The sequence below is a fragment of the Lysobacter koreensis genome (genome assembly GCF_042677045.1).
GTDB lineage: Bacteria > Pseudomonadota > Gammaproteobacteria > Xanthomonadales > Xanthomonadaceae > Lysobacter_K > Lysobacter_K koreensis.
The window spans coordinates 1-112651 of sequence record NZ_JBHTIH010000007.1 but is presented as its reverse complement, the minus strand read 5'-3'; the positions used below and the strand labels follow the sequence as shown (position 1 = coordinate 112651).

The 112651-nt window shown below is 68.4% G+C and carries 102 protein-coding genes, 1 tRNA gene, 1 pseudogene and 1 riboswitch (1 of these 105 cut by a window edge); of the genes and pseudogenes, 54 read left to right on the top strand and 50 right to left on the bottom strand.

Going from position 1 to position 112651, the window contains the following annotated elements; all coding sequences use genetic code 11:
• From ACFQZQ_RS12575 to ACFQZQ_RS12550, 6 genes are all read right to left on the bottom strand, one after another.
• Nucleotides 1-887, bottom strand: the 5' portion of a protein-coding gene (locus ACFQZQ_RS12575) for a sensor histidine kinase (RefSeq protein WP_386813193.1). 430 nt of this gene lie to the left of the window's left edge; the window shows 887 of its 1317 coding nt (coding positions 1-887); its start codon is at nt 885-887; its stop codon lies off the left edge, out of view.
• Between the two features lie 4 nt (nt 888-891).
• A complete protein-coding gene (locus ACFQZQ_RS12570; RefSeq protein WP_386813191.1) occupies nt 892-2226 on the bottom strand; it encodes a sigma-54-dependent transcriptional regulator in 1335 nt (444 codons plus the stop codon).
• A 60-nt stretch (nt 2227-2286) separates the two neighbouring features.
• On the bottom strand, nt 2287-3522 hold the full coding sequence (locus ACFQZQ_RS12565; protein ID WP_386813189.1) for an ABC transporter permease: 1236 nt from the start codon (nt 3520-3522) through the stop codon (nt 2287-2289).
• A 19-nt stretch (nt 3523-3541) separates the two neighbouring features.
• Nucleotides 3542-4855, bottom strand: a complete 1314-nt coding sequence (locus ACFQZQ_RS12560) for an ABC transporter permease (protein WP_386813188.1) — start codon at nt 4853-4855, stop codon at nt 3542-3544.
• Nucleotides 4856-4865: 10 nt separating this feature from the next.
• Complete coding sequence (locus ACFQZQ_RS12555) at nt 4866-5603, bottom strand: ABC transporter ATP-binding protein (RefSeq protein ID WP_386813186.1); 738 nt, start codon at nt 5601-5603, stop codon at nt 4866-4868.
• Between the two features lie 98 nt (nt 5604-5701).
• Nucleotides 5702-6973: an efflux RND transporter periplasmic adaptor subunit gene (locus ACFQZQ_RS12550; protein ID WP_386813184.1), complete on the bottom strand. Its 1272-nt coding sequence runs from the start codon at nt 6971-6973 to the stop codon at nt 5702-5704.
• Between the two features lie 189 nt (nt 6974-7162).
• Between ACFQZQ_RS12550 and glmS the strand changes: the two genes are divergently transcribed.
• From glmS to ACFQZQ_RS12530, 4 genes are all read left to right on the top strand, one after another.
• Nucleotides 7163-9004 carry a glutamine--fructose-6-phosphate transaminase (isomerizing) gene (glmS, locus tag ACFQZQ_RS12545; RefSeq protein WP_386813183.1) on the top strand — a complete coding sequence of 614 codons (1842 nt, stop codon included), beginning with the start codon at nt 7163-7165 and terminating at the stop codon, nt 9002-9004.
• Between the two features lie 457 nt (nt 9005-9461).
• Entirely contained in the window at nt 9462-9683 is a 222-nt protein-coding gene (locus ACFQZQ_RS12540) for a hypothetical protein (RefSeq protein ID WP_386813182.1), read from the top strand.
• A gap of 15 nt (nt 9684-9698) precedes the next feature.
• A complete protein-coding gene (locus tag ACFQZQ_RS12535) occupies nt 9699-11954 on the top strand; it encodes a hypothetical protein (protein WP_386813181.1) in 2256 nt (751 codons plus the stop codon).
• Between the two features lie 101 nt (nt 11955-12055).
• On the top strand, nt 12056-13276 hold the full coding sequence (locus ACFQZQ_RS12530) for a DNA methyltransferase (protein WP_386813180.1): 1221 nt from the start codon (nt 12056-12058) through the stop codon (nt 13274-13276).
• A 17-nt stretch (nt 13277-13293) separates the two neighbouring features.
• Here ACFQZQ_RS12530 and ACFQZQ_RS12525 read toward each other — a convergent pair whose 3' ends face one another.
• Nucleotides 13294-13515, bottom strand: a complete 222-nt coding sequence (locus tag ACFQZQ_RS12525; RefSeq protein ID WP_386813178.1) for a helix-turn-helix domain-containing protein — start codon at nt 13513-13515, stop codon at nt 13294-13296.
• A gap of 121 nt (nt 13516-13636) precedes the next feature.
• Here ACFQZQ_RS12525 and ACFQZQ_RS12520 point away from each other — a divergent pair, with 121 nt between their 5' ends.
• The gene (locus ACFQZQ_RS12520) at nt 13637-14608 is read left to right on the top strand and encodes a hypothetical protein (protein ID WP_386813177.1); all 972 of its coding nucleotides are present in this window, start codon (nt 13637-13639) and stop codon (nt 14606-14608) included.
• A gap of 12 nt (nt 14609-14620) precedes the next feature.
• Here ACFQZQ_RS12520 and ACFQZQ_RS12515 read toward each other — a convergent pair whose 3' ends face one another.
• From ACFQZQ_RS12515 to ACFQZQ_RS12500, 4 genes are all read right to left on the bottom strand, one after another.
• On the bottom strand, nt 14621-14809 hold the full coding sequence (locus tag ACFQZQ_RS12515; RefSeq protein WP_386813176.1) for a hypothetical protein: 189 nt from the start codon (nt 14807-14809) through the stop codon (nt 14621-14623).
• A gap of 1 nt (nt 14810) precedes the next feature.
• Nucleotides 14811-15011, bottom strand: coding sequence for a hypothetical protein (locus ACFQZQ_RS12510; protein WP_386813175.1), 201 nt, complete (start codon nt 15009-15011; stop codon nt 14811-14813).
• Between the two features lie 46 nt (nt 15012-15057).
• The gene (locus ACFQZQ_RS12505) at nt 15058-15501 is read right to left on the bottom strand and encodes a hypothetical protein (protein WP_386813173.1); all 444 of its coding nucleotides are present in this window, start codon (nt 15499-15501) and stop codon (nt 15058-15060) included.
• Nucleotides 15502-15677: 176 nt separating this feature from the next.
• Complete coding sequence (locus tag ACFQZQ_RS12500; RefSeq protein ID WP_386813172.1) at nt 15678-16205, bottom strand: hypothetical protein; 528 nt, start codon at nt 16203-16205, stop codon at nt 15678-15680.
• Nucleotides 16206-16488: 283 nt separating this feature from the next.
• On the opposite strand from ACFQZQ_RS12500, the gene ACFQZQ_RS12495 reads away from it, so the two are divergent.
• The 4 genes from ACFQZQ_RS12495 (at nt 16489) to ACFQZQ_RS12480 (ending at nt 19676) form a co-directional block, all read left to right on the top strand.
• Nucleotides 16489-16773, top strand: a complete 285-nt coding sequence (locus ACFQZQ_RS12495; protein ID WP_386813170.1) for a hypothetical protein — start codon at nt 16489-16491, stop codon at nt 16771-16773.
• A 208-nt stretch (nt 16774-16981) separates the two neighbouring features.
• On the top strand, nt 16982-17647 hold the full coding sequence (locus ACFQZQ_RS12490) for a recombinase family protein (RefSeq protein ID WP_386813169.1): 666 nt from the start codon (nt 16982-16984) through the stop codon (nt 17645-17647).
• Nucleotides 17634-19325 carry a recombinase family protein gene (locus ACFQZQ_RS12485; RefSeq protein WP_386813168.1) on the top strand — a complete coding sequence of 564 codons (1692 nt, stop codon included), beginning with the start codon at nt 17634-17636 and terminating at the stop codon, nt 19323-19325. The genes ACFQZQ_RS12490 and ACFQZQ_RS12485 overlap by 14 nt, the downstream gene beginning before the upstream one ends.
• 6 nt (nt 19326-19331) lie before the next feature.
• Entirely contained in the window at nt 19332-19676 is a 345-nt protein-coding gene (locus tag ACFQZQ_RS12480) for a hypothetical protein (protein WP_386813166.1), read from the top strand.
• A gap of 72 nt (nt 19677-19748) precedes the next feature.
• On the opposite strand, the gene btuB is transcribed toward ACFQZQ_RS12480, so the two are convergent.
• The 3 genes from btuB to ACFQZQ_RS12465 form a co-directional block, all read right to left on the bottom strand.
• The gene (gene btuB / locus ACFQZQ_RS12475; protein ID WP_386813165.1) at nt 19749-21695 is read right to left on the bottom strand and encodes a TonB-dependent vitamin B12 receptor; all 1947 of its coding nucleotides are present in this window, start codon (nt 21693-21695) and stop codon (nt 19749-19751) included.
• 118 nt (nt 21696-21813) lie between these two features.
• Nucleotides 21814-22068: riboswitch (cobalamin riboswitch) on the bottom strand.
• A gap of 38 nt (nt 22069-22106) precedes the next feature.
• Nucleotides 22107-22466 carry a TfoX/Sxy family protein gene (locus tag ACFQZQ_RS12470; protein ID WP_386813164.1) on the bottom strand — a complete coding sequence of 120 codons (360 nt, stop codon included), beginning with the start codon at nt 22464-22466 and terminating at the stop codon, nt 22107-22109.
• Nucleotides 22463-22948 (bottom strand): GAF domain-containing protein, encoded by a 486-nt coding sequence (locus tag ACFQZQ_RS12465; RefSeq protein WP_386813163.1) that lies wholly within the window; start codon nt 22946-22948, stop codon nt 22463-22465. Before ACFQZQ_RS12465 ends, ACFQZQ_RS12470 begins: the two co-directional genes overlap by 4 nt.
• 55 nt (nt 22949-23003) lie before the next feature.
• Here ACFQZQ_RS12465 and bioD point away from each other — a divergent pair, with 55 nt between their 5' ends.
• The 3 genes from bioD (at nt 23004) to ACFQZQ_RS12450 (ending at nt 28229) form a co-directional block, all read left to right on the top strand.
• Nucleotides 23004-23714 carry a dethiobiotin synthase gene (bioD, locus tag ACFQZQ_RS12460; RefSeq protein WP_386813161.1) on the top strand — a complete coding sequence of 237 codons (711 nt, stop codon included), beginning with the start codon at nt 23004-23006 and terminating at the stop codon, nt 23712-23714.
• 92 nt (nt 23715-23806) lie between these two features.
• Nucleotides 23807-24985: an efflux RND transporter periplasmic adaptor subunit gene (locus ACFQZQ_RS12455; RefSeq protein WP_386813159.1), complete on the top strand. Its 1179-nt coding sequence runs from the start codon at nt 23807-23809 to the stop codon at nt 24983-24985.
• 178 nt (nt 24986-25163) lie between these two features.
• A complete protein-coding gene (locus tag ACFQZQ_RS12450; RefSeq protein WP_386813158.1) occupies nt 25164-28229 on the top strand; it encodes an efflux RND transporter permease subunit in 3066 nt (1021 codons plus the stop codon).
• Between the two features lie 335 nt (nt 28230-28564).
• Here the strand turns inward: ACFQZQ_RS12450 and ACFQZQ_RS12445 are convergent, their stop codons facing one another.
• The 3 genes from ACFQZQ_RS12445 to ACFQZQ_RS12435 form a co-directional block, all read right to left on the bottom strand.
• Nucleotides 28565-29005 (bottom strand): phasin family protein, encoded by a 441-nt coding sequence (locus ACFQZQ_RS12445; protein ID WP_386813156.1) that lies wholly within the window; start codon nt 29003-29005, stop codon nt 28565-28567.
• Nucleotides 29006-29168: 163 nt separating this feature from the next.
• Nucleotides 29169-29522: a 6-carboxytetrahydropterin synthase QueD gene (gene queD, locus ACFQZQ_RS12440; protein ID WP_386813155.1), complete on the bottom strand. Its 354-nt coding sequence runs from the start codon at nt 29520-29522 to the stop codon at nt 29169-29171.
• A gap of 112 nt (nt 29523-29634) precedes the next feature.
• Nucleotides 29635-29711: transfer RNA gene (locus ACFQZQ_RS12435), tRNA-Met, on the bottom strand.
• Between the two features lie 119 nt (nt 29712-29830).
• On the opposite strand from ACFQZQ_RS12435, the gene ACFQZQ_RS12430 reads away from it, so the two are divergent.
• The 3 genes from ACFQZQ_RS12430 to bfr all read left to right on the top strand — a co-directional run bounded on the left by ACFQZQ_RS12430 (nt 29831) and on the right by bfr (nt 31361).
• A complete protein-coding gene (locus ACFQZQ_RS12430) occupies nt 29831-30439 on the top strand; it encodes an RNA pyrophosphohydrolase (protein ID WP_386813154.1) in 609 nt (202 codons plus the stop codon).
• A 77-nt stretch (nt 30440-30516) separates the two neighbouring features.
• Nucleotides 30517-30720: a (2Fe-2S)-binding protein gene (locus ACFQZQ_RS12425; protein WP_386813153.1), complete on the top strand. Its 204-nt coding sequence runs from the start codon at nt 30517-30519 to the stop codon at nt 30718-30720.
• Nucleotides 30721-30890: 170 nt separating this feature from the next.
• On the top strand, nt 30891-31361 hold the full coding sequence (gene bfr, locus ACFQZQ_RS12420) for a bacterioferritin (RefSeq protein WP_386813152.1): 471 nt from the start codon (nt 30891-30893) through the stop codon (nt 31359-31361).
• A 69-nt stretch (nt 31362-31430) separates the two neighbouring features.
• On the opposite strand, the gene ACFQZQ_RS12415 is transcribed toward bfr, so the two are convergent.
• Nucleotides 31431-32009 carry a DUF4126 domain-containing protein gene (locus tag ACFQZQ_RS12415; RefSeq protein WP_386813151.1) on the bottom strand — a complete coding sequence of 193 codons (579 nt, stop codon included), beginning with the start codon at nt 32007-32009 and terminating at the stop codon, nt 31431-31433.
• Nucleotides 32010-32066: 57 nt separating this feature from the next.
• Here ACFQZQ_RS12415 and ACFQZQ_RS12410 point away from each other — a divergent pair, with 57 nt between their 5' ends.
• From ACFQZQ_RS12410 to ACFQZQ_RS12380, 7 genes are all read left to right on the top strand, one after another.
• Nucleotides 32067-32864, top strand: a complete 798-nt coding sequence (locus ACFQZQ_RS12410) for a DUF6776 family protein (RefSeq protein WP_386813150.1) — start codon at nt 32067-32069, stop codon at nt 32862-32864.
• Between the two features lie 3 nt (nt 32865-32867).
• Nucleotides 32868-33281 carry a bactofilin family protein gene (locus tag ACFQZQ_RS12405; protein WP_386813148.1) on the top strand — a complete coding sequence of 138 codons (414 nt, stop codon included), beginning with the start codon at nt 32868-32870 and terminating at the stop codon, nt 33279-33281.
• A 30-nt stretch (nt 33282-33311) separates the two neighbouring features.
• Complete coding sequence (locus tag ACFQZQ_RS12400) at nt 33312-34094, top strand: DUF6776 family protein (RefSeq protein ID WP_386813147.1); 783 nt, start codon at nt 33312-33314, stop codon at nt 34092-34094.
• A gap of 196 nt (nt 34095-34290) precedes the next feature.
• Nucleotides 34291-34668, top strand: coding sequence for an iron-sulfur cluster insertion protein ErpA (gene erpA / locus ACFQZQ_RS12395; RefSeq protein ID WP_386813146.1), 378 nt, complete (start codon nt 34291-34293; stop codon nt 34666-34668).
• 17 nt (nt 34669-34685) lie between these two features.
• A complete protein-coding gene (gene nudC / locus ACFQZQ_RS12390) occupies nt 34686-35663 on the top strand; it encodes an NAD(+) diphosphatase (protein WP_386813145.1) in 978 nt (325 codons plus the stop codon).
• Nucleotides 35664-35750: 87 nt separating this feature from the next.
• Nucleotides 35751-36665 carry a hypothetical protein gene (locus tag ACFQZQ_RS12385; RefSeq protein WP_386813144.1) on the top strand — a complete coding sequence of 305 codons (915 nt, stop codon included), beginning with the start codon at nt 35751-35753 and terminating at the stop codon, nt 36663-36665.
• Between the two features lie 98 nt (nt 36666-36763).
• On the top strand, nt 36764-37237 hold the full coding sequence (locus tag ACFQZQ_RS12380; protein WP_386813143.1) for an REP-associated tyrosine transposase: 474 nt from the start codon (nt 36764-36766) through the stop codon (nt 37235-37237).
• 133 nt (nt 37238-37370) lie between these two features.
• Here ACFQZQ_RS12380 and ACFQZQ_RS12375 read toward each other — a convergent pair whose 3' ends face one another.
• A complete protein-coding gene (locus tag ACFQZQ_RS12375; RefSeq protein ID WP_386813142.1) occupies nt 37371-39269 on the bottom strand; it encodes an MFS transporter in 1899 nt (632 codons plus the stop codon).
• A 738-nt stretch (nt 39270-40007) separates the two neighbouring features.
• On the opposite strand from ACFQZQ_RS12375, the gene ACFQZQ_RS12370 reads away from it, so the two are divergent.
• Nucleotides 40008-40757 carry an SIMPL domain-containing protein gene (locus tag ACFQZQ_RS12370; protein WP_386813141.1) on the top strand — a complete coding sequence of 250 codons (750 nt, stop codon included), beginning with the start codon at nt 40008-40010 and terminating at the stop codon, nt 40755-40757.
• Between the two features lie 37 nt (nt 40758-40794).
• Here the strand turns inward: ACFQZQ_RS12370 and purD are convergent, their stop codons facing one another.
• The 15 genes from purD to ACFQZQ_RS12295 all read right to left on the bottom strand — a co-directional run bounded on the left by purD (nt 40795) and on the right by ACFQZQ_RS12295 (nt 56522).
• Nucleotides 40795-42102, bottom strand: a complete 1308-nt coding sequence (purD, locus tag ACFQZQ_RS12365; RefSeq protein WP_386813139.1) for a phosphoribosylamine--glycine ligase — start codon at nt 42100-42102, stop codon at nt 40795-40797.
• Complete coding sequence (locus tag ACFQZQ_RS12360; RefSeq protein ID WP_386813137.1) at nt 42099-42812, bottom strand: hypothetical protein; 714 nt, start codon at nt 42810-42812, stop codon at nt 42099-42101. The genes purD and ACFQZQ_RS12360 overlap by 4 nt, the downstream gene beginning before the upstream one ends.
• A gap of 14 nt (nt 42813-42826) precedes the next feature.
• On the bottom strand, nt 42827-44413 hold the full coding sequence (purH, locus tag ACFQZQ_RS12355; RefSeq protein WP_386813136.1) for a bifunctional phosphoribosylaminoimidazolecarboxamide formyltransferase/IMP cyclohydrolase: 1587 nt from the start codon (nt 44411-44413) through the stop codon (nt 42827-42829).
• Between the two features lie 196 nt (nt 44414-44609).
• A complete protein-coding gene (gene fis / locus ACFQZQ_RS12350) occupies nt 44610-44882 on the bottom strand; it encodes a DNA-binding transcriptional regulator Fis (RefSeq protein WP_386813135.1) in 273 nt (90 codons plus the stop codon).
• A gap of 132 nt (nt 44883-45014) precedes the next feature.
• Entirely contained in the window at nt 45015-45824 is an 810-nt protein-coding gene (locus tag ACFQZQ_RS12345; protein WP_386813134.1) for a DUF3426 domain-containing protein, read from the bottom strand.
• Between the two features lie 218 nt (nt 45825-46042).
• Nucleotides 46043-46963, bottom strand: coding sequence for a 50S ribosomal protein L11 methyltransferase (gene prmA / locus ACFQZQ_RS12340; protein WP_386813133.1), 921 nt, complete (start codon nt 46961-46963; stop codon nt 46043-46045).
• A 23-nt stretch (nt 46964-46986) separates the two neighbouring features.
• On the bottom strand, nt 46987-47691 hold the full coding sequence (locus ACFQZQ_RS12335; protein ID WP_386813132.1) for a hypothetical protein: 705 nt from the start codon (nt 47689-47691) through the stop codon (nt 46987-46989).
• Between the two features lie 305 nt (nt 47692-47996).
• On the bottom strand, nt 47997-49364 hold the full coding sequence (gene accC, locus ACFQZQ_RS12330; RefSeq protein WP_386813130.1) for an acetyl-CoA carboxylase biotin carboxylase subunit: 1368 nt from the start codon (nt 49362-49364) through the stop codon (nt 47997-47999).
• A 91-nt stretch (nt 49365-49455) separates the two neighbouring features.
• Entirely contained in the window at nt 49456-49947 is a 492-nt protein-coding gene (gene accB, locus ACFQZQ_RS12325) for an acetyl-CoA carboxylase biotin carboxyl carrier protein (protein WP_386813128.1), read from the bottom strand.
• 89 nt (nt 49948-50036) lie between these two features.
• Complete coding sequence (gene aroQ, locus ACFQZQ_RS12320; RefSeq protein ID WP_386813126.1) at nt 50037-50504, bottom strand: type II 3-dehydroquinate dehydratase; 468 nt, start codon at nt 50502-50504, stop codon at nt 50037-50039.
• A gap of 186 nt (nt 50505-50690) precedes the next feature.
• Nucleotides 50691-51284, bottom strand: a complete 594-nt coding sequence (locus tag ACFQZQ_RS12315; RefSeq protein ID WP_386813124.1) for a redoxin family protein — start codon at nt 51282-51284, stop codon at nt 50691-50693.
• Nucleotides 51285-51311: 27 nt separating this feature from the next.
• Nucleotides 51312-53810, bottom strand: a complete 2499-nt coding sequence (dsbD, locus tag ACFQZQ_RS12310) for a protein-disulfide reductase DsbD (protein ID WP_386813123.1) — start codon at nt 53808-53810, stop codon at nt 51312-51314.
• On the bottom strand, nt 53803-54126 hold the full coding sequence (gene cutA / locus ACFQZQ_RS12305) for a divalent-cation tolerance protein CutA (protein ID WP_386813122.1): 324 nt from the start codon (nt 54124-54126) through the stop codon (nt 53803-53805). The genes dsbD and cutA overlap by 8 nt, the downstream gene beginning before the upstream one ends.
• A gap of 119 nt (nt 54127-54245) precedes the next feature.
• The gene (locus ACFQZQ_RS12300) at nt 54246-55991 is read right to left on the bottom strand and encodes an endonuclease (RefSeq protein WP_386813120.1); all 1746 of its coding nucleotides are present in this window, start codon (nt 55989-55991) and stop codon (nt 54246-54248) included.
• 126 nt (nt 55992-56117) lie between these two features.
• Nucleotides 56118-56522: a helix-turn-helix transcriptional regulator gene (locus ACFQZQ_RS12295; protein WP_386813119.1), complete on the bottom strand. Its 405-nt coding sequence runs from the start codon at nt 56520-56522 to the stop codon at nt 56118-56120.
• A 595-nt stretch (nt 56523-57117) separates the two neighbouring features.
• Here ACFQZQ_RS12295 and groES point away from each other — a divergent pair.
• The 4 genes from groES to glnE all read left to right on the top strand — a co-directional run bounded on the left by groES (nt 57118) and on the right by glnE (nt 64044).
• The gene (groES, locus tag ACFQZQ_RS12290) at nt 57118-57405 is read left to right on the top strand and encodes a co-chaperone GroES (RefSeq protein WP_386813117.1); all 288 of its coding nucleotides are present in this window, start codon (nt 57118-57120) and stop codon (nt 57403-57405) included.
• A 109-nt stretch (nt 57406-57514) separates the two neighbouring features.
• Nucleotides 57515-59155 (top strand): chaperonin GroEL, encoded by a 1641-nt coding sequence (gene groL / locus ACFQZQ_RS12285; protein ID WP_386813115.1) that lies wholly within the window; start codon nt 57515-57517, stop codon nt 59153-59155.
• 529 nt (nt 59156-59684) lie between these two features.
• Nucleotides 59685-61028: a S8 family serine peptidase gene (locus ACFQZQ_RS12280; RefSeq protein ID WP_386813114.1), complete on the top strand. Its 1344-nt coding sequence runs from the start codon at nt 59685-59687 to the stop codon at nt 61026-61028.
• Nucleotides 61029-61209: 181 nt separating this feature from the next.
• Nucleotides 61210-64044, top strand: a complete 2835-nt coding sequence (gene glnE / locus ACFQZQ_RS12275) for a bifunctional [glutamate--ammonia ligase]-adenylyl-L-tyrosine phosphorylase/[glutamate--ammonia-ligase] adenylyltransferase (protein ID WP_386813113.1) — start codon at nt 61210-61212, stop codon at nt 64042-64044.
• A gap of 5 nt (nt 64045-64049) precedes the next feature.
• Here the strand turns inward: glnE and ACFQZQ_RS12270 are convergent, their stop codons facing one another.
• A complete protein-coding gene (locus ACFQZQ_RS12270) occupies nt 64050-65033 on the bottom strand; it encodes a mitochondrial fission ELM1 family protein (protein ID WP_386813112.1) in 984 nt (327 codons plus the stop codon).
• 105 nt (nt 65034-65138) lie between these two features.
• Between ACFQZQ_RS12270 and ACFQZQ_RS12265 the strand changes: the two genes are divergently transcribed.
• The 6 genes from ACFQZQ_RS12265 to ACFQZQ_RS12240 all read left to right on the top strand — a co-directional run bounded on the left by ACFQZQ_RS12265 (nt 65139) and on the right by ACFQZQ_RS12240 (nt 69909).
• Nucleotides 65139-65729 (top strand): malonic semialdehyde reductase, encoded by a 591-nt coding sequence (locus ACFQZQ_RS12265; RefSeq protein WP_386813111.1) that lies wholly within the window; start codon nt 65139-65141, stop codon nt 65727-65729.
• A gap of 61 nt (nt 65730-65790) precedes the next feature.
• Entirely contained in the window at nt 65791-66399 is a 609-nt protein-coding gene (locus ACFQZQ_RS12260; protein ID WP_386813110.1) for a YceI family protein, read from the top strand.
• Between the two features lie 34 nt (nt 66400-66433).
• A complete protein-coding gene (locus ACFQZQ_RS12255) occupies nt 66434-67147 on the top strand; it encodes a pirin family protein (RefSeq protein WP_386813108.1) in 714 nt (237 codons plus the stop codon).
• Nucleotides 67148-67238: 91 nt separating this feature from the next.
• Nucleotides 67239-67442, top strand: a complete 204-nt coding sequence (locus ACFQZQ_RS12250) for a zinc-finger domain-containing protein (protein WP_386813107.1) — start codon at nt 67239-67241, stop codon at nt 67440-67442.
• A gap of 8 nt (nt 67443-67450) precedes the next feature.
• Nucleotides 67451-68575 (top strand): glycosyltransferase, encoded by a 1125-nt coding sequence (locus ACFQZQ_RS12245; protein WP_386813106.1) that lies wholly within the window; start codon nt 67451-67453, stop codon nt 68573-68575.
• Complete coding sequence (locus ACFQZQ_RS12240; protein ID WP_386813105.1) at nt 68572-69909, top strand: O-antigen ligase family protein; 1338 nt, start codon at nt 68572-68574, stop codon at nt 69907-69909. Before ACFQZQ_RS12245 ends, ACFQZQ_RS12240 begins: the two co-directional genes overlap by 4 nt.
• Before the next feature lie 654 nt (nt 69910-70563).
• On the opposite strand, the gene lpxL is transcribed toward ACFQZQ_RS12240, so the two are convergent.
• Entirely contained in the window at nt 70564-71517 is a 954-nt protein-coding gene (gene lpxL, locus ACFQZQ_RS12235; protein ID WP_386813104.1) for an LpxL/LpxP family Kdo(2)-lipid IV(A) lauroyl/palmitoleoyl acyltransferase, read from the bottom strand.
• A 77-nt stretch (nt 71518-71594) separates the two neighbouring features.
• Between lpxL and waaA the strand changes: the two genes are divergently transcribed.
• Complete coding sequence (waaA, locus tag ACFQZQ_RS12230; RefSeq protein WP_386813103.1) at nt 71595-72920, top strand: lipid IV(A) 3-deoxy-D-manno-octulosonic acid transferase; 1326 nt, start codon at nt 71595-71597, stop codon at nt 72918-72920.
• A gap of 221 nt (nt 72921-73141) precedes the next feature.
• Here waaA and ACFQZQ_RS12225 read toward each other — a convergent pair whose 3' ends face one another.
• The 3 genes from ACFQZQ_RS12225 to ACFQZQ_RS12215 form a co-directional block, all read right to left on the bottom strand.
• The gene (locus ACFQZQ_RS12225) at nt 73142-74581 is read right to left on the bottom strand and encodes a TolC family outer membrane protein (protein WP_386813101.1); all 1440 of its coding nucleotides are present in this window, start codon (nt 74579-74581) and stop codon (nt 73142-73144) included.
• A 69-nt stretch (nt 74582-74650) separates the two neighbouring features.
• Nucleotides 74651-75322 (bottom strand): protein-L-isoaspartate O-methyltransferase family protein, encoded by a 672-nt coding sequence (locus ACFQZQ_RS12220; protein WP_386813099.1) that lies wholly within the window; start codon nt 75320-75322, stop codon nt 74651-74653.
• A 177-nt stretch (nt 75323-75499) separates the two neighbouring features.
• Nucleotides 75500-76192: a TetR/AcrR family transcriptional regulator gene (locus tag ACFQZQ_RS12215; protein ID WP_386813098.1), complete on the bottom strand. Its 693-nt coding sequence runs from the start codon at nt 76190-76192 to the stop codon at nt 75500-75502.
• Nucleotides 76193-76266: 74 nt separating this feature from the next.
• On the opposite strand from ACFQZQ_RS12215, the gene ACFQZQ_RS12210 reads away from it, so the two are divergent.
• Nucleotides 76267-77367: an efflux RND transporter periplasmic adaptor subunit gene (locus ACFQZQ_RS12210; RefSeq protein ID WP_386813096.1), complete on the top strand. Its 1101-nt coding sequence runs from the start codon at nt 76267-76269 to the stop codon at nt 77365-77367.
• A 200-nt stretch (nt 77368-77567) separates the two neighbouring features.
• On the top strand, nt 77568-80741 hold the full coding sequence (locus tag ACFQZQ_RS12205) for an efflux RND transporter permease subunit (RefSeq protein WP_386813095.1): 3174 nt from the start codon (nt 77568-77570) through the stop codon (nt 80739-80741).
• A 216-nt stretch (nt 80742-80957) separates the two neighbouring features.
• On the opposite strand, the gene ACFQZQ_RS12200 is transcribed toward ACFQZQ_RS12205, so the two are convergent.
• Nucleotides 80958-81569 (bottom strand): hypothetical protein, encoded by a 612-nt coding sequence (locus ACFQZQ_RS12200; protein ID WP_386813094.1) that lies wholly within the window; start codon nt 81567-81569, stop codon nt 80958-80960.
• Nucleotides 81570-81605: 36 nt separating this feature from the next.
• Complete coding sequence (locus tag ACFQZQ_RS12195) at nt 81606-82592, bottom strand: homoserine kinase (RefSeq protein WP_386813093.1); 987 nt, start codon at nt 82590-82592, stop codon at nt 81606-81608.
• A gap of 440 nt (nt 82593-83032) precedes the next feature.
• On the opposite strand from ACFQZQ_RS12195, the gene thiC reads away from it, so the two are divergent.
• The 8 genes from thiC to ACFQZQ_RS12155 all read left to right on the top strand — a co-directional run bounded on the left by thiC (nt 83033) and on the right by ACFQZQ_RS12155 (nt 94420).
• A complete protein-coding gene (gene thiC / locus ACFQZQ_RS12190) occupies nt 83033-84910 on the top strand; it encodes a phosphomethylpyrimidine synthase ThiC (RefSeq protein WP_386813092.1) in 1878 nt (625 codons plus the stop codon).
• 18 nt (nt 84911-84928) lie between these two features.
• Nucleotides 84929-85102 (top strand): hypothetical protein, encoded by a 174-nt coding sequence (locus ACFQZQ_RS12185; protein WP_386813091.1) that lies wholly within the window; start codon nt 84929-84931, stop codon nt 85100-85102.
• Nucleotide 85103: 1 nt separating this feature from the next.
• A complete protein-coding gene (locus ACFQZQ_RS12180) occupies nt 85104-85793 on the top strand; it encodes an ion channel (RefSeq protein ID WP_386813090.1) in 690 nt (229 codons plus the stop codon).
• 220 nt (nt 85794-86013) lie between these two features.
• Nucleotides 86014-88338 (top strand): winged helix-turn-helix domain-containing protein, encoded by a 2325-nt coding sequence (locus ACFQZQ_RS12175; RefSeq protein WP_386813089.1) that lies wholly within the window; start codon nt 86014-86016, stop codon nt 88336-88338.
• A 143-nt stretch (nt 88339-88481) separates the two neighbouring features.
• Complete coding sequence (locus ACFQZQ_RS12170) at nt 88482-89405, top strand: helix-turn-helix domain-containing protein (RefSeq protein ID WP_386813087.1); 924 nt, start codon at nt 88482-88484, stop codon at nt 89403-89405.
• 78 nt (nt 89406-89483) lie between these two features.
• The gene (locus tag ACFQZQ_RS12165; RefSeq protein ID WP_386813085.1) at nt 89484-92429 is read left to right on the top strand and encodes a TonB-dependent receptor plug domain-containing protein; all 2946 of its coding nucleotides are present in this window, start codon (nt 89484-89486) and stop codon (nt 92427-92429) included.
• A 138-nt stretch (nt 92430-92567) separates the two neighbouring features.
• Nucleotides 92568-93569 (top strand): aspartyl/asparaginyl beta-hydroxylase domain-containing protein, encoded by a 1002-nt coding sequence (locus ACFQZQ_RS12160; protein WP_386813084.1) that lies wholly within the window; start codon nt 92568-92570, stop codon nt 93567-93569.
• The gene (locus ACFQZQ_RS12155) at nt 93566-94420 is read left to right on the top strand and encodes a sulfotransferase family protein (RefSeq protein ID WP_386813082.1); all 855 of its coding nucleotides are present in this window, start codon (nt 93566-93568) and stop codon (nt 94418-94420) included. The genes ACFQZQ_RS12160 and ACFQZQ_RS12155 overlap by 4 nt, the downstream gene beginning before the upstream one ends.
• A gap of 89 nt (nt 94421-94509) precedes the next feature.
• On the opposite strand, the gene ppa is transcribed toward ACFQZQ_RS12155, so the two are convergent.
• Together ppa and ACFQZQ_RS12145 are read right to left on the bottom strand one after the other, a co-directional pair.
• Nucleotides 94510-95058, bottom strand: a complete 549-nt coding sequence (gene ppa, locus ACFQZQ_RS12150) for an inorganic diphosphatase (protein ID WP_386813081.1) — start codon at nt 95056-95058, stop codon at nt 94510-94512.
• A 644-nt stretch (nt 95059-95702) separates the two neighbouring features.
• The gene (locus ACFQZQ_RS12145) at nt 95703-97772 is read right to left on the bottom strand and encodes a sodium-translocating pyrophosphatase (RefSeq protein ID WP_386813080.1); all 2070 of its coding nucleotides are present in this window, start codon (nt 97770-97772) and stop codon (nt 95703-95705) included.
• Nucleotides 97773-98106: 334 nt separating this feature from the next.
• On the opposite strand from ACFQZQ_RS12145, the gene ACFQZQ_RS12140 reads away from it, so the two are divergent.
• Nucleotides 98107-98640 (top strand): hypothetical protein, encoded by a 534-nt coding sequence (locus ACFQZQ_RS12140; RefSeq protein WP_386813079.1) that lies wholly within the window; start codon nt 98107-98109, stop codon nt 98638-98640.
• 85 nt (nt 98641-98725) lie between these two features.
• Here the strand turns inward: ACFQZQ_RS12140 and ACFQZQ_RS12135 are convergent, their stop codons facing one another.
• Genes ACFQZQ_RS12135 through ACFQZQ_RS12125 form a run of 3 tightly spaced genes read right to left on the bottom strand, consistent with a single transcriptional unit; the run spans nt 98726 to nt 101164 of the window.
• Nucleotides 98726-99232 carry a DUF2846 domain-containing protein gene (locus ACFQZQ_RS12135; protein ID WP_386813077.1) on the bottom strand — a complete coding sequence of 169 codons (507 nt, stop codon included), beginning with the start codon at nt 99230-99232 and terminating at the stop codon, nt 98726-98728.
• A gap of 4 nt (nt 99233-99236) precedes the next feature.
• On the bottom strand, nt 99237-99848 hold the full coding sequence (locus ACFQZQ_RS12130) for a hypothetical protein (RefSeq protein WP_386813076.1): 612 nt from the start codon (nt 99846-99848) through the stop codon (nt 99237-99239).
• Between the two features lie 59 nt (nt 99849-99907).
• A complete protein-coding gene (locus ACFQZQ_RS12125) occupies nt 99908-101164 on the bottom strand; it encodes a 6-phosphofructokinase (RefSeq protein WP_386813075.1) in 1257 nt (418 codons plus the stop codon).
• Nucleotides 101165-101290: 126 nt separating this feature from the next.
• Between ACFQZQ_RS12125 and ACFQZQ_RS12120 the strand changes: the two genes are divergently transcribed.
• From ACFQZQ_RS12120 to ACFQZQ_RS12110, 3 genes are all read left to right on the top strand, one after another.
• A complete protein-coding gene (locus tag ACFQZQ_RS12120; RefSeq protein WP_386813074.1) occupies nt 101291-101869 on the top strand; it encodes an adenylate kinase in 579 nt (192 codons plus the stop codon).
• Nucleotides 101870-102011: 142 nt separating this feature from the next.
• Nucleotides 102012-103454, top strand: coding sequence for a Mur ligase family protein (locus tag ACFQZQ_RS12115; RefSeq protein WP_386813073.1), 1443 nt, complete (start codon nt 102012-102014; stop codon nt 103452-103454).
• A gap of 106 nt (nt 103455-103560) precedes the next feature.
• On the top strand, nt 103561-104151 hold the full coding sequence (locus tag ACFQZQ_RS12110) for an LON peptidase substrate-binding domain-containing protein (RefSeq protein ID WP_386813072.1): 591 nt from the start codon (nt 103561-103563) through the stop codon (nt 104149-104151).
• A gap of 109 nt (nt 104152-104260) precedes the next feature.
• On the opposite strand, the gene ACFQZQ_RS12105 is transcribed toward ACFQZQ_RS12110, so the two are convergent.
• The gene (locus tag ACFQZQ_RS12105; protein ID WP_386813071.1) at nt 104261-106267 is read right to left on the bottom strand and encodes a bifunctional DedA family/phosphatase PAP2 family protein; all 2007 of its coding nucleotides are present in this window, start codon (nt 106265-106267) and stop codon (nt 104261-104263) included.
• 112 nt (nt 106268-106379) lie between these two features.
• Between ACFQZQ_RS12105 and ACFQZQ_RS12100 the strand changes: the two genes are divergently transcribed.
• From ACFQZQ_RS12100 to ACFQZQ_RS12085, 4 genes are all read left to right on the top strand, one after another.
• The gene (locus tag ACFQZQ_RS12100; protein ID WP_386813070.1) at nt 106380-107039 is read left to right on the top strand and encodes a serine/threonine protein kinase; all 660 of its coding nucleotides are present in this window, start codon (nt 106380-106382) and stop codon (nt 107037-107039) included.
• A 25-nt stretch (nt 107040-107064) separates the two neighbouring features.
• Nucleotides 107065-107910 (top strand): SDR family oxidoreductase, encoded by an 846-nt coding sequence (locus ACFQZQ_RS12095; RefSeq protein WP_386813069.1) that lies wholly within the window; start codon nt 107065-107067, stop codon nt 107908-107910.
• A complete protein-coding gene (locus ACFQZQ_RS12090; protein WP_386813068.1) occupies nt 107907-108326 on the top strand; it encodes a VOC family protein in 420 nt (139 codons plus the stop codon). Before ACFQZQ_RS12095 ends, ACFQZQ_RS12090 begins: the two co-directional genes overlap by 4 nt.
• 67 nt (nt 108327-108393) lie before the next feature.
• Nucleotides 108394-109620 carry an acetylornithine/succinyldiaminopimelate transaminase gene (locus tag ACFQZQ_RS12085; RefSeq protein WP_386813067.1) on the top strand — a complete coding sequence of 409 codons (1227 nt, stop codon included), beginning with the start codon at nt 108394-108396 and terminating at the stop codon, nt 109618-109620.
• A 59-nt stretch (nt 109621-109679) separates the two neighbouring features.
• On the opposite strand, the gene hemL is transcribed toward ACFQZQ_RS12085, so the two are convergent.
• Both hemL and thiE read right to left on the bottom strand, forming a co-directional pair.
• Nucleotides 109680-110969, bottom strand: coding sequence for a glutamate-1-semialdehyde 2,1-aminomutase (hemL, locus tag ACFQZQ_RS12080; protein WP_386813065.1), 1290 nt, complete (start codon nt 110967-110969; stop codon nt 109680-109682).
• Nucleotides 110966-111625 (bottom strand): thiamine phosphate synthase, encoded by a 660-nt coding sequence (thiE, locus tag ACFQZQ_RS12075; RefSeq protein WP_386813063.1) that lies wholly within the window; start codon nt 111623-111625, stop codon nt 110966-110968. Before thiE ends, hemL begins: the two co-directional genes overlap by 4 nt.
• 49 nt (nt 111626-111674) lie before the next feature.
• Between thiE and ACFQZQ_RS12070 the strand changes: the two are divergent.
• Nucleotides 111675-111885 (top strand): annotated as a pseudogene (locus ACFQZQ_RS12070) (rubredoxin).
• A gap of 28 nt (nt 111886-111913) precedes the next feature.
• Here ACFQZQ_RS12070 and ACFQZQ_RS12065 read toward each other — a convergent pair.
• Entirely contained in the window at nt 111914-112360 is a 447-nt protein-coding gene (locus ACFQZQ_RS12065; RefSeq protein ID WP_386813062.1) for a DUF192 domain-containing protein, read from the bottom strand.
• Between the two features lie 81 nt (nt 112361-112441).
• Between ACFQZQ_RS12065 and ACFQZQ_RS12060 the strand changes: the two genes are divergently transcribed.
• On the top strand, nt 112442-112651 hold a 210-nt coding region (locus ACFQZQ_RS12060), incomplete at its 3' end, for a hypothetical protein (protein ID WP_386813061.1).

Here is a 112651-nt window from a genome sequence, read left to right as displayed (position 1 = left end):
GCCACGCTCGAGTAGGCGCGCAGGAAGCCGTGCAGGTGGCGCGCGCGTTCCTCGATGGTGTCGAAGATGCGCCCGAGCTTGTCGGGTTCGCCGCGGCGCAGCAGCTCCGCGCCCGAATGCGCGAGCGAGGTGATCGGCGCCAGCGAGTTGTTCAACTCGTGGCTGATCACGCGGATAACCTTCTTCCACGTCGCCACTTCTTGGCGGCTGAGCTCGGCCGTCAGGCGCTTGAACAGGTACAGCGCGTGCACGCGGCCGTTGAGGTGGAAGTTGCGGCGCGCGAGGTGGTAGGTCTCCTCCTGGCCGGCGTAGTCGAACGAGAACAGCCGGTCGCGGCCTTCGCCCAGCGCCTGGCGCAGCGGCGCCGGCGCGCGCGCCATCAGCGGCGCGAAATGCAGGCCTTCGACCTTGCGGCCATCGTTGAACAGCTGCCTTGCGGCCAGGTTGCCGTAGACGATCGCGCCGCGCGGCTCGGCCAGCAGCAGCGCGACCGGGGTGTTCTGCACCACGGTGTCGAGCAGCAGCTCGCGCTGAAACAGCGACTGGCGTTCCTCGCGCAGGACGTCGCCCAGTTCGTTGTGGGCGGCGACTAGGTCGTCGAGTTCGTCGTTGGAGCGGCGTGCCAGGCTGAAGCTGAAGTCGCCGTCGCGGAAGCTCGCCACCGACCCCGACAGCGCGCGGAACAGACTCAACTGCGGGGCCAGATACCGATGCGCGGCCCACAGCGCCAGTGGCGCGCACAGCAGCAGGCCGATGCTGGCGCCCAGCGCGAGGTTGTCGAGCAGCCACGCGAACAGCGCCGTCGCGGCGATGCCGGCCAGCGCCACGCAGAACAGCAGCAGCGCGAGCTTGCCGGCCAGCGAGAAGCGGCGTCGCGGCGTGTGCATGGGGTCAGCGCACGATGCCGAGCTTGTCCATGCGCCGGTACAGCGCCTGGCGGCTCAGGCCCAACTCGATCGCGGCTTGGCTGAGCACGCCGCGCGCACGCGCCAGGGCGTTCTCGATGGTCTCGCGATCGGGCTCCTCGTCGCCTGGCGCGCGCGCGGGCGCGGCCCCCGGCAGCCCCAATGCCTCGGGCTCGATGTTCTCGCCACGCCCGAGCAGCATCGCGCGCGCGATCGCGTTCTTGAGTTCGCGCACGTTGCCCGGCCAGCGGTGGCGCAGCAGCGCGGTGCGCGCCGCATCCGACAGCCGGCGTTCGCCCTGCAGGAACTGCTCGGCCAGCGGCAGGATGTCGCCGCGGCGCTCGGCCAGCGGCGGCACGCGTAGTTCAATGACATTGAGCCGGTAGTAGAGGTCCTCGCGGAAGCGGCCATCGCGGATCATCGCCGGCAGGTCGGCGTTGGTCGCGGCGATCACCCGCACCTTCACCTGCCGCTCGCGATTGGAGCCCAGCCGCTGGAAGCGCCCGGTCTCGAGCACCCGCAACAGCTTCATCTGCCCGGCCGGCGGCAGGTTGCCGATCTCGTCGAGCAGCAAGGTGCCGCCGTCGGCCGCCTCGAACTTGCCCTCGCGCGACTTGTTGGCGCCGGTGTAGGCGCCGGCCTCGGCGCCGAACAGCTCGGCCTCGATCAACTCCGATGGCAGCGCGCCGCAGTTGAGGGTCACGTAGGGGCCGTCGCGCACGGCCGAGTTGGCCTGCACGATCTCTGCGATGCGCTCCTTGCCGGCGCCGTTCGGGCCGCTGATCAGCACCGGCACGTCGGCGCGCGCGACCTCGCACGCGAGCGTGACCAGCCGTTCGCTGGCCGGGTCTTCGAACACGATGCCGCGCAGGTCGCATTGGGTTTCCAGTTGCCGGCGGCGACGGCGCTCGCCGGCACGGCGCTCGGCCAGCGCCCGGTTGGCTTCGCCCAGCTCGAGCAGGTTGTTGACCGTCGTCATCAGCTTGCGGTCGTCCCAGGGCTTGCCCAGGTAGTCGGCGGCCCCGGCCTTGACCAGCGCAACCGCGGATTCCAGGTGCGTCCACGCGGTGAGCAGGATGATCGGCAGGTCCGGATGGCGGTCGCGGATCGTGCGGAACAGGGCGATGCCCTCCTCGCCGGAGGTGGTGTCGGCGCTGAAGTTCATGTCCTGGATGACCAGGTCGACGTCGTCCTCTTCCAGCCGGCGCAGGCCCTGCGCCGGCGAGTCCGCGGACAGCAAGCGCAGGTCGGCGAGCGAAAACAGCACGTCCAGCGCGACATGCACCGCGTGGTTGTCGTCGATGACCAGGATCGTGCGCATGGGTTCAGCGTAGCAGCGCCCGGGTCGTCCTGGCCCGGGCGCCGCCACGACGCGTCGTCGTTAGACCGTGCGGGTCGCGACCGCCGGCGACACCCGCGTCGCGCGCGTGGCCGGGCCGAACACCGCCAGCTGCCCGAGCAGCAGCACCACCAGCGCGCCGATCGGTGCGTAGTACCACGACAGGCGCGGCAGCTCGTAGTGCTGCATCAGCCACAGGTTGAAGCCATAGGTGAACACCAGCCCGAGCGCGACGCCGATGCCGATCACGATCAGGTTCTCGATCATGAAGTAGCGACGGATGTCGAACCGACGCGCGCCCAGCGCGCGGCGCGTGCCGATCTGCTTGGTGCGCCGGGTGACCCAGAAGCTGGCCATGCCGACGATGCCCAGCCCGGTCACCGTTAGCAGCGCAACGATCACGGTGCCGAGCACGATCGTCATCGCCCGGTCCTGCCGGTAGCTTTCGCCGCGGATCTCCTCCAGCGTCTTCGGCTCGCGCACGATGCGGCCGCTGTTGATCTCGCCCAGGCGGGCTTCGACTGCCTTGATCAGGGTGTCACGCTGGCCCGGTTCGGTGCGGATCAGGTATCGCGCTTCGGTGTCGTTGAATTCGCCGATCGACACCTGCGGGATCAGCATCGCGTGTTCGACCTTGTCCCAGCCCACCCACGGCGCCTGCAGCCGCTCGACCACGCCGACGATGGTGACTGCACCGTCGTTGCCGGACAGGCTGGTATAGACCTGCTTTCCGACCGCGCCATCGGGAAACAGCGCGTCGGCGAGCGCCTGGGTGACCAGTACCGAGGCGAGCGAGCCCTTGTCCTCCTTGCCGCGCACGCTGACGTCGCTCGCGTTGAGGTCGCGGCCGGCGATGACGCGCACGCCCAGCGCCTGCGTACCGTGCTCGTCGACCATGTAGATCGCGCTGGGCTCGTTGCGACGCTTGTCCTCGGGCACCGAGTCGGCCTGGTCGGAGATGCCCTCGCTCCAGCCACCGTTGGACAGCGGCACGGAGTTGATCGTGGTCGCATCGACCACGCCCGGCAGCGCGCGGATCATCTCGAGGTCCTCGCGGATCGCGCCGGCGAGGTCGTAGCCCGACGCGTAGCCGAGGCTGGCGATGGCGAAGATGTTGGCATCGTCGAGGCCGCTTGGGCGGTTCACCTTCTCGATGCGCTGCAGGATGATGAAGACGCTGTTGCAGACGATCGCGAGGGTGATCGCCACCTGGAACGCGATCAGCAGCAGGCCAGCCTTGTTGCGCATCAGCGCGTTCATTACGGGACGGAATTCCATGGCATGACTCCTGGCGTGCTTACTGCGTCTTGAGCTGGGTGGCGGGCTGCACCTGGCACGCGCGCCAGGTCGGGTACAGACCGGCGAGCAGGCTGGCGGCCAGCGCGATCAGCAGCGACAGGCCGACCATCGTCCAGTCGAGCTGGGCGAGCTTCTCGGTCGCGGTGCCGGTGTAGAGCTTGCGCAAGGCGAGCAGGCCCAGCCCGGTGAGCGCCAGGCCGAACACGCCACCGGCGATACCGATGATGCCGGCCTCTGTCAGGTACTGCGCGAACAACGCCGGCTTGCTGGCGCCGACCGCGCGGCGCAATCCAATTTCCGGGGCCTTGCCCATGAACTTGGCCAGCAGCAGGCCGACCGTGTTGATCAGGCACACCATGAAGAACGCGAACGCCAGCCACACCTGGGTGCGTGCGTCGCGGCTGACCACGCGCTGCGATTCCAGCCACTCCGACACCGAGCGCAGCTTGTTGTTGAGCGGGCGCGGGAACCGGCCGGAGCGCTTCTGGTCTTCGACATAGCCGTCGAGGAAGGCCTTGTAGCGCTGCGCGTCGTCGGCATCCTTGACCTGCACCCACATGTCGAGCCAGATGCACTCGGAATTGAGCCAGTTCTGGTAGCCGCTGCCGCTCTCCTGGTCGCAGCTGTTGTTGGACGAACTCTGCAACTCCTTGCCGATACCGATCTGGAACGGCACGTAGACCTCCTGCGGATCGCCGAAGGCGCCGCCGGAAATATGGTACACGCGGGGCGTGGGCTGCCAGTCGTCGAGCACGCCGACCACGCGGTACTCCTCGCCGTCCATGCGCACGCGCTTGCCGACGCTGTTCTGTCCGCCGAACAACTTGTCGTTGGTCGCCCGGCTGATCACCGCGACGCGGCCGGCGTTGCGGTCCTCGTCGGCGCCCCAGCCACTGCCGTACTGGAACGGCGGCTCGAAGATCGGGAAGAAGCCGGCGGTGGTGAACAGCACCTCGACCATGTACGGCTTGACCTCGCGCTTGTCCGGCTCGATCGACAGGTAGTTGGGGAAGAACGCCGCCTGGTGCTCGGCCTGCTTGGCCGCCATCAGGTTGGTGACGTCGCGGTAGGTCATCAGGGTCGGTGCCTCGGTCGGGTCGTCCTCGTCGAACGGCTCGGTCCAGTTGTCGACCTGCACGCGCCGCACCTGCGTGTCCTTGTGCGCGAGCGGGTTGCCGCTCATCACGTGCAGCACGGTCATCGAGGTCATCGACATGCCGATGCCGAGCGCGATCGCGGCGATCATCAGCGCGGTGAGCATGCGGTTGCGCTTGAGCGATATCAGCGCCAGGCGGAGGTAGTAGCCGAACATGGCGGAATCCTCAGTAGGCGTCGACGGAAGCGGCCATCGGCCGCGGTTCGGACGTGCCGTCGGCGCCGAAACGCGGACCCTCATCGAGGTCGGTCACCTGGCCGTCGATGATGTGCACGTTGCGCTGCGCGCGCGCGGCGAGCTCGGGGTCGTGCGTGACCATGACGATCGTCGAGCCCTGGGCGTGGATCTCCTCGAGCAGCTCCATCACCCCGCGCGCCATCAGCGAGTCGAGGTTGCCGGTGGGTTCGTCGGCAAGCAGCAGCCGCGGCGAGCCAGCCAGCGCGCGCGCGATCGCGACGCGCTGCTGCTGGCCGCCGGAGAGTTCGGACGGGTAGTGCTTCATGCGCGAGGACAGGCCGACACGCTCGAGCGCGCCCTCGATCCGGCGCTTGCGCTCGGCCGCATTGAAGCCGCGGTAGCGCAACGGTACGTCCACGTTGTCGAACAGGTTGAGGTCGGGGATCAGGTTGAAGCCCTGGAAGATGAAGCCGATCTTCTCGTTGCGCAGCTTCGAACGCGCGTTGTCGTCCAGTCCGCGCACCGCGACCCCGTCGAGCAGGTATTCGCCGTCGCTGAAATCCTCCAGCAGACCGGCGATGTTGAGGAAGGTGGTCTTGCCCGAACCCGAAGGCCCGGTCACGGCGACGAACTCGCCTTCGCACACGTGGATGTCGAGCCCGCGCAGTGCGTGCGTCTCGATCATGTGGGTCCGGTAGACCTTGCTGAGCCGGCTCATCTTCAACATCGCGGGTTCTCCTTGCGGCAATTCGGTGGGGCAATGCGGTCGGGCAGTTCGGCCTGGCAATTCGGCCTGGCAATTCGGTCAAATCAGGCAACGCTCGGTCAATCGTTGATCAGGACCTGCTCGGCCCCGTTGAATGAAGCGGTGTCGGAAATCACGATGCGCTCGCCCTCGCGCAGGCCGGACACGATCTCGATCTCCGCCAGGCTGCTGGCGCCGGTCGCGATCGTGCGCTTGCGCGCGGTATCGCCGTCGACCACGTAGGCGTTGCGGCCGCCACCGGCATCCATGAACGGGCCGCGCTGAACCACCAGCACGTTGGGCTTGGCTTCGATCAGCACGCGCGTGCTGACGCGCTGGTTCTGACGCAGGCCTGCCGGCGGTGCACCGTCGAAGCGCACGCGCGCGAGCACCTGGCCGTTGACCACCTCCGGCGACACCGAACGCAACTTGCCCGGATAGGTCTTGCCGCCGTAGCCGATCTCCGCGGCCATGCCCAGCGCCAGGTCGTCGGCGTAGCTCTCCGGCACCGGCAGCTCGACCTCCAGCTCGCGCAGGTCGACCACGGTCAGCAGCGCCTGGCGATCGGGCACCACGGTGCGGTCGGCGATCGCGACGGTGCCGACCATGCCCTCGACTGGCGAACGGATGGTGAGTCCCGCGACTTGGCGCTGCAGCTCGGCCACGATCGAACGCTGGCGCTGCGCCAGCAGGTGCTTGTTGCGGGTGTCGAGGCCGGCGCCCTGGCCCTGCAGGTCGCGATCCTGGCGCGCGTGGGCGACGCCGATCTCGGCCTTCTTCAATGCGTCTTGCGCGCGCGCCACGTCGACCTGCGCCACCGCGCCGCCGTCGAACGCGCGCTGGTTGCGCTCGAGGTCGCGCACGGCCGCCTGCCGCTCGATTTCGGCCTGGTCCAGCAGGCTGCGCGCGGCCGAGCGCACCCGCTGCGCATCCAGTCCGGCGCGGCTGGCTTCGCCCTCGAGAGTGGCCAGCGTGGTCTGCTCCTGGGTCAGGCGGCTGCGCAGCTCCGGGCTGTCGATCTCGGCCAGCACCTGCCCCGGCTTGATGCTGTCGCCGGCCTGCACCTTGAGCGTGACGATGCCGGCCGCCGGCGCGTACAGGGTCGGGCTGACCGCGGCGACCAGCCGGCCTTGCACCGCGACATCGCGCACCAGCGTGCCGCGCGTGACCTGGGCGATGCGCAGGCGCTCGCCGCTGACCGATTGTTGCGCGCCCAGCCAGCGGCCCAATGTGGGAACGGACAGCGCGACCAGCGCCAGCGCGATGGCGCCGCCGATCAGCAGGCGGCGGCGCTGCGAGGGGGCCGCGGATGCGCTGAGGACGCGGTCTTGCCCGGAGGTGTCGCTGATCATGGAAGCCAGTGGTGGGAGGTCTCACCTAGCAAAGCAGGGAACGTGCCAAGCGCAAGGCCATTCCATTCAATGCCTTACGGAAGCGGCAGGCGTCCGGACTGTCCACGCGGACAGGTGCCACTGTCCGCGTGGAGCGCACCCGATCCGGCCCGGTAGACTGCGCACAGTCTCGGCAGGAGTTCGTCCCCCATGTGTGGCATCGTTGGCGCGATCGCGGATCGCGATGTGGTACCCGTTCTGATCGAGGGCCTGAAGCGGCTCGAATACCGCGGTTACGACTCGGCCGGCATCGCCGTGCTCGATGGCGCCGCCGGCAGCAGCGACGTGCGCCGCGTGCGCCGCACCGGGCGCGTCGCCGAGATGGAAGCGGCCGCGCAGGCCGAGGACTTCCACGCGCTGCTCGGCATCGGCCACACCCGCTGGGCCACGCACGGCGGCGTGACCGAAGCCAACGCCCACCCGCACATCAGCCACGGCGTGGCGCTGGTCCACAACGGCATCATCGAGAACCACGAGGAGCAGCGCGAGCGTCTGCGCGCGCTGGGCTACCAGTTCGAGTCGCAGACCGACACCGAGGTCATCGCCCACCTGATCCACCACTACCTGCAGCAGGGCAACGACCTGCTGGGCGCGTTGCAGCACGTGGTCAAGGAACTGACCGGTGCCTACGCGCTGGCCGTGGTCAGCCGCAGCGAGCCCGACCGCCTTGTCGCCGCGCGCATGGGCTGCCCGTTGCTGGTCGGACTGGGCGAAGGCGAGAACTTCATCGCCAGCGACGTCTCGGCGATCCTGCAGGCCACGCGCCGGGTGATCTTCCTCGAGGAAGGCGACACCGCCGAGGTCACCCGCAGCGGTGTGCGCGTGTTCGGCGAGGACAACGTCGAGGTGGCGCGCGAGGTGCACGTGTCCGACGTGTCGCTGGCCTCGCTGGAACTGGGGCCGTACCGCCACTTCATGCAGAAGGAAATCCACGAGCAGCCGCGCGCGATCGCCGACACGATCGAGGCGGTGATGGACAACGGCGCGTTCTCGGCGTCGCTGTTCGGCAAGGATGCGGACACCGTGCTCGCCGACGTCGACGGCGTGCAGATCCTCGCCTGCGGCACCAGCTATTACGCCGGCATGGTCGCGCGTTACTGGATCGAGGCGATCGCCGGGCTGCCGTGTTCGGTCGAGATCGCCAGCGAGTACCGCTACCGCGCCGCAGTCGCCAACCCGCGCCACCTGGTCGTGACCCTGTCGCAGTCGGGCGAGACGCTCGACACGATGGAGGCGCTGAAGTACGCCAAGTCGCTCGGCCACGACAAGACCCTGTCGATCTGCAACGTGCCCGAGAGCGCGATCCCGCGCGCCAGCCGCCTCGTCTACTACACCCGCGCCGGCGCCGAGATCGGCGTGGCCTCGACCAAGGCCTTCACCACCCAACTGGTGGCCTTGTTCACCCTGACCGCGACCCTGGCCAAGCTGCGCGGCAAGCTCAGCGAGCAGCAGGAAGGCGAGTACCTCGACGCGCTGCGCCAGCTGCCCGGCAGCGTGCAGCACGCGCTGAACCTGGAGCCGCAGATCACGCTGTGGTCGGAGCGTTTCACCCCGAAGCAGCACGCGCTGTTCCTCGGCCGCGGCGTGCACTACCCGATCGCGCTGGAAGGGGCGCTCAAGCTCAAGGAAATCACCTACATCCACGCCGAGGCCTACCCGGCCGGCGAGCTCAAGCACGGCCCGCTGGCGCTGGTCGACGAGGCGATGCCGGTGGTGGTGATCGCGCCGAACGACAGCCTGCTGGAGAAGGTCAAGTCGAACATGCAGGAAGTGCGCGCGCGCGGCGGCGAGCTGTTCGTGTTCACCGACGAGGACAGCCAGTTCGGCGAATCCGAAGGCGTGCACGTGATCCGCGCGCCGCGCCACGTCGGCGTGCTGTCGCCGGTGATGCACACCATTCCGGTGCAGCTGCTCGCCTACCACGTCGCGCTGGCGCGCGGCACCGACGTCGACAAGCCGCGCAACCTGGCCAAGTCGGTGACGGTGGAATAGTTTCCAACGGGGGTGTTGTCAGCTACGTCGTGGTAGTGGCGACCCCTCAGCTTTGGCAGCCAAGTCATTCTGAGGCGCACCGCAGACTTGCGGACTTGGTACTGCGGCTGCGCGACCGCTCGGGCTTGGACTTTGCGCGTATCGCGGATGAGCTGAACGCTGCCGGGCTCAGGAGTCCTAGGGGCAAGTTCTTCTACCCGGCGCTGGTGTACTCCATGTACCAAAAGTGGACTAAGCGCCTGCTGAGTGAGCGGAGGGCGGTGGTGACGAACCTCGGAACCGTATCGATCAGGGCTGCGGGAGAGTAGCAATCCATTCCGTCTGCCATTACAACGCAAGGTGTTCAATATTCGGTAATAAGTTCGTATGGTCTGATAGCGTTGGCTACATTACTGAAATGTATTGCATATGCTTAGCTAGGGGTGTAGGCTGAGCCTTGTGATAGGGAGAGACTGAGATGCGAGACAAGCGCGAGCGGTTCCTCACGCTAGCGGAGAACCGCGTCAACAGGTTGTTGAAGGAAATCCAGCTCGTCGGGAACCTTGGTAACCGCGCGAACTATCAGTACACCGCGGATGAAGTACGCAAGATCTTTGTGGCGATCGAAACTGAGATCAAGACGGCTCGACGTCGGTTTGATGAACGCACAGATTCAGCCGACAGCGGCTTCAAGCTCTAACAGGGGAACGGGTTAATGGAACGCAAGTTTGTTGAGCAACTTCTTGGTGCGACTTCGGTGCCGGATATGACCGCGTTTTCGACTGACTTGCAAAAGAGCAAAGTCAAAGTGAAGTGGCTGCCGGTCGGAAACAAAGACAACAACCTTGCGACCATCAACTTGGGCAGCGATTCGGCTGCCGGACTCATTGAACGAGTAACGAACGCGATTGATGCGGTGATCGATCGCGAGTGGATTCAGCAGGGTTGTCCAGAAGGTTTTAGGACGCCGCGTTCTGCTACGTCAGCGTGGTTCGCAGTTCCGGAGGGTCACCTTGGAAGCGTCCCGAAGGAAGATCTGAAGCAGTTTGAAGAACTTTCGAAGAGGGTTGTCGTCACCCTGCAGGACTCAAACAACGCTGAATATCCGACGGTCGACATTCGCGACAAGGGAATTGGACTTCTCCCAAGTGAGTTCGGAGACTCGATTCTTAGTCTGAATAACAGCAGAAAGCTCAAGAAGCTCTTCCTCTCGGGCGCCTTTGGGCAGGGTGGTTCCACGGCACTCGCGTACTCGCCGTACACGATCATCTTTTCTCGGAAGGCAGCCGTTGGCAAAGACATGGCTGGACCGCTGGGGTTTACCGTGGTCCGCTATAACGCTGGCAACACTGAGCAGGACAAGCACGGGCTCTACGAATACATGGTCGATCCCAAGACCCTGAAACCGTTCTTTATCGATTGCGAAGATGAGTGGTTTGAGCCAGGGACGCTGGTTCGTCATGTACACATGAAAGTCCAGAAGTACGCATCCGTAATGACGTCCCCTACGGGATCGCTATGGTGGCTGGCACACAACTACCTGTTTGATCCCGTGATGCCGTTTCGCATCGAGGAGAACAGGAAATCCAAAGTCAAAGACGCAACTGGTCGAATGGTCACCGGGAACAATCGGCGTCTCACGCAGGGTGATTCGGTCGAGTACCGGAACAGCGTGCATCTGCATTTCCGCGAAGGCAGAGTCGACATCCATTGGTGGGTTCTTTCAGCAGACGACGAGGCGGCTCGTGAAAGGATCAAGAACTACGCGATGATCTCCAAGCCGATCGTCGTGACGTTCAACGGTCAGAAGCAAGGTGACTTCCCCAATACGGTAATCAAGGACGAGGTGAAGCTTCCGTTCTTGGATAGGTATTTGATCGTCCAGGTCGACTGTGACCGGCTTGATGGCGAGTCAAGGCGCGAACTCTTTCCGACAACGCGGGAGACAATTCGCGATTCGCAGATTGGCGATGATCTTCGCCGATTGATCGTTGAGGCGTTGGCGGGCGATGAGAAGCTTCGCGAACTGGATCACAAGCGAAAGCAACGCTACATGAAGTCTCCGTCGGCACCTGACGATGCCATTCGCAAGCGGCTTGCAAAGCGAATCAAGTCATCGATGTTCACAGGCGGTGGCAAGGAAGGTCCGCGCACTGCGCCGCCGGAATCAACGCATGACTATCAGGAGCCAGCGGCGATCCCTGTAGTCGATCCGCCGAGCTTCTTGAAAATTACGAGTGCGTCTCCTCGAAAGGTGTATGCAGGAAGGACGTTCACGATCAAGTTTGAGACGGACGCGAGACCTGACTACTTCGCATCCCTTGATCACTTTATCGCTATCGTCAATCCGCCAACGTTCGGAACATTTCAAGGCTTGGCAAATGTGCGGGGAGGGCACGGCGTTGCCTACTTCCGTGCCATGGAAGACGTCGAAATCGGTGCGACCGCTTCTGTCACTCTTGAGGTAAGACCTCCGAGGGCTGCAAGCCTTAGCGACTCGCTAGATCTAGAGGCGATTGAACTACCGCAAACAACTGGCGCTGAGAAGGGCGATGCAAGAACGCCCAATCTCCGTATCGTTCGAGTTACGAAGGATGAGCCGTTCTATTCCGACCACGACTGGGATGGCAAGTCGGTTGCCCTTGTCGAGTCTGATGATGAGTCCACCAATGTATTCATCTCTGTGTCGAACGAGCGCCTTACGTCACTCGTTGCGCGGGCTCAAAGAAAGGACGAGTCTGCGGTTCAATCAGTTCTCGACTTCTATGTCGAACACGTAGCGTTCTATGCGGTCATTGACAGCCTATCTTCTCAGGCGCAACCCCGTAGAATTGAGGCGGAAGAGAACGATGATGATCACCGCAAAAAGGTCAGGGAAGACATCGCGTTGATCAACGCTTGCGATACGGTTTGCGGGATCATGGAAGCGTTGTTTGATGTGCTAGTGGTCGGTGCTCTGGAAACGGCGTGAGACCCAAATTGGATTGCATAGAATTGCCTGACGTTAGTGCTCTGGAAATATCGACACCTTGGTCCACACTTGGGCAGCGTTGGGGGCATTCATGGCACAAGATGTGTTCGTACTTGGGTACGTATCCGCCCTCGTTGGCGCGCGCCGCAATCGCACTCTTCAGTGATCCTGGCGATGTTGTTCTTGACCCGTTTTCCGGGCGGGGCACAACGATGTTGGAGGCTCGGCTAACCGGACGCCGTGCCTACGCGTCTGACCTCAATCCCATTGCGCTCGCGCTGTCGAGAGCTAAGAGCGCGTCTATCTCTTACGAGACGGCGATGGAGAGGATCGCCGAGCTCCGTGATGACTATGACCGCGTGCTCTATCGCCCAGAGGCGCAGATTCAACCCGAGCAAGTCCAGATCATCTATCACCCGGCAACGCTTGCGCAGCTTTGTTATCTGAGAAACATGCTGGTCGACTCACTTGAGCCGGCTGACGCATTCTTGCTTGGCTGCCTTCTGGGAATCATGCATGGGGCTGAGCGGCAGGACGGAACTTCCGCGTACGCATCGATAAGCATGCCGAACACATTCAGCATGTCGCCGAACTATGTTCGAAGGTATGTGGCACAGAACAGGTTGAATCGAGTTGAACGGGACGTCTTCTCGATGCTTGAAGACAAGGTCCGTAGATTGGCGGCTGATCCTGAGCCGAGAGAGTACGACGCGTGCGTTAGCGCTTGTGATGCCAAGCAGCTTGCAACGTGTGATGCGCTGCGGGACGTCATGGGGAAGGTCGACCTAATTGTTACCAGTCCACCCTACTTGGATGTGGTGAACTACGCCAAGCAAAATTGGATTAGGAACTGGCTTCTCGAAGAAGGCAGTACAAGCCATCTCGCAAAAAGCCTGGACGACGACTTAAACCTATCCGAATGGATGGGTTTCTCATCGCTTGTGCTAGATCAGATGAGGCAGGTTCTATCTCCCTCCGGTGTAATCGTCTTCGTTGTTGGCGACGTCGTGCGTCCACGCAAGGGTTCGATCAGTCTTGCTCGCGAGTTCATACGGCGAGTCGCCCACGATGGCCATTTTGGATTTGTTGGTTGTCTAGACGACCACATCGGCGCTGAGATCAAAACAACTCGAATCTGGGCAGATACGAAGGGGCGAGCAACGCAGATGGACCGGATCATCGTGCTCGCAAAGAATGAGCCCGAGATTCGAGTCAGCCAGTTGGATCAAGCATTTGAAGGCGCCGGCTTGATCGAAGACAGCAAGCGCTACCTTTCGGCGCGTCATCTCGCGGAGTACGCGCGCCAATTCGCAGGCACATAAGCTGGCTCTGGTGCCGCTTAGTTCTCAGCTGCCCTTAGGACTTCCCATATCCGGCATTTCAGACCGACGCAGATGCGCTGCAAGGTATCGAGCTGCAGGTTCTTTTCGCCGCGTTCGATAGCACTGTAGTAGGTCCGGTGCATGTCGATTGCGTCGGCAAAGCTTTCTTGGCTAAAGCCAGCCGCCTCCCGGCGCACCCGGAGAGCTTTCCCTAGTCGTTGCAGGAGAGTGACGGTCATAGCCGCACACCCTAGGAAAACGCCCCTTTTAGCTCTACAGATGCATAGGTAGACTACCTATAGGTAGCGCATCTGGCGAAGGGGAAATATGACTAAGGCAAGGTCGATCGCGGCAGGGGTAGTGGCACTGGTGGCAGCTGCTTGCAGCGGAACGGGTGAGGTAGCGATCGACTATCCAGCCAGCCAGCAAGCGTTCTTTTCACTGAACCAAGAGTGCCAAGACAAGTACGCGACTGGTCAGAACGATATTCAGAAGTCGCTCGCGTTCAATCAGTGCAATCAGGATCGCTTGCAGTTCTCGAAGGAACGGGAGATCAACGGCTGGGTCGGTGAGATCACTGACCTAAGCACGGATCAGGGCGCTGATGTTGTGTCGCTTACCATCAATGCAACGATCGACGGCTTCGACGTGGTGTTTGGCACCGTCACTAATCGTGTTTCCGACTACGCGACGGGTTCGATGATCACGCAGAAGAACCCACTCTTCAACGTGTTGGCGCAGATGAAGGAGGGCGACCTGGTGTCGTTCGACGCTACCTTTCTGCCACATCCGGAAAGCGACCGGGGAGTTTGGGAAAGCAGCCTGACCGAGCAGGGCTCAATGGACGCCCCAGAGTTCAGCATCCGGTTCGTCGATGTTCGACCCTATCGAGCTACGGCTACGGCTACGGCTACGGCTACGGCTGCGGCAGGCACCGGCGCATTGTTGGTGCAACCCAAAACATCCACTGGAGTGCCGCTGAACGTTGCAGAGGATGAGCCCTCGTACGACTCGGCATCGGAAGTGCAGCAGGATGAGCCAGAAACCACATCAGGCGAATCGGGCAACGACTCGCAATCCATCGTGGGCAGCGGCTACAGCGACGGGAAATTGAAACTTGTCGCTGCCGGCTTCGTTCCCGAAGCTGAGCTTAGCGACGCCTATCCGCACGAGGTTGATGGGAATCCTGGGAGTTGTGGGAACGCGGGATGTTCCGTTCCTTGGAGGCATCCGGGAAGCGGCGAAGGCGTCTGCATCGGACTGGACGTTAATGATGACGTTGACCAGTCGCGGTGGAAAATCTCTGCTGTGCATGGCGGAGAGTGCGATTAGTCACCGTTGCCGTCATAGATAGCGCTTACGCAGTCTTTCCTGCACTTCTTGGCTTTCGATGATCAACGAAGTTCCGTCCTTAACAAAGTCGCGAAGTAGGGTTGATGGCTCTGTTCCGACGAGATCGGCGACAGCCTTCAAGCGCTCGTCTAGAACGTCACCAATTCGGAAGTTGCGAATTCTTCGCTTGGAGTTCTTCATTTCATTTCCTATGTAGGCTCATTGCCTGCTGGTGTGTCAGATAGATCAGGTTCGCCAGCAGTGCCAGTCGCGCTTCTACGCTATCGGATTCCCAATTCCGGACGAGGCGCGCTCGGATGGACTCGATAGCCTCGCCATGATCGGGATAGCCAGTCGTGTTGGCGCATTCGCTAGCGTCGGCGAATCGAATCAGGCTGGTCATTGATCGCCTCCTTGATGGTAGTTCGATAGCGGTAGTACGTTGGTATTTAGGTGTACGGCTGGCTTTGCTTAGTGGAGTAGTTCGACCAAGCCTCCACGCTCTTCACAGGTTCGATGAGATGGGCGTTGACTCGAAACGGTCGATAGGGGCTTTTGATTGCAAGGCTGTCTAGATCCAAGCGGAGCTGCTTGCGCAGTCCGTTGTCCCTCCAGATCTTGTGCGAGTACGCCGACTGGACCGCAAGGAAGCCGTGGTAGTGGTAGAAGCCTTTCGGCGAGCATTCGACGACCCAGTCATGGTCGATCTTCGCCTTGAATGGAAGGCAGCGCTTCACCCGATAGATGAAGTGGTTATCCCAGTAGTGGCGCATCTTGTCGGACTTGGCGACCGCCTCGCTTGCTACGTAGGTAGACAGCGTTACGGAATAGACGGCGTGTCCGATGGCTCGGTAGTGGCGGTATTTGTCAATTAGAGGTGTCGTTAGAGTCATCATTTGATTTAAGGGTTTCTTTTGGGCGAAGTAATCCGATAGGGCATGCCTCGCGACATGCACTTCGGACCGGCGATTTGGTACTTACATCCCCAACAGAGGGAACGCCGAATGCGGATGGATCTAGTCCATCCCTATTTAGTAATCCGGACGTTTTACCGTGGGGTGGGTCTGGGCTAGCTGGGTGAATCCACGCGGTGCTCGTTCGGCGCGATGAGCTTCAGCGGACGTTCCAGGCGCTTACTTTCGCGCTCAGCCCGCTTGGCTTCGTGCTGGCGCCAATAGTCCTCGTAGCGCTTGCTCCAGAATTCCTGCGGCGGGAACTCGTATCGAGCCGACGTCAGGTCAGGCTTGATCATCAGCAGAAAGTCATTCGGACCCGGGCAGATGGTGTTCATCGGGTCGAAGTGAGCCGAGTGGATGTAGCTCAGTTGCGGTTCCCGAAGCGGCACGAGCTGGCTGACAAACTTCCAGAAGTCTTCACCAGTCTCGGCAAAGTCGTCCTCGTGGCAGTAGTCGATACGGAAGCCGAACTCGAATCCATCGCCGTCCTCCTCCACGACGGTGTAGAACCGATCAGGTCCGATCCCCGCCATGACCAGCCATAGCGTGATCCGTTCCGAGACTCGACTCAGATTCACCATCAGCGGCTCGTACTCGACAGCCACCGCACAATCGAACGCATCAAATCCTGGTGCAAGCATTGCTCTTCTCCAATTTTGGTTACCACGTTGGTGTGGAGATGCCAGCGTAGAGAATCGAAAACCCAATGTTTTCCGGCGACTGTTTGAGCGGGGGAAGATGGCTCGACTTGGTAGAGATCAGTAGCCGGCGGGAGGCATGGCTACCCGATAAGACGCCCCCGGATGGAGCGCCTTCTGGACCGGCGATTTGGTGCTTACATCCCCAACAGAGGGAACGCCGATCGCGGAAGGATCTGGTCCAACCCTATTTAGCAATTCGGGCGTTTTACCGAGCCCGACGGACGTGGACCACAGCGGCGAGAGAGGCGGCGAGAGAGGCGGCGAGAGAGGCGGCGAGAGAGGCGGCGAGACAGGCAGCGAGGCAGGCAGCGAGGCAGGCAGCGAGGCAGGCAGCGAGGCAGGCAGCGAGGCAGGCAGCGAGGCAGGCAGCGAGGCAGGCAGCGAGGCAGGCAGCGAGGCAGGCAGCGAGGCAGGCAGCGAGGCAGGCAGCGAGGCAGGCAGCGAGGCAGGCAGCGAGGCAGGCAGCGAGGCAGGCAGCGAGGCAGCGACGAGCGACCCCGGTTCTTGATTGTTGCGCCAGCTTTGGGCTCTCAACCGAGCGCTTTCGTAAAGCTCGCTGTAGCGTGCTTTACGGGGTGTAAAGATAAGCATGGAAAGCTTTACGAGAGCCCTGCCGGGAGGCATGCTCAATGGGTGAGAAGGGGCTGAAAACATTGGGTTTTTCCGCAGGCATGCTGTCCCTTCACTAGACGCTTTCAAGCGAGGGAGGGATCGATATGGGGGTTTACGGTTACGCGCGCGTCTCAACGCTGGCGCAGGCTAGAGAGGGGGAGAGCCTTGAAGCGCAGAGTCGCCAAATAGATGCCTACGCCGTCTCCAAGGGCTTAGATCTCTCGGCGGACGACATCTTCGTAGAGGCGGGGGTCAGCGGCGGGGTCGAGTTTCAGCAGCGTCCAGAGGGCGCCCGGCTCTTCAACCTAGTTCAGAAGGGAGATCTGATCATCTTCCCCAAGCTCGACCGGGCTTTCCGCAACACCCGTAACGCCCTGAACGTCTTGCACGACTTAAAGGAGAGGGGTGTCCACATCCACTTCATCGACCTTGGCGGCGACGTGACCGGCAACGGAATCGGCGCGATCGTGTTCACGATCCTCTCGGCATTTGCGACCTTCGAGAAGGAGCGAATAGCAACTCGCATCCGCGAGGTGAAGCAAATCAAGAAGGCGCAAGGCAAATTTACTGGGGGACGACGGGCATTCGGCTACGAGGTCGTTGATCTGGTCAAGGTTCCAAAGCCTGACGAACAGAAGATCATCGCGGAGATGAAAGTTCGTCGCGGGAAAGGTGACAGCTATCGCGGCATCGAGAAGTGGCTGAGCGAAAAGAAGAAGCTAAACATCTCAGCAATGGGCATCAGGCACATCCTCAATGAAGCCATCTGAGTCTATTCAAACACTCCACATCTACACCCGAGTCTCCACGGCGGCACAGGAGGACAACGGAACTTCGCTTGCATCGCAAGAGAAGCTAGGGCGTGACCGGGCGAAAACCTTGGGGTTTGCAGCGAAGCATTGGAACGAGGGCGGCAAGAGCTCCAACCACGAGGAAATTTCGGGAAGACCCGTACTGCAAGCATTGGTTAACGACATCATCAGTGGTGATGTAAAGCACATCTTTGTCTACGATCAGTCTCGGTTGTCTCGAAACGACAACGTGGCTTCGGCGATTCGCTATCAGTGCAAAAAGCACGGAGTGACGCTCTATACGAGGGACGGTAGGTACGATTTCACGAACGCGTCGGATACTTTCCTAAAGCAAGTGCTTGATGCCATGTCGGAATTCGATAACGCAGGTAGGGCGGAAAGAACACGTCTTGGCAAGCTTCAGCGGGTCAAGCAGAACCAGTGGCACGGTGGAGCGCCTGTGTTCGGCTACAAGCTGGAGAGCAAGAAGCTTGTTGTCGAAAAGGCTGAGTCTGAGAAGGTCAAGGAGATGTTCCAACGCTACGCCTCGGGTGAGTCGACATACGCGATCAAGAAGTACTTGGATAAGAGCGGTGTTCTACCTAGGCGGGGAGGTGCTTGGACCCGCGGTTCTATCCTCAAGATATTTCAGAACACTCACTACATCGGGCACTACCTCTACCGAGACAAGAAGTCGGAAGAGGAAATCAGGATCACGTGCAGCCCCATCGTTCCGAATGCTCTCTGGCAGTCGGTTCAGGTGAAACGCGAGGCAGTGCTACTTCGGAAGGGGCAGGTCAATCGCACCAAGCACTTCTACTTGCTCCGTGACCTCATGCACTGCGGCTTCTGTGATGCCCCGCTCGGCGCACGAACGAAGCCATCCAAGCATGAGCACTTCTACTATTGTCCGAGCAAGGAGCGACGGTGGAAGGAGGGAGTTGAGCCCAAGGTCAAGCATTCAAAGAAGGACGGATGCGGGTTTGCCAGGTCGATGAATATCGGGCAGGCGGACAAGCTCGTTTGGGATGTGGTTGTTGACGTCCACTCGAAGTCGAGCTTGCTGAAGGAAGAGGTCAAGAAGCGGCTGATCGGAGGCATAGTTGCGCCGGATACGGGCTACGAAGCTACTCTCAAGAAGAACGCCAAGAGCATCAAGGCATGCGAGAAAGAGCTTCAGCGAGCCGATGAAGCGATAACCGAAGTAGAGGTGGACTATCGTCTGGGTCGCTTCGACGCGAAGAAGTACTCGCAGGTCATGAAGGGGCTTCAGGCTCAACGAAACGTGCTGCTTGCCCGTATCGAAGTGCTGAAGGAGGGCGTGAAGAACCAAGCCCTAGAGAAGAAGTGGGTCGATTGGGTGAAAGCGTTCGGCGATGAGGTCAAGCTCAAGTCGAAGTTGACGCCGGAAGATAAGAAGAACTACCTCCGCGGGATGGTCGAGCGCATCGACGTGAAGTTCCTTGCCGAGACCAAGGAGCACCAGCTTGAGATTAGGTTCACTAAGCCGATCGTGGGCGACGGCATCGTTCCACTGAAGCAGAAGGGCTACAAGCTACGGAAGGGCTCAGCAAGCAAGCGCATTGCGCTGAAGATGCAGGGTTCGTCCGGAAAACGACTGACCCCCGTTGGAAACAATTCCGTTACGGTGGAGTAGCGCCGCGTGTTGCGATGGCCGGACGAGCGCCTGCCGATCGAGCGGTTTGCTTCCATCGCGCTCGCGCTAGGGCTCTTAGGGGTGTTCGGGTTGACCTGGCTGCATGCTGCCGGCGTTTTGGGGCTGGCCCGCCAGCCCTTGGTGCTACTGCTCTGGCTGTCATTGCTGCTGGCCGCGGTGTCATTGCCGCTGGCTTGGTGGCGTAGCGGCGTGATCCGCACCGAGGGCGGGTCGACTCATCGCGCGAGGCAGCCGGCGAAGTACTGGATCGGCTTCGTTGCGTTCGGGTTGGTGCTGGAAGCGCTTATCGCGACGCTGGTATTCATCGGTTGGCGCATCTGGAATGGCTAGCGTGAGAAGATGCAGGCAGCAACAAAAAAGCCCGGCGACTGCCGGGCTTTTTTGTTGCTGCGGGTGAGGCGATCAATCCACCGGCGCGTAGCGCAGGGTCAGGAAGAACTCGCGGCCGGGCTGGTGGTAGAACGCGGCCGTCTCGTACTGGCGATCGAAGACGTTGGCGGCGCGTGCCTGCAGCGTCCACGCCGGCGTGAACGCATACTCGGCGCGCACGTCGAGGGTCGCGTAGCCGCCCAGGCGGCGGGTGTTGGCGGCGTCGTCGAAGCGCGCACCCGAGCCGATCCCGGTGAAGCCGAGGCGGAAATCCCCGAAAGCGCGGTCCAGCTCGATGCGCGCGCTGTGCCGCGCGCGACGCGGCAGGCGGTTGCCGGCATTGGCGCCGCCGCCGCGGTTCTCGGTGTCGAGGACGCTGGCGCTGGCAGCGACGGTCCAGTCAGCGAAGGCGGTGTCGACGCCGAGTTCGGCGCCGCGCAGGCGGGCGCTGTCGAGGTTCTGCGGCACGAACATCGCGTCCAGCGAGATCAGGTCGTCGACGCGGGTGCTGAAGCCGTCCAGGCGCCAGCTGGCGCGGTCGCCGCGGTACGCGACGCCGGCTTCCCAGCTCTTCGATTCCTCGGGCACGAGGTTCGGGTTGCTGGTCGGGAAGCCGCCGAACGCGGGGAAATACAGCTCGTTGAAGGTCGGCGCCTTGAACGCGGTGCCGTAGCCAATCGTGGCGCGCCAGCCCTGCGCGAACGCGATGCCCCACGCGGCGCTGCCGGTGGTGTGGGTGCCGAACTGCTCGTTGTCGTCGTGGCGCGCGCTGGCCTCGAGCGACTGCGCGCCGAACGTGGCCTGGTACTGCGCGAACACGGCGTGGTTGTCGCGCTGCGTTTCATCGTAGGCGGTGCTGCTGTCGACGCGGTCGCGCAGCCAGTCCAGGCCCACGCTCAGCAACTGGCCCTCGCCCAGGCCGAAGTCGCCCTGCAGCGTGGCGCTGTCGCGGTCGGTGTCGAAGTGGCCCAGGTCGGCTTCGACGAAGCGGCCGCTGAAGCTGTCGAACTTGCGCAGAAAGTTGTCCGACGCGTCGGTGTTGCGGCCGACGCTGGCCTGCAGCTGCAGCCGCTGCGACGGGCGCCAGCTCGCCTTGCCGCCGAGCACCTGCTGCACGGTCTTGGACAGGTTGCCGAAGTCGCCGTCGTACTCGTTGCGGCCCTCGGCGCGCAGCGCGTGGGCGTCGAACTTCCACGCCTCGCTGGCATCGAAGCCGCCGCGCAGCGACAGCGAGCGGCTGCGGTAGGCGTCGCGGTCGGGTTCGGTGGTGAAGCAGCCGGCGAACACCGGGAAACCGATGCCACGGCAGGCATCGATGCCCTCGTCGTTGAGGTAGGACGCGTCGGCGCCGAACCAGCCGCGCCCGAGTCGGCCGCCGAAACCGACGCTGCCTTCGGCGAAGCCGTGGCTGCCGACCGTGGCGCTGGCGCGTGGCGCGCTGCGGTCGCGGTCGCTGCCGGCGCCGCGACGGGTGAACAGCTGGATCACGCCGCCGATCGCCTCGCTGCCGTACAGGCTCGAGCGCGGGCCGCGCACGATTTCGATGCGTTCGATCAGCGCCAGCGGCAGGTCCTGGAACGCGGCCAGCCCGGAGGTTGCCGAGCCGATGCGCACGCCGTCGACCAGCACCAGCACGTGGTCGGATTCGCTGCCGCGCAGGAACGCCGTGGTCAGCTTGCCGCTGCCGCCCTGATTAGACAGCGAGATGCCGGCGCGGCCGCGCAGCAGCTCGGGCAGCGAGCGCGCCTGGCTGCGTGCGATCGCGTCCTGGTCGATCACCTCGACCGGCGCAAGCGCGGCGTTGGCACTAGTCGGAGTGCGCGTGGCGGTGACGACCACGTCGTCCAGCTCGGTGGCCGGATCGGGCGACGAGCGTCCGACTTGCGCGTGGGCGAGGGCGGGCAGGCCGATGGCGAAGGCCACGGCCAGGGACAACGTGCTCAGCGAAAACGGGCTGGGTGACAGCAGGCGAAACGACATCGGGGATTCTCCAGCGCGGGCGCGCATCAGTGCAGGAAAGCCGCGTGGAGAAGGCAGGCGCCGCGAAGACGGGCGCGCGCAGGCGGCCCGTGTCGCTGCGCAATGCCCACCGCATCGCAACCAGTCGTGCATCGAGGCCGGTCTCCGGACTCGCGAGCGGGGCGCAGGGATCCGGCTGGGGACCTGCACTCCAGCCGCGACGCCTTCCCATGGGCTGCTTGCGCAGGAGCCACAGTGGCGGATGTCGCGGTTTGACTCGCTTACCGTTGCGGGGGCAGTGCCGGGCTGGTCGCACGTGGTCGTGGACGTCACCGGCTTCCCGTTTCAGCCCCTTGGCTTGCGCCGCGGGGTCACCTCAAAGCGCGCGCAGTCTACGCCAGCGATGGCGCCGGCGTCTGCCGCGCAGGGAGATCAGCCGTCGGAGTCGTCGGGGCCGGCGCGCATCGCCACGGTGTCGGCGGTGAGCACGGTGGTGGTCACCGGGCCGGCCGGCGGCCGGTAGCGCGGCGGCGGCAGCAGTGCGATTGCGGCTTCGGCGGCGCTGACCAGTTCGTGGCGGCGCTGGTCGGGAATCTCCTGCCAGTGGCAGTCGCCGAGCGCGCCCTCGATCGCGTACAGCAGGTTCAAAGTCGGCTTGAAGCCGGCCCGCTTGACGCGCATGAACGCCTCGACCGTGCCGATCGCGGCGATGTCATCGTGAGAGCGCAACCCTACCTGGCGCAACCAGGCGGCGGACTTGGGGCCGATGTTGCGCAATTTTTCAGCGGTCATGCGAGCGACTCCAAGTAGGCCTGGGCGATGGCTTCCAGACCTTGCTGGTCGTCCGCGTCGAAGCGGTCCAACTGCGGGCTGTCAATATCCAGAACGCCAAACAGCGCACCATCAGGCCGCACCAGCGGCACCACCACTTCCGATTGCGAGGCCGAATCGCAGGCGATGTGGCCGGGGAACGCATGCACGTCGGCGATGCGCTGGGTCTGCCGGGTCGACGCAGCTGCGCCGCACACGCCCTTGTCCAGCGGGATGCGCACGCATGCCGGCAGGCCCTGGAACGGACCGACCACCAGCTCGATGCCATCGAACAAGTAGAAGCCGGCCCAGTTCAACCCCGGCACGCCGTGGTAGATCAGCGCCGACAGGTTGGCGGCATTGGCGATCGGGTCGCGCTCGCCGGCCAGCAGCGCGCGTGCCTGGGCGAGGAGTTGGGCGTACTGCTCCGGCTTGCTGCCGGTAAGGGTGTGGGCGGAGAACATGCCCGAAGTGTAGCGCCGCGCACGGCGCGACGCGGCCGCGCAGTACGCTATGCCGATGAACCCGCGCAGCGTCTACGTCACCGGCACCGACACCGGCGTCGGCAAATCCGTCGCCAGTGCCGCGCTGCTGCACGCGTTGCGCGGGCGCGGTCTGCGCGCGGTCGGGATGAAGCCGGTCGCCAGCGGCTGCGTCCACACCATCGACGGCTGGCGCAACGACGACGCGCTGCTGCTGCAGGCGGCGAGCGATCCGCTAGCCGACCACGACCGGCCGGCGTACGCCGACATCAACCCGTTCCCATTCCCGTTGCCGCTGGCGCCGGAGTTGGCCGCCGCCGAGGCCGGCATCGAGCTGGCGCTGGCGCCGATCGTGCAGGCCTACGCACGTCTGGCCATGCAAGCCGACGCCGTGGTGGTCGAGGGCGTCGGCGGTTGGGCCGCGCCGCTGTCGGCCACGCTCGACCAGGTCGACCTGGTGCGCGCGCTGCGGCTGCCGGTAGTGCTCGTGGTCGGCCTGCGCCTGGGCTGTCTCAACCACGCGCGCCTGACCGCACGCGCGATCGCGGCGGACGGCGCGGAGCTGGTGGGCTGGATCGCGAGCGACATCGATCCGGCCATGGACCGCGCCGACGCCAATTTCGCGTTGCTACAACGCAGGCTGCCGGCCCCGTGTTGGGGTCGCCTGCCGTTTGCCGCCGCGCCCGACCCGCGGGCGCTGGCCCTGCATCTGGCTGTGCCGGATCCGGCGATTCGCCTGCAGGCGTGAGCCCACGCGCCGGTTGGGACTTCTGGCAGGGGGACAGCCGACTCCCTGCAAGGCTAAACTGATCAGTACAAGAAATGGACGACGAGGCTCCCATGCGCCGCACGATGCTGTTTTCTGGATTGCTGGTCGCCGGCCTGATCGGCCTGGCCGGTTGCGGCAAGGACGACGCCGCCGCAGGCGCCGGTGCAGGCGGGCCGCCCGGCGGCGAGATGCAACTGCCGGTCGAGACCGTGACCCTCAAGCCGCAGGCCCTCACCGCCGGCCTGCAGACCGTCGGCAGCCTGCGCGCCGACGAGTCGGTGGTGGTGCGCCCGGAGATCGCCGGCCGCATCCAGCGCATCCACTTCACCGAAGGCGGCCGCGTCGCCGCCGGGCAGGCGTTGTTCACGCTCGACGGCAGCCTCGCCCAGGCCAGCCTCAACGAGGCCTCGGCCAACCTCGCCAACAGCCGCGCCGCCGCCGCGCGCGCCGGCCAGCTGGTCGGTGAGAAGCTGATCGCGCGTGCCGATTACGACCGCACCCGGGCCGCGCTCGGGGTCGACCAGGCGCGCGTCGCCTCAGCCCGCACCGCGCTGTCGAAGATGACGCTGCGCGCGCCGTTCTCGGGCCAGATTGGCTTGCGCGAGGTCAGCGTCGGCGAGTTCGTCAACGCCGGCCAGGACCTGGTCACGATGGTGCGGCTGGACCCGATCGAGGTCGACTTCAGCATCCCGGAAAGCGCGCTGGCGCAGCTGCGCAACGGCCAGAAGCTCACGCTCACGGTCGACGCGTTCCCGGCCGACACCTTCGGCGGCCAGATCGTCGCGATCGACCCGGTGGTCGATGCCAACAGCCGCAGCGCCAAGGTCCGCGCGCAGATCCCGAACCCCGACGGCCGTTTGCGCCCGGGCCAGTTCGCCAAGCTGCAGCTCGACACCGGCACCGACAGCGCCGACGCGCTGCTGGTGCCCGAGCAGGCGCTGATGCAGGACGGCGACACCCGCTTCGTCTACACCGTGGTCGACGGCAAGGCCAAGAAGACCGTGATCAAGACCGGTGCCCGGGTGCCGGGCCTGGTGCAGGTGGTCGAAGGCCTCAAGGCCGGCGACGTGGTGATCACCGCCGGGCAGGCCAAGCCGATGATGCACGAGGGCGTCGGCGTGATGTCGCTGCCGCCGCCGGGGGCGGCCGCTCCGGCTGCCGGCACCCAGCCGCCGGCAGCCGGCGCGTCCCCCAATGCCGCGCCGAAGGCGGCGCCCGCCACCGAGAAACAGGCCGAAACGGCGAAGTAGTCGCAATTGAGCCCCTCTCCCGCCGGGAGAGGGGTTGGGGTGAGGGTTCGGCGCGAGCGTTTAGCTCCGAACTCGTCCCGAACCCTCATCCGCCCCAGCTGTTATCAAGGCCGGGGCACCTTCTCCCCAGGCCTTCGAAACGCGAGGGGAGAAGAAAAAGTCAAAAACGAGGCCCCCCATGGTCCTGTCCGACATCTCCATCCGCCGCCCGGTCTTCGCGACCGTGATCAACCTGGTCGTGCTGCTGGTCGGCATCATCGCCTACGACCGCCTCGCGGTCCGGCAGATCCCCAACGTCGACACGCCGGTGATCAACGTCAGCACCAACTACCCCGGCGCGTCCGCGCAGGTGATCGAATCGCAGGTCACCCAGCCGATCGAGGACGCGCTGTCGGGGGTCGAAGGCATCGAGTACATGCAGTCGGTCAGCCGCGAGCAGTCCAGCCAGGTGACCGTGCGCTTCCGCCTCGACCGCGACGCCGATGGCGCCGCGTCCGACGTCCGCGACCGCGTCGCGCAGGCACGGCAGGTGCTGCCGGAGGAAGTCGACGAGCCGATCATCCAGAAGCAGGAAGCCGACGCGCAGCCGATCATCTACCTCGCGTTTTCCTCGACCCGTCATTCGCAGGTCGAGATCGCCGATTACGCCGAGACCCTGGTCAAGGACCGCATCCAGCAGATCCCCGGCGTCGCCCAGGCGATCGTGTACTCCAGCACTTATGCGATGCGCGTGTGGCTGCAGCCGCAGCGCCTGGCCGGCTTCGGCCTGACCCCGGCCGACGTCGAGGCCGCGCTGCGCGCGCAGAACGTCGAGATCCCCGCCGGCCGCGTCGAAAGCGAGCAGCGCGAGTTCACCGTGCTGTCCGAAACCGACCTGAAGACGCCCGAGCAGTTCGGCGAGGTGATCCTCGGCGACGTCGACGGCTACCTGGTGCGCCTCAAGGACGTCGCCCGGATCGAGCTGGGCGCGCAGGAGGAACGCTTCCGCGCGCGCTACAACGGTCAGAACGCGGTGCCGCTGGCGGTGGTCAAGCAGGCGGTGGCCAACCCGCTCGACATCTCCACGGCGATCAAGGAGATGCTGCCGCAGATCCAGCGCACGTTGCCCGAGGGCATGAAGATCGAGGTCGCGTTCGACACCACGATCTTCATCGAAAAGTCGATCGAGGAGGTTTACAAGACCGTCGCCGAGGCGGTGGTGCTGGTGATCCTGGTGATCTTCCTGTTCCTGCGCAGCTGGCGCGCGACGCTGATCCCGCTGGTGACCATCCCGCTGTCGCTGGTCGGTGCGTTCGCGCTGATGTACGCGTTCGGCTTCACCATCAACACCCTCACCTTGCTGGCGATGGTGCTGGCGATCGGCCTGGTGGTCGACGACGCGATCGTGATGCTGGAGAACATCTACCGGCACATCGAGGAAGGCATGCCGCCGTTCCAGGCGGCGCTGCAGGGCAGCAAGGAGATTGGCTTTGCGATCATCGCGATGACGCTGACGCTGGCCGCGGTCTACGTGCCGCTGGCGTTCTCCACCGGCCGCACCGGCAAGCTGTTCGTCGAGTTCGCGTTGACCCTGGCCGGCGCGGTGATCGTCTCCGGTTTCACCGCGCTGACGCTGTCGCCGATGATGTCGTCCAAGCTGCTGCGCCACGAGACCAAGCACGGCCGCTTCTACGTCGCCGGCGAGAAGGTGCTGGGCTGGATCGACCGCAGTTACCGCCGAGTGCTGACGGCCGGCTTGAACGCGCGCTGGGTGGTGGTGATCGTGGCGGCGCTGGTGTTCGGCGGCGCGTTGACCCTGTTCAAGCTGCTGCCCAACGAGCTGGCGCCGCAGGAAGACCAGGGCTTCATCATCGGCTTCGGCATGGCCCCGGAAGGCGCCACGGTCGACTACACCGACAAGTACGCACGGCAGATGGAAAGCGCGTTTGCGAAGATCCCCCAGGTGCAGCAGTACTTCCAGATCGTGGGGTTCCCGAACGTCACCACGACGATCGGCTTCGTGATGCTCAAGGACTGGGAGCAGCGCGAGGTCTCCACCGCCGACGTGCAGGGCCAGCTGTTCCCGCAGTTCATGGGCATCCCCGGGATCATGGCGTTCCCGACGTTGCCGCCGCCGCTGGGCCAGGACGGCTTCGGCCAGCCGGTCAACTTCGTGGTGCAGAGCACCGGCACCTGGGAGGAGCTGGGCGCCACCGTGCAGAAGCTGATGGCGAAGATGGGCGAGAACCCGAAACTCACCAACCCCGACAGCGACCTCAAGCTCGACAAGCCGCAGCTCAAGCTCGAACTCAACCGCGACAAGGTCGTCGCGGTCGGCAGCGACGTCGCCAGTGTCGGCCGCACGCTGGAGACGCTGCTCGGCGGGCGCAACGTGACCCGCTTCAAGCGGGGATCGGAGCAGTACGACGTGATCGTGCAGGTCGAGGACGCCGACCGCCGCACCCCGGGTGACCTGTCCAACATCTTCGTCAAGGGCGGCGACGGGCAGATGGTGCAGCTGTCGAATCTGGTCGACGTGCAGGAAACCGTCGCGGCCAAGGAGCTCAACCACTTCAACAAGCTGCGTTCGGCCACGGTCAGCGCCGGCCTCGCGCCGGGCTACTCGATGGGCGAGGCGCTGGCGTGGATGGAGACCGCGCTCGACGAAGTCGCGCCCGAGGCGCAGTACGACCTGTCGGGACAGAGCCGCGAGTTCCGCGAGTCGGCCAGCGACTTCGCGATGATCTTCGGCCTGGCGGTGGTGTTTATCTTCCTGGTGCTGGCCGCGCAGTTCGAAAGCTGGGTCGACCCCCTGGTGATCCTGCTGGCGGTGCCGCTGGCCGCGTTCGGCGCGTTCCTGGCGCTCAAGCTCACCGGCGGCAGCTGGAACATCTACTCGCAGATCGGGCTGGTGACATTGGTGGGTTTGATCGCCAAGCACGGCATCCTGATCGTGGAGTTCTCGAACCAGCTGCAGGAGCAGGGCAAGACCAAGTTCGACGCGGTGGTCGAAGCCGCCGCGCTGCGCCTGCGCCCGATTTTGATGACCACCGGTGCGATGGTGCTGGGTTCGCTGCCGCTGGCGATCGCCAGCGGCGCCGGCGCCGAGGCGCGCAACCAGATCGGCTGGGTGATTGTCGGCGGTATGTCGATCGGCACGGTGTTCACCCTGTTCGTGGTGCCGGTGATGTACCTGCTGATCGGCCGCGACCATCAGAAAGCCGCCGCGGCGCAGGCCCGGCTGGAGACCGCGCCCGCGCATTGAGCCGGTAGGTTCCGCGACACAAAAAGGCCGCCTTGAGGCGGCCTTTTTGTTGGTCGTCTTGCTACGGCTTTGCTGCCGTTGCCATTGCTCGTCATCCGCGTGCAGGCGGGGATCCCGGGACGTGGCTCTTGCTCTTCTGGTCGCCCCTTCGTACCGCTCGCGCGTTGCAAGCCACTGGCCTGCCTTGGCGATGAGCGATCAAGGCCAACGCACGCCGGCAGCGGCACCGGCAGGCCGCATCGGACATGACCTCCGACGCGAAGCGTCAGGCAACAAAAAACCCGGCAGCCTGCGCTGCCGGGTTCCGTGCCCAGTGGGTACTGGAGAGAGAGGCTTTACTTGACGCTGCCCTTCGGCGCGGTCGCCTTGGCGGCGTTGGCGCGGAACGCCGACTCGGCCTGCTCGGCGACGGTCTCGACGTTGGCCTGCGCCTTCTGCACGAACGACTCGCCCTGCGACTTGGCAATCTCGCCGATCGCCTCGTTGGCCTTGATGCTGTGGCCGAGCACGTCCTGGCCGGTGCTGACCGCGCGCTCGAGGTTCTCGCGCGCAACCTGCACGCCCTTCGGCATCAGGTTCTTCATGCCGTCGAGGTCACGCACTTCGGCCGCTTCGCCGAGGAACGCGAACGTCGCGTTGGCGCGCTCGTTGATCGCGGCGACCTGCAGGCCGAACACGGCCTGGGCGTTCTGCAGCGCGATGCGGTTGATCTGGGCTGCCGTGTCCGCGAACTGGCGCGTGGCGGCGGCAAACTGTTCGTTGAACTGCTGGTACATGGCGGGCTCCTGCGGTCAATCCGTGCGGGGTTGCCGGATTGTGCGTCGCAGCATAATGCCCGATTTGTTGCGACGCAACAATAAAATTATGAACTGGGGTTGGCGTTCATAATTTGTTCTGGAACAAGGGCTTGCGGTGGTTGCGGCCTGGAGGTGGATCGGTTCAGCCGCGGTAGCGGCAGCCGGACGTGCAGGTCTCGTGGATCACCACTTCGCTGAGCATCGGCAGCGCCGGCTTCAGGCGCTCCCAGATCCACAGCGCCAGCCGCTCGCTCGTGGGATTGTCCAGCCCCTCGATGTCGTTGAGGTAGTGGTGGTCGAGGCGGTCGTAAAGCGGCTGGAACGCCTGCTTGACGTCGCCGAAGTCCATCACCCAGCCGCTGCGCGTGCCCAGTTCGCCGCGCAGGTGGATCTCGACCCGGAACGAATGCCCGTGCAGGCGCGCGCACTTGTGCCCTTCGGGCACGTTCGGCAACCGGTGCGCGGCCTCGATGGTGAAGACCTTGAAGATATCCATGCGCGGGACGCCGATGGGGAGTTCTCGGGAGTGCGTAGCCCGACCACGCGAATCGGTCGGGGCGGGCGCCAGGCCTGAGCGTGCAGGCGGGCGTTTCAGTGCGCGATGCGTGTGGTGGCTATGGGTGGACTCGAACCACCGACCCCAGCATTATGAGTGCTGTGCTCTAACCGGCTGAGCTACATAGCCACGCGGAGAACCGCGAATTATTCCTGCCTTGGTTGGCGCCGTCAATCACCCGGCCTCTTGCTTGTCCGCTGGCGGATGCCGTGGCAGAGTCGGAGACAGCGCATTTTGGAGTCCGCATCGTGATCGATCCGGACGGTTACCGACCCAACGTCGGCATCGTGTTGATGCATCCAGACGGACGCCTGTTCTGGGCGCGCCGCGTGCATCGCGATGGGTGGCAGTTCCCGCAAGGCGGGATGAACACCGACGAGACGCCGCTCGAGGCGATGTACCGCGAACTTCGCGAGGAAACCGGGCTGCTGCCCGAACACGTCGAAGTCCTCGGCGCGACCCCCGGCTGGCTGCGTTACCGGCTGCCGGCGCGCGCGGTGCGCCGCAACGACCGGCTGGTGTGCATTGGCCAGAAGCAGGTGTGGTTCCTGCTGCGGCTGACCGGCCAGGAGTCCGACCTGCGGCTGGACCTTACCGACAAGCCGGAGTTCGACCATTGGCGCTGGGTCGATTTTTGGTACCCGCTCGAGCACGTGGTGGTGTTCAAGCGCGGGGTCTACGGCAGCGCCCTGCGGCACCTGGCGCCGTTTGCGCGCACCGTCGCCGGGGCGCAGGCGGTGCCGATGCCCGGGCCCGATCCCCGGATGGGGGCCGGCGTTCGCAATTGGCAACGGCCCCGCGCACGGCCACCGGCACCGCCCGCGCGCGGCGGCACGGGCCGCGACCCAGGTTCCTAATTGACAATCATTCGCATTCGTGGCGAAATGCCTGTGCAGCCGATCGGGCTGCTCGCCCGCGCTCCCGCGCCACGCCCATGTACGTCTGCATCTGCAACGGAGTCACCGAACGCGACATCCGCGACGCCGCGCAAGCCGGTTGCCGGAGCGTGCCGGAGCTGACCATGCGCACCGGCGCTGGCGCCAACTGCGGCAGCTGCCTGGATCAGGCCGCTGCACTGCTGGACGAGACGCGCGCCCTGCGCGAGTTGCCGTTGCCGGTGCTGCAGCACGCAGCTTGACGTTCTTACCTGCCTGAGCATCCGACAGCTTGGGGCCAGGCGCGATTCCCGGCGGCAAGTTCGGTTCCTGGCTTCCCTGGTCTGGTACGCGCGAATGCACTCGATTCGCGTTCCGCCAGCGCGCGCGCGGAACGGCTAGAGTGCCGCCACTGCAGGCACGGAGCACGGCGATGAAAGGCGACGCCAAGGTCATCGAGTTTCTCAACAAGGCGCTCTACAACGAGCTGATCGCGATCAACCAGTACTTCCTGCACGCCAAGATGCTGAAGAACTGGGGCCTGAAGGAACTCGCCGACCACGAGTACCACGAGTCGATCGACGAGATGAAGCATGCCGACAAGCTGTCGGAGCGCATCCTGTTCCTCGACGGGCTGCCGAACTTCCAGGCGCTGGGCAAGCTGCGCATCGGCGAAGGCCCGCGCGAAGTGCTCAACTGCGACCTCGCGCTCGAGCTCGAGGCGCTGCCGCTGCTGCGCGAGGCGATCGCGTACTGCGACGGCGTCGGGGACTACACCAGCCGCCAGTTGTTCGCCGACATTCTCGAGTCCGAGGAAGAGCACATCGACTGGATCGAGACGCAGCTGGCGTTGATCGAACGCCTGGGCGAGCAGAACTACCTGGCGACCAAGATCGAAAGCTGAGCCGCGATACCTCCGGGGAGTGCCGGCGCCACCGTTCGCGGTGGCGTTGTCATTTGTGGGCGGTGTGCGTTAGCCCGGAACCCGCGGCGCGCGCCGGAACAGCCGGCGCCAGATCCACCACACGCCGGTGGCGAGCAGCACGCTGACCAGCACCACGCACGACAACGCGATCCACGGGTGCGCGAACGCCAGGGCGAGGCCGCCGACCACGGCCACGTCCTCGGTGACCGAGGCGGTCCAGTTGCTGACCGGTTCGGGTGAGGTGTTGAGCAGGGCGCGGGTGCCGCTCTTGAGCACGTGGCTGGTCAAGGCCACGCCGGCGCCGGTGGCCAGCGCGCCCGCGCCCAGTTCGCCATCGCCGGACAACGTGGCCGCGGCGAGGAACGCGCCGGCCGGGACGCGCAGCAAGGTGTGCAGCAGGTCGGAGGCCGAGTCGATGCCCGGGATCTTGTCGGTGAAGAACTCGGCGGCGGCGAGCACCCCGGAGACGCCGATCACCCACGGCGACTGGGTGACCTCCAGCGCCGAGGGCAGGTCGAGCCAGCCGAACGCGCCGGCGATGCCCACGCCGAACACCGTCAGGTAGACGCGGATGCCGGCCAGCCAGGCCAGGACTACGCCAACTGCGAACAGGTGCGCATCTGTCATCGGGCAACCTCGTTATGCTCCGCGCCGAGTATAGGGGACCCACGGGGAGTGCCGCGCATGGCCAAGCCGCCGCCGCGTTTCATGGTTGTTGAGCGACGGCGCAGCCGGCGGCCGCTGGCGTGGGCGGCGTTCCTGGTGGTCTGGGCGCTGTCGCTGTTCGGTGCCTGGAGCTGGGCGGGCTGGCGCGCGGCGCCGCGGCTGGACGAGGTCAGCGCGCAGCTGGGCACCACCAGCGAGCAGTTGCGCCGCTACCAGCGCGAGATCGGCGAGCTGCGCCAACGCCAGGCGACGCTGGCGCGCTCGGACCAGATCAGCCGCTCGGCGAACCGGCAGATCCAGCGCGAGCTGGCCCAGCGCGAACGCGAGATCGCGACCCTGCGCGGCAAGACCGCGTTCTACGAGCGGCTCGGCGGCGCCACCGCCCAGCCGCGCGGGCTCAACGTGCATTCGGCGCGCTTCCTCGCCGAAGCCGGCGGCAGCTGGCGCTACCAGGTCGTGCTGACGCAGAGCCTCACCCGCGGCGGCGTCAGCCTGGGCAAGCTGCGGTTCGCGGTGGAAGGCGTGCGCGCGGGCAAGCTCGCGACGATCCACTGGGACGAGCTGCACCAGCGGGCGGCGGCGCCCGCCCAGGACTACTCGTTCCGCTACTTCCAGCAGCTCGACGGCAGCGTGATGCTGCCGCCGGGTTTCACCCCGCAGCGCGTGCGCGTGTCGCTGCGCGGCCAGGATGCCGCGGTCGAGCAGACGGTGGCGTGGGAACACGCCGGCGGCACGCACCACGACGCGCATGCCGCGCAGACTCGTCCCGCGCCCGCGGCGACCCGATCCCTTGCCTCACGACTGCGAGACACCTGAGCGATGTTCAAGCACAAACGCATCCCGCCCGCCGGCGCGGTCGACACCCTGATCGGCCCGCAGGTCGTCATCCGCGGCGACTTCCATTTCAGCGGCGGCCTGTACGTCGAGGGCCGGATCATCGGCAAGGTGATCGCCGACGACGACCAGCGCGCGGTACTCACGCTGGCCAGTGAGGGTTGCATCGAGGGCGAGATCCGCGCGCCGGTGGTGGTGCTCAACGGCACGCTCAACGGCGACGTGTACGCCAGCGAGCGGCTGGAACTGGCCGCCAACGCGCGCGTGCTCGGCAACGCCCACTACAAAGTGGTCGAGATGGCCGCCGGCTCGGTGCTGACCGGCCGGCTGGTGCATGTCGAAGCCAGCGCGCAGGTGCTGGCGTTTCCCGACCTGATGAACGAGGCCGCGTCGTTGTAGGCTGTCCGCGTCCGGATCCGAGCGACGCGCATGACCACGCCACCCGAAGCATCCCCCGCCGCACCGACGGACCCGAACGCGCCCCCGAAACAAAGCTGGCGCCTGGTGGCTGCGGCGGTGTTCGTGCTGGCGTTGGGCTTCGGCGGCTGGGGGCTGTGGAGCCTGTTCGCGCCGGGCTCGGACAACGTGCGCGCGCAACTGGCCGGCAGCGAGCGTCAGGGCCGCAGCCAGGCGGGGCAGATCGAGGAGCTGCAGCAGCGCGTGAGCACGCTGACGCGCTCCGACCAGATCAGCCGCGACGCCAACCGCGACCTGCAGGGCGCACTGGCCGAGCGCGACGAGGAACTCGCCGGCCTGCGCGCCGACGTGGCGTTCTACGAGCGCCTGGTCGGGGCCACCGGGCAACGCCGCGGACTGGCCGTGCATGCGCTGAAGATGCTGCGCCAGGCCACCCCCGCTTCGGCCGGGCAGCCGCAGGGCGCGGCCGCGTGGCACTTCACCACCACCCTCACCCAGAACCTCAACCGCGGTGCGGTCAGCGCCGGGCAGGTCAGCATCGCGATCGAAGGCACGCGCGGCGGCCAGCTGCAGAAGCTGGCCTGGGCCGACCTGCGCCAGCAACCCAACGCGCCCGGCGTTCCGTACTCGTTCAAGTACTTCCAGCAGGTCGAGGGCGACGTGTTCGTGCCGGCCGGGGTGACCCCGGTGCGCGTCACGGTGCGGCTGCAGCCGCGCTCGGGCGCAGTGGTCGAGCATTCGTTCACCTGGGCCGACGCCACCGGCGAGCAGGGCGCCAGCGCCGCGGTGAAGTGAGGCGGACGACACAGGCCGGTTGCCAGCGCGCGGGGTCGTTCAGCCAAGCCGTTCTGTGGATCCGAGCTTGCTTTGATGGCTTTGCCGAGTTCATAGGGCGCCGAGCAGGATCTGATCCAAGCGTCACCAACTGGATCCACGCCAAGCATCAGCTTGGCGGTTGAATGCGGCCGCCGCGCGCCCCATGCTTGTACGCATGGAATCGACCACCACCGACACCGCCGCGCCCGGTTACCAGTCGCTCGAGCGCCCGCTGCAGTTCTCGTCGGCCGCCGCGGCCAAGGTCCGCGAACTGATCGCCGAAGAGGGCAACGCCGCGCTGAAACTGCGCGTGTACATCCAGGGTGGCGGCTGCTCGGGCTTCCAGTACGGTTTCGAGTTCGACGAGCAGCAGGGCGAGGACGATCTGGCGATCGCCACCGACGGCGTCACCCTGCTGGTCGACCCGCTCAGCCTGCAATACCTGATGGGCGCGGAAGTCGACTACACCGAAAGCCTGCACGGCGCGCAGTTCGTGATCCGCAACCCGAACGCGAAGACCACTTGCGGCTGCGGTTCCTCGTTCGCGGTCTGAGCCGCGCGGATCGCAGCGTGTCCCCGAGCGCAGCGACAGACCCCAACCCTCCGCCGGCGCGAACCGGCGCCTTCGCGTTCGTCGACCCCGGCAGCTGCCAGGCCGCGCTCGACCGCGCCGACCACCTGCGCGAGGACGCTGACTCCCTGGCGGCCCTGTGGCCGCGCGCGCGGGTCATCGTGCTGGCCGACGACGGCCAGGCGCTGGCCGACGAGGCGGGCCGGCTATGCGCGCCCACCGGCCAAGAAGTTAGCGAAGGCCCCGGCGGCGTGGGTGCCGCGGTGCTGCTCGGGCTGGCGCCCGACGGCGTGGCCTGGTTCGCGCTCGACGCGGCATTGACCGCGTTCGACGCGCCACGCCGCTTGGACCTGCGCAGCGCCGCAGCGCTGTGGCCGGCGTTCGAGGCCGCGGTGTTCGCGCAGGCGCGCGCGCTGCAGCACTGGCGCCGCCGCCACCGCCATTGCGGCGCCTGCGGCGGCGCGATCGCAATGTCTCGCGGTGGCTGGCTTGGCCGCTGCATCCAGTGCGGCAGCGAGCACTACCCACGCACCGATCCGGCGGTGATCGTCGCGGTCAGCGACGGCGCGCGCCTGTTGCTGGGCCGACAGGCGTCGTGGCCGGCGCGGCGCTATTCGGTGCTGGCCGGCTTCGTCGAACCGGGCGAATCGCTCGAGCAGACCGTCGCGCGCGAGGTGCTCGAGGAAAGCGGCGTACGCGTGCGCAGTTGCCGCTACCTGGCCTCGCAACCGTGGCCGTTTCCCGGGGCGTTGATGCTCGGCTTCAGTGCGCAGGCGCAGGCCGACGAGCCGCGCGTGAGCGACGAACTCGAAGAAGCGCGCTGGTTCAGCGCCGACGAGGTGCGTGCCGCGATCGCGCACGAAGCCGGTGCCGCGGACCACGGCTACGACGGCCCGCTACTGTCGCCGGCAATCTCCATCTCACGCTGGCTGATCGAACAGTGGCTGGCCGAAGTCACCGCGCAGTCGGCGCGCTAGCACCGCGGATCGCCGCGGGGCGCATCGACGCGCAGCCCGGCCGGGATAGAATCGCAACGAAATCCGCGACGCCTGGAGACCCCCGCCATGTCAGTCACCCTGATCGCCGCCGTCGTGGCGCTGGTGCTGGGCCATCTCGCACCGTCGCTGGCCGCGTCGGTGCGGCACTACGGCTGGTACGCCGACTGGTTGCGCTGGCTGGACTCGCGCTTCGGCGAAGGCAGCGTCTGGCGTGGCCCGTGGGGCATCGCGATCGCGTTGCTGCCGCCGCTGCTCGCGGTCGGCCTGTTCCAGCTCGCGCTCGACGGGCCGTTGTACGGGCTGGCGGCGCTGGCGTTCGGAATCGCGGCGCTGTTCTACACCTGGGGCCCGCGCGACCTCGACCTCGACGTCGACGCCATCGTCGAGGCGCCCGACGCGGCGACGCGACGCGAGGCCGCGGCGCGCCTGTGGCCAGACGGCACGTCGCCCTCGCTCGATGGCAGCTCGCTGGTCGAGGCGGTGTTCCGCAACGCGCAGCGGCGCTGGTTCGGGGTGCTGCTGTGGTTCCTGTTGCTGGGCCCGGTCGGGGCGCTGCTGTATCGCCTCGCGGTGCTGGCGGTGGAAGGCGAGGCCGCGCGCCAAGTGCCCGCGCAGACCCGCGGCGGCGCACGCACGCTGCTGGCGGTGCTCGACTGGCCGGTCGCGCAGTTGATGGCGCTGGCGCTGGCGCTGGTCGGCAACTTCGATGTCGTGCTGGGCGCCTGGCGCGACTCCGGCGGCGCGTCGTTCGCGCTCGACAACCGCTTCCTCGGGGCGGTCGCACGCGCCAGCGTCAAGAGCGAACTGGCCGAGGAGGCCGCCGACCTGGCCGATAACGAGAGCGGAGTCGCAACCGGCGTGGCGGTGGCCGTGCCCAGCGAACTGCCGGAGTTGCGCGACGCGATGAGCCTGGTCTGGCGCAGCCTGCTGGTGTGGCTGGCGGTGCTGGCGCTGTTCGTGATAGCCGGCTGGGTGAGCTAGGGCCGACAGACCCGGTCGGTAGGAGCGGCTTCAGCCGCGAGCTTTAGGATTCTTCCGACCTTTCGTGCGGCAAGATCCCGACGTTCTTCGGGTGGCGTATGACCGAAGCTGTGCTCATGACTTCAGGGCACATCGCGCTACGCAAAGGACGGCATTCGTCGGCGGGGCAAATCTATCTGGTCACCTTCACGACCGCAGACCGCCAGCCGCACTTTGCCCCGTGGGAAGTCGGTGCCGATGCGGCGTACTGGATGACGGAGCCTGCGCAATGGGGCACCTCCCGCCTGCTTGCGTGGGTGTTGATGCCGGACCATTGGCATGGATTGATCGAACTCGGCCCAGGCGCGTTGCTTCCGGCGCTCGTCCAACGCCTGAAAGGGCGAACCGCGCGGCTGCTGGGCTTGGCGCATCCCGCGCTCGGCGGAATCTGGGCGGCGGGATACCACGATCACGCCTTGCGCAAGGAGGAAGATCTGCTCGCGGCGGCGCGGTACTTGGTGATGAACTCGGTTCGTGCAGGTTTGGTGCGTTCGGCTGGGCGCTATCCATTCTGGGATGCGGTGAGGCTGTGAAAGTCGCGTCCAGCCGGACGTAGTAGCGGCTTCAGCCACGAGCCGCTGACCTGCACCAATCTGCCGGCAAAGCTCGCGGCTGAAGCCGCTCCTACGCAGTGACACAAGTCCGCTTGAAGAGGAAAAGTTCGGCTTACGCCGCATCCCCCCGCAGCGCACGCACCTTCCCTTCCAGCCCTTCGGCGCTGGCTTCCGCGCCTGGCACCGGCGCATCCACCACCACCTCGACCTGCGCGCGGAACCGCCGCGGCACGCGCATGCGGTCGAGGGTTCCGCCGGCCGCGCGCGCGTTGCGGCGGCTCCACATGCTCGCCCACATGCCGCGCAGGGCCATCGGGATCACCGGCACCGGCCTCTTGGCCAGCACGCGTTCGACCCCGGACTTGAACGCGGCGATCTCGCCATCCCGGGTCAACGCGCCTTCCGGGAAGATGCCGACGATCTCGCCGTCGGCGAGTGCCGCGTCGATCTCGTCGAACGCGCGCTGCATCAGCGCCGGGTCTTCCTTCGCGCCGGCGATCGGGATCGCCTTGGCGGTGCGGAAGATCCAGCTCATCACCGGGATGCGGAAGATCTTGTAATACATCACGAAGCGCACCGGCCGCGGGATGCTCGCGCTCAGGATTAGCGCGTCCATGTAGCTGACGTGGTTGCAGACCACCAGCGCCGGGCCTTCGTCGGGGACGTGGTCGATGCCCTGCACGCGCAGCCGGTACAAGGTGCGCACCAGCACCCAGCTCAGGAACCGCATCAGGAACTCGGGCACGATCGTGAAGATCCAGATCGCGACCAGCGCGTTGGCGATCGCCAACGCGAGGAACACCTGCGGGATGCTCCAGCCCAGGAACCGCTGCACGACGATCCCCAGCACCGCCGCGAGCACGATGAACGCCGCGTTCTGGATGTTCATGCCGGCGATCACGCGCGACATCTCGCGCTTCGGCGAGCGGCTCTGGATCAAGGCGAACAGCGGCACCACGAAGAAGCCGGCGAACAAGCCGATGCCGACTAGGTCGAGCACGATGCGCGCGCTGCCCGGCTGCTGCAGGAAGCCGGTGACGCCCAGGCCGGTTACCGGCGCCAGGCCGCTGCGCGCGAAGTACAGGTCGAGCATGAAGGCGCTGATGCCGAACGCCCCCAGCGGTACCAGGCCGATCTCGACCGTGCGCGCCGACAGCTTTTCGCACAGCAGCGAGCCGACGCCGGTGCCGACCGAGAACAGCGCGAGCGCGAAGATGTACAGCGTCTCGGCGCCGCCGAGGTTGACCTCGGCATAGGTCGGCAATTGCGAGGTCAGCACCGTGCCGATGAACCAGAACCACGACACGCCGAGCACGGCGTTGCGCACCGCCGGCTGTTTTTTCGCCAGGCGCAATACGGCAATCGATTCCGGGATCGGGTTCCAGTTGATCGTGAGGTCGGGCGCGCCGGCCTCGACGCGCGGGATCGCGCGGCTGACCAGGTTGCCGGCGATCGCCAGCGCCACGATCGCGGTCGCGGCGACCACCGGGCCGTGGTCGCCGGCGAGCTTGAAGATCAGGCCGCCGGAGATCATCCCGACCAGGATCGAGATCGACGTGCCCATCTCGACCAGGCCATTGCCGCCGGTGAGCTCGCGCGGGTGCAGCACCGCCGGCAGGATCGAGTACTTCACCGGCCCGAACAGCGTGGATTGCAGGCCGGTGCAGAACAGCGCCACCAGCAGCACGGTCATGCTCTGGGTCAGGAAGCCGACCGCGGCCAGCGACATGATTGCGATCTCCATCGCGGTGGTGATGCGGATCAGCTTCGACTTCTCGAGCTTCTCGGCGATCTGCCCGGCGGTCGCGGAAAACAGGAAGTACGGCAGGATGAACAACGCCGGTGCGAGGTTGGTGTAGAGCGTGCGCTGCTCGGGGCTGACGCCGAGGTAGAACAGCAGGCCGATGATCGCCTGCCGGTAGACGTTGTCGTTGAACGCACCCAGCGCCTGGGTCAGGAAGAACGGCAGGAAGCGCCGCTGCTTGAGTAGTTGGTACTGGTTGTGCGCCATGCGGCCCCCGCGGTTTGGCGGAGCCTAGCAGAGGCTGGTGCGGGTGCTGCCTGCGTTGCGAAGCAACTGCCACGGCACCCCTCCCAACCCTCCCGAGCACGGCGCTGTTGCTCTTGCTCCCTCCCTTGCGAAGCAGGGGAGGGTTGGGGAGGGGTGCGGTTGATCTTGCCGTCGCCGGGCTCCTGAAACCCAAGAGCAACTGCAACGGCACCCCCTCCCAACCTCCGGCTTCGCTACGCGAAAGGGGAGGAGATGATCAGGAGCCGCGCGAGAAAGGGAGTCAACGATCAGGGGCCGCGCGCGCCTTGCCTCCTCCCGACGCAGCGGCGCTGTTGCTTTTGCTCCCTCCCTTGCGAAGCAGGGGAGGGTTGGGGGAGGGGTGCGGTTGATCTTGCCGTCGCCGGGCTCCTGAAACGCAAGAGCAACCGCAACGGCACCCCCTCCCAACCTCCCCCTTCGCCATGCGAAAGGGGAGGAGACAATCAGGGGCCGCGCGCCTTGCCCTTTCCAGAATCATGGCGCTGTTGCTTTTGCTCCCTCCCTTGCGAAGCAGGGGAGGGTTGGGGAGGGGTGCGGTTGATCTTGCCGTCGTCGGGCTCCTGAAGCCCAAGAGCAACCGCAACAGCACTCCCTCCCAACCTACCGCTTCGCCAAGCGAAGCGCGGGACAATCAGAACCGCTAACCCCACTAAGCGCGCTCGTGCGTTGACGATGGGGTGCGCCTCTTCTGGAACTCCAATGACCACCCATCGCTCGCTTCTCTCTGCCGCTGCTGCACTCGTGCTGGCACTCACCGTCCTCGCCACCGCATGCAGCCGCCCAGGCACCGCCGCGGACGGATCCGGTCCCGGGACCACGCTCGTGACCGTGTCGGCCTACGCCGAGGCGCGTCGCCCGCCTGACATCGCGACGCTTTCGACCGGGGTGGTTTCGCTTGCCCCGGATGCGAACGGCGCGATCCGCCGCAACGCGGAGCAGATGACCCGCGTCGTGGCGGCCATCCAGGCCGCGGGCATCGCCGACAAGGACGTGCAGACCAGCGGTGTCAGCCTCAATCCGGACTATCACTATCTGGCCAACCGGCCGCCTCGCATCAAGGGCTACTACGCGTCCAACACCGTCAACGTGACGGTGCGCGACATCGGTCGCCTCGGTGGAATCCTGGATGCCCTGGTAGCGACAGGCGCCAACCAGATCAACGGGCCGACTTTCGACATCGAGGACAAGGATGCGGTGCTGGACGAGGCGCGGGAAAAGGCACTGGCCAAAGCCCGTGCCCGCGCCGAAGGCTATGCCAAGCGTCTTGGCGTTCGCGTCAGGCGCGTCATCAGCATCGATGAAACGGGCGGCCGAGGCGCTCCGCGTCCGGTGTACGGACGCGCAGTCGCGGTGGAGCAGGCGTCCGCCGCCGACGCCAGCGCACCGATCGCGCCGGGCGAGAACGTCCTCGGCCTTGGCCTCGACGTGGTCTACGAATTGGGGAAGTAGCTCGCGTAGCGGCCAAGTCCGCTAACGGCCGCGGCAATCAGGCCTGCCGCTCGGTCGCGGCCCGCTCTCTTGCGATCGCGCGCCAGCCGATGTCGTGGCGGTGGAACTCGCCGTGCCACGACACCCCGGCGACCGCGCCGTACGCGCGTTGCTGCGCGTCGGCGACCGACTCGCCCAGCGCGCACACGCACAGCACGCGGCCGCCGCTGGTGACCATGGAATTGTTCTCGTCCAGCCGGGTACCGGCGTGGAAAACCTTGGTGCCCGGCAGGTCCGGCACGTCCCAGCTGTCGATCGCATCCCCGAGACGCGGCGTGCCCGGGTAGTTCTCGGCCGCCATCACCACGCCCAGCGACGGGCGCGGGTCCCAGCGTGCTTCGGCCTCGTGCAGGCGCTGGTCGATCGCCGCCTCGACCAGATCGAGCAGATCCGACTGCAGCCGCATCATCACCGGCTGCGTTTCCGGGTCGCCGAAACGCACGTTGAACTCGATCACTTTCGGCGCGCCGGCGGCGTCGATCATCAACCCCGCATAGAGGAAGCCGGTGAACGGCACGCCGTCGGCGATCATGCCCTGCACGGTCGGGTTGACGACCTCGCGCATGACGCGCGCGTGCACTTCCGGGGTGACCACCGGCGCCGGCGAGTACGCGCCCATGCCGCCGGTGTTCGGGCCGGTGTCGCCGTCGCCGACGCGCTTGTGGTCCTGACTCGTCGCCATCGGCAGCGCGGTGCGGCCGTCGACCATCGAGATGAAGCTGGCTTCCTCGCCGTCGAGGAATTCCTCGATTACCACCCGCGCGCCGGCCGCGCCGAACGCGTTGCCGGCGAGCATGTCGGTGATCGCCGCTTCGGCCTCGGCGAGCGACATCGCCACGATCACGCCCTTGCCGGCGGCCAGGCCGTCGGCCTTGACCACGATCGGTGCGCCTTTCTCCCTGACGTAGGCCAGCGCGTCGTCGACTTGCGTGTGCACCGCGTAGTAAGCGGTCGGGATGCCGTGGCGGGCGAGGAAGTGCTTGGCGAACGCCTTGCTGCCTTCGAGCTGCGCGGCCGCGGCGCTCGGCCCGAACACGCGCTGGCCGGCGGCGCGGAAGCGGTCGACCACCCCATGGACCAGCGGGCCCTCGGGGCCGACCACGGTCACCGCCACGCCCTCGCGTTGCGCCAGCGCCAGCAGGCCGTCGATGTCGGTGGCCTGCACGTCGACGTTGCGGCACTTATCCTCGTTCGCGGTGCCGGCGTTGCCGGGCGCGACCAGCACCTGCGTGACGCGCGCGGATTGCGCGAGCTTCCAGGCCAGCGCGTGCTCGCGGCCGCCGGAACCGATCACCAGAACTTTCATCGGATAAGGCTCAGTAAGTTTTGGGCGGCCCCGGCGATCATTGGGCCCGTAGCACTGATCGTCGTCGCGTTTGCAAGAATCGCCAAGCTTTCCCTGATCTGGTCGTATATGCCAGCCTTCTTCAGGCCTTCGATCTGCGATACCGGGATTGAGGCTACATCCGCTGCTAGCAACTTGGCTGAATCGAGTAGCGCTTTCTGGCCGACAAATCGATAGCGATTAATCAGTGCCTGTAGGTTCTCAATTCGTCCGATCAACATCTCTCGGATTTCAACAGGCATATCGCCGTTGCCGATAAGTTCCAGAGCTTGGGACAGGTGTTGGTAAATCTGTGAAAGCTGATCTGGCGCCAACTCTGTACGCCGCTCTTCCGAATGAAGAACCTTTGCTTGAGAACGAAGGGAGAACAGCGTCACATTGTCGATGTGAGCTAGAAAGTGCTCCCACCTGCCGTTCATTTGGGTCGCGTTGAAGCCATTGAAAATTCGGCTCCTCCAATGATCAACGGCATCAACCAGATCCGGATGCCTGTGTAGAACTTCGCTGGCGGTGTCATTCACCAAGGTAAAGAACTCGCCGAAGGCTCCAAGAAGTACGTTGTTGTCAGGCGCAGCTAGTACCTCGCGCCACGCTGTCGCGCAGTCAACTCCGGTGTCGATTTCTTTGCAACGTTCGAGAACACGCAGAAGTCGAGCTGCTGAGTTGTCCATGCCTGATTCTTCTCTCAATGGCGGAAGTGGCGGATGCCGGTGAACACCATCGCCAGACCGTGCTCGTCGGCGGCCGCGATCACCTCGGCGTCGCGCATCGAGCCGCCGGGCTGGATCACCGCCTTGATGCCGGCGGCCGCGGCCGCGTCGATGCCGTCGCGAAACGGGAAGAACGCATCACTGGCCATCACCGAGCCGGGCACAGTGAGTCCGGCTTCCTCGGCCTTGAGCGCGGCAATCTTGGCGCTGACCACGCGGCTCATCTGCCCGGCGCCGATGCCGATGCTGCGCTGGTCGCGCGCGTAGACGATCGCGTTCGACTTGACGTACTTGGCGATGCGCCAGGCGAACAGCAGGTCGTCGAGCTCGGCCGGGGTCGGCGCGCGCTTGGTGACGACCTTCAACTCGTCGCGGCTGACCTCGCGGATGTCGCTGGTCTGCATCAGCAGACCCGAGCCGACGCGCTTGACGTCGAAGTTGTTCTTGCCTTCGCCGTGCGGAATCTTCAGGACGCGCACGTTGGTCTTCTTCGCGCAGTAGGCGAGCGCGGCGTCGTCGAAGTCCGGCGCGATCAGCACCTCGACGAACTGGCGGTCGAGGATCACCTTGGCCGTGGCCGCATCGAGCGTGGTGTTGAACGCGATGATGCCGCCGAACGCCGAGGTCGGGTCGGTCGCATAAGCCAGTTCGTAGGCATCGCCGCAGGCGGCGCCCTGGGCCACGCCGCAGGGGTTGGCGTGCTTGACGATCACGCAGGCGGGCTGCTCGAACTGGCGGACGCATTCCCAGGCCGCGTCGGCGTCGGCGAGGTTGTTGAAGCTCAGCTCCTTGCCCTGGAGCTGGGTGAACGTCGCCAGCGTGCCGGGCACCGGCCACAGGTCGCGGTAGAACGCGCCGTGCTGGTGCGGGTTCTCGCCATAGCGCAGGTCCATGACCTTGACGAAGTTGCTGTTGGACTGCGCCGGGAACAACTGCTGCGCGTGCGCGTCGTCGAGCGCGGACAGGTGGTTGCTGATCGCCGCGTCGTACTGCGCGACGCGGTTGAACGCGGCCACCGACAAGGAGAAACGCGTCTTGGCCGACAGCGCGCCGTCGTTCGCGGCCAACTCGTCGACGAGGCCGGCGTACTGCGCCGGATCGGTCGCCACCGCGACCCGCGCGAAGTTCTTCGCCGCCGAGCGCAGCATCGCCGGGCCGCCGATGTCGATGTTCTCGATGATGTCCTCGAACGAACTGGCCGGGTTCGCCGACACCTGCTCGAACGGGTAGAGGTTCAGCACCAGCAGGTCGATCGCGCCGATGCCGTGCTGCGCCATCACCGCGTCGTCGATCCCGGCGCGGCCGAGCAGGCCGCCGTGCACCAGCGGGTGCAGGGTCTTGACCCGGCCGTCCATCATTTCCGGGAAGCCGGTGACCTCGGCCACATCGCGCACCGGCAGGCCGGCGTCGCGGAGCGCCTGGGCGGTACCGCCGGTCGACAGCAGCTCCACGCCATGCTTGTCGAGGGCGTGGGCCAGCTCGACCAGGCCGGTCTTGTCGGAAACGGACAGCAGCGCGCGGCGGATCGCCACGTTGGGGCCGGGCAGGCGGTCGGAGGTCATGCGGGGAGGGCTGCGGCGAGGGAGCGCGAATTATAGCGGCGTGGCCCGCTGGCGCCGCCTGCTGCGGTCGCGAAGAACGCTGTCGAACGCAGTGGCGTGTACGGCGGGTTTAACCCGGCGGCTACCAATGCCTCGGTCGCGCGGCTGGCGCGGACTTCGTGCATGGCGATGGCGGGTTGAAACCCGCCCTACGGCGTCAGGCTAGACCGTAGTCCTTCAGCTTCTTGCGCAACGTCGCGCGGTGGATGCCGAGCATCACCGCGGCGCGGCTCTGGTTGCCATCGCAGTGCTCGAGGACTTCGGCGAACAACGGGATCTCGAGTTCGCGCAGCGCGATCTCGTAGAGGTTCTCGGTGCCGCTGCCATTGAGGTCGCCCAGGTAGCGGCGGATCGACGTGGCGACGTGGTCGCGCAGCGGCACGCGGGGGCCGGGGCGGGCGGTGTCATGGCGATCGGCTGCGGCGTTCAAGCGGTCCCCCCCGGGTGTGATTTCCGTCGCTGAGCACGGTGCGCGTGCGCGACGGGACGGCGAGTCTAGCGCGCGTTCGTCGCGGTGGACAACGCGACCGGGGTCGCCGTTGGTCCAGTTGACGAGCGGCGATTACTGGAAATCGAAGGTGAACGCGACGATGCGCGGGGCGGGCTCGAGCACGTCGAACTGCACGGTCGCGGCCTCGCCCGGGGCCAGCAGTGGCGGGTCGGCATCGGCGCCGGAGTACTCGCGCGGGCTGAATGCGCGCGCGCCGACCTGCTGGCCGTCGATGTCGGACAAGCCCAGCAGCAACGTCGGCCACGGCTGCGGCCAGCGTGCGTCGTTGCGGAAGCTGGCGCTGGCGCGCAGCACCCCGGCGGCGCCGGGCTCGGGTTGCACGTTGCGGCTGAGCATCGTGAACGCGGCCGGCTCGCGCCACGGAGGCAGCTCGCACTGCAGCACCGCACACAGGCCGGCAACCAGCGGCCGCCAGCGCGCCGTGGCCGCCAGTTCCTGGCGTTGCGCGAGCAGCAACTGCAGCACGAGGACGAGCGCCAGCACCGCGATCGCCAGCGGCTTCTGCCAGCGCCGCGGCGCGGCGACGGTGGGCGTGGCATGGCGCACGAAGCTGGGCGCACGGCGCGCGGCGCGGCGCGGTGGCGCGACAGGCGCGGGGGTGGGCGTCGGCGCAGCCAGCGCCGGTTCGCCGGGCTGCGCGTGCACGCGGTCGTCGGGCTTGTCGGCGGCGGGCGCGCCGGCGTGTGGAGCGGTCGGCGCTGGATCCGGTTCGTGCGTCGCGGCGCGGTCGGCGGCAGCGGCTAGGCCGGTCGAGAGCGGTGCCTCGCATTGCGGGCATCGCTGCGCGCTGGCGTGCGCGCCGTCCGCCGTCGGCAGGATCGACGCGACCAGGAAACCGCAGCGCGGGCAAGGAACCAGCATGGCCGCAGTTTACGGGCTCGCCGGTGCCGGGCATCCGCGCTTGCCGATGCCGATCACCGGCTTTCTGCACCGCGTCTCAAAAAAGTTGTCGGCTTCTGGCCTTTCGCAGGCGCGGCTTCAGCCGCGAGCCTTTGGCGCTTGCGCCGGCGATTCACCAGCTCGCGGCTGAAGCCCAGCCTACGAGTGGGGCCGGCCGACGCCGGCCGCGGCGGACCCGATCAGGCGCGACGCACGCCGGTCACCCGCATCCAGTCGTCGAGGCGGTCGGCGCGCAGCTGCTCGAATGCGCCGGCGTAGCGCGCGATCACTTCGTCCTCCTGGCCGGCGAGGATCCCCGACATCGCGATGCGGCCGCCCGGCGCGACACGCGCGGCGAGGGTGTCGGCCAGCGCGACCAGCGCCGAGGCCAGGATGTTGGCGACCACGACCGGATACGTGGCCACCGGTTCGTCGCCGGGCAGGTGCACGGCCAGCTGCGCGCCGACGCCGTTGCGCTGCGCGTTGTCGTGGGTGGCGATCAGCGCCTGCGGGTCGTTGTCGACGCCGACCGCATGCGCGGCGCCGAGCTTGAGCGCGGCCAGCGCGAGGATGCCCGAGCCGCAGCCGAAATCGAGCACGCGCTGGCCGCGCAGGACGCCTTCGTCGGCCAGGCCGTCGAGCCACTGCAGGCACAGCGCGGTGGTCGGGTGGGTGCCGGAGCCGAACGCGAGGCCGGGGTCGAGCCGCACCACCGCCGCGCCGGGCGCGTCGGCCTGCGCCGGCAGTTCGTGGTTCCAGGGCACGATCCAGGTGCGGCGACCGAACTGCAGCGGCTCGTACTGGTCCATCCACGCGCGTTCCCAATCCTGGTCGGCGACATCGCGGAACTGCGCGTGCGACCAGTCCAGGCCGTCGTCGGCCGCGGCCAGCGCGTGCAGCAGCAGGGTGGGCGGCGTGTCGGCGGCGAACAGCGCGGTCAGCAGCATCTCGCCCCACACCGGGGTTTCGCCGACCCCGGGTTCGAAGATCGCCTGCTCGTCGGCGGCGTCGGCGTGCGCATCGACCAGGGTGACCGCGAGCGCGCCGACGTTGTCGAGCGCGCGCTCGTAGCGCGGCTGTTGGGCTTCGGTGCAGGGCAGGGTGAGTTCAAGGAAGGGCATGCCAATAGCTTACGTGTTCGCGTTCACGACCCGGTACGTTGCTGGGTGGCCCGCACCAGCAGCCAGTCCTGCCGACGACGCAGCAGCCGCACGCCATCGTGCAGGTAGTTGAGGCTGAACAACAAGGTCAGGCCGATCAGCAGCAGGTGCCATCGGCCCTGCACCATCTGCCGCGGATAGGCATGTACCAGCCACCAGGCGAGTCCCTGGAAGGCCACCGCCAGCGGCATCATCCAGGCGATGTTGAGGCGCTGGTCGCGGACGATGTCGTCGAGCAGCGCATGTTCCTCCGGCGTGCCGAAATCCTGCGCATGGCGCCGCACCAGGCGCAGGTCCCACGCGTACAGCACCCAGACCGCGGCGGCGTAGAGCGTGTTCAGGGCGAACCACGCTTCCGGTCGGTCGACCTGGCTCAACGCGGCCGCTTCGATCAGGGTCGCGCCGAAGTACAGGAACGTGTGGCCGAACTCCAGCGGCCAGCCGATGAACGACAGCGTGTGGATCAGCGAACGCGACCAGAAGATCAGGATCACCAGCAGCCCGGTCGCGATGTAGGGCCAGGTCTCCCATTGCAGTTTCACCAGCGGCTGCACCGCGCTGGCCGCGAGCACACCCAGCGCCAGGCCCTGGATGATGCTGATCAGGGTCAGTTCGATGCCGACCACGGTCCGGTCGAGCTGGATCTTGGCCGCGCGACGCGAGTTGGCGAGGTCGGAAGTGTTGGCCATGGCCGTGGGACCTGGAGGCGTGCGCGCAATCTAGAGCACGGCGGGTCCGGGCCGGTGCGGACATGGGCATGGGCATGGGCACGGGGGCATGCCCACTGCAGCGCCGCTGCCTTTGGCCCCTCCCCTTGCGCAGCAGGGGGAGGTTGGGAGGGGGTAGCTCTTGCTTCGAGATTGAGCGCAACAACAACAGCACCCCTCCCCAACCCGTCCCGCGCTACCGCGCGTTCCTTGCCGCAGGAACTGCCACCGGCAGTTCCTGGCCGCGGCGCATCACCCCTGCTGCGCAAGGGAGGGGGCAAGAGCCATCACACGATCGACAGCGACTTTTCCTTCTGTTCCTTCAGCCGCTTCTCGAGGTAGTGGATGTTGGCGCCGCCCTGCTGGAAGCCGACATCGGCCAGGATCCGCTGCTGCAGCGGGATGTTGGTCTTGATGCCGTCGACCACCATCTCGCTCAGCGCCACGCGCATGCGCGCGATCGCGGTCTCGCGGTCGCGGCCGTGCACGATCAGCTTGCCGATCATCGAGTCGTAGTTCGGCGGCACGCGGTAGCCCTCGTAGATGTGGCTGTCGACGCGCACGCCCGGGCCGCCGGGGGCGTGGAAGTGCTGGATCAGGCCCGGGTTGGGCATGAACGTGTCCGGGTCCTCGGCGTTGATCCGGCACTCGATCGCGTGGCCGTCGAGCACGATGTCGCTCTGCTTGATCGTGAGCTTGTGGCCGGCGGCGATCATCAGCTGCTCGCGCACCAGATCGATGCCGGTGATCATCTCGGTGACCGGGTGTTCGACCTGGATGCGGGTGTTCATCTCGATGAAGTAGAAGCGGCCGTCCTCGTACAGGAACTCGAACGTGCCGGCGCCGCGGTAGCCGATCCGGACGCAGGCCTCGGTGCAGACCTTGCCAATCTGCGCGCGCTGCTCGGCGGTAATGCCCGGCGCCGGCGCTTCCTCGACCACCTTCTGGTGGCGGCGCTGCATCGAGCAGTCGCGCTCGCCCAGGTGGATCGCGTTGCCCTGGCCGTCGGCGAGCACCTGGATCTCGACATGGCGCGGATTCTCGAGGAACTTCTCCATGTAGACCATGTCGTTGCCGAACGCGGCCTTGGCCTCGGTCTTGGTCGTGGTGATCGCGCTGTGCAGGTGGGCCTCGGTGTGGACCACGCGCATGCCGCGGCCGCCGCCGCCGCCGGCGGCCTTGACGATCACCGGGTAGCCGATTTCGCGCGCGATCTTGACGTTGGTCGCCGCGTCGTCGCCGAGCGGGCCGCCGCTGCCGGGCACGCAGGGCACGCCGGCGTCCTTCATCGCGCGGATCGCCTCGACCTTGTCGCCCATCAGGCGGATGGTGTCGGCCTTGGGGCCGATGAAGACGAAGCCCGATTCCTCCACCCGCTCGGCGAAGTCGGCGTTCTCCGACAGGAAGCCGTAACCCGGGTGGATCGCCTGCGCGTCGGTGACTTCGGCCGCCGCGATGATCGAGGCCATGTTGAGGTAGCTGTCGGTCGACGGCGCCGGACCGATGCAGACCGACTCGTCGGCCATGGCGACGTGCTTGAGGTTGCGGTCGACGGTGGAGTGCACCGCGACCGTGCGGATGCCCAGCGCGTGGCACGCGCGCAGGATGCGCAGCGCGATCTCGCCGCGGTTGGCGATTACAACTTTATCTAGCATCGGTCATTTCCATCGAAGTTGGTCCGGCCCGTCGGCCTCACGGCCGCCGGGCGTTCGCCGGCTCGCGGCATTCGCCGCTCGAAAGCCCGGCTCACCCAATAACAAACAGCGGCTGGTCGAACTCGATCGGCTGGCCGCTCTCGGCCAGCACCTTGAGCACGGTGCCGGACACGTCGGCCTCGATCGGGTTGAACATCTTCATCGCCTCGATGATCGCCAGCGTCTCGCCCTGCTTGACCTGCTGGCCAACCGTGACGAACGCGGGCTTGTCCGGCGACGGCGAGGTGTAGAACGTGCCGACCATCGGCGCGCGCACGATATGGCCCTCGGGCAGGTCCGCATGCGGCTTGGCGTGGCCGCCGGTGGCTGCCTCGGTCGGCGAGTGCATCGGCATCGCCGGGGCCGGGTGCGGCGCGGCTGGGGCGGGGTGCTGCATCGGCTGCGACATCGCGTAGCCGCCGGCGAAACTACCCTTGGGGGTGCGCGCCAGGCGCACGGATTCCTCGCCTTCCTTGATCTCGATCTCGGCCAGGTTGGATTCCTCCAGCAGGTCGATCAGCTTCTTGATTTTGCGCAGGTCCATTCGCGGGCCTCTCTGTGGTGGCGCCCGGTGGCGGGACGCGAGGTAAGGGTGGGGTAGGGAAATCGGGTCTGGAGATCGGGCCTGGCTACTCAGGACCGGCTGGACCGGGCCGCGGTGTGCTTGTCCAGCCAGGCCAAGGCGGCTTCCATCGCGAAGCGGTAGCTGTCCGCGCCGAAGCCGGCGATCACGCCCAAGGCCAGGTCGGAGAAGTAGCTGTGCTTGCGGAACGGCTCGCGCGCGTGCGGGTTGGACAGGTGGATCTCGATATAGGGCAGCGACACCGCCGCCAGCGCGTCGCGCAACGCGACCGAGGTGTGGGTCAGGCCGGCCGGGTTGATCAGGATGATCGCGGTGCCGTCGGTGCGCGCGGCGTGGATGCGGTCGATCAGCACGTGCTCGGCGTTGGACTGCAGGCTCTCGAGGTTGTGGCCGGCGGACTGGGCGTCGATCTGCAAGGCGTTGTCGATCGCCGCCAGCGTCGTGCGGCCGTAGATTCCCGGCTCGCGTTCACCGAGCAGGTTGAGGTTCGGGCCGTGCAGGACCAGCAGCTTCGCCATGGGGACGGGCAATCGCGCGGAAAGGCCGGCAGTGTGCGCGAGCAGGGTCGAGCTGTCTAGAAGTTGCCTGCCATATCGGCGAAGTTGTCACGATTTAAGCGTTTGTTTGAGCGACGGCTCTAATCTAAGTGGGCATTACCGTCGCGCGGTGCGGGTCCTCAGTCGCTTTGGCGGGGCAGGATTACCTTATTTGGCCCACGCGCCGATCTCGCCATCCTCGAACGGCCCGATCTTCTGCTTGATCACGCGCCCATCGGCGCCGATCAGCACGCTGTAGGGCAGCACGCCCTTCGCGTTGCCCAGCTGCACGCCGGCGTCGCGCGGTCCGGCCGCGTCGACCACGATCGGGTACGCGACCGGCACGCGCTGCAGGAAGGCGCGCACGTCGTCGACGCGATCCAGCGCGATGCCGACCACTTGCGTGCCGTTCGCGCCCTGCGCGGCGGCATAGCGGTTGAGCTCCGGCATCTCCTTGATGCACGGCCCGCACCAGCTGGCCCAGACGTTGATCAGGATCGGGCGCCCGGCGAACGCGGCGGGCAGCGTCAGCGGCTCGCCGTCCAGCGTCGGCAGGGTAATCGCCGGCATCGGCCCGCCGCGATGGGCGACCGTGAGCCCGGCCGGTGGCGCCGGTGCGCTCGCGGCGGCCACGGCCTGCAGCGCGCGCTGGCCCGGCTCGGTGCGCAGCAGCGGACCGGGACCGTTGAGCCACAGCCCGGCGACGGCGCCGAGCACGCCGGCGATCACGGCCACCAGCACGATCTTGCCGCTGGTTCCCATCAAGGTGCTCCCATCAGCGTGACCCCATCACCGCGCCGCCACGGCCGGGGTGGTTTGCGCCCGCGTGGCACGTTGCGCGAACAAGCCGGCTTTTTCGTAACCGAACAGCCGCAATTCGCGACGTTCAACGCCGCCGGCGTAGAACAGCGTGGCCGGCGGCCCGATGATGCCCAGCCGCTGCATCAGCGCCTGGTCGACCGCATCGTTGGCGGTCACGTCGACCTTGAGCAGCACGAACCCGGCCAGCGCGGCATGCACGGCGGGGTCGGGGAAGGTGTACTTCTCCATCTCCTTGCAGGCCACGCACCAGTCGGCATAGAAATCGAGCATCAGCGGCTGGCCGGCGACGCGCGCGGCGGCGAGCTCGCGGTCGAGGTCGGCCAGCGACTTGATCCGCCGGAACGGCAGCTCGCGCGCTTCGCCGCCGCCGCGCAGGCCGGCCAAGGGCTGCAGCGGATCGCGGCTGCCGGCCAGGGCGCCGACCAGTTGCGCGGTGCCGGCCAGGCCGAGCACCAGCGCGGCGGCCCAGGCGAGCGCGCGGCGGCCATCGCGCATCGGCTTGCTCGCGGCCAGCGCCACCATCGCCGCCGCCACCAGTCCCAACGCGCCCCACAACGCCAGCGCCACCGGCGCCGGCAGCACCCGCGACAGCATCCACACCGCCAGGCCGAGGAACACGACGCCGAACACCCGCTGCACCGCCACCATCCACGGTCCGCTGGTCGGCAAGCCGCGCCCGGCGGCGACCCCGAACGCGACCAGCGGCGCGCCCATGCCCATCGCCAGCAGGAACAGCGCCGCGCCGCCGAACACCGGGTCCTGGGTCTGGCCGATGTAAAGCACCGCCGCGGCCAGCGGCGGCGCCACGCACGGCCCGACGATGAGCGCCGACAGCGCGCCCATCACCGCCACCCCCGCCCACGAACCGCCGCGCTGGCGGTCGCTGAGCGACCCCAACCGGTTGCGCAGCATCGCCGGCAGCTGCAGCTCGTACAGGCCAAAGCTCGACAGCGCCAGGGCGACGAACAGCGCGGCGAACGCGACGATCACCCACGGGGTCTGGAACGCGACCTGCAGGTTGGCGCCGACCAGCCCGGCGACCACGCCGGCGGCGGTGAACACCAGCGCGTTGGCCAGCACGTAGACGAACGACAGCGCAAACGCCCGGCGCGCGCCCAGCCCCGGGCCGTGGCCGGCGATCAGGCCCGACAGGATCGGGATCATCGGCAGCACGCACGGCGTGAAGGCGAGCAGCAGGCCGAAGCCGAAGAAGCTCAGCAGCGCCCACCAGCGGTTGGCGCCGGAAAGCGCGTCGGCGAGGCGGCTGTCTTCGGCCTGTTCGGGTTGCGCGGCGAGGGCGCGCTCGGCATTGGCACTGCTCTGGCTCCCTCTCCCGCTTGCGGGAGAGGGTTGGGGTGAGGGTGCTTTGTCCGCAGCGGCACTGGCCGCGGAACCCGGCGCGTCGCCACCCACCGTTTCCCCCGGGGCGGCAGGCGTCGCAGCGACGGCCACGGCCGCGGCGACCCGGCCGGCCGGCAGCGCCACGTCGACCGTGCGCGTCATCGGCGGGTAGCAGATGCCATCGGTCTGGCAGCCCTGAAAGCTGGCGCTGAGCTGCACCCGCGCCGCATCAACGCGGCGGCGGTAGACCGGTACCGGCACGTCGACCTGCGCGAAGTAGACGGTGGTCGCGCCGAAATACTCGTCGCGGTGGGCGGTGCCGCGCGGCCATCGCGGCTTGCCGAGCGCGAGGCCGGCGCCCACCGCGGCGGGGTCGAGCTTGAGCGCGGTCTTGTCGCGGTAGAGGTAATAACCGCGCGCCGGGGTAAAGCGCAGCAGCAGCGTGTTGCCGTCGCCGGCGATCGCCTCGAAGCCGAACGCCTGCTCCGGCCGCAGCGGCACCGCATCCATTCCGGCCACCGGCGCAGCGGCGCCCAGCAACGGGTTGGCCGGCGCACGCGCGCCGGCGTTGCCGAACGCCACCAGCGGTGGCGCGGGCGCAGCGGTGGCTTCGAGGGCCAGGTCGCTGCGTGCGGCGGCGACCGACGCCGCGGCTGCGGGCATCGCCACCGTCAGCGTGCGCGTCTGCGGCGGGTAGCAGATGCCCGCATCCGCGCAGCCCTGGTACTTGACCGTGAGCGTGACCCGCCCGGCGCCGGCGCGCCCGGGCAGGGTCGAGGCCAGCGCGCCGCGGTAGGTCTCGACCTTGCCGAAGAACTCGTCGGTGTAGGCCTTGCCCCGCGGCAGCTGCAGCGCCCGCGCGGCGAACGCGGGGTCGGCCTGCACCGACGTGCGGTGCCGATAGAGGTAGTAGCCGTCGGCGATCTTCCAGTGGATGGCGATCCGGTCCGGCGCGGTGGCCCGGGCGTCGAGCACGAACGCCTGGTCGACCGGCAGCAGGTCGGCTTCGTCGATCGCGGCCAGCGCCGGCGCGGCGGACAGCATCGCGAGCAGGGCCAGCGCGGCGGCGCGCACGCGCCGGGTCAGCGCGCGGGAAGACCGCGGCGGCAGGGAGGGGTCAGTCATGGTCTCGGGTCTGTTCGTCCACCCAGTCGAGGTACGGGGCGAAGCCGCCGCTGGCTTCGACCGCGATCACTTCCGGCAGTTCATAGGGATGCAGCGCCTGCACCCGCGCGATCAGCGCCGCCAGGCGTTGGGTGGTGGTCTTGATCAGCAGCACGACCTCGTCGTTGCGCTCGACCCGGCCCTGCCAGCGGTAGGTCGACTGCACCCCGGGCAGGCGCTGCACGCAGGCAGCCAGCCGTTCGCCGACCAGGGCCTGCGCCACCGCGTCGGCGGTATCGGCATCGGGGACGCTGCATTGCACGAGGAGCACCGGCATGGCGCGATTGTACCGGTCGGCCTGCGGTGGGCCCGGCGCGGCGCGGGTGGCGCCGCGACGTCGGGCACGAAAAAGCCCGGGCCGCGCGGCCCGGGCTGCGGCGTCGCTCGCTGCGCGGCTCAGTTCAACTGGCAGCTCGTCGGCTTGCTCGAGGTGAACAACGCCGAGGTCGCCCACTCGGGGTGGTCGATGAACGGGTTGCGGTTGCCCTGGAAGCTGAAGATCACCTCGTTGCGGCCGCGCTCGGCCGCGTCCGGCGGGTCGGCGCTGTGCCAGGCCAGCAGGGTCGACAGCAGGCCCATGTAGGCTGGCGACGCCGAGGTGATCACGATCTTGCTGCGGTCGTCGGTGAGCTCCAAGTCCGGCTCGGACTGCCCGGTATGGATGTCCTCGCCGCCCTCGTAACGGATCGCCATGTACAGCACCGCGCGGGCAATGTCGCCGCGACGCTTGCCCCAGACCTGGAACGCGCCGCCGTTGCCGTCCGGGCCCTTCACCCAGTTGGAGTTGCCCGGGTAGACGCCGCTGCCGCCACCGCTGCCGTTGTTGGCCTCGGTCGCGCGCTCGCCGCAACCGCCGGCCAGCGTGCAGTCCGCGTACGGCTTGTTGCCGCGGTCGGCGTTGTAGGTGGTGTCGCTCAGGTACAGCATGTGGGTGTCGGTGTACGGCGCGTGCGGCAGGCCCAGGTCACCCGAGGCGCTGCCGAAGCCCAGCGAGTTCGGCCAGGTGTGCTCGCGGTTGTAGGTGATGCCGGTGCCGGTGCCCGCGCGCTCGCTGCCCTTGAGGTAGCTGCGGTTGCGGTAGACATCGAGGATGCGGCCTGCGTTGTTGGGATCCTCGTCGGCGATCTCGAGGATGCTCCAGGCGTTGGTGGTGCCGCCGCTGTACGGGTAGGCGGTGTGGCCGCGGATCGTGTCGTGCAGCGAGCAGCGCAACTGGCTGGCGCTGCTGGTGTTGACGCGCGCGTAGTAGCCGCCGCTGCCGCCAGCCGCGACGGTGAAGTCGACCACGGTGTTCGCGGCGGGATGGGCGCCGCCGCTGTCGCTGACCTTGGACGCGACGACCGTCAGCGCGCAGCTCTCGCCGGCGAACAGCGCGGTGTTGGTCGAGATCGCGAAGTTGCCTCCGCTGGCCGGGTGGGTCAGCGCGACCGCGCCGGACTGGCTGCACTGCAGCGCGAACGCGCCGCCGGCCAGCGTCACCGCTTCGCTGAAGCCCACCGTCAGGTCGCCGGCGGCGGGGAAGCCGCTGGCGCCGTCAGACGGCGTGGTCGAGGTGACCACCGGCGGCGGGTTTGGCGTCGAGAACGTCTGGTTGCGGTTGCAGGCGCCGAACGTCTGCGTGCCGGACGCCTGCCAACTGAAACTGGCGTAGCTGCTGCCGCTGCCGCCGAGCTGCAGCGAGGTGCCCGCCGCGGTCGAGGCGGATTCGGCCACCGCCAAGTTGCTGCTGGCGCGCCCGGCAGCGGGGCCGTTCGAGCCGGTCACCGCGCCTTCGTAGCTGAGGAACTGCACCAGCGCGCCGCTGCCGTCGACCAGCGCGATCGCGTCGTTGGCGCCGTTCTGGATGCCGTTGCTTGGGTAGGCAACCGTGGCGATGCGGGCGCTGCCACCGCAGCTGACCACGCTGCCGGCGGGCACCAGGTCGTTGTCGTAATAGGTCGCCGCCGACGGCGTGCTGCCGTTGTACAGGTAGATGCGGTAGCCGCTGAGGCTCTCGCCCGCGGTGGCGACGACCTCCACGCGCTCGCCGACGTCGCCGCTGGCGGTGGCGTCGTCGTAGTGGATCTCGTTGATGAAGACCGCGGCCTGTGCCGACAGCGGCAACAAGGTGGCGGCCAGCACGGCAGCTTGCAGATGACGCATGGAGCACTCCCCCGAGTGGGCGGCCGGCGGCCGCAACCGGGGCAGGCTATCCCGCTTTCGTGACAGATCCTCGCCGCAGGGCAGCAATGGCCCTGGGTCTGCGCCCCTGCCGTGGGTCCTGGGTGCTCATCGCGCGCGCTTGCCGTCGCCGACCGGGCGCCCCGTGCGGACCGAGGCCAGTTGCTCGGCCACCTCGACCAGAGGCGCGCGGGCGCGCATCGGCGCCTCGCGAAACGCCTGGATCAACCGCAGCTCGAGCGGGTCGTCGACCAGCACCGCGTCGGCGGCGGCGACCGAATCCAGCGCGGTGTCCGCCGACAGGCCCATGCCGCCGCGACCGGTGGCGAGCCACTCGAACTGCACCCCGGTCACCAGCGCCAGCTCGCGCAGGTGCGCCATGCTCGGGTGCTTGCCTTGGGTGGCTTCCCAGTGGCTGACGGCGCTGCGCTGGACGCCGACCGCGGCGCCGAGGGCGGCTTGCGACAGGCCGGCATGGCGGCGGGCGAGGCGGATGCGTTGTTGGGGGGTCATGGGCGGACTCCTGCGGGAATCGTCCGGCGCGGACCGGATGCCCGGCCGCGAGCGCAATAAGCGGCTGGCAGGATGCCAGCGCAATTCACCTGGTGATCGATAGGCACGTCAGCTTGTGTACTTTAGGTAGCTGTCTGGTAGGTGAATGGTAGTGAAATCCCGTGGAATTAGGTATTGCGTCACATTACCCGCTACCTGAAGTGGACAAATCCGCGCCGATGCGGCTCTAGGCAGGGTGACAAAAATTGCACAAAATTGCCCCAAGTCGGCACGGACGGCGGCTTAGACAAAGGGGTCAAGTCAGGTCGGGGGAGGGGCGCAGGATTGCGCCAAGCTTCGGAAAGCCATTCCCAGACCAGGAAGAGCGCGTACCTTCGGGGGCGCGCTCTTCCTTTTTGTGCCGCCTGCTTTTGTCGGCTTGCGTGCCGGCGTGTTCGCGGCGATTTCGCCGGGCCTTGAAAGCCGGCGCCCGTGCCCCATCTCATCGCAGTCCCGGCACCGCCGGACGCTTGCGCCCCCGATCTTGGCACTCGTTCGGGGCGACTGCTAAAATTCCGCTCCTTTCCCCTCCCTTTCAACCACTTAGAGGTTGCCAATGAACATCAAGCCGCTGTACGACCGCGTCGTCATCAAGCGCATGGAAGAAGAGAAGATGTCCGCCGGTGGCATCGTGATCCCGGACTCGGCCACCGAGAAGCCGATCAAGGGCGAAGTCATCGCCGTCGGCGAAGGCAAGGCGCTGGACAACGGCAGCGTGCGCGCGCCGAAGGTCAAGGTCGGCGACAAGGTGCTGTTCGGCAAGTACAGCGGCACCGAAGTCAAGCTCGACGGCACCGACTTCCTGGTGGTCAAGGAAGACGACATCTTCGCGATCCTCGGCTGATCCGCGCGGCGGGTTCCAGCCCGCCCACACGCATCGCCGCGATTTCGATGGCGGGTTGAAACCCGCCCTATGCATTCAACGATCCAACCTTTAATTCCGGAGCTTCAAAATGGCTGCCAAAGAAATCCGTTTCGGTGAGGACGCGCGCGCAAAGATGGTGCGCGGCGTCAACATTCTCGCCAATGCCGTCAAGGCCACCCTGGGTCCGAAGGGCCGCAACGTCGTGCTCGAGAAGAGCTACGGCGCGCCGACGATCACCAAGGACGGCGTGTCCGTCGCCAAGGAGATCGAACTGGCCGACAAGTTCGAGAACATGGGCGCGCAGATGGTCAAGGAAGTCGCTTCCAAGACCTCCGACAACGCCGGTGACGGCACCACCACCGCGACCGTGCTGGCGCAGGCGCTGATCCGCGAAGGCATGAAGGCGGTCGCCGCCGGCATGAACCCGATGGACCTCAAGCGCGGCATCGACAAGGCCGTGATCGGCGCGGTCGACGAGCTGAAGAAGATCTCCAAGCCGTCCTCGACCAGCAAGGAAATCGCCCAGGTCGGCGCGATCTCCGCCAACTCCGACACCGACATCGGCGACCTGATCGCCAAGGCGATGGACAAGGTTGGCAAGGAAGGCGTGATCACCGTCGAAGACGGTTCGGGCCTGGAAAACGAGCTCGACGTGGTCGAGGGCATGCAGTTCGACCGCGGCTACCTGTCGCCGTACTTCATCAACAACCAGCAGTCGATGTCGGCCGAGCTGGATGACCCGTTCATCCTGCTGTACGACAAGAAGATCTCCAACGTCCGCGACCTGCTGCCCGTGCTGGAAGGCGTGGCCAAGGCCGGCAAGCCGCTGCTGATCGTCGCCGAGGAAGTCGAAGGCGAGGCGCTGGCGACCCTGGTGGTCAACACCATCCGCGGCATCGTCAAGGTCTGCGCGGTCAAGGCGCCGGGCTTCGGCGACCGTCGCAAGGCGATGCTGGAAGACATGGCCACCCTCACCGGCGGCACCGTGATTTCCGAGGAAGTCGGCCTGCAGCTCGAGAAGGCGACCATCGCCGACCTCGGCCGCGCGAAGAAGGTGCAGGTCTCCAAGGAGAACACCACCATCATCGACGGCGCCGGCGATGCCGAAGGCATCCAGTCGCGCATCAAGCAGATCAAGGCGCAGATCGAAGAGACCTCGTCGGACTACGACAAGGAGAAGCTGCAGGAGCGCGTGGCCAAGCTCGCCGGCGGCGTGGCGGTGATCAAGGTCGGCGCCAGCACCGAGATCGAGATGAAGGAAAAGAAGGCCCGCGTCGAAGACGCCCTGCACGCCACCCGCGCGGCAGTGGAAGAAGGGGTGGTCCCGGGCGGCGGCGTCGCCCTGATCCGTGCCCTGGCCGCCATCAGCGGCATGAAGGGCGCCAACGAAGACCAAAACCACGGCATCGTGATCGCCCTGCGCGCCATGGAAGCCCCGCTGCGCGAGATCGTCACCAACTGCGGCGAAGAGCCGTCGGTGGTGCTGAACAACGTCAAGAACGGCACCGGCAACTACGGCTACAACGCGCAGACCGGCGAGTTCGGCGACATGATCGAGATGGGCATCCTCGACCCGACCAAGGTCACCCGCACCGCGCTGCAGAACGCGGCGTCGATCGCCGGCCTGATGATCACGACCGAAGCCATGGTCGCCGAGCTTCCGAAGAAGGAAGAGCCGGCGATGGGCGGCGGCGGTGGCATGGGCGGCATGGGCGGCATGGATTTCTGATTGCGCCGCGAAGGAGTGAGTTGACCATTCGGTCCGACGCGCCGCAGCGCGTTGGCAAGATGATGCGGCGGCGAACGCCCTTCGCCACCCGGTCAACACGCAACACAAAAAACCCCGCCGCGAGGCGGGGTTTTTCTTTTCGCGGCGCGCGCGGCAGCGGCGTCAGCCCACTGGCCGGGGCCGCTGCTGCGGTGGCCTTCCTGAACCGGTCAGTATCTTTTTGCAGTGCAGCGTGCGTTCGCCATAACGCTTCCTTCACGATTGGCCCGCATCCCGACGTGGGGGAGGGAGCAGGCCCGCAACCGGTTCGACCGGGGCGGGCCTTTTTATTGCGCGCACGTCCGCGGGTCCTTTGGCGATCCGCGCCATCGGCGTCGGCGCTACTCCCGCATCGTCATCGGCGCGTTCATCGGCCGTCGGCGCGTATCAAAAAAGAACATTGGCCGGCTGCGACGCCGCCGCTAGGCTGCGTTCTCGGGGCGGGGGCCATCGTGACCCAAGGGTCATCTTCTTGAGCGGAGACAATCTGATGAAGTGTCTGACTTTGGCGTTGGCCGTATCGGCCGCGTTGTGCGCGGGGCAGTCGCAGGCAGCAACGTATCTGGTGCAGGCGCGGGCGATGAATTTCGACGCCGCGCTGGCCAGCAGGATCCAGGCACAGGGCGGGCGAGTGGTCGCGCGCTACCCGGAGATCGGCGTGGCGATCGTCGAGGCCGACGAGCAGTTCCCCGCCCGCACCGCGGGCATGGCCGAGCTGCAATCGACCACCCGCGACCGCGCGCTGAAGTTCGATGTCCCCGAAGCGGTGCCGATGAGCTTTGCCGACGCCCAGGCGGTCAGCCCGCCGAATACCGGCGACAACGATTTCCTGTTCGACATGCAATGGGGCTTCGACGCGGTCAACGTGCCCGAGGCGTGGGAGGCCGGGTTCCGTGGCGCCGGCGCGACCGTGGCGGTGCTCGACTCGGGCCTGGACTGCACCCACCCGGACTTGGTCGCCAACAACCTCGCCGCGCTCAACGCGTCGTTCGTGCCCGGCGAGACCGCGTGCCAGGTGCCGGCGTTCCCGGCGTTCAACCACGGCACCCATGTCGCCGGCACGATCGCCGCGGCCGACAACGGCACCGGCGTCATTGGCGTCGCGCCGCAGGCGAAGTTCTTCGCGGTCAAGGTGCTGTCGGCGATCTCCGGCAGCGGCAGCTTCGCCGGCATCCTGCAGGGCATCGTCTACGCCACCGACAACGGCGCCGACGTGATCAACATGAGCTTGGGCGTGCGCGGCGGCCTGCCGATCAACCGCGACACCCGCGAACTGGTCAGCGCCGTGCAACGCGCGGTGCTGTACGCGCGCCGCAACAACTCGATCGTGATCGCCGCCGCCGGCAACGACGGCATCGACTACGACACCATCGGCCAGGACGCGATGGCATTCCCGGCCGGGGTGCAGGGCGTGGTCGCGGTGTCGGCGACGGCGCCGGTGGGCTGGGCGCTCAACCCGGCCGCCGCCAACCTCGACCTGCCGGCGAGCTACACCAACACCGGCCGCCGCCTGATCGAGCTGGCCGCGCCGGGCGGCGACTCCGCCTACCCGGGCAACGAAAACTGCACCGTCGCGGGGCGCACGCGGCCGTGTTGGGTGTTCGACCTGGTGATGAGCACCAGCACCGGCGGCTGGTCGTGGGCCGGCGGCACCAGTATGGCGTCACCGCACGTGGCCGGCGTGGCGGCGCTGGTGATCGGCGCGCTCGGTGGCGAGGCCAACGTGGGCCGGGTCGAGAACTACCTGCTGCGCGGCGCCGATGACCTCGGCGCGCCAGGCGTGGACGGGATTTACGGGCACGGCCGGCTCAACGCCGAGGCCACGCTCGACTGACGCGGATCGCGCCAGGTGTTTCGCAAGCGCCCGCTTCGGCGGGCGTTTGCTTTTCCGTGTCGGTAGATGCGGGCTTGTTCGGATCGTTCGCGCGCAGCGCATCCGAGCAGGCTCGGATCTACAAGCACCGGGAGTCGACCGGCACGAAGCCGAGCGTTGCACCCATGCCATCATCCCCGCGATGAGCGACGTCTTTCTCGATCCCGCCAGCGCGCGAGCCACCGCACGGCTGCGCGCCGCATCGCCCACCACCGCGACCTTGCTCGACGACCCGCTCTTCGCGGACAAGCTGCGCCGGGTCGCCGGCGCCAGCGATTTCGCCATCGACACGCTGCTGCGCCAGCCACCGCTGGTGCAGCGACTGGCCGATGGCGACGACACGGCAATGGCCGCGCCGCCAGCGCTGACCGCGGACAACCGCAGCGAGTGGGCCCCGCTGCTGCGACGCTACCGGGCGGCCGAATCGACCCGTCTGGTCTGGCGCGACGTGCTCGGCCGCGACGACGTCGATGCGACGCTGGCCGGCAGCACGCGCCTGGCCGAAGCTTGTTTGCAGACCGCGCTGGCGGCGCTCGAGGCCGAGTTCGCGCAGCGCCACGGCGTGGTCCGCAACCCCGACGGCACGCCGCAGCGGCTGGTGGTGTTCGGGCTGGGCAAGCTCGGCGGCGAGGAGCTCAACTTCAGTTCCGACGTCGACCTGGTCTACGCCTACGAGCACGACGGTCAGTCCGACGGCGCGCGCCCACTCGATGCCGAGGGCTACTTCGCGCGCCTGGGCCAGCAGCTGGCGAAGCTGCTCGACGAGGTCACCGCCGACGGCTTCTGCCACCGCGTCGACCTGCGCCTGCGTCCGTACGGCAACGCCGGGCGGGTGGCGTGGTCGTTCACTGCGATGGAGCAGTACTTCCAGCGCGAAGGCCGCGACTGGGAGCGCTACGCCTGGCAGAAGGCGCGCCCGGTCGCGGGCGACCGCGACGCCGGCGAACGTTTCCTCGCCACCCTGCGACCGTTCGTCTACCGGCGCTACCTCGACTTCGGCGCGCTCGATGGCCTGCGCGCGATGAAGGCGACGATCAACGCCGAGGTCGCGCGCAAGGAACTGGCCGACGACATCAAGCGCGGCCCCGGCGGCATCCGCGAGATCGAATTCCTGGTGCAGGCGTTGCAGCTGATCCGCGGCGGCCGCGAACCGGAGCTGCGCGGCCGCCGCCTGCTGCCGGCGCTGCAGGCGCTGGTCGCGGCGCGGCACGTCGGCGAGGACACCGCGGCGACGCTGACGCAGGCGTACCGGTTCCTGCGCCGACTCGAGAACCGCCTGCAGATGCTGCGCGACGCGCAGACCCACGCCTTGCCCGACGCCGCTGGCGACCGGGAGCGGATCGCGCTCGGCCTGGGTTTCGACGGCTGGGGCGCGCTGCGCAGCGCGCTGGACGAGCAACGCGCGCGGGTGACGGCCGAGTTCGCGAGCCTGCTCGCGCCGCGCCAGCACGCCGCCGCGCCCGACGCGCTGGCCGGCTACTGGCGCGCGCTGCAACGCGCCGACGAGACGCCTTCGGAGGCGTCACCCGCGAGCGATGTCGCGGTGCTGGCCGCGGTCGGCTTCGTCGAGGCCGGCAACGCCGACGCGATGCTGCGCGACCTGGCGCGCAGCACCGGCGTGCGCGGCCTGTCCGACAGCGCGCGCGCGCGGCTGGACCGGGTGCTGCCGGCGTTGCTGCAGGGCGCGGCGGCTTCCTCGCAGCCGATGCTGGCGTTGCGGCGGCTGCTAGCGCTGCTGCACAACGTGCTGCGGCGTAGTGCCTACCTCGCGCTGCTGGACGAGCAGCCGGCGGCGCTGGCGCGGCTGGTCGAGGTGGTCGGCCACAGCGCGCTGCTGGCCGAGCGCCTGGCGAGCTATCCGCTGCTGCTCGACGAACTGCTCGATGCGCGCGTGGCCGGGCCGTTGCCCGGCCGCGAGCAGCTGCTCGCCGCTTGCGCCGCGGTGGCGGGCGACGACGACACCGAGGCGACCCTGCAGGCGCTCAACGAAGTCCGCCAGGCGCTGAGCTTCCGCATCGCGATGGCGGTGCGCGACCGCCGCCAGACTGCCGCGGACAGTGCCCAGCAATTGGCCTGGCTCGCCGACGGCGTGGTGATCCGGGTGCTGGCGCTGGCCGAGCACGAGGTCGCCGCCACGCACGGGCGGGTGCCCGGCGCGCGCTTCGCGGTGCTTGGCTACGGCAGCCTCGGTGGCGAGGAGCTGGGTTTCGGCTCCGACCTGGACCTGGTGTTCCTCTACGACGCGCCGGCCGACGCGCAGTCCGACGGCGCGCGCAGCCTCGACGCGCAGCGCTGGTTCGCGCGCCTGGCGCAGAAGGTGGTCGGCCTGCTCGGTGCGGTCACCGCCGCCGGCCGCCTGTTCGACGTCGACGTGCGCCTGCGCCCGGACGGCGCCAAGGGCCTGCTGGTGTCGACCCTGGCCAGCTTCGCCGACTACCAGCGCGCGCGCGCGTGGACCTGGGAACACCAGGCGCTGGTGCGCGCGCGCTGCGTCACCGGCGAGGCCGGGCTGTGCGCCGATGTCGAGCGCGTGCGCGCCGACACCCTGGGCCGCGTGCGCGAGCCGGCGGCCGTGCAGGGCGAGGTGACCGCGATGCGCCGGCGCATGCGCGCCGAGCTGGACCGCAGCGATGCGGCGGCGTTCGATCTGAAGCAGGGCGAGGGCGGGCTGGTCGACCTGGAGTTCCTGCTGCAGGCGCTGGTGCTCGAACACGCCCATGCCCATCCGGCCCTTCTCGCGCCGCGCAACAGCCCGGGCCTGATCGAGGCGATGCGCGAGGCTGGGATCTTCGACGGCACCCGCGCCGCGAGCCTGCAGGCCGCGCATGCGACGTTGCTGATGCGCGGGCTCGACTGCACGCTCGACCGGCGTGCGCGGCGGCTGCCGCTCGAAGAGGCGCTGGAGGCGGCGCGCGCGGCGATCCGCGCTGCGGCGCGGGCCCACGGGCTCGATTTCCAGGCGTCGCCTGCCGCGTAGTTCGACTACGGCAACAGCCCGATCCGCACGCGCACCTGCGCGGCGACCCGCGAGGTTTCGCGCAACGCGGTCACCTCGAACCGGGCCAGGTCGCCATCGTCGTCGCCGAAGCGACGGATGCGGCCCCGCGCGAGCAGGCTGTCGAGGAAACGCCGCGGCCGGCCGCTGACGGCATCGAGCCCGGCGACGAACACCGGCGCGTTGGTCGCGGCGGCCTCCGAGAGCATGTTGACCGAGTCGGCGGTGCAGACGATGCGGTCGGCCCAGCCGAGCAGGCCGGGGTAGGGGTTGGCGCCGTCGTCGTCGCCGCTCCAGACCAGGTGCGGCGCGGCGGCGAAGCGCGCGCGCAGGCGTGCACGGGCCGTTGCGGGTGTGCGTCGCGAGGCGGTGGCCAGCACGCTGCCGCCTTCGCGCCGCGCGATCGCCTCGACGCGCAGCGCCATTGCCTCGATCGCGGCATCGTCGAACGCCACGTGCGCGCTGGCGCCGCCGACCAGCAACGCAGTGCGCGGGCCGGGCAGTTGCCCGATCGCGGCGAATTCGGATCGCGCCGCGGCCAGCCACAGGTCGTCGACCGGGTTCAGGCTGCCGAGCAGGGTGATCACGTTGTCCCCGCGCACGCGGTCGTGCTCGGGCGCGATCACCACGTCCCAGTGCGACGGATCGATGCGCGGGTCGAGGATCTGCACCGCATGGGCGCCACGGCTGCGCAGCAGCCGGGTCGCCAGCGCCGCCTGCCGGCCGCAGCCGATCGCCAGCCGCGGCGGCTTCTCCAGCGCGTTGGCGAAACCGTCGCCGAACGCGCGGCCGGCATCCGGCCAGCGCCGCGGCGCCAGCCAGCGCCACGGCGCGCGCGCCTCCAGCGTCCACTCCCACGCGTTGCGTCCCAACGCGGCCGCCAGCGCGCGCGCCTGGCGCACGTTGCCGGCGTGGCCATCGGTCAGGGTCCAGGTCGCGTCGGGCGGCTTCGAGGGGCTGTGCTGTTGCACGGGGCGATCAATCCGTTGCGGGAATGGCGGCTGTGGCTTAACACGCGAGACTCTACACTTGCGCCCTCTTGCCGCGGCCCCCCGCGGCGCACCGATGGAATTCCGATGTCGCACAGCCTGCCGCCCGAGTCGCTCGACCAGTTGTTCCGCACCGCCCGCACCCACAACCAGTTCAGCGGGCACGTCAGCGACGAGACCCTGCGCGAGCTCTACGACCTGGTGAAGATGGGCCCGACCACCGCCAACAGCGGCCCGGCGCGCTTCGTGTTCGTGAAATCGGCCGAGGCCAAGGCCAAGCTCGGGCCGGCGCTGGACGAGGGCAATTACGCCAAGACCATGGCCGCGCCGGTCACCGTGATCGTCGCCTACGACATGGCGTTCTACGAAAAGATGCCGTACCTGTTCCCGCACACCGACGCCAAGTCGTGGTTCGACGGCAAGCCCGAAGCGGCGCTGGAGACCATCGCCCTGCGCAACGGCAGCCTGCAGGGCGCGTACCTGATCCTGGCCGCACGCGCGCTCGGCTTGGACACCGGCCCGATGTCGGGTTTCGACAACGCCAAGGTCGATGCCGCGTTCTTCGCCGGCACCGCCGTCAAGTCCAACTTCCTGATCAACCTGGGCGTCGGCGACTTCGCCCAGGTGTTTGCCCGTTCGCCGCGGCTGCCGTTCGACGAAGCCGCGCGGATCGTCTGACCCTCATTCCCCGACGCCCATCCCCCGCCCCCCCATCCCCCGACCATTCCAGGAGCCGACCATGTTCCAGCGCCTCGTCCTGATCGCCGCACTCGCCACCGCCAGCGCGGCTGCGTTCGCTGCCCCCGTCACCTACAAGATGGACCCGAACCACACGTCGGTCACCGCCAGCTGGAGCCACTTCGGCTTCGCCAACCCGATCGCGAACTTCAACCAGGTCGACGGCGCGATCGTGTACGACGCGCAGAACGTCGGCCAGTCGTCGGTCAACGTCACCCTGCCGCTGGCCGGTCTGGACGCGAACGTCGAGGCGTTCAACGAGCACCTGCGCAGCGCCGATTTCTTCGACGCCGAAAAGTACCCGACCATCAGCTTCAAGAGCACCAAGGTTGAAGCCGCCGGCGACAACAAGCTGCGCGTGTTTGGCGACCTGACCCTGCATGGCGTGACCAGGCCGGTGGTGCTGGACACCACGATCAACAAGATCGGCGAGCATCCGATGGCCAAGCGCGCCGCTGCCGGTTTCGCCGCGACCACCACGATCAAGCGCAGCGATTTCGGCGTCGACAAGTACGCGCCGAACGTCAGCGACGAGGTGCTGATCAGCATCACCACCGAGGCGATGGTGCCCAAGCCCGGCGCCGACAAGAAGCCGGCCGGCAAGAAGTAAGGCTCGCAACAGGCCAACCCGGCATCCGACCGCGATGATCATCGAACGCCCCGCCCACGCCCGCGGCCACGTCCAGGCCGGTTGGCTCGACAGCCGCCACACGTTCTCGTTCGGCGGCTACTACGACCCGGCGTGGATGGGCTTCGGCCCGCTGCGGGTGATCAACGAGGACCGCGTCGACCCCGGCGCGGGCTTCCCGCCGCACCGCCACGCCAACATGGAAATCCTCAGCTACGTGCTGGCCGGCGCGCTGTCGCACCGCGACAGCAGCGGCGCTGGTGGCGTGGCTGAGGGCGTGATCGGACCCGGCGAACTGCAATGGATGAGTGCCGGGCACGGCGTCGAGCACAGCGAGTTCAATGCATCGCCGTCGGAGCCGGTGCATTTCCTGCAGATCTGGATCCAGCCCGACCGGCTCAACGCCGCGCCGGCCTACGCGCAGCGCGACGCGACCCCGCTCGCGGACGCGTGGACCCTGCTGGCCTCGCCGGACGGCCGCGACGGCAGCCTCGCCATCCGCCAGGATGCGCGCCTGCTTGCCGCGCGTATGGGCGCCGGCGAACGCCTCGACCACCCGTTCGACCCGCAACGTCGCTACTGGCTGCAGGTGGTGCGCGGTGCCGTGGCGTTCGGCGAACGCCGGCTCACGGCCGGCGACGCGCTGGGTTTTGTCGACGAGTCCGCCGCGCTGGAGCTGGCCGGCGGCGAGGGTGGGGCGGAAGTCCTGCTGTTCGACCTGCCGGCCTAGCGCGGGCCAGGCCGCGCCAGGGTCGCGGCCGGCGCTATTTCGCGCGGCTGCTAAACTGCGCGCCTCGCGTCGCCACCGTCCGATCCGCGCCATGACCGCAGCCCACGACCATCCCACCCAGGCCAACGCCGAACGGCGCTACGCCGTCACGCGCGCCGACCTGCCGCTGAGCTGCCCGCTGCCGTCGATGGCGCTGTGGAACTCGCACCCGCGCGTGTACCTGCCGATCGAAGCCGAGGGCGACGTGCAGTGCCCGTACTGCGGCGCCCACTTCGTGCTCGAAGACCGCGCGTAAGCCCAAGCGTGCGCCGACTGACCGTCGTCCAGTTGCTGCCGGCGCTCGAGTCCGGCGGCGTCGAACGTTCGACCCTGGAGATCGCCGAGGCGCTGGTGCGTGCCGGCCACCGCGCGCTGGTGGTGTCGGCGGGCGGGCGGCTGGTGCCGGCATTGCTCGCGCTCGGTGCCGAACACATCACCCTCGATATCGGCCGCAAGTCGCTGCGCACCTTGCGCCACGTGCGGGCCCTGCGCGCGTTGTTCGCGCGCGAACGCGTCGACCTGGTGCACGCGCGCTCGCGGCTGCCGGCGTGGCTGGGGGTGTGGGCACTGCGCGGCATGCCGCCCAATCAAACTCCGCGCTTCGTCACCACCGTGCACGGCCTCAACTCGCCGTCGCGCTACAGCGCGGTGATGACCCGCGGCGAGCGCGTGGTCTGCGTGTCGGACAGCGTGCGCGAGTTCGTGCTGCGGCACTACCCGCGCACCGACCCCGGCAAGCTGCGGGTGATCCCGCGCGGCATCGACCCGGCGATGTTCCCGCGCGCACCGCAGCCCGACGCGACCGCGCGCGCGTGGGCGGCGGCGCAGCACCCGGCCCTCGCCGGCAGCGGTCCGCTACTGCTGCTGCCCGGCCGCGGCACCCGCCTGAAGGGCCACGCCGACGCGCTGGCGCTGCTGGCCAAGCTGCGCGGCGACGGCCTCGACGCCCGGCTGTGGCTGCCCGGCGCGCGCGAGCCCGGCCGTGAGGCCTACATCGCCGAGCTCGAGGCCGAAGCGCGCGCGCTTGGCATTGCCGAAGCGATTGCGTTCACCCCGCCGACCGCCGCCATCGCCCGCGCGTACGCGGCCAGCGACCTGGTGCTGCAGGTCTCGCGCAAGCCCGAATCGTTCGGGCGCACGGTGATCGAGGCGCTGTCGGTCGGCCGCCCGGTACTGGGCTGGGCGCACGGCGGGGTCGGCGAACTGCTGCGCGAATTGCAGCCGCGCGGCGCGGTCGCGCCGTTCGACGAGGATTCCCTGCACGCCGACGCACGCGACCTGCTCGCGCAGCCGCCGGCGCCAGCGGCTACGATTCCCCACACCTTGCTGGCGATGCAGGCCGCCACGCTGGCCGTCTACGGCGAACTCCTCGATGACCACTCCCGATGAACCAAGCCTCCGCTGAGATGGCGCCGCCGCCCACGCCCCGCGCCGGGGTGCAGGGCTGGCGCTGGGCACCGGCCTGGATCCTGGCCTACGTCGCGCTGTGGCCGGCACCGGGCTACGCCGAGGGCGTGCTGGTGCTGGGCGCGCTGGTCGCGATCTTCCAACTGCTCGCCGTGCGTTTCCGCGGTGGCACCCAACTGCTCAGCGGCCCGGCGTGGGCGCTCACCAGCGTGCTGTTCTTCGCCTACTGGCTGCCGGAGCTGGTGTCCTCGTTCGACGCGATCGATCGCAATCAGGCACTGCTGCAGACGCTGGAGGACCTGCGCTACCTGCCGTTCCTGTGGCTGGCGGCGGCGGCGGTCGCCAGCCCGCAGGGACGGCGCACCACGTTCGGCGGGCTGGCGGTGATCGTCGGCGTCTGGACCGTGGATGCGTTGCTGCAGGCCGTGACCGGCACCAGCCCGCTGTTCTTCGGCATCGATTCGATCAAGCAGGCGATCAGCGGCCGCGGCATGTGCAACGCGGTCGAGACCGCCCAGGTCGACCGCCTCAGCGGCGTGCTCGGGCCGTGCAACCTCAAGCTCGGCGTGGTGATCGCCAGCCTGTCGCCGTTCGCGTTGTACGCCGCGGCGCGGCGCTTCGGCGCGGGTGGCTGGATGGCCGCGGCCGCCGCGGTCGGCCTGGTGGTGCTGCTAGCCGGCTCGCGCGCGTCGTGGATCACCTACGCGCTGGTGCTGGTGCTGTCGGGCTGGCGCCTGCTCGGCTGGAAGAAGCTGCTGGCGGTGTTCGCGTTCGGCGCGCTGACACTGGCGGTGCTAAGCCTGGCCTCGTCGCAGGTGCGCGAGCGCATGCAGCGCACCACGCACGCGCTGGCCGCCGACCAGGAAGGCGTCGATACCGCGCTGTCCGGCCGCGGCCGCATCTGGGGCGCGGCGCTGTGCATGGCGCGCACGCACCCGGTCAACGGCGTTGGTGCGCGCGGCTTCCGCGATGCGTTCCCGGCCTGCGACCCGGCGCCGGGCGAGAAGGCCGCGTGGGGCGAGGGTCCGGCCTTCCACGCCCACCAGATCGTGCTCGAAGTGCTCAGCGAGACCGGCGGGTTCGGCCTGCTGCTGTGGCTGGCCGGCGTCGCGCTGGCGTGGCGGGCCTGGCGTTTCGCCGATGCCGCCGCGCGCGAGCGCGCACGCCCGGCGATGCTGGCGCTGGCGGTCACGGTGTTCCCGTTCAACACCCACTTGGCGTTTTATTCGACGTTCTGGGGCGGGCTGACGCTGCTGCTGGCGGCGGTGTATGCGGGCAGCCTGCTCGCGCGCGACGTGGGTGGAAGGGCGGAATAAGGACAGGGAACAGGGAACAGGGAACAGGGAACAGGGAACAGGGAACAGGGAACAGGGAACAGGGAACAGGGAACAGGGAACAGGGAACAGGGAACAGGGAACAGGGAACAGGGAACAGGGAACAGGGAACAGGGAACAGGGAACAGGGAACAGGGAACAGGGAACAGGGAACAGGGAACAGGGAACAGGGAACAGGGAACAGGGAACAGGGAACAGGGAACAGGGAACAGGGAACAGGGAACAGGGAACAGGGAACAGGGAACAGGGAACAGGGAACAGGGAACAGGGAACAGGGAACAGGGAACAGGGAACAGGGAACAGGGAACAGGGAACAGGGAACAGGGAACAGGGAACAGGGAACAGGGAACAGGGAACAGGGAACAGGGAACAGGGAACAGGGAACAGGGAACAGGGAACAGGGAACAGGGAACAGGGAACAGGGAACAGGGAACAGGGAACAGGGAACAGGGAACAGGGAACAGGGAACAGGGAACAGGGAACAGGGAACAGGGAACAGGGAACAGGGAACAGGGAACAGGGAACAGGGAACAGGGAACAGGGAACAGGGAACAGGGAACAGGGAAGCAAAGGCGGCGTCGCCTGTTGTTGCTTCCCTGTTCCCAGTTCCCGCTTCTCACTCCCGCTCCACGTCCCTCAATACGGCGTCACCATCCCCGGTGGCCGGCGCTTGAAGCGGCGGTGGATCCACAGGTACTGCGAGGGCGCCTCGCGCACCATCGCCTCGATCGCGCTGTTGACCCGGGTGCTGTCGGCGGTCGCGTCCTTGGACGGAAACTCCTGCAGCGGTGGCGCGATCCGCAACACGTAGTCCGCGCCTTCGCGGCGGTGGAAGAACGGCACCACCGCGCAACCGCTGAGGCGGGCGAACTGGTGGGTCGCGGTGATCGTCGCCGCCGGCACGCCGAAGAACGGGGCGAACACCGTGTCCTTGCCGCGCATGTCCTGGTCGGGCGCGTACCACAGCAGGCCGCCGGCCTTGAGGTGGCGCATCGCCGGGCGGATGTCCTCGTTGCTGAACATCGCCGCGGCGTAGCGCAGCCGGCCGCGCTTGACCGCCCACTCGAACACCTCGCTGCGATGGCGCCGGTACATGCCGGCCAGCGGCACGTGGTCGCACAGCAGGCGGCCGCACATCTCCAGGGTCATGAAGTGGCCGGAGACCATCAACACGCCGCGGCCTTGCGCGCGCAGCGCGTCGAGGTGCTCGCGGCCCTCGATCCGCACCGTGCGCCGCATCGGCGCGGCCGAGCCCCACCATGCGCGCGCGAACTCGAACAGGCCGATGCCGAAGTCGCGGAAGCTCGCGCGCAGCAGCGCCTCGCGTTCGGCGGCTGTCTTCTCCGGGAAACACAGCGCCAGGTTGATCGCCGCGGCGCGACGGCGCTCGCCCGCGGTGCGGAACGCGAGCGCGCCGATCGCCCGGCCCAACCCGCGCTGCAATGCCCAAGGCAGCCGCGCACCGAGCCACATCAGCGCGAACGCGCCCCACATCGGCCAATGCCGCAGCCCGCGCGGCGCGGGTGGCACCGCGTTCGCCGGTGTGGGTTTCGTAGCGGTGTCGGTGGTGGACGCATGGGGCGAAGACATGGCCGCGATTCTACCGGTGCCGTAGATCGCCGCCGCGCAAGCTGCCCGGCTCGCGCCGCCTTCGCTATCCTGCACCGATGCGTAGTGACCCCATCGAGCGCCTGTTGCGCGGCCTGTACTCGGCCGCGCTCTACCTGTTGGTGCCGATCACCATCTACCACCTGATCTGGCGCGGCTTCCGGCAGCCCGCGTATTTCCAGCGCTGGCCGGAGCGTTACGCCGTCTACCGCGAGTCCCATGCCGATGCCCGGCCCGCATCGGTCCCGCGCAACGCGGGCACGCTGTGGCTGCACGCGGTGTCGGTGGGCGAGGTCAACGCCGCGGTGCCGCTGGTCAGCGCGCTGCGCCGCGGGCGCCCCGACCTACGCCTGCTGGTCACCACGATCACCCCGACCGGTTCCGAGCGCGTGCGCGCGCTGTGGGGCGACGACGTCGAGCACGTGTACCTGCCGTACGACCTGCCCGGCGCGGTCGGCCGCTTCCTCGACCACCACCGCCCGTGCGCGGCGCTGATCATGGAAACCGAGCTGTGGCCGAACCTGCTGTTCGGCTGCCGCGACCGCGGCATTCCCGCCTACATCCTCAACGCGCGTCTGTCGGAGCGTTCGTTGCGCGGCTACCGCGTGCTCGCGCCGCTGGTCGGGCGCGCGCTGCGCACCGTGCACACGGTCGCGGCGCAGTCGATGGCCGATGCGGTGCGCTTCGTGCAACTGGGCGCGCGCAGCGAGCAGGTCACCGAAACGGGCAACCTCAAGTACGACGTCAGCGTGCCCGACACGCTGCCCGGGTTCGCCGAGGAATGCCGCCGGCACAGCGACGCGCGCCCGGTGTGGATCGCCGCGAGCACCCACGTCGACGAGGAGGCCGCGGTGATCGCTATCCACCGCCACCTGCGCAAGCGCTTCCCGGATCTGCTGCTGCTGTGGGCGCCGCGCCATCCCGAGCGCTTCCGCGCGGTCGCCGAGCACGCGCGCGCCGCCGGCTGGCAGGTGGCGACGCGCTCGCGTGCGCGTTGGCCGCAGTCCGGCGACGCGGTGTTCGTGGTCGACACCCTGGGCGAACTGCTGAGCTTCTACGCCTGCGCCGACGTTGCCTTCGTCGGTGGCAGCCTGCAGCCGGTGGGCGGCCACAACCTGCTCGAACCGGCGGCCGCGGGCACGCCGATCGTCACCGGCCCGCACCTGCACAACTTCGCCGAGATCGCGCAGCGGCTGGCCGATGCGCAGGCGTTGAAGGTGTGCGCCGATGCACCTGCGGTGGAGGCGGCGCTGGCGGCGCTGCTCGGCGACGAACAAGCGCGCGCGCGGATGGCGCAGGCCGGACACGCGCTGGTGGAAGCCGGCCGCGGCGCGGTCGCGCAGACCATCACCCTGCTGCAGCCGGCATTGCCGCCGCAGCGATAGACTCGCGCGGGCTTGGGCGGCAGCCTGGTAGATCCGAGCCTGCTCGGATTGCTTTGGGCTCTGGTGCGAACGGCGATCCGAGCAGGCTCGGATCTACAGGAACGACGGTGATCCGGGCAGGCCGGGAGCTGCGGAAGCGCAGGGCGAACGCATCCAGACCCCCTCGCCAAAACGACAATGCCGGCACAAGGCCGGCATCGGTCGCCACACTTGGTCGTCGATCAGCGGCGCGGCGTGGCCGGCGGCGTCGCCACCTGCGCTTCGGCATTGACCGTCAGCAGGCGGTTGATGTCCTGCACGTCGGCGACATCGAGGGTGCCGGCGGCCTGTTCCAGCAGCAGGCGGTTCTGCAGGTAGTTGTAGCGCGCCAGCGCGTAGGCCTGCTGCGCGGTGAACAGGTTGCGCTGGTTGTTGAGCACGTCCAGCACCGTGCGGGTGCCCACTTCCAACCCGACCTGCGAGGCGTCGTACGCGCTCTGCGCCGAGAACAGCGCCAGGCGTCGGGCCTCGACCTCGCTGACGCCGGCGACCAGGGTCTGGTAGGCGTTGCGGGTGTTGCGCACCAGCGCGCGCTTCTGCTGTTCGAGCTCGTCGCTGGCGACGTCGCGCTGCGCGATCGCCTGGCGCACGCGCGACTGCACCGCGCCGCCGGAGAAGATCGGCACCGAGAGCGTGATGCCGACGCTGGGGCCGCGATTCTCGCTATCGATCGGGCTGGGCGGCAACGAGAAGGAGCCGCTGGAGAACGTGCGCTCGCCGGTGACCTTGTTGTAGCCGTAACCGGCGCCGAGGTACAGGGTCGGCCAGTGGCCGGAGCGAGCGGTTTCAATGTTGGCTTCGGTAGATTCCACCTGGGCCTGCTTGGCGGCGAGCGCGGGGTTGTTTTTGGTCGCCGACTGCACCCACTGCTCGGAGCCCTGCGACTCGGGCAGCACCGGCTGGAAGTCCTTGGGCAGGCCCTGCAGGTTGCGCACCGGCTGGCCGGTGATCTCGGCCAGCGCCTGGTAGGCGTCCTCCACGGCGTTGCGCGCCAGGATCGTGTTGGCGCGCGCGCTGTCGAACTGGGCGCGCGCCTCGTGCACATCGGTGATCGGCGCCAGGCCGACCTCGAGGCGCTTGGAGGCGAAGTCGAACTGCTTCTGCAGCGCGGCTTCGGCGGCCTCGGCCGCGGCCAGCGTCTCCAGCTGCACCAGCACGTTGAAGTACGCCGCCGAGGTGCGGGTGATCAGCACGTCGCTGGCGGATTCGAGCTGGAAGTCGCTGGCACGGCTCAAGGCGTTCTGGCTACGCAGCGTGGTGAAGCGCGAGCGGTCGAAGATCATCTGGTCCAGCTGCACACCGGCGCGGCGCGTAGTCGAATCAGTTTTCACGTCGCCGCTGACCGTCGGCTCGGTCGGGTCGCCCTGGAACGTGCCCGGCCCTTCACTGCGGGCCTTCTCGAGCGAGGCCGAGCCACCAATCTGCGGCAGCATCGCCGCGCGCGCCTGCACCGCGCCTTCGCGGGTGGCCAGGCGGCCGGACTCGGCGGCCGACAGCTGCGGGTCGCCGGTCCGCGCCAGTTCGTAGGTCTGCAACAGGTCTTCGGCGGCGGCGGTGCCCGGCAACAGGGCGGCCGTGCTGATAACGGCGGCGAGGGCAAGTACGAGCGGGCGGCGGATCATGCGGTGTCCTTGTCCGTTTTTATTTAGAAGTCCGCACATGGATGTGCGGGGTGTTGCGAGGGACTCGCATTAAAATTCGAACGTCGGCGCGGGGGCCGCGCCGACGAGATAGGGGAGATCGGTTTCAAACAACGAAGCGATGCGCGCGCCGTTGACAGCGTCGCCGTCGGCGCCGGCCTGCAGCAGCACCGCTTCCATCGCCGGCGAGCGGCCGCGGACCACGAACATGCGGCCACCGGGCTGCAGCCAGCGCAGGAACTGCTGCGGAATGTCGGTCACCGCACCGGTCACGCAGATCGCGCTGAAGCGGCGGTCGGTATCGAACGCAAATGCGTCGACGGTCTCGACCCGGGCGTTGCCGATCGCCTGCGCGGCCAGCTGCCGGCGCGCGGCGTCGGCGAGGTCGGGGTGGATCTCGAGGCTGACGACCTCGCGCGCGAGGCGGGCGAGGCAGGCGGTCAGGAACCCGCTGCCGGTGCCGATCTCGAGCACGTCGTCTCCCGGCGCCAGGTCCAGCGCCTGCAGGGAGCGGCCTTCGACCACCGGCTTCATCATCGACTCGCCATGGCCCAGCGGCAGGGCGACGTCGGCGTACGCCAGGTTGCGGTGCGCGGCCGGGGCGAACTGCTCGCGCGGCAGCGTCGACAGCACCTCGAGCACGCGCGGGTCGAGCACCTCCCAGGGCCGAACCTGTTGTTCGACCATCAGTTCGCGGGCTTTGGCGTAATCGAGCGTCGTCATCGGGGCTTGTGGGGTCAGCGCGGGAGGCCGTGCATTCTACCGGGGAGGGATTGCCGCGTCGGCTTGCCGGCGGGCGTGCGCAGGATCACCGCTGGCGGCGCCGCACACTGAGTGCCAAAGGTAACCAGTACTGATGTAGCCAATGCCGTCGGCGGCCAGGCGTCAACCCGGCAGGAATCACCGCTGGCGTCCGGTCGCATAGGCGCGCAGGAACAGCTCCACGGTCGCGGCCACGTGCGCGTCGACGTCGAAGTCGCAGGCCGCGCCGCAGCCGAACACCAGCCGCGCATGCGCCTCGCCCTTGAGGAGGCAGAAGAACTGCGAGGCGGCGCGCTCCACATCGGGGATATCGAGTTCGCCGCTGGCGATGCGCCGTTCCAGCAGTGCCGCGAACTCGTCCTGGACGCGCTTGGGCCCCGCTTCCCAGAACAGCTGCGGCAGCGACGAATCGGCCAGCTGCGGCGTGCACAGCATGCGGTGGCCGGCGATGGCCTCGGGGTTGCTGATCATCGAATAGAACGCCTGCGCGATCGCCATCAGGCGTTCGCGCAGCGGCAACTGCGGCTCGGCCTCGAACAGCGTCGACGGCAGCTGCTGCTCGCAGTAGGACTTCACGACCGAGACGTACAGGGTCTCCTTGTCGCCGAAGTGGCTGTAGACGGTGAGCTTGGAGACGCCGGCCGCAGCCGCGATCTGGTCCATGCTGGCGCCGTCGAAGCCGTTCGTGGTGAACATCCGCCGCGCCGCATCGAGGATCGCCGCGCGCTTGCCCAGGTCCTTGGGTCGGCCGGGGCCGACGGACCTGGCGTCGGTCCGGACCGACGGGTCGGCGGCGGTGGTGGCTTGCTCGGGTTTGCGGTCTGAAATCATCATTGAATACTAGACTAAGCGGTTCGATATTTATACAGTACTGCAAAGTTCATTAATCATCCTTGAGGCGCGCCATGTCCATCCGACCCCGCACCGGTGCGTTGTTCAGCATCACCGCCACCGCCGCGCTGTTGGCCGGTTGCGGTGCCCCGCCCGAGGTCGTCGAGGCCGCGCGGCCTGTGCTCGTTGCGCACCCGGTCGCGGCCGGCGATTCGGTGGCGGCGTACGCGGGCGAAGTCCGCGCGCGCGAGGAAAGCCCGCTCGCGTTCCGGGTCGGTGGTCACCTGGTCGAGCGCAAGGTCGACGTTGGCGACCACGTCCGCCGCGGCGACCTGCTCGCGGTGCTCGATGCCGGCGACCTGCAGGCGCAGGCGCGCGCCGCGCAGGCGCAACTGGCCGCCGCGCAGGCCGAACTGGGCCGCGCGCGCGCCGACCAGGCGCGCTACGCCACGCTCGGCCGCGAGCAACTGGTCAGCCGCTCGACCATCGATGCGCAGAACGCGGCCGCCGCCGCGGCCCAGGGCCAGGTCAACGCCGCCCGCGCCAACCTCGACGTGGCCAGCAACCAGAGTGCCTACACCCAGCTGCGCGCGCCGAGCGCGGGCGTGATCGCCGCGCGCAGCGCCGAAGCCGGGCAGGTGGTCGGGGCCGGGCAGACGGTGTTCACCCTCGCCTCCGACGGCGCGCGCGAGGTCGCGTTCGCGGTGTCCGAAAGCGCGATCGCGACCCTCAAGCCGGGCGCGTCGGTACTGGTCGAGGTGTGGTCGCAGCCCGGCCAGCGCTGGCCCGGTCGCGTGCGCGAGATCGCGCCGGCCGCCGACCCGGCCTCGCGCACCTACGCCGCGCGGGTCACCGTCGCCGCGCCGGCGGGCACCTTCGAGTTGGGCCAGAGCGCGCGGGTCTACCTGCCGCAGGCCGGCAACGGCGGGTTGAGCGTGCCGCTGGCCGCGTTGCAACGCAGTGGCAACGGCGCGGCGGTGTTCGTGGTCGATCCCGCGACTTCCACGCTCAAGCTGCAGCCGGTCCAGGTCGGCCCCTACGGCCAGGACCGCGCGCCGGTCAAAGGCGGTCTGGACGCGAACGACTGGGTGGTCGCCGCCGGTGGCCACCTGCTGCGCGCGGGGCAGAAGGTGGTGCCCGTGGATCGCGACAACCGGCCCATAAAAACGCAGTAGTCGAAGCAGAAGAAGCCCCAGCGGCGATGGTCATCCTGATGCGGCTCCCGCGCGTCACCTTCGCCCTTCCCCCGATTTCGGGGGAAGGGTTGGGATGGGGGCGCGGCAATGATCAGGTCGCGCCGCAACCCCCGAGCGCCCTCACCCCAGCCCTCTCCCGTAAGCGGGAGAGGGCGCAACAGCCAACGAGCCCCTGACTCATGCGCTTCAACCTTTCCGAATGGGCGCTGCGCCACCGCAGCCTGATCGTCTACGCGATGCTGGTGATGGCACTCGCCGGCGCGGTCTCGTACCTGAAGCTGGGCCGCAGCGAGGACCCGGCGTTCACCTTCAAGGTGATGGTGGTGCGCACGCTGTGGCCGGGGGCGACCGCGGAAGAGGTCGCGCAGCAGGTGACCGAGCGGATCGAGAAGAAGCTGATGGAAACCGGCGAGTACGAGTTCATCCGCTCGTACTCGCGCGCCGGCGAGTCGCAGGTGATCTTCGCCGCGCGCGACTCGATGCGTTCCAGCGAGATCGCGCCGCTGTGGTACCAGGTGCGCAAGAAGATCGGCGACATCAAGGCGACGTTGCCCCGCGACGTGATCGGCCCGTTCTTCAACGACGAGTTCGGCGACACCTTCGGCAACATCTACGCGCTGACCGGGCCGGGCTTCGACTACGCGGTGCTGAAGGACTACGCCGAGCGCGTGCAGCTCGCGCTGCAGGACCAGCCCGACGTCGGCAAGATCGAGCTGTTCGGGGTGCAGGACGAGAAGATCTGGGTCGAGCTGTCGAACACCAAGCTGGCGACGCTCGGCGTGCCGGCGGCCGCGGTCGGCGAGGCCCTGAACCAGCAGAACGCGATCGCGCCGGCGGGGTTCTTCGAGACCAACAGCAGCCGCGTGCCGTTGCGTGTCGACGGCCGCTTCACTTCGGTCGAGCAGATCCGCGCGTTCCCGATTCGGGTCGGCGACCGCACGTTCCGCCTCGGCGATGTCGCCGACGTGCACCGCGGCTTCGCCGACCCGCCGGCGCCGCAGATGCGCTTCATGGGCGAGGACGCGATCGGCATTGGCGTGGCGATGAAGTCCGGCGGCGACATCCTCCAACTCGGCGCGACGCTGGAAAGCGAGTTCGCCGCGCTGCAGAAAACGCTGCCGGCCGGCATGCAATTGCGCAAGGTCTCCGACCAGCCCGCGGCGGTCGAGGAATCGGTCGGCGAGTTCATCAAGGTGCTGACCGAGGCGGTGGCGATCGTGCTGCTGGTGAGCTTCTTCTCGCTCGGCCTGCGCACCGGCCTGGTGGTGGCGTTGTCGATCCCGCTGGTGCTGGCGATGACGTTCGCGGTGATGGCGTTCTTCGGCGTCGGCCTGCACAAGATCTCGTTGGGCGCGCTGGTGCTGTCGCTCGGGTTGCTGGTCGACGACGCGATCATTGCCGTGGAGATGATGGCGATCAAGATGGAGCAGGGCTTCAGCCGCATCAAGGCCGCCGCGTTCGCCTGGGACAGCACCGCGTTTCCGATGCTGACCGGGACCCTGATCACCGCGGCCGGCTTCCTGCCGATTGCGACCGCGGCCTCGAGCACCGGCGAGTACACCCGCTCGCTGTTCCAGGTGGTCACGATCGCGCTGCTGGTGTCGTGGGTCGCCGCGGTCGCGTTCATCCCGTACCTGGGCGACAAGCTGCTGCCGGACCATGGCCACGCCGCCGCGCTCAAGCCCGGGTCCTTGGCCGCGCGTTGGCACGCGCAGCGCGCGCGCTGGGCCGTGCAGTTCCCCCGTTTCGCCGACTTCATCGCTCCGGCCGTGCACGACGGCCAGGACCACGATCCGTACGACACGCCGTTCTACGCGCGCTTCCGCCGCTTGCTGGTGTTCTGCGTGCGCCGGCGCTGGCTGGTGATCGGCGTCACCATCGCCGCATTCGTGGCCTCGGTGCTGCTGTTCCGCTTCGTGCCGCAGCAGTTCTTCCCCGACTCGGTGCGGCCGGAGCTGATGGTGGACATGGAGCTGGCCGAGGGCAGCTCGCTGCGCGCGACCGCGGCGCAGGCCAGGAAGCTCGAAGCCGTGCTCAAGCAACGCCAGGACCTGGACAACTACGTGGCGTACGTCGGCACCGGCTCGCCGCGCTTTTATCTGCCGCTCGACCAGCAGCTGCCGGCGGCGAACTTCGCCCAGTTCGTGCTGATGCCCGAAAGCGTGGAGGCGCGCGAGGCGATCCGCGAGTGGATGATCGCCGAGGTGATCCCGCAGTTCCCGGAGCTGCAACTGCGCGTGACGCGGCTGGAGAACGGCCCGCCGGTCGGCTACCCGGTGCAGTTCCGGGTCTCGGGCGAGCACATCGACCAGGTGCGCGCGATCGCCTACCAGGTGCGCGAGAAGATCGGCGCCAACCCGCACGTGGCCAACGTCAACCTCGACTGGGACGAGCCGAACAAGGTCGTGCGCCTGCAGGTCGACCAGGAACGCGCCCGCGCGCTGGGGATCAGTTCGGCACAGATCGCGCAGTTCCTGTCCGGCTCGCTGTCGGGATCGCACATCAGCACCTACCGCGAGGGCAACGAGCTGGTCGAGATGCTGTTGCGTGGGCCGGACGAGGAGCGCCTGCAGCTGGACATGCTCGGCAGCCTGATGATTCCTACTGGGAGCGGGCCGACCGCCAGCGGCAAGGCGGTGCCGCTGAACCAGGTCGCCACGCTCGAGTATGGCTTCGAGGAAGGCATCATCTGGCACCGCGACCGCCAGCCGACGATGACCGTGCGCGCCGACATCTACGACGGCACCCAGCCGGCATCGGTGATGGCGCAGATCTCGCCGACCCTGGACGGCATCCGCGCGGGCCTGCCGTACGGCTACGCGGTCGAGGTCGGCGGCAGCGTCGAGGATTCGGCGCGCGGCCAGGACTCGATCGTCGCCGGCGTTCCGTTGTTCCTGTTTGCGGTGTTCACCTTGCTGATGCTGCAGCTGCGCAGCTTCTCGCGCAGCATCATGGTGCTGCTGACCGCGCCACTGGGCTTGATCGGCGTGACGCTGTTCCTGCTTGTGTTCCGGGTGCCGTTCGGGTTCGTGGCGATGCTCGGCACGATCGCGCTGTCGGGGATGATCATGCGCAACTCGGTGATCCTGGTCGACCAGATCGAGCAGGACCGCGGCGAAGGCGCGCAGCCGTGGCAGGCAATCGTGGAGGCGACCGTGCGCCGCTTCCGCCCGATCGTGCTGACCGCGCTGGCCGCGATCCTGGCGATGATCCCGCTGTCGCGCAGTGCGTTCTTCGGGCCGATGGCGGTGGCGATCATGGGCGGGTTGCTGGTCGCGACGGTGCTGACGCTGCTGTTCCTGCCGGCGCTGTACGCGGCGTGGTTCAAGATCAAGGTGCCGACGGCGGCTTGAACGATGCGTGCGTCGCTCTCATTCCCTTCTCCCTCCGGGAGAAGGTGCCCGCAGGGCGGATGAGGGTTCGGCGACGTGGCAGTGATGGAGCGCTCGTAGAGCTCTTCAGCTCGCGTCGTTACGCGGACGCTGATTGCTTGACAGCGGCTCACTATCGCGGCTCCACCGAACCCTCACCCCAACCCCTCTCCCGACGGGAGAGGGGCTTTGGCGGCGCTAGTCTTTCGCGCCCCACGGCGCTGGCGGCAGTCCGACCGGCTGGCTCAGGTCGAACTCGACCCGGAACAGGCGGCCGCCCGGGCGCGCCAGTTCGTAGACGAACACGCGGTCAGGATCGACCTCCATCGCCCAGACGTTGGCGTTGGATACCGTGCGGCCTTCGCGCGTGAACATCGCCTGCGAGTCGGCATCGACCGGAAATTCCTGGCGCGTCTCCGTGCCGGCAGCCGCGGTATCGCCGCCGTACATCGTCACCGCATCGGCGCTGCCGTCGGCGTGGCGGTGGTCGTGCTTGAGCCGCAGGCCGGGGGCGGTGCGCGTGACGACCCAGGTGCGCGAGCGGTCGTCGCCGACGTGGAACGGGATGCGGATCTCGCGTGTGCTGCATTCGCGCACGTGCATCACGAGGGGTTTCCCGGTGAACGGGTCGGGGCCGGTCGCGGCCGGCGTGTCGATCGCGACGCGGCCGGCAAAGGCCTTGCCGCACAGCGCCGACAGGCGTTCGAAGAAGGCGTCGTGCGCCATCTGGTGCCGCGACGCGGAGGGCGTGGTGCAGGCCGCGAGGGCGAAGCCCAGCGCGGCGGCGACGATGCGAGCGAGGATTGTCATGCGTTGCAACCTACCGGTCGCCCAGACCCGCGGCAATCAGGCGCGGGCCGCGCGCGGCAGCGTTTCGTCGACGCTGGCACCGGCGAGCACGTCGGCACGCGGGCCGGCGACCGGCGACACGTGCGCCTGCGCCCCGAAGCCGGCGTCGTTGAACGCCGACCGCATCGCCGGCGCCGCGGCCTCCGCGTCCGCGCGCGACGCGAACCACGCGAACACGCTCGGGCCACCACCGGAGATGCTCGCGCCGAGCGCGCGCTGGTCCAGGGCCGCGGCCTTGACCGCGGCGAAACCCGGGATCAGCGGCGCGCGCCGCGGCTCGACCAGCAGGTCGTGCAGGCCTTCGCGGATCAGCTCGGCGTCGCCGCGCTGTAGGCCGGTCAGGAACAGCGCCAGGTGCGCGCTCTGCGCGACCACCAGCGGCAGCGCCACCGGCTCGGCCAGCACCGCGCGCGCGCGGCGCGTCTCCAGCACCTGCTCGGGGTGCACGACCACGCAGTGCAGCCAGTCGGGCACGGCCAGGCCGATCATGCGGGTCGCCGTGGCCATGACCACGCCGCCGAGCAGCATCGGCGCGACGTTGTCGCCGGTGCGGCTGCCGCTGGACAGCGATTCGCCATCCAGCGCGAACGGATACAGCGACGCCCGCGGCAACGGCGTGTCCAGCAGCGCGTTCGCGGCGACCAGCGCGGCCACGCACGAGGCGGCCGAACCGCCGAGGCCGGAGCCGACCGGGATGCCTTTCTCCAGCTCCACGGCGAAACCGTAGGGCAAGCCGAGTGTGTCGCGCAGGCACTGCAACGCGCGCCCGGCGGTGTTTAGCGCCGGCTGCAGCGGCAACATCTCGGCCCCGGTGACTTCACCGCGGATCGCGTCGATGCGCACGCTCGGGTCGTCGATGCGGCGCACGATCGCGACATCGCGCGGGCCGTCGATCGAATGACCGAGCAGGTCGAAGCCGACGCCGATGTTGCCGACGCTGGCCGGGGCGAAGGCGCGGACGGCGTCGCGGCAGGGGGGATTCATGGTGGTGCTCCTGCTGCCGTCGGCCGTCACCCGGCGCGGGCGTGCTGATGGGTCGGAGAGAGGGCAGGGCCTGGCGGCGGTTTGTCGGGGTCCGCACTGGCGAGCCTCGGCCCGGTGGATTATCGGCGCAACCGCAGCCGCCACGCCAAATCCCGCGCGGTCGCGGCGGACCGCGGAAGCCGGTGCGCTGCGCTCGGCGCGCACGCGCCGTGCCCCCGTGGCTGGCCCCGTGGGCCCACCCGTGGTGAAATGCCCGCCGAAGCGGGGGTACCGCGCAGGCCATACAACGAAGGCCGGCGGTTGAGACAGACCCTTCGAACCTGATGCACGTAAGGAGCGCGGCGATCCCGTCGGCTCCCGAACCGCCGTAGGGAAGCTTCGCGATACCGCCGCGCGCGGTGCGCGCCGCCGCTTCGTCTCGCCGCCACCGGACGCAAGCCATGAATGCCGTGCCCTCCCAGCTGTTGCAAGAAGCCGATCGCCTGTCGGCCGACGTCGTGCGCCCGATCCCGGGTTCGCGCAAGGTCCACGTCGAGGGCTCGCGCCCCGACCTGCAGGTGCCGATGCGCGAAATCGCGCTGGCCAAGACGCCGACCATCTTCGGCGGCGAGGACAACGCCGCGCTCGCGGTCTACGACTGCTCGGGGCCGTACACCGACGCCCACGTCGAGATCGACCTCGCGCGCGGCCTGGCGCCGCTGCGCGCGGCCTGGATCGCCGAGCGCGGTGACACCGAGGTGCTGCCGGGCCTGTCCTCGCAGTTCGGCCGCCAGCGCGAGCACGACGTGCGGCTGGACGCGGTGCGCTTCGGCAACCGCCCGCTGCCGCGTCGTGCGCTCGCCGGCGCCAACGTGACGCAGATGCACTACGCGCGCCGCGGAATCGTGACCCCGGAAATGGAGTTCATCGCGATCCGCGAGAACCAGCGCCTCGAGTCGATCCGCGAGGCGCACCTGCTCAAGCAGCATCCCGGCGAGTCGTTCGGCGCCAACATCCAGAAGCTCATCACCCCCGAGTTCGTGCGCGACGAGGTCGCCCGCGGCCGCGCGATCATCCCGTGCAACATCAACCACCCGGAAAGCGAGCCGATGATCATCGGCCGCAACTTCCTGACCAAGGTCAACGCGAACATCGGCAACTCGGCGGTGTCGTCGGGCATCGCCGAGGAAGTCGAGAAGCTGGTCTGGTCGATCCGCTGGGGCGCCGACAACGTCATGGACCTGTCGACCGGCAAGCACATCCACGAAACCCGCGAGTGGATCATCCGTAACTCGCCGGTGCCGATCGGCACCGTGCCGATCTACCAGGCGCTGGAGAAGGTCGACGGCCGCGCCGAGGAACTGACCTGGGAGATCTACCGCGACACCCTGATCGAACAGGCCGAGCAGGGCGTCGACTACTTCACGATCCACGCCGGCGTGCTGCTGCGCTACGTGCCGCTGACGGCCAAGCGCGTGACCGGCATCGTCAGCCGCGGCGGCTCGATCCTCGCCAAGTGGTGCCTCGCGCACCACAAGGAGAATTTCCTCTACACGCACTTCGAGGACATCTGCGAGATCATGAAGGCGTACGACGTGTCGTTCTCGCTTGGCGACGGCCTGCGCCCGGGCTCGATCGCCGACGCCAACGACGCCGCCCAGTTCGGCGAGCTCGAGACCCTCGGCGAGCTGACCAAGATCGCGTGGAAGCACGACGTGCAGACCATGATCGAAGGCCCCGGCCATGTGCCGATGCAGCTGATCAAGGAGAACATGGACAAGCAGCTCGCGGTCTGCGGCGAGGCGCCGTTCTACACCTTGGGACCGCTGACCACCGATATCGCCCCGGGTTACGACCACATCACCAGTGCCATCGGCGCGGCGATGATCGGCTGGTACGGCACCGCGATGCTCTGCTACGTCACGCCGAAGGAACACCTCGGCCTGCCGAACAAGCAGGACGTGCGCGAAGGGCTGATGGCCTACAAGATCGCCGCGCACGCGGCCGACCTGGCCAAAGGCCACCCCGGCGCGCAGGCGCGCGACAACGCGCTGAGCAAGGCGCGTTTCGAATTCCGCTGGGAGGACCAGTTCAACCTCGGCCTCGACCCGGAACGCGCCCACGAGTACCACGACGAGACCTTGCCGAAGGACGCGCACAAGGTCGCGCACTTCTGTTCGATGTGTGGCCCGCACTTCTGCTCGATGAAGATCACCCAGGACGTGCGCGAGTACGCCAGGGAGCACGGCATCGACGAGCAGGCCGCGATCGACGAGGGCATGGCGGAGAAATCGGCCGAGTTCCGCGCCGCCGGGGCGCAGGTGTATCGTCCTGCCTGATCACACCGGGGCGCAACGATGGGCAAGGGCGGTGAGGCGGTCAGGGCCGGTGTCAGCTTCGGCAGCGCACTGGCTATCGCGATTTCCTGGACGGCGAACAAATCGCTGCTGTGGGCGATCGTCCACGGCATCCTGTCGTGGCTGTACGTCATCTATTACGCGCTGCGCTACCACTTCCAGGTGGTCGGCTGACATGGGCGTGGGCCTGCCGCGCCGTTGGGCGTCGCTGTGGCGGCATCATCCATCGGCGCTGTTGCTGGCGGCGCAGCTGCTGAGCCTGGTGCTCTATCCGCTGATGGACGACACCCACAGCGGGCGCGTGCTGTACGGCGCGGTAGCGCTGGTGGTGGTGCCGCTGGCGGTGTGGGTGGTCAGCCGCAGCCCATCGCTGAACTGGATCGCCTGGCTGCTGGCGCTGCCGGCGCTGGCGCTGTCGGTGCTGGCGATCGTGCTGGACCTGCCATGGCTGATCACGACCGCCTCGATGCTGGAATCGGCGCTGTACTTCTATGCCGCGGGCAGCCTGATCTCCTACATGCTCCACGACCACAGCGTCACCGCCGACGAGCTGTTCGCGGCCGGGGCGACGTTCACGCTGCTGGCGTGGGGGTTCGCCTACGCGTTCTTCGCTTGCCAGGCGTGGTACCCGGGCAGCTTCGCGGGCGCGGTGGACCCCGAACGGCCGCGCAGCTGGATTGAACTGCTGTTCCTGAGCATGTCCACGCTGTCGAGCGTCGGCAACGGCGACATCGTGCCGCTGGGGTCGCAGGCGCGGGTACTGGTGATGTTCGAGCAGATGGCCGGCGTGGGCTACATCGCCACGGTGGTGTCGCGCCTGATCGGGCTGACCATCGTGCGCCACGAACGCGCCGCAGGCGACTAGGCGCCGCTTCGCCCCGCAGCTCCCGCGCCGGGCCACGGTGCACGTGCATGGAAAACTGCGGACGCATCCGCGAAACGGGCCGGTTCAGCGGCCCACGTTAAGATGCGCCGCGCGGTGGCGCGTGCCGCAGCCGCTGTCGTGATGTGCCGAGTGTGGCGGTTGCGCGTGGCCGTTCGGCACATGCCGCTGCCACCGCTGGCACCCATCATTCGCAGGATCCATGCCCAGACCATCCGAGCCACCGCCGCAATCGTCCCTGTCGGATCGGTTGCGGGTGGGCGAGTGCGTGGTCGACATCCCGTTGCGCGAGGTGCAGGCGGCGCGCTCGCACCGGCCGCGGCGGATCACCCCCAAGAGCCTGGGCGTACTGCTGGCGCTGGTCGAACAGGCCGGGCGGGTGGTCAGCCGCGAGGCCCTGCTCGCGCAGGTGTGGCCGGACACCCTGCCCAGCAACGACGTCGTCACCCAAGCGATCACCCAGCTGCGCAAGGCGTTCGGCGAGGAGCGCGGCGACGTCCACTACATCGAGACCATCGCCAAGACCGGCTACCGGTTGCTGGCGCCGGTCGAGTGGCTGGCCACGCAAGTTGCGGCGGCCCCGCCGGTCGCCGCGCCCGCGGGCGGCCGAACGCCCGCGCCCGCGTCGGAATCATCCGTCGCCGCGGCCGAGGTGGTCGCCCCGGTGCCGTTGCCGCTGGCGTCGCGACCGCGCGGCGGCTGGGCCGCGATCGCCGGCGCGCTGGCGTTTGCGGCGGTGGTGGTGGCCGCAACCTACGCGTGGTCGCTGCGCCGCGAGGCCTCGAACGATCCCCGGCTAGCGTCCGGCGTGGCAGCGGCCGGGAGCGCCGCGGCGCTGCCGTACCGGCTGATCACCTCCGTGCCCGGGGCCGAATCCGCGCCGGCGCTGTCGCCCGACGCGGCGCTGGTCGCCTACGTGGCCGTGCCCGCGGGCCAGCGGGCCACGGCCATCATGGTCCAGACCACCGATCCCAGCCCGCCGCGGCAGCTGACCCGGCCGCCGGCGCCGGCCGAGGACTCGGCGCCGGCCTGGTCCCCGGATGGCCGCGAGATCGCGTTCCTGCGCGTGCGCGCAGGAGTGGGCTGCGCGGTCATGGTGGTGCCGTCCAACGGCGGCACCGAGCGCGTCGTCGGCCGCTGCGACCACCGCAGTCCGCCCGAGTTCGACTGGATCCCGGACGGCAAGGGCCTGGTGTTCGGCAGCCGCGGGACGCTGGGCGACAACGCCGGCCTGCGCGTGCTGGACCTGGCCCGTGGCGCCTGGCGCCGGATCGAGTACGCGGCCAGTGCCGACGACATCGACGCCGCGCCGCGCTACTCGCCCGACGGGCGCTGGATCGTATTCGTGCGCAACACCCCGCTGGGCGATTTCTGGCGCGTGCCCGCTACGGGCGGCAGCGCCAGCGCGCTGACCCGGTTGCGCGCCGACATCCGCGGCTGGGACTGGACCGCGGACGGCCGCGGCATCGTCTACTCGCGCTGGCACGACAGCGAAAGCCGCCTGTACCGGCTCGACCTGGACAGCGGCGTGGTGCGCGACCTGGGTGTCGGCGACGGCGTGCAGCCGTCGACCGCGGCGCGCGCACCGGCGCTGGCGTTCTCGCAGCAGCGCAACTACTACGGGATCTACCGCTTCGACTTGGGCCCCGGCGGCCAAGCCGAGCGTCTGTTCCCATCCTCGGGGCGCGACCGCTTTCCGGCCATCGCCCCGGATGGCCGGCAGCTGGTGTTCGCCTCCGACCGGTCCGGCCAGTTCGGGCTGTGGTGGGCGGACCTGCAGCAACCCAATTCCCTGCGCCTGATCGACGGCGTGCTGCCCGAGTCGCGGCATCTCCCCGAGTGGTCGCCGGACAGCCGCACGCTGCTGCTGGTCGGCTCCGACGCCAGCGGCGTGGCCGGCATCCACGAAGTGGCGCCCGCCAGCGCGCGCGTGACCCGGTTGCCGAGCCCGGTCCATGACCCGGTCCAGGCGGTGTACCTGCCGGGCACCGACGCCGCGGACCGCGACCGCCTGCTGGTGGTGGCCGGTAGCGACGGCGGCCGCCTGCGGCTGACCTTGTTCGACCGCCGCAGCCAGCCGTGGCGGGCGCTGGCCGCGATCGACGACGTCGCGGTGGTGCGTGTCGACCACGCCACCCGGCGCCTGCTGTTCACCCGCAGCGGCCAGGCCGGGCTGTGGCAGTCCGACCTCGCGCTGTCGCCGGGCAGCGTGCGCCAGGTCGATGCCGAGCTGCCGCTGGCGGCCAGTTACCGGCAATGGACGGTCGGCAGCGACGGCCAGTTGTGGTTCATCGATCGGCAGCCCGATTGCGGGGCGCGGCTGCGCCGCCGCGCCGCGGGCTCGCCGGCGGCCGCGGCCATGTCGCGCTGCCTAGACCCGGAGCGGGTCCCCGGGATCGGTGGATTCAGCATCAGCCCGCGCCAGGACGCCGCGTTCTCCACCTTGTCGCAGTGGGTCGGCGGCGACATCGGCTTCATGGCCTTGCCCGAGCCGCAGGAGAGCTTCTGGCCAGGCGTCAGCAAGTAATTGATGCGAAAGGGAAAGCATCCTTCGTAACTCTTTCGGCTCGGCCTTCGTAGCGAATTCGCACAACTCTCCGGCAAATTTCCTGATCCCGCCCCACCCATCGCGCAAACCTGCCGGCCTTACTCGGCAAACGGTGGTGCGCAATGGAGCAAACACAGTGGGCGGATCGCGGGCAGCTGCTGCAGGCCGACGCGCCTGAGACGGCGGGCCAGACCAAGTGCGTGGCGGTGTCGCGGCTGGGCAGCGCGCAGCTGTCCGGGGCGGCGTTCTCGATCTGGGTGCAGCTGCGCGGCACGTCCTGGGTCGAGGCCAAGGAAGGCAAGTTCCGGCTGCGCCGCGGCGACTGGATCGCGCTGGAGAAAGACTCCAAGCCGCTGCTGCAGGCCGACCGCCACGGCGTCTGCATCGGCCTGACCCTGTCGGCCGACGCGCTGCGCTCGATCGCCCGCTTCGCCGACTGCACCCTGTTCGCCGGGCGGGGCCGGATCGCGCGCGCCGAGGCCGCGGTGACCCTGCGCCTGTGGCGCGAAGCCGCCAGCCGCCTGGCCGCCCAGGAACCGGGCGGGACGTTCGACGCCGCGCCGCTGCGGCCGATCCTGCTGCAGCTGGCCGGCATCCAGCGCGAGCTGACCGCCGGCATCGCGCGCTGCCCGGGTCGCTCGCGCGGCCGCAAGCGCCAAGTGTTCGGCCGCCTGCAGCGCGCGCACATGTACCTGCAGGGCAACTGCGACCGGGTGGTGCGGATCGGCGAGCTGGCCGAGCTGACCAGCTTCTCCAGCTGGTACTTCTCCAAGACCTTCCACGCCCTCTACGACGAAAGCCCGCAGGCCGCCGCCGCGCGCATGCGGCTGGAGCGCGCCGCCGAACTGCTGGCCGGGACCACGATGATGATCGGCGAGGTCGCCGCGGCCAGCGGCTTCGACAACTGCTGCAGCTTCGCGCGCGCGTTCCGCGCCCGCTTCGGCCAGTCCGCGAGCCACTACCGCGCCGCCGCGCGCGCCGCGGCTGCCGTGCCCTCGCCGACCGATTCGGCAAACCCAAGCGACGCCCCCCGCAAAGCAGCGTAGGGCGGCGATCCGTAAGTTGGCTGAGCGTTTAACACACCTGTAACAACGCGCCCGAAACGATTATCTGGAGAGAGATAAATGACCCATCGCATTTCGCGTACCGCGATGCGGCTCGGCCTGCTGCCGGCCGGCATCGCTGTCGCACTCGTGCCGGCCTTCGCCAGCGCACAGGACGCCGCCCCGGCGCAGGAAGACGCCACCAATCTGGACCGCATCGAAGTCACCGGCTCGCGCATCCGCCAGGTCGACACCGAGACCTCGGCCCCGGTGCTGCTGATCGACCGCAACGACATCGAGAACCAGGGCTTCCAGTCGGTCGCCGACATCCTGCAGAACATCACCGCGGTCGGTTCGCCGGCGATCAGCCGCACCTCGCCGCTGTCCTCGGGCGAAGCCGTCGGTGGCCAGTACATCGACCTGCGCAACTTGGGCGCCAATCGCACCCTGATCCTGGTCAACGGCAAGCGCCTGGGCATCACCAATGACGGCCTGCAGGACGTCGCCTCGATCCCGGCCTCGATGGTCGAGCGCATCGAAGTGCTGAAGGACGGCGCGTCGACCATCTACGGTTCCGACGCGATCGCCGGCGTGATCAACATCATCACCCGCAAGAACTTCGAAGGCGCCGAAGCCAACGCCTACCTCGGCCAGTACGGCCAGGGCGACGGCCACCGCCAGGTGTACGACTTCGTGCTCGGCTTCACCGGCGACCGCGGTTCGGTCACCGCCGGCGTCGAGTACTCGAAGGAAGACCCGGTGTGGGCGCGTGACCGCTGGTTCTCCAAGGTGCGTTTCCCGACCGGCGAGAAGAGCGCGCCGCGTCCGGGCGGCCTGTCGGGCACCACCCAGTGGGGCCGGTTCTCGTACAACACCGGGCAGGTCAACGCCGCCGGCAACCCGATCTTCGCCACCCGCACGCTGCGCCGTGACGTCGCCGGTCTCAACCCGGCCGACTTCGCCAGCTACCGCGCGCCCAACGGCACCGACACCTCGAACCCGGCGCTGGCCTCGACCGTGTACAGCGGCATCACCCGCAAGTCGATGTTCGTCAACGGCACGTTCGACATCACCGACAACGTCGCGTTCAACGCCGACGTGCTCTACACCGACCGCGACTCGTTCGCGCAGAACGCCGGCTACCCGTTCCAGAGCGCCAACTTCGACCTGTCCGACGGCGGCCTGTCGATCGACAGCGTCTTCAACCCGCTGGGCAACCAGGCCACGGGCGTGCCGGCCGGCGTGCCGCGTCAGGCGATCCAGTACGTGCGTCGTGGCTGGGAAGTGCCGCGCGAGGTCCACAACAGCCTCAACACGTTCCGCTTCAGCGGCGCGTTCGCCGGCTCGTTCGACATCGGCGAGCGCTTCTGGGATTGGGACGCGGGCTACCTGCACAACCGCAACGAGGGCGTCCAGGTCAGCACCGGCAACCTGAACACCCAGGCCGTCGGCTTGGCCACGGGTGCGTCGTTCATCAACGCCCAGGGCATCGCCCAGTGCGGCACCGCTGCCAACCCGATCCCGCTGGGCTTTGGCCCCGGCGCGTGCACGCCGTGGAACCCGCTGGCCCCGTTGGGTTACGCCACCGCCAATGGCCTCGGCGACCCGAACGTGCAGGCGTTCCTGTACCTGCCGGGCCAGGCGCTGTCGGAAACCACCACCAACGTCTACTACGCCAATATCGCCGGCTCGCTGTTCACCCTGCCCGCCGGTGACCTGGGCGTTGCGGTCGGCGTCGAGCACCGCGAGGAAGAGGGTTCGTTCTCGCCCGACGCGCTGGCCCAGACCGGCATCTCCACCGACCTGGCCGCCGGCCCGACCGGCGGCGGCTACTCGCTGGACGAGGTCTACGCCGAGCTGCAGATCCCGCTGCTGACCGACGTGGTGTTCGCCAAGGAACTGAGCCTGTCGCTGGCCAGCCGCTACTCGAACTACGACACCTTCGGCAACACCACCAACAGCAAGTTCGGCTTTAAGTGGAAGCCGTTCGACTCGGTGCTGGTGCGCGGCACCTGGTCGGAAGGCTTCCGTGCCCCGACCGTGGCCGACCTGTTCGGTGGCGTCTCGCAGAGCTTCGAGGACTACACCGATCCGTGCGACACCAGCTTCGGCTCGGTCGCCGGCAGCGCCGCGTGCCTGGCCGACGTTCCGGCCGGCTACCGCCAGCCGGCCAACGATCCCGACGGCCTGGCCGACGGCCCGGGCACCCAGACCCCGATCCCGTTCCTGTCCGGTTCCAACCCGAACCTGAGCCCGGAAACCTCGGAGTCCAAGACGCTCGGCTTCGTCTGGAGCCCCGGCTTCGCCGAAGGCCTCAACCTGTCGCTGGACTGGTGGAACATCCGCATCGAGAACACGATCGTGGCCGACAGCCCGACCGACATCCTCGACGACTGCTACATCCGCGGCATCGCCTCGCGTTGCTCGTCGGACCTGTTCACCCGCGACCCGGCGACCGGCGAGATCACCTTCCTGTCGTTCGGCGGCCGTAACGCCGGCTTCGTCGAAACCGAAGGCTTCGACTTCGACCTGACCTACAACCTGGCCACCGAGTACGGCAAGTTCGGCCTGGCGTGGCTCAACACCTACGTCAGCAAGAACGAGCTCAAGGCCGACAACCTGGAAGGCGTGCCGTCGCAGCAGAACGGCTTCGGCGGCAACTTCCGCCTGCGCTCCAACGCCAACCTGTCGTGGGAGAAGGGTCCGTGGGGCGCGAGCTGGTCGACCCGTTACTACTCGGGCACCAAGGAGAACTGCTACTTCGACGACCGTTGCAGCCTGCCGAACTACTCGGCGCCGGACACGCAGGGCAACATCACCCCGCTGAACGAACTGGGCTCCAACACGTTCCATGACGTGCAGGTCCGCTTCAACGCGCCGTGGAATGCCACGATCGCGCTCGGCGCCAACAACGTGTTCGAGCACTACGCCGCGCCGGCTTACGACCAGCCGAACTCGGGCTACTCGTACTACGGTGGCTACGACATCGGCCGCTTCGTGTACATGAAGTACCAGCAGCGCTTCTGATCGGTTCGCCGATCGCTGCATGCACCACCTACGGCCCCGCAAGGGGCCGTAGTTTTTTGTGCGCCCGCGTCGCGGTCGCGTGCCGGCCGCGCGCTGCGCCTGTGTACGATAGGCGCGGGTTTTCCGCCGGGTTTTCCGATGAAATTGCAGGTGCCGTTCATCCAGTTGCCGATCGCGTTCGACGCGGCCGCGCTGGCCGCCGAGATCGACGCATTGGGCGAGGGCGCGTGGAAGCCGCACCCGCAGGGCTTCGCCGGCAACTCGATGCTGCCGTTGCTGGCGGTCGGCGGCGACCCGGACAACGAATCGTTCGCCGGCGCGATGCGCCCGACCCCGCATTTGCTGCGCTGTCCGTACCTGAGCCAGGTGTTCGCCAGCCTCGGTGTCACCGCCGGTCGCAGCCGGCTGATGCGCCTGTCCGGGCACGCCGAGGTCACCCGCCACGCCGACCAGGGCTACTACTGGACCGAGCGCGTGCGCGTGCACGTGCCGGTCGTGACCCAGCCGACGGTGCGCTTCGAATGCGGCGACGCGAGCATCAACATGGCCGCCGGCGAGTGCTGGATCTTCGACACCTGGCGCCAGCACCGGGTGATCAACGACGCCGTGCAGTCGCGCATCCACCTGGTCGTCGACACCGTCGGCGGCGGCGGCTTCTGGGACCTGGTCGGCCGCGGCCGCCCGCACAACGCCCCTCCAGGTACGTGGCAGGCGCAGCCGCTGCTGCCCAAGCCGGGCGTGGTCGCCACGTTTCCGTGCGAAACCGTCAACGTGCCCACCGTGATGAGCCCGTGGGAAGTCAACGCCCACCTGAGCCTGCTGTTCACCGACGCGCTGCCGCACCCGCAGCTGGCGCAGGTGCGCCAGATCGCGATGCGCTTCGCGCGCACTTGGCAGGGGCTGTGGTTCGAACACGGCGATCGCCCCGAGGGCCGCGCCGCGTTCCGCACCGCGCTGCAGCGCTTCACCGACGAGGTCAAAGGCCCGAGCCAGGGCGTGCTGCTCAACAACGAGATCCGCTGGTTCAACGCGATGATGACCATCGTCGCCAAGTTCGCGGTCGCCGCCGACGGTCCGCCGGTGGCCGCGACCGCCGAGCAGCAGCGCGCCGCGCGAAACGCCGCCGGAGACAACGCATGAGCGCCGCCGCCGAGCCGGCCGCGATCCTCGACCGCCCGGTGTTCATCGTCGCCTCGCCGCGTTCGGGCGCCTCGCTGCTGTTCGACACGCTGATGCGCGCGCCCAAGGTGTACAGCGCCGGCGCCGCCAGCCACCAGCTGCTCGAGGGCATCGACGGCCTGCACGTGCGCGCGCGCGGTTTCGACTCCAACCGCCTGCTGGCCGCGGACGCCACCCCGGCGGTGGCCGCCGAACTGGCGCGGCGCTTCGATGCCGCCGCGCGCGACCGCGACGGCGCCCCGCCGCAGCGACTGCCGTTCCGGCTGCTCGACAAGACCCCCAAGCATTCGCTGCGCGTGCCGTTCCTGGCCCAGGCCTTTCCCGACGCGCAGTTCGTGTACCTCTACCGCGACCCGCGCCAGGTGCTGGCGAACATGCTGCTGGCCTGGGCCTCGGGCAAGTTCCGCACCTATGCCGGCCTGCCCGGTTGGCCGCGCGACCACTGGGCGCTGCTGCTGACCCCGGGCTGGCGCGCGTTGGCCGGCAAGCCGCTGGCCGACATCGTCGCCGGGCAGTGGCAGGCCGCGACCGACGTGCTGCTCGCCGACCTCGAAGCCCTCGCGCCGCAGCGCTGGCGGGTGCTGCGTTACGACGACTTCCTGGCCAATCCCTCCGGCGAGATCGCGCGGCTGTGCCTGGCGCTGGACTACGGCTGGGACCGGCCGCTCAATGGCGGCGTGCCCACGGCCGCCGGCGAACAGCCCACCGCCGAGGACGCCGAGGTGGTCCGCCGCCACGCCGCCGACCTGCAGCGGCTGTGGCCGGGCCTGCAGGCAACCGCGGACCGCGCCGCGCGGCTGGCCGGACTCTGATGCCGCGCTGGGCCCGGCGCGCGCCACGGCGCTGAAACGGCAAAGGCCGCCCGAGGGCGGCCTTTGTTTTTTCCGACGACGGCAAGCCTTTAGAAATTCGGTTTGTCGGTGCTGCTGTTGAAGCGCTCGACGGCCTCGCTCAGCACCGCCTTGGCCTCGATCGCGCCGCCCCAGCCGTCGAGCTTGACCCACTTGCCCTTCTCCAGGTCCTTGTAGTGCTCGAAGAAGTGGCCGATGCGCTCGCACCAGTGGCTGCTGACCTTGTCGATGTCGTCGATGTGGCTGTAGCCGGCGAACACCTTGTCGATCGGCACCGCGAGGATCTTCTCGTCGCTGCCGGCCTCGTCGCTCATGCGCAGCACGCCGACCGGGCGGCAGCGGATCACCGAGCCGGGGATCAGCGGCAGCGGCAGGATCACCAGCACGTCGGCCGGGTCGCCGTCGCCGCACAGGGTGTGCGGCACGTAGCCGTAGTTGCACGGGTAGCGCATCGGCGTGGACAGGATGCGGTCGACGAAGATCGCGCCCGACGCCTTGTCGACCTCGTACTTGACCGGCTCGGCGTCCTTGGGGATTTCGATGATGACGTTGATCTCATCCGGCGGGTTCTTGCCGGTGGGGACGAGGTCCAGGCCCATGTGCTGCTCCAAAACTGGTGGCCGCGCCGAGGGGCGGGGCAGGGTGATCGGGGTGACCGAGGGGGAGGGGACGCGTGGCCCGGCATTTTACGCGGCTGGCTGCTGCGGTGCAGCAAGCGGGTTTCTGGTTTGCCGGGTGGGCCGGCGGACCTCGCGCGCCGGGGCGGGGCGGGGGGCGAGGGCGTCGGGACGGGCCTGCGCGACACCCGGAGAGTCGAGCGCGACTCTGCCGGTGTCGCGCGTGATGCCCGGGAGTGTCGCGCGTGACTCTCGAAGAGTGGCGCGCGATACCGGGGAGTGTGGCGCGCAACTCCCAAAGGGTGGCGCGTGATACCCAGGAGTGTCGCACCCGACTCTCAAAGTGCGGCGCGCGATGCCCGGGAATGTGTCGCGCGACTCTCCCGCAGTGGCGCGCGATGCCTAGGGTGTCGCGCTCGACACCCGGAGAGTGGCGCGTGACCCCGGCACGGTCGGCATCGTAGGGCGGGCCCTGGCCCGCCTTTCGGCCGATCGCCGACCCCTCGATTGCGGGCCCTGGCCCGCCTTCCGAACGATCGCCGACCCCTCGAGTGCGGGCCGGGGCCCGCCCTGCGAAAACGGCGGCCCGAAGGCCGCCGTTGTGGGTCCTGCATTGCGACCGATCGTTACAGCAGCGGCACCATCAGCAGCGCCACGATGTTGATGATCTTGATCAGCGGGTTGATCGCAGGTCCAGCGGTGTCCTTGTACGGGTCGCCGACGGTGTCGCCGGTGACCGCGGCCTTGTGCGCCTCGGAACCCTTGCCGCCGTGGTGGCCGTCCTCGATGTACTTCTTGGCGTTGTCCCACGCGCCGCCGCCGGTGGTCATCGAGATCGCCACGAACAGGCCGGTCACGATGGTGCCGATCAGCAGCCCGCCCAGCGCCTTCGGCCCCAGCAGCAGGCCGACCACGACCGGCACCGCGACCGGCAGCAACGACGGGATCACCATCTCCTTGATCGCCGACTTGGTCAGCATGTCGACCGCGCGCGAGTAGTCCGGCTTGCCGGTGCCTTGCATGATCCCGGGGATCTCGCGGAACTGGCGGCGCACTTCCTCGACCACCGCACCCGCCGCCCGGCCGACCGCTTCCATCGCCATCGCCCCGAACAGGTACGGGATCAGGCCGCCGATCAGCAGGCCGATGATCACCATGTGGTCGGACAGGTCAAAGCGCAGCACTTCGGCGGCGACGCCCGTCACCGCGGCCTTCGCGGCCGATGCGGTCTCCAGGTTATGCGTGTAGTCGGCGAACAGCACCAGAGCGGCCAACGCGGCCGACCCGATCGCGTAGCCCTTGGTCACCGCCTTGGTGGTGTTGCCGACCGCGTCGAGCGGGTCGGTGACCGCGCGCACTTCCGGCGGCAGCTCGGCCATCTCGGCGATGCCGCCGGCGTTGTCGGTGATCGGGCCGTACGCGTCGAGCGCGACGATCATGCCGGCCATCGACAGCATCGCGGTGGCCGCGATCGCGATCCCGTACAGGCCGCCGAGCGCGTGCGCGCCCCAGATCGCGGCGCACACCGCGATCACCGGCAATGCGGTGGATTTCATCGACACGCCCAAGCCGGCGATGATGTTGGTGCCGTGGCCGGTGGTCGATGCCGCGGCGATGTGCTGCACCGGCTTGAACTGAGTGCCGGTGTAGTACTCGGTGATCCACACGATCGCGCCGGTCAGCACCAGGCCGATCAGCGAGCACCAGTACAGGTTCATCGCGCCGTAGGCGTTGTCGGCCATCAGTTGCGTGGTGATCGGGTAGAACGCGACCGCGGCGAGCACCGCCGAGACGATCACGCCCTTGTACAGCGCGCCCATGATCGAGCCACCGGCCTTCACCTTGACGAACAGCGCGCCGATGATCGAGGCGATGATCGACACGCCGCCAAGCACCAGCGGGTACAGCACCGCGTTGGCGCCGACCGTGGTCGCCGGGTCGGTCGTGATCATCAGCCCGCCCAGCAGCATCGTGGCGATGATCGTGACCGCGTAGGTCTCGAACAGGTCGGCGGCCATGCCGGCGCAGTCGCCGACGTTGTCACCGACGTTGTCGGCGATCACCGCCGGGTTGCGCGGGTCGTCCTCGGGGATGCCGGCTTCGACCTTGCCCACCAGGTCGGCGCCGACGTCGGCGCCCTTGGTGAAGATGCCGCCGCCTAAACGGGCGAAGATCGAGATCAGCGAACTGCCGAACGCCAGCCCGACCAGCGCGTGCAGCGCCTTCTCGCCGGTGATGCCCATCTGCGCGAGCACCAGCCAGTAGCCGGCGACGCCGAGCAGGCCCAGGCCGACCACCAGCATGCCGGTGATCGCGCCGCCGCGAAACGCGACGTCCATCGCCGGACCGATGCCGCGGCGCGCCGCTTCGGCGGTGCGCACGTTGGCGCGCACCGACACGTTCATGCCGATGTAACCGGCCGCGCCCGACAGCACCGCACCGATCAAAAAGCCGATCGCGGTGGGCCAGTCGAGGAAGATGCCGATCACCACGAACAGCACCGCGCCGGCGATGGCGATCGTCGTGTACTGGCGGTTGAGGTAGGCGCGGGCGCCTTCCTGGATCGCGCCGGCGATCTCCTGCATGCGGGCGTTGCCGGCGGGCTGCGCGCTGATCCAGCGCGCCGAGATGATCCCGTAAAGGATCGCGATGACGGCGCAAATCAGCGCCACGTGCAAACCGTACTGCTCCAGCATGAACCCCTCCCCAGAGTGGAAACATCGGACAATTGATCGATCGCATGTGTTTTTGTGCTGCGAGCCGGGGAATCCCCCACACCGGCAGCGGCCCGACTATGGCACAGGTCGTCGTGCCAATCCGAGGCCGGGGCCCCGTCGCGCCTGCGGGAGCGGCTTCCGCCGCGATCGAAAGTCCACGCGTCATCGAGGGCCGGCGGGGCGATCCAATAGCTCTCGCGCTCCAATCGCGGCTAAAGCCGCTCCTACGAAATCCCCCGGAAAATCTCCGCGTCGACGGACGGTTCAGGCGCGCCATGCCAGCCTGCGCCGCAATCCCCCAAGGAGCGCCCCCATGCGCCTGACGCCCCTGATGCTCGCCCTCGCCGTACTGCCCGCGCTTGCCGCCGGCTCGGTGTCGGCCAATCCCGCCTCGGCCAACCCCAAGCCGGAGATCACCCGCGCCGCGATCAAGCCGCAGGCGGTGGGTGCCGCGCACACCCTGCGCACGATCCCGGAGGCCTGTGCGCGCATCGAAGGCCTGTTCACCGGCGACGCGAAGCAGCCGTACAAGTTCGCGGTGGTCCGCACCAGCGCCAACTGCCAGCCGCGCGCGCGCTTCGTCGACGCCGCCAAGGCGCAGCCGTCGGAGAAGGCGGGCTGGAAGTTCAACGACCTGATCCGGGTGCCGAACGCGAGTTGCGGCACCCAGCTGGCGGTGGTCAAGGTGTGGCGCAAGCCGGCGAACGTCGCGCCGCCGAAGCTCGACGACCAGGGCAAGTCGCGGATCTACCTCGAGGAGCAGCGCAAGAACGCCGAGGCCAACAAGCTGGCCGCGGTGCCGATGTTCGCGGCGCAGACCAGCGTCGAGGGCATGCCCTGCAAGTAGTGGTTGGCGTGTTGCGAACTAGCGTGTTCTGAAAAAAGACAAAGGCCGCGCAAGCGGCCTTTGTCGTTGTCACGACCTGCGCCGGTTATTCGGCGAGCTTGAGCTTGTCGGACATGCCGTCGAAGGTGGCCTGGTCGGACGGCGACAGGTTCGGACGGCCGGCCATGAAGCCCATCGTGATCGTGCCCTGCACGTAATAGGTTTCACCGGCTTCGACTTCCAGGTTCAGCACGTCCTTGGCTTCCGAATGAACGGTGTACTCGTGGGCGCCCGGCTCGACTTGCGCGACGAAGTACTTGCCATTGCGCAGCTTGCCCAGCTCGGTCTTGCCTTCGCGCACCTTGAAGCCGATTGCCGCGCCGGTGAACTTCGACGGGCGGAAGAACACGATCTGTCCCTTGCCTTCCGGCGCGGCGCCGATCAGTCCGGAAGACGCCGTGGTGGCCTGGGCATCGATGGTGGTCGGGGCGGACGCTTCCGCCGCGACTTCGGCGCTGGCGATGGCGGTGGCGGTTTCGGCTTCCTGGGCGATGGCCGTGCCGGACAGGGCGAGCAGGACGCACAGCGCGGAACTCTGGAGCTTGCAAAGCATCGGGTTACTCCTGGTTGGTGACAGTGATGGGTGGATTTGGGGCGGCCGTTGCCGGTAGCACGACGTCCTGGGCGAGCTTGGCGTTGACGCGGGTGCCGGCCGGAATTTCGATCTCGTGGCCGCGGATGAAATGCGCGAACGGACCGATCACCAGCGCCGCACCGAGCGCCGCCGCGGTGGAGTCCTTTCCGCTCGACCCCAGCTTCAGGCCCCGCAGCGGCCACTGCACCGAGCCGTGTTCGAGATGGCGCGCGGCGAGCAGCAATTCGCCGGGCTTGCCGCCGCCGCGCGCGGCCGCGGCATGGACGATTTCGCCGACGCCGATGACGCCGGCGGGGATCGCGGTTGCGCCGGCCAGCGTGAGCGGCGCATGCAGCCGCAGGCCGAACCTGTCGCCGCGCTTGTGCCGCGACGAACTGACCGGCTCGGTGATTTCCAGTTCGACCACGGTGCCTGCCGCGATCCGACAGCACGCCGTCGGTGCTGCCGTGGCGACGTCAGCAGCGCTGGTCGCGACAGTGGTGTCCGGCATCGGGTGCAATTCCGGCGTTGCCGCGCTCGCGTGCGCCATGCCGGCCGCAACCAATGCGGCCAGCATCCATACAGATGATTTCATCGGCTCCCCCTGCCGTTGGCGGCCGACGTTAGCCGAACATCAGGCGCCTGCCAAGGTCATCAGCCTTCGAAGGCGGGCAGCTTCTTCTTCACCGCGACATTCTTCAACGCCACGTACTTCGGCAACCCATCGCGTCCGTACGGCGGCGGCGCCTCGCCGCGGATCAGCGGCTCCAGGTATTTGCGCGCGGCCGCGGTGATGCCGTAGCCGTCGCGGCGGATAAAGCCGGCCGGCATCTTCTTCTCGTGGTTGGCGACCTTGCTTAGCGGTGCGGCTTCGATCTTCCAGCGATACGGTGTATCGGCGGTGCGCACGATCACCGGCATCACCGCGTTCATGCCCTTGAGCGCGAACTCGACCGCCTTGCGGCCGACCGCCTGGGCCTGCTCAAGGTCGGTCTTCGAAGCCAGGTGCCGCGCCGAACGCTGCAGGTAGTCGGGCAGCGCCCAGTGCACCTTGTGGCCGAGCGTGTCCTTGACCCGCCCGGCCAGGTGCGAGGCGACGCCGCCGAGCTGGGTGTGGCCGAACGAGTCCTTGCCGCCGCCGGCGTCGGCGACGAACTGGCCGTCCGCGGTCTGCAGGCCTTCGCTGGCGACCACCACGCAGTAGCCGACGCGCTTGACGGTGGCGTCGACCTTGGCGAAGAAGTCGGCCTCGACGAACGGCCGCTCCGGGAACAGGATCAGGTGCGGCGCCTCGTCGGCGCCTTGCCCGGCCAGCCCGGCGGCGGCGGCGAGCCAGCCGGCGTGGCGGCCCATCGCCTCGTACACGAACACCTTGGTCGAGGTGTCGGCCATCGCCGCGACGTCGAGCGCGGCCTCGCGCACCGACACCGCGGTGTACTTTGCGGCCGAGCCGAAGCCCGGGCAGCAGTCGGTCACCGCCAGGTCGTTGTCGACGGTCTTGGGCACGCCGATGCAGGTCAGCGGGTAGTCGAACTCGGCCGCGAGCTGCGAAACCTTGAGCGCGGTGTCGGCCGAGTCGTTGCCGCCGTTGTAGAGGAACCAGCGCACGTCGTGGGCCTTGAGCACCGCGAGCAGGCGCTCGTACTTCGCCCGGTCGGCGTCCAGCGACTTGAGCTTGACCCGGCACGAACCGAACGCGCCGCCGGGGGTGTGGGCCAGCGCGCGGATCGCCGCGGCGGACTCCTTCGAGGTGTCGATCAGCTCCTCGCGCAGCGCGCCGAGGATGCCGTTGCGGGCCGCCAGCACCTTGATTCGCTTGCCCCGGGCGGTCTCGATCACGGCGGCGGCGGTGGCGTTGATGACGGCGGTGACGCCGCCGGATTGGGCGTAGAGCAGGGTTCCAGAGGGCATGGCGGGTTCCAGGAAAACGGCCGGGATGCGGTAAGCTGGCCGCCGATTTGCCCGGCATGCGGGCGCGGCCGCACGCAGTCTAGCGCCGCCCGCGCCCCAGGATTTCTGTCCTCAGGAGTGATGTTGATGCGATTGGTACTGCTGGGCGCGCCCGGTTCCGGCAAGGGCACGCAGGCCGCGCGGCTCAAGGAGCACCTGCAGGTGCCGCACATTTCCACCGGCGACCTGCTGCGCGCCGAAGTCGCCGCCGGCAGCGCGCTCGGCCTGGAAGCCAAGGAAGTGATGGCCAGCGGCAACCTGGTCAGCGACGAGATCCTGCTGGGCATGCTCGAGGCCCGCTTCTCGCGCCCGGACACCGCCGGCGGCTTCATCCTCGACGGCTACCCGCGCAACCTCGCCCAGGCCGCCGCGCTCGACACGCTGCTGACCCGCCTCGGCCAGCCGATGGATTTCGCGGTGCAGCTGGACGTGCCGACCGACCTGCTGGTCGACCGCATCGCCGGCCGCGCCGCCGCCGAGGGCCGCGCCGACGACAGCCCCGATTCCGTGCGCACCCGCCTGGGCGTGTACGACAACCAGACCGCGCCGGTGATCGATTTCTACCGCCAGCACGGGCAGTTGACCGTGGTCGACGGCGTCGGCTCGCTGGACGAGGTGTTCAACCGCGTGATCGAGGCGCTGGTGCCGGTGCGCGAGGTTGGGTGAGCGGGCGCGATCAGCCGATGCCCTATCGGCATTGGCTGCGCCGGCGAACGCCCGGTCATGGATCGCCGGGCCGGACGATCCGAAGACGGCAATCTAGCGCCATGGATGGCAGCGCTTCCCTGTCCCGCATGAGACCGCTTCATTGAAACTCCATATCTTGGGCATCGCCGGCACCTTCATGGGCGGCGTCGCCGCGCTCGCGCGCGAACTGGGCCACGCGGTCGAAGGCAGCGACCAGGCGGTGTATCCGCCGATGTCGACGCAGCTGGAAAACCTCGGCATCACCCTCGGCCAGGGCTACCTGCCGGGCAACATCTCCGCCGACTGCGACGAGATCGTGATTGGCAACGCGCTCTCGCGCGGAAACGCGGCGGTCGAGCAGGTGCTCGACGACGGCCGCAAGTACACCTCCGGCGCGCAGTGGCTGTCCGAACAGGTGCTGCCGGGGCGCGACACGCTCGCCGTCGCCGGTACCCACGGCAAGACCACCACCACCACGATCCTGACCTGGCTGCTCGAAGCCGCCGGCCGCGCGCCGGGCTTCCTGATCGGCGGCGTCGCCGAGGACTTCGGCGTGTCGGCGCGCATCGGCGCGGGCCGCGAGTTCGTGGTCGAGGCCGACGAGTACGACACCGCGTTCTTCGACAAGCGCAGCAAGTTCGTGCACTACCGGCCGCTGGTCGCGATCCTCAACAACCTCGAGTACGACCACGCCGACATCTTCCCGGACGTGGCCGCGATCCAGCGCCAGTTCCACCACCTGGTGCGCACGGTGCCGCGCCGCGGCCGGTTGATCGTCAACGGCGAGGATCGTTACCTGGCCGAGGTGCTGGCGATGGGCTGCTGGACGCCGGTGGAGACTTTCGGCCTCGATCCGAGCCTGCTGCCGCAGGCGATGGGCCATGAAAGCCATGGCGACCGTGCCGATAGCGGCAGTGCGGCGCGCGCGGCGTTCGACTGGACCGCGCGCCTGCTCGCGCCCGACGGCAGCGCGTTCGTGGTGGTCCACGACGGCGTCGAGATCGGCGAAGTGCACTGGCCCCTGCTTGGCCGCCACAACGTGATGAACGCGCTCGCGTCGCTGGCCGCGGTGAACGCGGTCGGGGTCGACGCCGCGATCGTGCTGCCGGCGCTGTCGAACTTCCGCAGCGTCAAGCGACGCATGGAAGTGATCGGCGCCCACGACGGCATCACTGTCTACGACGACTTCGCCCACCACCCGACCGCGATTGCGACCACGCTTGCGGGCTTGCGCGCCAGGGTCGGCGACGCGCGGATCGTCGTCGCGATGGAGCCGCGCAGCAATTCGATGCGGTTGGGCGCGCACGCCGACGCGCTGGCGCCGTCGCTGGATGGCGCCGACGCGGTGGTGTTCCTGCACCGGCCGGAACTGGCTTGGGATGCGGGCAAGGTCGTGGGCGGATTGCGCGGGCAGGGCGTGACCGCGGCCGACGTCGATGCGTTGATCGCGGTATTGGCGCAACGCGTGCTGCCCGGCGACCACGTCGTGTTCATGTCCAACGGTGGCTTCGACGGCGCCCCGCGACGGTTCCTGGCGACGTTGCAGCAGGCCGCGGCACGCTGATCGGCTGTTGTAGATCCGAGCCTGCTCGGATGGCGGTTCGATGTCATGACTGAAAAAGCCGTCCGAGCAAGCTCGAACCTGCGGGAGCGCGCGTAGACTTTCCGCCATGCCGGCCGACACATCCGCCACCGAAGCGCTGGGGCTGTTCCCGCTGCACACGGTGCTGCTGCCCGGCTCGGCGCTGGGCCTGCGCGTGTTCGAGCCGCGCTACCTCGACCTGGTGCGCGATTGCGGCCGCCAGCAACGCGGCTTCGGCGTGTGCCTGATCCTCGACGGCCACGAGGTGGGCGCGCCCGCGTCGGCGGCCGCGTACGGCACCGAGGCGGTGATCGAGGATTTCGGCACCGGCGATGACGGCCTGCTGACCCTGCGCGTGCGCGGCGCGCGGCGCTTCGTCGCGCGTCAGGTGCGGGTGCGCGACAACGGCCTGCAGGTCGCGCAAGTGAACTGGTGCGCGGCCGATGCGGCCGAGCCGGTGCGGCCCGAACACGGCCTGCTCGCGACCATCCTGCGGCAGGTGCTCGACCACGCCGGCGGCGAGCACGCCAACGCACCGAGCGCGCGCTTCGACGACGCGGCCTGGGTCGGCTGGCGGCTGGCGGAGCTGCTGCCGCTGGAGAACCCGCAACGGCAGCAACTGCTGCAACTCGACGATCCCCACCAGCGACTCGATCGGCTGCTGGCGCTGCTGCCTTAGTGCTGTTGCCTTGGTGGCGGTGCGGTGCGGTGCGGTGCCGAGCCTTGCTCGGCACGCGCTTGCCCGCACCGAAAGCGTGCCGAGCAAGGCTCGGCACTACAGGAACCTTTTACGGCGTCGGCGTTCCGGCGCCGGTCGTGCGCAGCCGCAGCACAGGCATGCCGTTGCGTGGATGCGGGCTTTCGATGTGCTCGAACCCGCGCACCGCCGAGGCCAGCGCGGCGTGCGCGTGGCCGGTGTCGGGCTCGGGCAACCACAGCGTCGCCACGCCGAGCAGCCGCTTCGCGCGCAAGGTCTGGGTGCTGCCCAGCCACAGCGGCACGCCGTCGGTGAGCGCGGCCGGCGCGGGCCACAGGCGCAGCGCGTGCTGCTCGTCGGGGCGCTCGCCGTCGTGCAGCAGTAGCAAGGTTTCGGCCTGCGCGTCGAGCGTGGCCGGCAGCACCGGTTGGGCGCGCAGCGCGGTGTCGTCGTCGAGCAGGCCGATCGTCTTGACCCAGCCGGCCTGCGGCTGCACCCGCCAGCCCTGCGCGAGCAGCGCGGCCTGCAGCGGCGCCAGCGGCCCGGCGACCTGCACGTCCAGCGGCCAGCGCCGGCGCGCGTCGGTCTCGTTGCGCTGCTCGGGCAACGTGGCCCAGTCGCGCGTCCACCAGTCGTGCTGCGCGAGCACGGTGGTGGTTGGGGTCGAGGTGAACTTCGCCAGCAGCGGGTCGACCGCGCGGGGCGCATGCCACAGCGCCGCGGCGGCGAACGTGCCGTAGAACAGCCACGCCAGCGGCCGCATCCAGAACGAGCGCGCGACGTGGCGCCGGTAGGCGATGCCCAGCACCAGCAGCCATAGAAAACCGAACAACGTGCCGCCGACCAGGTCGCTGGGCCAGTGCGCGCCCAGGTACAGGCGCGCGAAGCCGACCAGGGTGGTCACCACGCCGGCCAGCAGGTACGGCCACACGCGGGTGCGCCCGGGCAACTCGCGCGCGATCAGCACCGCGAAGAAGCCGAACGTGATCGTGGTCATCGTCACCGCGACCGACGGGAAGCCGAAGCCGGCCGGCGCGGTCGGCGGCCGCGGCATGTCGATCGCCGCCTCCAGCAACGCGGTCAGCGCCAGCCCGAACACCAGCGCCGCCAGCCAGTGCGCCGCCGCCATCCAGCGCCGCCGCCACAGCAGGTAGCCCAGCGCGACCGCGGCCGCCGGGCCGAGCACCGCGACGTCGCCGAGGCTGGCCAGCGCCGCCATCAGGCGGTCGGCGAGCGGGTTGCGCAGGCCCCACATGAAGTCGTGGATGCGGTGGTCGATCGCCAGCGGGCCACCGCTGGCCAGCAGCGTCGCGAGCAGCGTGAACCACGCCCAGCTGATCGCCAGCAGGCACATAGCCAGCATCACCAGCGAGGCCGATTCGGGACGGTTCGGGTCGATCAGCGCCGCGGCGTAGCGGCCTAGTCGCGGATGCGCGCGGGTCCAGCCGAGCGCGCGCGCGAGCAGGGTGTCAGCGTGCGCGGCGAACCAGCGCCACGTGTACAGCACCCCGGCCCAGACCAGCCCGATCGCGGCCAGCAACGACAGCAGTACCAGCGCCAGGCGGTCGGCGACCGCGGCCACCGCGTCGTAGGACGCGCCCAGCACCCAGCCCGGGGCCAGGAACAACGCCGCCCAGACCAGCGATGCGACCGCGCTGGGCAGCAGGTAGCGCCGCAGCGGCATGTGCAGCATCCCGGCGATCGCCGGCACGAACGGCCGCACCGCGCCGACGAAGCGCGCGGTGAAGATGCTCTTGGCGCCGTGGCGGCGGAACATCGCCTCGCCCTGGTCCAGCCACTGCGGGTACCGCGAGAACGGCCAGCGCTGCCGGAGCTGCAGGCCCCAGCGCCGGCCGATCCAGTAGCTCAACGCGTCGCCGCAGAACGCGCCCAGGCCCGCGCAGACCACCGCGTACGGCCCGTTGATGTGGCCCAGCCCGACCATCACGCCGATCGCGATCAGCAGCGGCAGCGCCGGTACCACGATGCCGACGATCACCAGCGCATCGCAGAACGCGATCGCGAACGCCAGGCCGCCGGCCGCGAGCGGATGGGCACTGATCCATTCGGTCGCGGTTTGCAGCCAGGCGGTTTCCATCGGCCGATTATGGCAGCGCGATGCGACCTTCCGGTCCAGTACTCACGGCATACGGTGGCGCGTGTCGCACGAGGGCGCTTGGTACGAGACCGCGCTTGCGTACACTGCCGCGATGCATTCCGACGCCACCGAAGTTTCCGCGCTCAAGGCCGACAGTTTCGGCCGCATCGCCCTGATGCGCGACGCCAGCGGCCTGTTCGTGCGCCGCGACCTGGTCCACGTTCCGCTGTGGCTGCGCCTGCCGGCGTGGTACCTGGCGCGGCGCGAGGCGCGCGCGCTGCAGCGCGTCGATGGCCTCCCCGCGACGCCGCAGTTGCTGCGCTGGGACGGCCGCCGCCTCGATCGCAGCTATATGGCAGGCGCGGCGATGTACCAGCGACCGCCGCGCGATGACCTGGCGTACTTCCAACAGGCGCGCCGGCTGCTGCAGCGATTGCATCGGCGCGGGCTGGCCCACAACGACCTGGCCAAGGAGGCCAACTGGCTGGTGCTCGAGGACGGCACGCCGGCGATCATCGACTTCCAGCTCGCCACCCGCGGCGATCCGCGCTCGCGCTGGATGCGCCTGCTCGCGCGCGAGGACCTGCGCCACCTGCTCAAGCACAAGCGCACCTACTGTCCCGATGCGATCACGCCGGTGGAGCGGCGCGTGCTCAAGCGCCACTCGTGGCTGCGCGAGGCGTGGTTCGCGACTGGCAAGCCGGTCTACCGCTTCATAACGCGCCGCTTGCTGAAGTGGGAGGACAATGAAGGCCAGGGTCCCAAGCCCTGAATCGGCCTTCGCCGAGGAGAACTCCATGAACACGCTGTCGGGCAAGACCCTGTTCATCACCGGCGCCTCGCGCGGTATCGGCCGCGCGATCGCGCTGCGCGCCGCCCGCGACGGCGCCAACATCGCGATCGCCTCCAAGTCGGCGGTCGCCAACCCCAAGCTGCCGGGCACCATCCACTCCGTCGCCGCCGAGGTCGAGGCTGCCAGCGGGCGCGCGCTGCCGTTGAAATGCGACATCCGCGAGGAAGAGGAAGTGCGCGCCGCGGTCGCCGCTACCGTCGACATGTTCGGTGGCATCGACATCCTGGTGAACAACGCCAGCGCGATCTGGCTCAAGCCCACGCTCGAGACGCCGATGAAGCGCTACGACCTGATGCAGCAGGTCAACGCGCGCGGCAGCTTCCTGTGCGCGCAGGCGTGCCTGCCGTACCTGCTGCAGGCGCCGAACCCGCACATCCTGTCGCTGGCGCCGCCGCTGAACCTCGACCCGAAATGGTGGGCGCCGCATACCGCCTACACCCTGGCCAAGATGGGCATGAGCTTCGTGACCCTGGGCCTGGCTGCCGAGTTCGGCCCGCAAGGGGTCGCGGTCAACGCGCTGTGGCCGCGCACGGTGATCGCCACCGACGCGATCAACATGATCCCCGGGGTCGAGGCGGCGCAGTGCCGCACCCCGGAGATCGTCGCCGACGCCGCGCACGCGATCCTGGTGCGGTCGTCGGACGGCTTCCACGGCCACTTCCTGATCGACGACGACGTGCTGTTCGCCGCCGGCGTCAACGACTTCGCGCAGTACGCGGTCGACCCGACGCAGCACCTGCTGCCGGACCTGTTCCTTACCGATTCGCAACTGCCGAAGAAGCACCGATGAAGTATTTGCACGCGATGGTCCGGGTGCGCGACCTCGACGCCTCGCTGGCGTTCTTCCGCGATGGCCTGGGCCTGCTCGAGACACGCCGCCGCGACCACCCGCAAGGCCGCTTTACCTTGGTCTACCTCGGCGCGCCGGAGAACCCCGAGGCCGAGATCGAGCTGACCTGGAACTACGACGACGAGGTGTACGCGAGCGCGCGCAACTTCGGCCACCTCGCGTTCGCGGTCGACGACATCCACGCCACCTGCGCGCACCTGCAGACACTGGGGATCACGATCAACCGACCGCCGCGCGACGGCCACATGGCGTTCGTGCGCTCGCCCGATGGCATCTCGATCGAGCTGCTGCAGAAGGGCGCGTCGCTGCCGCCGCGCGAGCCGTGGGTGTCGATGCCCAACACCGGCCAGTGGTGACAAGCGGCGGGAGAGAACGGCGCGAGCGCTTGCGCGATAATCGCCGTCCGCTCCTGCTGCCATCGCCATGAACGACAACACCGATTCGCTGTACGCGCTGTCCGAACGCTACTACCTGCCGGTCTACCGGCCGCGCCGGATCGTGCTCGATCGCGGCCAGGGCGCGCGGGTATGGGATCGCGACGGTCGCGAGTACGTCGACTTCGGTGCCGGCATCGCGGTCAACGCGCTCGGCCACGCGCACCCGGCGCTGATCGCCGCGCTGACCGCTCAGGCCGGCAGGCTCTGGCACACCAGCAACGTGTTCATCAGCGAGCCGCCGCTGCGGCTGGCCGAGGCGCTGGTCGAGGCCTCGCGCTTCGCGCAGCGCGTGTTCTTCTGCAATTCCGGCGCCGAGGCCAACGAGGCCGCGATCAAGCTCGCGCGCAAGTGGGCGACCGCGCAGGGTCGCGCGCCCGAGCGCCGCGTGATCCTCAGCTTCCGCGGCAGCTTCCACGGCCGCACCCTGGCCGCGGTCACCGCGACCGCGCAACCGAAGTACCACGAGGGTTTCGAGCCGCTGCCGCCAGGCTTCCGCTACAGCGATTTCAACGATCTGGCCGCGGCCGAGGCGGCGATGGCCGCCGGCGACGTCTGCGCGGTGCTGGTCGAACCGGTGCAGGGCGAGGGCGGCGTCACCCCGGCCAGCGAGGAGTTCGTGCACGGCTTGCGTGCGCTGTGCGATCGCCACGGCGCGTTGCTGGTGCTCGACGAAATCCAGTGCGGCATGGGCCGCACCGGCCACCTGTTCGCCTGCCACGGCTACGGCGTCACGCCCGATGTGGTGACGCTGGCCAAGGCGCTCGGCAGCGGCTTCCCGATCGGCGCGATGCTGGTCGGGGAGCAGGCCGCGCAGGCGATGCAGTTCGGCGCGCACGGCACCACGTTCGGCGGCAACCCGCTCGCCGCCGCGGTCGCCGGCGCCGCGTTGAAGGAGTTGTCGTCAGCCGCCTTGCTCGCGAACGTGACCCGGCAGGCGCAGGTAATCCGCGACGCGCTGGCCGCGTTGGATGCCGAGTTCGGCCTGTTTGCGCAGATCCGCGGCCGCGGCCTGATGCTCGGCGCGCAGCTGCGTGAGGCGCACGCGGGCAAGGCTGGCGAGATCCTCGATCGCTGCATCGAGCACGGGCTGCTGCTGCTGCAGGCCGGCCCCGATGTGTTGCGCTTCGTGCCGGCGCTGAACATTTCCGACGCCGACGTGGCCGAGGGCCTGGCGCGGTTGCGCGCGGCGTTGCTGGAGTTCAAACGCGGCTGATCAGTTTTCAGGCTCCCTCTCCCGTTAGCGGGAGAGGGTTGGGGTGAGGGCGCTCCTGCTTAGCCTTTCGCGATCACGAACGCCTCGCACGCCGCCGCCACGGTCGCTGCGATCTCGGCCTCGCCATGCGCGCTCGACATGAACCCGGCCTCGAACGCCGACGGCGCGAAGTACACGCCGCGCTCGCGCATCGCGTGGAAAAAGCGGTTGAAGCGCGCCGTGTCCGATGCCATCGCCTCGGCGAACGTCTCCACAGGCCCTTCGCGGAAATACAGCCCGAACATGCCCGGCGCGCGCGTGGTGTGGAAGGCGACGCCTGCCTCGCGCGCCGCGGCCTCGAGGCCGTCGCACAGCGCGTGCGTGTTGCGTTCCAGGGCGTCGTGGAAGCCGGGCGCGCGGATCAGCTCGAGCGTCGCCAGCCCGGCCGCCATCGCCACCGGGTTGCCGCTCAGCGTGCCGGCCTGGTAGATCGGCCCGCTCGGCGCCACCTGCGACATCAGGTCGCGCCGTCCCCCGTACGCGCCGACCGGCATGCCGCCGCCGATGATCTTGCCGAACGTGCTCAGGTCGGGCGTGATCCCGTAGCGCTGCTGCGCGCCGCCGAGTGCGACCCGGAAACCGGTCATCACTTCGTCGAAGATCAGCAGCGCGCCGTGCCGCGTGCACAGCTCGCGCAGGTGCTGCAGGTAGCCCTCGCGCGGCAGGATGCAGTTGGCGTTGCCGACGATCGGCTCGATGATCAGCCCGGCGATGTCGCTGCCGGCCTCGTCGAACAGCTTCGTGGCCGCGTCGAAGTCGTTGTACGGCAGCGTCAGCGTGAGGTCGGCGAGCGCCGCCGGCACCCCCGGCGAGTTCGGCAGGCCCAGCGTCAGCGCGCCGCTGCCAGCCTTGACCAGGAAGCTGTCGCCGTGACCGTGATAGCAACCCTCGAACTTGACGATGCGGTTGCGGCCGGTGGCGCCGCGGGCGACGCGGATCGCCGACAGCGTCGCCTCGGTGCCGGAATTCACCATCCGCACCATGTCGCAGCTGGGCACGATCGACGTGATCGCCTCGGCCATCGTCACTTCCAGCGCATTGGGCACGCCGAAGCTGAGGCCATCGCGCATCGTCCGCGCGACCGCTTCGAGCACCTGCGGATGCGCGTGACCGGCGATCATCGGCCCCCACGAGCCGACGTAGTCGATGTAGCGGTTGCCGTCGACGTCGAACAGGTACGCGCCTTCCGCGCGCTGCGCGAAGAACGGTTCGCCGCCCACCGACTTGAACGCGCGCACCGGCGAATTGACACCGCCTGGCAGCAGTTGCGAGGCGCGGGCGAATAGGGCGCGGGAGTGGTCGGTCTTCATCGGCGGTCTTCTTCGGTGGGTTCTGCGAAACAGGCGAGGTAGGCGCGGGTGGCCGCGGCGGGATCGGGCGCGTCGAACACGCCGCTGATCACGGCGACCAGGTCGGCCCCGGCAACGACCAGCGAGCGCGCATTGTCCGGGGTGATGCCACCGATCGCCACCCGCGGCACGCCCAGCTGGGCGGTGTCGCGCAGCACACCGGTCGGTGCGCGGCGCGCGCTCGGCTTGGTGGTTGAGGGGAAAAACGCCCCAAATGCGACGTAGCTCGCGCCGCCGGCGACCGCCCGCTGGGCCAACGCGAGATCGTCGTAGCACGACGCGCCAATGAGCGCGCCGCGCCCCAGTGCCGCGCGCGCCACCGTGAGTTCACCGTCGTCCTTGCCCAGGTGCGCGCCATCGGCGCCGATCGCCGCGGCGAGTCGCCAGTCGTCGTTGATGATCAGTGGCACGCCATGCAACCGGCACAGCGGCTGCAGCGCGCGCGCCTGTTGGTCGCGGAGCACTTGGTCCGCATGCTTGTTGCGGTACTGCAGCCAAGCGGCGCCGGCGCGCAACACCGTCTCCACCCGCGCCAGCAATCGCTTGGTGTCGGCATCGTCGGGGGTGATCGCGTAAAGGCCACGCCGCGGCCAGTCCGGGTTGATCGACAACTGCATCTATTGGCTTCCGTGGACGCGGGCGGGGTGGGACAATGCGCGTCCCGCAATCCACGCATTATCCGCCCATGTCCGAGACCGCCACGATCACCGCCTATCGCACCTGGATGTGCGTGGTCTGCGGCTTCATCTACGACGAGGCCAAGGGCCTGCCCGAAGAAGGCATCGCCGCCGGCACGCGCTGGGACGACGTCCCCGACACCTGGACCTGCCCGGACTGCGGCGTGACCAAGGACGACTTCGAGATGATGGAGCTGTAAGAGCGACTATTTCGCCCGATACAGTCTCTTATGGGCTTGCCATGCCGGGTCCGAACGTCAGCTCCGCGCCGTTCTTCAGCCCCAGTCGCGCCGCTTCGCCGGCGTTGAGTTCCAGCACGAACCGCGCCGGCGCATCGCTGGGATACGGCGGGCAACGGTCGCCGGCCGAGCACGGCGGCACATCGCGCTGCTGCGACACCAGCTTGCGTGCCTCGTCGAAGTACAGGATGTCCAGCGCGATGCGCGTGTTCTTCATCCAGTACGCCTGCGGTTCCTGGCGTTCATGGATGAACAGCATGCCGTGGCGTTCGGGCATGGCATCGCGGAACATCAAGCCGCGCGCGCGCTCGGCATCGTCGTCGGCGACCTCCACCGCATAGCGCTGGCCGCCGAGCTCCACCCACAGGCCATTGCCGGATGCGCAACCGGCCAACGTCAGGCCGCAAAACGCGAGCAACAGGCGAGTTCGCAACATCGGCATGTTCCTATTGGTGATGGCGTCGACCATCCAGCACGTCCCTGGCGGAGTCAAGCTGGCCGCGCGCGCGTCGAGTCCATGCGTCGAGTCGCTGCCAAGACCCAAAAAAACATTCGCTGGGCTCTTCCCAATTCCGATCGAGGTGTGCACAATGCGCGCCCCGCCACGGTGATGCATCGGCCCGGCGGGAAGCGGCAGAAAAAGATTTCACAAGGTGTTGACGGACGTGGAATCTGCTGTAAGATGTGCGGCTCACTTGATCACTTCGGTGGCAAGTACGAAACGCGG

Coding starts and splice junctions, on each gene's coding strand:
- ACFQZQ_RS12425 (WP_386813153.1), top strand. CDS start 30,517: ATGTACGTCTGCATCTGCAACGGAGTCACCGAACGCGACATCCGCGAC.
- ACFQZQ_RS12455 (WP_386813159.1), top strand. CDS start 23,807: ATGCGCCGCACGATGCTGTTTTCTGGATTGCTGGTCGCCGGCCTGATC.
- ACFQZQ_RS12465 (WP_386813163.1), bottom strand. CDS start 22,948: ATGTTCTCCGCCCACACCCTTACCGGCAGCAAGCCGGAGCAGTACGCC.
- ACFQZQ_RS12100 (WP_386813070.1), top strand. CDS start 106,380: ATGCATTCCGACGCCACCGAAGTTTCCGCGCTCAAGGCCGACAGTTTC.
- ACFQZQ_RS12120 (WP_386813074.1), top strand. CDS start 101,291: ATGCGATTGGTACTGCTGGGCGCGCCCGGTTCCGGCAAGGGCACGCAG.
- ACFQZQ_RS12385 (WP_386813144.1), top strand. CDS start 35,751: ATGTCAGTCACCCTGATCGCCGCCGTCGTGGCGCTGGTGCTGGGCCAT.
- ACFQZQ_RS12295 (WP_386813119.1), bottom strand. CDS start 56,522: ATGACCCCCCAACAACGCATCCGCCTCGCCCGCCGCCATGCCGGCCTG.
- ACFQZQ_RS12450 (WP_386813158.1), top strand. CDS start 25,164: ATGGTCCTGTCCGACATCTCCATCCGCCGCCCGGTCTTCGCGACCGTG.
- ACFQZQ_RS12140 (WP_386813079.1), top strand. CDS start 98,107: ATGCGCCTGACGCCCCTGATGCTCGCCCTCGCCGTACTGCCCGCGCTT.
- ACFQZQ_RS12160 (WP_386813084.1), top strand. CDS start 92,568: ATGAAATTGCAGGTGCCGTTCATCCAGTTGCCGATCGCGTTCGACGCG.
- ACFQZQ_RS12260 (WP_386813110.1), top strand. CDS start 65,791: ATGTTCCAGCGCCTCGTCCTGATCGCCGCACTCGCCACCGCCAGCGCG.
- ACFQZQ_RS12165 (WP_386813085.1), top strand. CDS start 89,484: ATGACCCATCGCATTTCGCGTACCGCGATGCGGCTCGGCCTGCTGCCG.
- purD (WP_386813139.1), bottom strand. CDS start 42,102: ATGAAAGTTCTGGTGATCGGTTCCGGCGGCCGCGAGCACGCGCTGGCC.
- ACFQZQ_RS12180 (WP_386813090.1), top strand. CDS start 85,104: ATGGGCGTGGGCCTGCCGCGCCGTTGGGCGTCGCTGTGGCGGCATCAT.
- accB (WP_386813128.1), bottom strand. CDS start 49,947: ATGGACCTGCGCAAAATCAAGAAGCTGATCGACCTGCTGGAGGAATCC.
- glmS (WP_386813183.1), top strand. CDS start 7,163: ATGTGTGGCATCGTTGGCGCGATCGCGGATCGCGATGTGGTACCCGTT.
- ACFQZQ_RS12200 (WP_386813094.1), bottom strand. CDS start 81,569: ATGACAATCCTCGCTCGCATCGTCGCCGCCGCGCTGGGCTTCGCCCTC.
- ACFQZQ_RS12315 (WP_386813124.1), bottom strand. CDS start 51,284: ATGGGAACCAGCGGCAAGATCGTGCTGGTGGCCGTGATCGCCGGCGTG.
- ACFQZQ_RS12505 (WP_386813173.1), bottom strand. CDS start 15,501: ATGACTCTAACGACACCTCTAATTGACAAATACCGCCACTACCGAGCC.
- ACFQZQ_RS12550 (WP_386813184.1), bottom strand. CDS start 6,973: ATGATCAGCGACACCTCCGGGCAAGACCGCGTCCTCAGCGCATCCGCG.
- accC (WP_386813130.1), bottom strand. CDS start 49,364: ATGCTAGATAAAGTTGTAATCGCCAACCGCGGCGAGATCGCGCTGCGC.
- glnE (WP_386813113.1), top strand. CDS start 61,210: ATGAGCGACGTCTTTCTCGATCCCGCCAGCGCGCGAGCCACCGCACGG.
- cutA (WP_386813122.1), bottom strand. CDS start 54,126: ATGCCGGTGCTCCTCGTGCAATGCAGCGTCCCCGATGCCGATACCGCC.
- waaA (WP_386813103.1), top strand. CDS start 71,595: ATGCGTAGTGACCCCATCGAGCGCCTGTTGCGCGGCCTGTACTCGGCC.
- ACFQZQ_RS12065 (WP_386813062.1), bottom strand. CDS start 112,360: ATGTTGCGAACTCGCCTGTTGCTCGCGTTTTGCGGCCTGACGTTGGCC.
- ACFQZQ_RS12530 (WP_386813180.1), top strand. CDS start 12,056: ATGTGTTCGTACTTGGGTACGTATCCGCCCTCGTTGGCGCGCGCCGCA.
- ACFQZQ_RS12470 (WP_386813164.1), bottom strand. CDS start 22,466: ATGACCGCTGAAAAATTGCGCAACATCGGCCCCAAGTCCGCCGCCTGG.
- ACFQZQ_RS12500 (WP_386813172.1), bottom strand. CDS start 16,205: ATGCTTGCACCAGGATTTGATGCGTTCGATTGTGCGGTGGCTGTCGAG.
- ACFQZQ_RS12535 (WP_386813181.1), top strand. CDS start 9,699: ATGGAACGCAAGTTTGTTGAGCAACTTCTTGGTGCGACTTCGGTGCCG.
- ACFQZQ_RS12175 (WP_386813089.1), top strand. CDS start 86,014: ATGCCCAGACCATCCGAGCCACCGCCGCAATCGTCCCTGTCGGATCGG.
- dsbD (WP_386813123.1), bottom strand. CDS start 53,810: ATGACTGACCCCTCCCTGCCGCCGCGGTCTTCCCGCGCGCTGACCCGG.
- ACFQZQ_RS12135 (WP_386813077.1), bottom strand. CDS start 99,232: ATGCTTTGCAAGCTCCAGAGTTCCGCGCTGTGCGTCCTGCTCGCCCTG.
- ACFQZQ_RS12110 (WP_386813072.1), top strand. CDS start 103,561: ATGCCGGCCGACACATCCGCCACCGAAGCGCTGGGGCTGTTCCCGCTG.
- aroQ (WP_386813126.1), bottom strand. CDS start 50,504: ATGGCGAAGCTGCTGGTCCTGCACGGCCCGAACCTCAACCTGCTCGGT.
- ACFQZQ_RS12125 (WP_386813075.1), bottom strand. CDS start 101,164: ATGCCCTCTGGAACCCTGCTCTACGCCCAATCCGGCGGCGTCACCGCC.
- ACFQZQ_RS12095 (WP_386813069.1), top strand. CDS start 107,065: ATGAACACGCTGTCGGGCAAGACCCTGTTCATCACCGGCGCCTCGCGC.
- ACFQZQ_RS12210 (WP_386813096.1), top strand. CDS start 76,267: ATGTCCATCCGACCCCGCACCGGTGCGTTGTTCAGCATCACCGCCACC.
- ACFQZQ_RS12085 (WP_386813067.1), top strand. CDS start 108,394: ATGAACGACAACACCGATTCGCTGTACGCGCTGTCCGAACGCTACTAC.
- ACFQZQ_RS12225 (WP_386813101.1), bottom strand. CDS start 74,581: ATGATCCGCCGCCCGCTCGTACTTGCCCTCGCCGCCGTTATCAGCACG.
- bfr (WP_386813152.1), top strand. CDS start 30,891: ATGAAAGGCGACGCCAAGGTCATCGAGTTTCTCAACAAGGCGCTCTAC.
- ACFQZQ_RS12445 (WP_386813156.1), bottom strand. CDS start 29,005: ATGTACCAGCAGTTCAACGAACAGTTTGCCGCCGCCACGCGCCAGTTC.
- ACFQZQ_RS12090 (WP_386813068.1), top strand. CDS start 107,907: ATGAAGTATTTGCACGCGATGGTCCGGGTGCGCGACCTCGACGCCTCG.
- ACFQZQ_RS12410 (WP_386813150.1), top strand. CDS start 32,067: ATGGCCAAGCCGCCGCCGCGTTTCATGGTTGTTGAGCGACGGCGCAGC.
- ACFQZQ_RS12345 (WP_386813134.1), bottom strand. CDS start 45,824: ATGCTGGTTCCTTGCCCGCGCTGCGGTTTCCTGGTCGCGTCGATCCTG.
- ACFQZQ_RS12185 (WP_386813091.1), top strand. CDS start 84,929: ATGGGCAAGGGCGGTGAGGCGGTCAGGGCCGGTGTCAGCTTCGGCAGC.
- ACFQZQ_RS12560 (WP_386813188.1), bottom strand. CDS start 4,855: ATGTTCGGCTACTACCTCCGCCTGGCGCTGATATCGCTCAAGCGCAAC.
- ACFQZQ_RS12280 (WP_386813114.1), top strand. CDS start 59,685: ATGAAGTGTCTGACTTTGGCGTTGGCCGTATCGGCCGCGTTGTGCGCG.
- ACFQZQ_RS12415 (WP_386813151.1), bottom strand. CDS start 32,009: ATGACAGATGCGCACCTGTTCGCAGTTGGCGTAGTCCTGGCCTGGCTG.
- purH (WP_386813136.1), bottom strand. CDS start 44,413: ATGACCTCCGACCGCCTGCCCGGCCCCAACGTGGCGATCCGCCGCGCG.
- thiC (WP_386813092.1), top strand. CDS start 83,033: ATGAATGCCGTGCCCTCCCAGCTGTTGCAAGAAGCCGATCGCCTGTCG.
- ACFQZQ_RS12105 (WP_386813071.1), bottom strand. CDS start 106,267: ATGGAAACCGCCTGGCTGCAAACCGCGACCGAATGGATCAGTGCCCAT.
- ACFQZQ_RS12300 (WP_386813120.1), bottom strand. CDS start 55,991: ATGCGTCATCTGCAAGCTGCCGTGCTGGCCGCCACCTTGTTGCCGCTG.
- queD (WP_386813155.1), bottom strand. CDS start 29,522: ATGGATATCTTCAAGGTCTTCACCATCGAGGCCGCGCACCGGTTGCCG.
- ACFQZQ_RS12565 (WP_386813189.1), bottom strand. CDS start 3,522: ATGGAATTCCGTCCCGTAATGAACGCGCTGATGCGCAACAAGGCTGGC.
- ACFQZQ_RS12490 (WP_386813169.1), top strand. CDS start 16,982: ATGGGGGTTTACGGTTACGCGCGCGTCTCAACGCTGGCGCAGGCTAGA.
- ppa (WP_386813081.1), bottom strand. CDS start 95,058: ATGGGCCTGGACCTCGTCCCCACCGGCAAGAACCCGCCGGATGAGATC.
- ACFQZQ_RS12570 (WP_386813191.1), bottom strand. CDS start 2,226: ATGCGCACGATCCTGGTCATCGACGACAACCACGCGGTGCATGTCGCG.
- lpxL (WP_386813104.1), bottom strand. CDS start 71,517: ATGTCTTCGCCCCATGCGTCCACCACCGACACCGCTACGAAACCCACA.
- ACFQZQ_RS12145 (WP_386813080.1), bottom strand. CDS start 97,772: ATGCTGGAGCAGTACGGTTTGCACGTGGCGCTGATTTGCGCCGTCATC.
- ACFQZQ_RS12220 (WP_386813099.1), bottom strand. CDS start 75,322: ATGACGACGCTCGATTACGCCAAAGCCCGCGAACTGATGGTCGAACAA.
- ACFQZQ_RS12405 (WP_386813148.1), top strand. CDS start 32,868: ATGTTCAAGCACAAACGCATCCCGCCCGCCGGCGCGGTCGACACCCTG.
- hemL (WP_386813065.1), bottom strand. CDS start 110,969: ATGAAGACCGACCACTCCCGCGCCCTATTCGCCCGCGCCTCGCAACTG.
- ACFQZQ_RS12540 (WP_386813182.1), top strand. CDS start 9,462: ATGCGAGACAAGCGCGAGCGGTTCCTCACGCTAGCGGAGAACCGCGTC.
- ACFQZQ_RS12195 (WP_386813093.1), bottom strand. CDS start 82,592: ATGAATCCCCCCTGCCGCGACGCCGTCCGCGCCTTCGCCCCGGCCAGC.
- ACFQZQ_RS12255 (WP_386813108.1), top strand. CDS start 66,434: ATGATCATCGAACGCCCCGCCCACGCCCGCGGCCACGTCCAGGCCGGT.
- ACFQZQ_RS12170 (WP_386813087.1), top strand. CDS start 88,482: ATGGAGCAAACACAGTGGGCGGATCGCGGGCAGCTGCTGCAGGCCGAC.
- erpA (WP_386813146.1), top strand. CDS start 34,291: ATGGAATCGACCACCACCGACACCGCCGCGCCCGGTTACCAGTCGCTC.
- ACFQZQ_RS12130 (WP_386813076.1), bottom strand. CDS start 99,848: ATGAAATCATCTGTATGGATGCTGGCCGCATTGGTTGCGGCCGGCATG.
- ACFQZQ_RS12360 (WP_386813137.1), bottom strand. CDS start 42,812: ATGGACAACTCAGCAGCTCGACTTCTGCGTGTTCTCGAACGTTGCAAA.
- ACFQZQ_RS12400 (WP_386813147.1), top strand. CDS start 33,312: ATGACCACGCCACCCGAAGCATCCCCCGCCGCACCGACGGACCCGAAC.
- ACFQZQ_RS12215 (WP_386813098.1), bottom strand. CDS start 76,192: ATGATTTCAGACCGCAAACCCGAGCAAGCCACCACCGCCGCCGACCCG.
- ACFQZQ_RS12525 (WP_386813178.1), bottom strand. CDS start 13,515: ATGACCGTCACTCTCCTGCAACGACTAGGGAAAGCTCTCCGGGTGCGC.
- ACFQZQ_RS12155 (WP_386813082.1), top strand. CDS start 93,566: ATGAGCGCCGCCGCCGAGCCGGCCGCGATCCTCGACCGCCCGGTGTTC.
- bioD (WP_386813161.1), top strand. CDS start 23,004: ATGAACCCGCGCAGCGTCTACGTCACCGGCACCGACACCGGCGTCGGC.
- groES (WP_386813117.1), top strand. CDS start 57,118: ATGAACATCAAGCCGCTGTACGACCGCGTCGTCATCAAGCGCATGGAA.
- ACFQZQ_RS12370 (WP_386813141.1), top strand. CDS start 40,008: ATGACCACCCATCGCTCGCTTCTCTCTGCCGCTGCTGCACTCGTGCTG.
- ACFQZQ_RS12335 (WP_386813132.1), bottom strand. CDS start 47,691: ATGGCCAACACTTCCGACCTCGCCAACTCGCGTCGCGCGGCCAAGATC.
- ACFQZQ_RS12555 (WP_386813186.1), bottom strand. CDS start 5,603: ATGTTGAAGATGAGCCGGCTCAGCAAGGTCTACCGGACCCACATGATC.
- ACFQZQ_RS12250 (WP_386813107.1), top strand. CDS start 67,239: ATGACCGCAGCCCACGACCATCCCACCCAGGCCAACGCCGAACGGCGC.
- prmA (WP_386813133.1), bottom strand. CDS start 46,963: ATGCCCTTCCTTGAACTCACCCTGCCCTGCACCGAAGCCCAACAGCCG.
- ACFQZQ_RS12205 (WP_386813095.1), top strand. CDS start 77,568: ATGCGCTTCAACCTTTCCGAATGGGCGCTGCGCCACCGCAGCCTGATC.
- ACFQZQ_RS12375 (WP_386813142.1), bottom strand. CDS start 39,269: ATGGCGCACAACCAGTACCAACTACTCAAGCAGCGGCGCTTCCTGCCG.
- btuB (WP_386813165.1), bottom strand. CDS start 21,695: ATGTCGTTTCGCCTGCTGTCACCCAGCCCGTTTTCGCTGAGCACGTTG.
- ACFQZQ_RS12265 (WP_386813111.1), top strand. CDS start 65,139: ATGTCGCACAGCCTGCCGCCCGAGTCGCTCGACCAGTTGTTCCGCACC.
- ACFQZQ_RS12485 (WP_386813168.1), top strand. CDS start 17,634: ATGAAGCCATCTGAGTCTATTCAAACACTCCACATCTACACCCGAGTC.
- ACFQZQ_RS12510 (WP_386813175.1), bottom strand. CDS start 15,011: ATGACCAGCCTGATTCGATTCGCCGACGCTAGCGAATGCGCCAACACG.
- groL (WP_386813115.1), top strand. CDS start 57,515: ATGGCTGCCAAAGAAATCCGTTTCGGTGAGGACGCGCGCGCAAAGATG.
- thiE (WP_386813063.1), bottom strand. CDS start 111,625: ATGCAGTTGTCGATCAACCCGGACTGGCCGCGGCGTGGCCTTTACGCG.
- ACFQZQ_RS12515 (WP_386813176.1), bottom strand. CDS start 14,809: ATGAAGAACTCCAAGCGAAGAATTCGCAACTTCCGAATTGGTGACGTT.
- ACFQZQ_RS12240 (WP_386813105.1), top strand. CDS start 68,572: ATGAACCAAGCCTCCGCTGAGATGGCGCCGCCGCCCACGCCCCGCGCC.
- ACFQZQ_RS12380 (WP_386813143.1), top strand. CDS start 36,764: ATGACCGAAGCTGTGCTCATGACTTCAGGGCACATCGCGCTACGCAAA.